Annotated in this window: 105 protein-coding genes and 4 pseudogenes (2 of these 109 only partly in view); 46 read left to right on the plus strand and 63 right to left on the minus strand. The window is 71.6% G+C overall.

The features are described 5' to 3' along the window. The 4 genes from ACZ4Z3_RS26470 to ACZ4Z3_RS26485 all read right to left on the minus strand — a co-directional run. On the minus strand, positions 1-1,039 hold the 5' portion of the coding sequence (locus ACZ4Z3_RS26470) for an acyl-CoA dehydrogenase family protein (RefSeq protein ID WP_468503337.1). It extends 80 nt beyond the left edge of the window; the window shows 1,039 of its 1,119 coding nt (coding positions 1-1,039); it begins with the start codon at positions 1,037-1,039; its stop codon lies off the left edge, out of view. After that, entirely contained in the window at positions 1,036-3,609 is a 2,574-nt protein-coding gene (locus ACZ4Z3_RS26475; protein WP_468503338.1) for a putative PEP-binding protein, read from the minus strand. The genes ACZ4Z3_RS26470 and ACZ4Z3_RS26475 overlap by 4 nt, the downstream gene beginning before the upstream one ends. After that, on the minus strand, positions 3,606-4,238 hold the full coding sequence (locus ACZ4Z3_RS26480; protein WP_468503339.1) for a hypothetical protein: 633 nt from the start codon (positions 4,236-4,238) through the stop codon (positions 3,606-3,608). The genes ACZ4Z3_RS26475 and ACZ4Z3_RS26480 overlap by 4 nt, the downstream gene beginning before the upstream one ends. Before the next feature lie 94 nt (positions 4,239-4,332). Beyond that, on the minus strand, positions 4,333-5,196 hold the full coding sequence (locus tag ACZ4Z3_RS26485; RefSeq protein WP_468503340.1) for an enoyl-CoA hydratase/isomerase family protein: 864 nt from the start codon (positions 5,194-5,196) through the stop codon (positions 4,333-4,335). A gap of 141 nt (positions 5,197-5,337) precedes the next feature. Between ACZ4Z3_RS26485 and ACZ4Z3_RS26490 the strand changes: the two genes are divergently transcribed. The 5 genes from ACZ4Z3_RS26490 (at position 5,338) to ACZ4Z3_RS26510 (ending at position 11,613) form a co-directional block, all read left to right on the plus strand. Next, positions 5,338-6,555 (plus strand): acyl-CoA dehydrogenase family protein, encoded by a 1,218-nt coding sequence (locus ACZ4Z3_RS26490; RefSeq protein WP_468503341.1) that lies wholly within the window; start codon positions 5,338-5,340, stop codon positions 6,553-6,555. A gap of 390 nt (positions 6,556-6,945) precedes the next feature. Continuing rightward, complete coding sequence (locus ACZ4Z3_RS26495; RefSeq protein ID WP_055537356.1) at positions 6,946-7,356, plus strand: hypothetical protein; 411 nt, start codon at positions 6,946-6,948, stop codon at positions 7,354-7,356. 126 nt (positions 7,357-7,482) lie between these two features. After that, entirely contained in the window at positions 7,483-9,807 is a 2,325-nt protein-coding gene (locus ACZ4Z3_RS26500; protein WP_468503342.1) for an FHA domain-containing protein, read from the plus strand. Between the two features lie 5 nt (positions 9,808-9,812). Continuing rightward, complete coding sequence (locus ACZ4Z3_RS26505) at positions 9,813-10,631, plus strand: SH3 domain-containing protein (RefSeq protein ID WP_468503343.1); 819 nt, start codon at positions 9,813-9,815, stop codon at positions 10,629-10,631. Then, a complete protein-coding gene (locus ACZ4Z3_RS26510) occupies positions 10,624-11,613 on the plus strand; it encodes a serine/threonine-protein kinase (protein ID WP_468503344.1) in 990 nt (329 codons plus the stop codon). Before ACZ4Z3_RS26505 ends, ACZ4Z3_RS26510 begins: the two co-directional genes overlap by 8 nt. Here ACZ4Z3_RS26510 and ACZ4Z3_RS26515 read toward each other — a convergent pair. Next, complete coding sequence (locus ACZ4Z3_RS26515) at positions 11,600-12,049, minus strand: RpiB/LacA/LacB family sugar-phosphate isomerase (protein WP_107463659.1); 450 nt, start codon at positions 12,047-12,049, stop codon at positions 11,600-11,602. The two genes, ACZ4Z3_RS26510 and ACZ4Z3_RS26515, sit on opposite strands and share 14 nt — an antisense overlap. Positions 12,050-12,290: 241 nt before the next feature. Between ACZ4Z3_RS26515 and ACZ4Z3_RS26520 the strand changes: the two genes are divergently transcribed. From ACZ4Z3_RS26520 to ACZ4Z3_RS26535, 4 genes are all read left to right on the plus strand, one after another. After that, entirely contained in the window at positions 12,291-12,776 is a 486-nt protein-coding gene (locus ACZ4Z3_RS26520; protein ID WP_468503345.1) for a hypothetical protein, read from the plus strand. A gap of 376 nt (positions 12,777-13,152) precedes the next feature. Continuing rightward, complete coding sequence (locus ACZ4Z3_RS26525; RefSeq protein WP_468503346.1) at positions 13,153-13,416, plus strand: hypothetical protein; 264 nt, start codon at positions 13,153-13,155, stop codon at positions 13,414-13,416. 148 nt (positions 13,417-13,564) lie between these two features. Then, on the plus strand, positions 13,565-14,755 hold the full coding sequence (locus ACZ4Z3_RS26530) for a PLP-dependent cysteine synthase family protein (RefSeq protein WP_468503347.1): 1,191 nt from the start codon (positions 13,565-13,567) through the stop codon (positions 14,753-14,755). Continuing rightward, positions 14,752-16,053 (plus strand): MFS transporter, encoded by a 1,302-nt coding sequence (locus tag ACZ4Z3_RS26535; protein ID WP_468503348.1) that lies wholly within the window; start codon positions 14,752-14,754, stop codon positions 16,051-16,053. The genes ACZ4Z3_RS26530 and ACZ4Z3_RS26535 overlap by 4 nt, the downstream gene beginning before the upstream one ends. A gap of 106 nt (positions 16,054-16,159) precedes the next feature. Here ACZ4Z3_RS26535 and ACZ4Z3_RS26540 read toward each other — a convergent pair whose 3' ends face one another. Then, entirely contained in the window at positions 16,160-17,434 is a 1,275-nt protein-coding gene (locus ACZ4Z3_RS26540) for a streptophobe family protein (protein ID WP_468503349.1), read from the minus strand. 163 nt (positions 17,435-17,597) lie between these two features. On the opposite strand from ACZ4Z3_RS26540, the gene ACZ4Z3_RS26545 reads away from it, so the two are divergent. After that, positions 17,598-18,938, plus strand: coding sequence for a DUF6777 domain-containing protein (locus tag ACZ4Z3_RS26545; RefSeq protein WP_468503350.1), 1,341 nt, complete (start codon positions 17,598-17,600; stop codon positions 18,936-18,938). Positions 18,939-18,997: 59 nt separating this feature from the next. Here the strand turns inward: ACZ4Z3_RS26545 and ACZ4Z3_RS26550 are convergent, their stop codons facing one another. Next, the gene (locus ACZ4Z3_RS26550; RefSeq protein WP_468503351.1) at positions 18,998-20,467 is read right to left on the minus strand and encodes an esterase; all 1,470 of its coding nucleotides are present in this window, start codon (positions 20,465-20,467) and stop codon (positions 18,998-19,000) included. Positions 20,468-20,716: 249 nt separating this feature from the next. Between ACZ4Z3_RS26550 and ACZ4Z3_RS26555 the strand changes: the two genes are divergently transcribed. Further along, positions 20,717-21,217 carry a helix-turn-helix domain-containing protein gene (locus ACZ4Z3_RS26555; RefSeq protein WP_468503352.1) on the plus strand — a complete coding sequence of 167 codons (501 nt, stop codon included), beginning with the start codon at positions 20,717-20,719 and terminating at the stop codon, positions 21,215-21,217. A 98-nt stretch (positions 21,218-21,315) separates the two neighbouring features. Here the strand turns inward: ACZ4Z3_RS26555 and ACZ4Z3_RS26560 are convergent, their stop codons facing one another. Both ACZ4Z3_RS26560 and ACZ4Z3_RS26565 read right to left on the minus strand, forming a co-directional pair. After that, the gene (locus tag ACZ4Z3_RS26560; protein WP_468503353.1) at positions 21,316-21,912 is read right to left on the minus strand and encodes a ClpP family protease; all 597 of its coding nucleotides are present in this window, start codon (positions 21,910-21,912) and stop codon (positions 21,316-21,318) included. Further along, the gene (locus tag ACZ4Z3_RS26565) at positions 21,912-22,568 is read right to left on the minus strand and encodes an ATP-dependent Clp protease proteolytic subunit (protein WP_468503354.1); all 657 of its coding nucleotides are present in this window, start codon (positions 22,566-22,568) and stop codon (positions 21,912-21,914) included. The genes ACZ4Z3_RS26560 and ACZ4Z3_RS26565 overlap by 1 nt, the downstream gene beginning before the upstream one ends. Before the next feature lie 221 nt (positions 22,569-22,789). Here ACZ4Z3_RS26565 and ACZ4Z3_RS26570 point away from each other — a divergent pair, with 221 nt between their 5' ends. After that, positions 22,790-23,272, plus strand: a complete 483-nt coding sequence (locus tag ACZ4Z3_RS26570) for a VOC family protein (protein WP_468503355.1) — start codon at positions 22,790-22,792, stop codon at positions 23,270-23,272. A gap of 87 nt (positions 23,273-23,359) precedes the next feature. Here the strand turns inward: ACZ4Z3_RS26570 and ACZ4Z3_RS26575 are convergent, their stop codons facing one another. From ACZ4Z3_RS26575 to ACZ4Z3_RS26585, 3 genes are all read right to left on the minus strand, one after another. Next, positions 23,360-24,280 carry an SGNH/GDSL hydrolase family protein gene (locus tag ACZ4Z3_RS26575; RefSeq protein WP_468503356.1) on the minus strand — a complete coding sequence of 307 codons (921 nt, stop codon included), beginning with the start codon at positions 24,278-24,280 and terminating at the stop codon, positions 23,360-23,362. 122 nt (positions 24,281-24,402) lie between these two features. Next, on the minus strand, positions 24,403-25,077 hold the full coding sequence (locus ACZ4Z3_RS26580) for a DUF3105 domain-containing protein (RefSeq protein ID WP_468503357.1): 675 nt from the start codon (positions 25,075-25,077) through the stop codon (positions 24,403-24,405). Positions 25,078-25,160: 83 nt separating this feature from the next. Then, positions 25,161-25,598, minus strand: coding sequence for a hypothetical protein (locus ACZ4Z3_RS26585; RefSeq protein WP_468503358.1), 438 nt, complete (start codon positions 25,596-25,598; stop codon positions 25,161-25,163). Between the two features lie 206 nt (positions 25,599-25,804). Between ACZ4Z3_RS26585 and ACZ4Z3_RS26590 the strand changes: the two genes are divergently transcribed. Then, entirely contained in the window at positions 25,805-26,611 is an 807-nt protein-coding gene (locus ACZ4Z3_RS26590; RefSeq protein ID WP_468503359.1) for a VOC family protein, read from the plus strand. A 64-nt stretch (positions 26,612-26,675) separates the two neighbouring features. Further along, positions 26,676-27,398 (plus strand): ribonuclease H family protein, encoded by a 723-nt coding sequence (locus ACZ4Z3_RS26595; protein WP_468503360.1) that lies wholly within the window; start codon positions 26,676-26,678, stop codon positions 27,396-27,398. 4 nt (positions 27,399-27,402) lie between these two features. On the opposite strand, the gene melC2 is transcribed toward ACZ4Z3_RS26595, so the two are convergent. Then, a complete protein-coding gene (melC2, locus tag ACZ4Z3_RS26600) occupies positions 27,403-28,230 on the minus strand; it encodes a tyrosinase MelC2 (RefSeq protein WP_468503361.1) in 828 nt (275 codons plus the stop codon). Positions 28,231-28,282: 52 nt separating this feature from the next. Further along, the gene (gene melC1 / locus ACZ4Z3_RS26605; protein WP_468503362.1) at positions 28,283-28,645 is read right to left on the minus strand and encodes an apotyrosinase chaperone MelC1; all 363 of its coding nucleotides are present in this window, start codon (positions 28,643-28,645) and stop codon (positions 28,283-28,285) included. Between the two features lie 337 nt (positions 28,646-28,982). Here melC1 and ACZ4Z3_RS26610 point away from each other — a divergent pair, with 337 nt between their 5' ends. After that, positions 28,983-30,221: an FAD-dependent monooxygenase gene (locus ACZ4Z3_RS26610; protein WP_468503363.1), complete on the plus strand. Its 1,239-nt coding sequence runs from the start codon at positions 28,983-28,985 to the stop codon at positions 30,219-30,221. Between the two features lie 41 nt (positions 30,222-30,262). Here ACZ4Z3_RS26610 and ACZ4Z3_RS26615 read toward each other — a convergent pair whose 3' ends face one another. Both ACZ4Z3_RS26615 and ACZ4Z3_RS26620 read right to left on the minus strand, forming a co-directional pair. Continuing rightward, positions 30,263-30,889: an alpha-ketoglutarate-dependent dioxygenase AlkB gene (locus tag ACZ4Z3_RS26615; RefSeq protein WP_468503364.1), complete on the minus strand. Its 627-nt coding sequence runs from the start codon at positions 30,887-30,889 to the stop codon at positions 30,263-30,265. 109 nt (positions 30,890-30,998) lie between these two features. Further along, positions 30,999-31,673, minus strand: coding sequence for an AIM24 family protein (locus ACZ4Z3_RS26620; protein ID WP_468503365.1), 675 nt, complete (start codon positions 31,671-31,673; stop codon positions 30,999-31,001). 101 nt (positions 31,674-31,774) lie between these two features. Here ACZ4Z3_RS26620 and ACZ4Z3_RS26625 point away from each other — a divergent pair, with 101 nt between their 5' ends. Then, a complete protein-coding gene (locus tag ACZ4Z3_RS26625) occupies positions 31,775-32,446 on the plus strand; it encodes an NUDIX domain-containing protein (RefSeq protein WP_468503366.1) in 672 nt (223 codons plus the stop codon). 21 nt (positions 32,447-32,467) lie between these two features. Here the strand turns inward: ACZ4Z3_RS26625 and ACZ4Z3_RS26630 are convergent, their stop codons facing one another. Next, entirely contained in the window at positions 32,468-33,379 is a 912-nt protein-coding gene (locus ACZ4Z3_RS26630; protein ID WP_468503367.1) for a LysR family transcriptional regulator ArgP, read from the minus strand. 78 nt (positions 33,380-33,457) lie between these two features. Between ACZ4Z3_RS26630 and ACZ4Z3_RS26635 the strand changes: the two genes are divergently transcribed. The 3 genes from ACZ4Z3_RS26635 to ACZ4Z3_RS26645 all read left to right on the plus strand — a co-directional run bounded on the left by ACZ4Z3_RS26635 (position 33,458) and on the right by ACZ4Z3_RS26645 (position 36,549). Then, positions 33,458-34,063 carry a LysE/ArgO family amino acid transporter gene (locus ACZ4Z3_RS26635; protein ID WP_468503368.1) on the plus strand — a complete coding sequence of 202 codons (606 nt, stop codon included), beginning with the start codon at positions 33,458-33,460 and terminating at the stop codon, positions 34,061-34,063. A gap of 148 nt (positions 34,064-34,211) precedes the next feature. Next, positions 34,212-35,528: an MFS transporter gene (locus ACZ4Z3_RS26640; protein WP_468503369.1), complete on the plus strand. Its 1,317-nt coding sequence runs from the start codon at positions 34,212-34,214 to the stop codon at positions 35,526-35,528. A 52-nt stretch (positions 35,529-35,580) separates the two neighbouring features. Then, on the plus strand, positions 35,581-36,549 hold the full coding sequence (locus tag ACZ4Z3_RS26645; protein WP_468503370.1) for an aldo/keto reductase: 969 nt from the start codon (positions 35,581-35,583) through the stop codon (positions 36,547-36,549). Positions 36,550-36,618: 69 nt separating this feature from the next. Here the strand turns inward: ACZ4Z3_RS26645 and ACZ4Z3_RS26650 are convergent, their stop codons facing one another. After that, positions 36,619-37,119 (minus strand): hypothetical protein, encoded by a 501-nt coding sequence (locus ACZ4Z3_RS26650; protein ID WP_468503371.1) that lies wholly within the window; start codon positions 37,117-37,119, stop codon positions 36,619-36,621. A 321-nt stretch (positions 37,120-37,440) separates the two neighbouring features. On the opposite strand from ACZ4Z3_RS26650, the gene mraY reads away from it, so the two are divergent. Beyond that, a complete protein-coding gene (gene mraY / locus ACZ4Z3_RS26655; RefSeq protein ID WP_468503372.1) occupies positions 37,441-38,508 on the plus strand; it encodes a phospho-N-acetylmuramoyl-pentapeptide-transferase in 1,068 nt (355 codons plus the stop codon). Positions 38,509-38,559: 51 nt separating this feature from the next. Here mraY and ACZ4Z3_RS26660 read toward each other — a convergent pair whose 3' ends face one another. The 5 genes and pseudogenes from ACZ4Z3_RS26660 to ACZ4Z3_RS26680 form a co-directional block, all read right to left on the minus strand. Then, positions 38,560-39,093, minus strand: coding sequence for a GNAT family N-acetyltransferase (locus ACZ4Z3_RS26660; RefSeq protein WP_468503373.1), 534 nt, complete (start codon positions 39,091-39,093; stop codon positions 38,560-38,562). A gap of 53 nt (positions 39,094-39,146) precedes the next feature. After that, a complete protein-coding gene (locus tag ACZ4Z3_RS26665; protein WP_468503374.1) occupies positions 39,147-39,581 on the minus strand; it encodes a VOC family protein in 435 nt (144 codons plus the stop codon). A 111-nt stretch (positions 39,582-39,692) separates the two neighbouring features. Further along, a pseudogene (locus tag ACZ4Z3_RS26670) lies at positions 39,693-39,911 on the minus strand (TetR/AcrR family transcriptional regulator C-terminal domain-containing protein); the annotation flags it as partial. 107 nt (positions 39,912-40,018) lie between these two features. Beyond that, positions 40,019-40,570, minus strand: coding sequence for a DUF6624 domain-containing protein (locus ACZ4Z3_RS26675; protein WP_468503375.1), 552 nt, complete (start codon positions 40,568-40,570; stop codon positions 40,019-40,021). Beyond that, complete coding sequence (locus ACZ4Z3_RS26680) at positions 40,567-40,986, minus strand: ATP-binding protein (protein ID WP_468503376.1); 420 nt, start codon at positions 40,984-40,986, stop codon at positions 40,567-40,569. The genes ACZ4Z3_RS26675 and ACZ4Z3_RS26680 overlap by 4 nt, the downstream gene beginning before the upstream one ends. A 276-nt stretch (positions 40,987-41,262) precedes the next feature. Here ACZ4Z3_RS26680 and ACZ4Z3_RS26685 point away from each other — a divergent pair, with 276 nt between their 5' ends. Then, positions 41,263-42,096 carry an SDR family NAD(P)-dependent oxidoreductase gene (locus tag ACZ4Z3_RS26685; RefSeq protein WP_468503377.1) on the plus strand — a complete coding sequence of 278 codons (834 nt, stop codon included), beginning with the start codon at positions 41,263-41,265 and terminating at the stop codon, positions 42,094-42,096. Between the two features lie 267 nt (positions 42,097-42,363). On the opposite strand, the gene ACZ4Z3_RS26690 is transcribed toward ACZ4Z3_RS26685, so the two are convergent. Beyond that, on the minus strand, positions 42,364-43,776 hold the full coding sequence (locus tag ACZ4Z3_RS26690; RefSeq protein WP_468503378.1) for a hypothetical protein: 1,413 nt from the start codon (positions 43,774-43,776) through the stop codon (positions 42,364-42,366). Positions 43,777-44,080: 304 nt separating this feature from the next. Here ACZ4Z3_RS26690 and ACZ4Z3_RS26695 point away from each other — a divergent pair, with 304 nt between their 5' ends. The 4 genes from ACZ4Z3_RS26695 to ACZ4Z3_RS26710 all read left to right on the plus strand — a co-directional run bounded on the left by ACZ4Z3_RS26695 (position 44,081) and on the right by ACZ4Z3_RS26710 (position 46,785). Beyond that, a complete protein-coding gene (locus tag ACZ4Z3_RS26695; protein WP_055711938.1) occupies positions 44,081-44,902 on the plus strand; it encodes a helix-turn-helix domain-containing protein in 822 nt (273 codons plus the stop codon). A gap of 3 nt (positions 44,903-44,905) precedes the next feature. Beyond that, positions 44,906-45,157, plus strand: coding sequence for a DUF397 domain-containing protein (locus ACZ4Z3_RS26700; RefSeq protein WP_099970094.1), 252 nt, complete (start codon positions 44,906-44,908; stop codon positions 45,155-45,157). A 242-nt stretch (positions 45,158-45,399) separates the two neighbouring features. Beyond that, positions 45,400-45,942 carry a hypothetical protein gene (locus tag ACZ4Z3_RS26705; protein WP_468503379.1) on the plus strand — a complete coding sequence of 181 codons (543 nt, stop codon included), beginning with the start codon at positions 45,400-45,402 and terminating at the stop codon, positions 45,940-45,942. A gap of 33 nt (positions 45,943-45,975) precedes the next feature. Continuing rightward, positions 45,976-46,785 (plus strand): SAM-dependent methyltransferase, encoded by an 810-nt coding sequence (locus ACZ4Z3_RS26710; RefSeq protein WP_468503380.1) that lies wholly within the window; start codon positions 45,976-45,978, stop codon positions 46,783-46,785. A 52-nt stretch (positions 46,786-46,837) separates the two neighbouring features. Here the strand turns inward: ACZ4Z3_RS26710 and ACZ4Z3_RS26715 are convergent, their stop codons facing one another. The 7 genes from ACZ4Z3_RS26715 to ACZ4Z3_RS26745 form a co-directional block, all read right to left on the minus strand. Further along, positions 46,838-48,583, minus strand: a complete 1,746-nt coding sequence (locus ACZ4Z3_RS26715) for a PP2C family protein-serine/threonine phosphatase (RefSeq protein WP_468503381.1) — start codon at positions 48,581-48,583, stop codon at positions 46,838-46,840. Further along, positions 48,580-49,641, minus strand: coding sequence for a SpoIIE family protein phosphatase (locus tag ACZ4Z3_RS26720; RefSeq protein WP_468503382.1), 1,062 nt, complete (start codon positions 49,639-49,641; stop codon positions 48,580-48,582). The genes ACZ4Z3_RS26715 and ACZ4Z3_RS26720 overlap by 4 nt, the downstream gene beginning before the upstream one ends. Then, positions 49,641-50,084, minus strand: coding sequence for an anti-sigma regulatory factor (locus ACZ4Z3_RS26725; RefSeq protein ID WP_468503489.1), 444 nt, complete (start codon positions 50,082-50,084; stop codon positions 49,641-49,643). The genes ACZ4Z3_RS26720 and ACZ4Z3_RS26725 overlap by 1 nt, the downstream gene beginning before the upstream one ends. Continuing rightward, complete coding sequence (locus tag ACZ4Z3_RS26730) at positions 50,084-50,524, minus strand: STAS domain-containing protein (protein WP_468503383.1); 441 nt, start codon at positions 50,522-50,524, stop codon at positions 50,084-50,086. Before ACZ4Z3_RS26730 ends, ACZ4Z3_RS26725 begins: the two co-directional genes overlap by 1 nt. Then, a complete protein-coding gene (locus tag ACZ4Z3_RS26735; protein WP_468503384.1) occupies positions 50,521-51,420 on the minus strand; it encodes an STAS domain-containing protein in 900 nt (299 codons plus the stop codon). Before ACZ4Z3_RS26735 ends, ACZ4Z3_RS26730 begins: the two co-directional genes overlap by 4 nt. 548 nt (positions 51,421-51,968) lie before the next feature. Further along, complete coding sequence (locus tag ACZ4Z3_RS26740) at positions 51,969-52,373, minus strand: STAS domain-containing protein (protein ID WP_468503385.1); 405 nt, start codon at positions 52,371-52,373, stop codon at positions 51,969-51,971. A gap of 119 nt (positions 52,374-52,492) precedes the next feature. Beyond that, entirely contained in the window at positions 52,493-53,371 is an 879-nt protein-coding gene (locus tag ACZ4Z3_RS26745) for an RNA polymerase sigma factor SigF (protein WP_468503386.1), read from the minus strand. A gap of 359 nt (positions 53,372-53,730) precedes the next feature. Here ACZ4Z3_RS26745 and ACZ4Z3_RS26750 point away from each other — a divergent pair, with 359 nt between their 5' ends. The 3 genes from ACZ4Z3_RS26750 (at position 53,731) to ACZ4Z3_RS26760 (ending at position 55,513) form a co-directional block, all read left to right on the plus strand. Beyond that, positions 53,731-54,597, plus strand: coding sequence for a SigB/SigF/SigG family RNA polymerase sigma factor (locus ACZ4Z3_RS26750; RefSeq protein ID WP_099970086.1), 867 nt, complete (start codon positions 53,731-53,733; stop codon positions 54,595-54,597). Between the two features lie 106 nt (positions 54,598-54,703). After that, entirely contained in the window at positions 54,704-55,006 is a 303-nt protein-coding gene (locus ACZ4Z3_RS26755) for a DUF5133 domain-containing protein (RefSeq protein ID WP_468503387.1), read from the plus strand. 48 nt (positions 55,007-55,054) lie between these two features. Then, complete coding sequence (locus ACZ4Z3_RS26760; protein ID WP_468503388.1) at positions 55,055-55,513, plus strand: ATP-binding protein; 459 nt, start codon at positions 55,055-55,057, stop codon at positions 55,511-55,513. Between the two features lie 99 nt (positions 55,514-55,612). Here ACZ4Z3_RS26760 and ACZ4Z3_RS26765 read toward each other — a convergent pair whose 3' ends face one another. The 3 genes from ACZ4Z3_RS26765 to ACZ4Z3_RS26775 form a co-directional block, all read right to left on the minus strand. Then, the gene (locus ACZ4Z3_RS26765; RefSeq protein WP_468503389.1) at positions 55,613-56,059 is read right to left on the minus strand and encodes an ATP-binding protein; all 447 of its coding nucleotides are present in this window, start codon (positions 56,057-56,059) and stop codon (positions 55,613-55,615) included. Positions 56,060-56,224: 165 nt separating this feature from the next. After that, positions 56,225-57,952, minus strand: a complete 1,728-nt coding sequence (locus ACZ4Z3_RS26770) for a SpoIIE family protein phosphatase (RefSeq protein ID WP_468503390.1) — start codon at positions 57,950-57,952, stop codon at positions 56,225-56,227. Between the two features lie 155 nt (positions 57,953-58,107). After that, entirely contained in the window at positions 58,108-59,196 is a 1,089-nt protein-coding gene (locus ACZ4Z3_RS26775; RefSeq protein ID WP_468503391.1) for a glutamate--cysteine ligase 2, read from the minus strand. 181 nt (positions 59,197-59,377) lie between these two features. Between ACZ4Z3_RS26775 and ACZ4Z3_RS26780 the strand changes: the two genes are divergently transcribed. Then, positions 59,378-59,611 carry a hypothetical protein gene (locus tag ACZ4Z3_RS26780; protein WP_055713547.1) on the plus strand — a complete coding sequence of 78 codons (234 nt, stop codon included), beginning with the start codon at positions 59,378-59,380 and terminating at the stop codon, positions 59,609-59,611. Positions 59,612-59,916: 305 nt separating this feature from the next. After that, positions 59,917-60,564 (plus strand): DinB family protein, encoded by a 648-nt coding sequence (locus tag ACZ4Z3_RS26785; protein WP_468503392.1) that lies wholly within the window; start codon positions 59,917-59,919, stop codon positions 60,562-60,564. Between the two features lie 38 nt (positions 60,565-60,602). Here the strand turns inward: ACZ4Z3_RS26785 and ACZ4Z3_RS26790 are convergent, their stop codons facing one another. The 4 genes and pseudogenes from ACZ4Z3_RS26790 to ACZ4Z3_RS26805 form a co-directional block, all read right to left on the minus strand. After that, positions 60,603-61,511 (minus strand): squalene/phytoene synthase family protein, encoded by a 909-nt coding sequence (locus ACZ4Z3_RS26790; protein WP_468503393.1) that lies wholly within the window; start codon positions 61,509-61,511, stop codon positions 60,603-60,605. Positions 61,512-61,620: 109 nt separating this feature from the next. Then, a pseudogene (locus ACZ4Z3_RS26795) lies at positions 61,621-61,834 on the minus strand (hypothetical protein); the annotation flags it as partial. Positions 61,835-61,846: 12 nt separating this feature from the next. Further along, complete coding sequence (locus ACZ4Z3_RS26800; protein ID WP_468503394.1) at positions 61,847-62,575, minus strand: hypothetical protein; 729 nt, start codon at positions 62,573-62,575, stop codon at positions 61,847-61,849. Between the two features lie 163 nt (positions 62,576-62,738). After that, on the minus strand, positions 62,739-63,665 hold the full coding sequence (locus tag ACZ4Z3_RS26805; protein ID WP_468503395.1) for a PhzF family phenazine biosynthesis isomerase: 927 nt from the start codon (positions 63,663-63,665) through the stop codon (positions 62,739-62,741). Between the two features lie 110 nt (positions 63,666-63,775). On the opposite strand from ACZ4Z3_RS26805, the gene ACZ4Z3_RS26810 reads away from it, so the two are divergent. After that, a complete protein-coding gene (locus tag ACZ4Z3_RS26810) occupies positions 63,776-64,747 on the plus strand; it encodes a LysR family transcriptional regulator (RefSeq protein WP_468503396.1) in 972 nt (323 codons plus the stop codon). On the opposite strand, the gene ACZ4Z3_RS26815 is transcribed toward ACZ4Z3_RS26810, so the two are convergent. From ACZ4Z3_RS26815 to ACZ4Z3_RS26835, 5 genes are all read right to left on the minus strand, one after another. Then, a complete protein-coding gene (locus tag ACZ4Z3_RS26815) occupies positions 64,704-65,267 on the minus strand; it encodes a dihydrofolate reductase family protein (RefSeq protein ID WP_468503397.1) in 564 nt (187 codons plus the stop codon). The genes ACZ4Z3_RS26810 and ACZ4Z3_RS26815 overlap by 44 nt on opposite strands. 131 nt (positions 65,268-65,398) lie before the next feature. Continuing rightward, complete coding sequence (locus tag ACZ4Z3_RS26820; RefSeq protein WP_468503398.1) at positions 65,399-66,388, minus strand: BtrH N-terminal domain-containing protein; 990 nt, start codon at positions 66,386-66,388, stop codon at positions 65,399-65,401. A 125-nt stretch (positions 66,389-66,513) separates the two neighbouring features. Further along, positions 66,514-67,794 carry a serine hydrolase domain-containing protein gene (locus ACZ4Z3_RS26825; RefSeq protein WP_468503399.1) on the minus strand — a complete coding sequence of 427 codons (1,281 nt, stop codon included), beginning with the start codon at positions 67,792-67,794 and terminating at the stop codon, positions 66,514-66,516. Between the two features lie 133 nt (positions 67,795-67,927). Further along, complete coding sequence (locus tag ACZ4Z3_RS26830) at positions 67,928-68,185, minus strand: hypothetical protein (protein WP_468503400.1); 258 nt, start codon at positions 68,183-68,185, stop codon at positions 67,928-67,930. 152 nt (positions 68,186-68,337) lie between these two features. Beyond that, positions 68,338-69,612, minus strand: coding sequence for an ArgE/DapE family deacylase (locus ACZ4Z3_RS26835; protein WP_468503401.1), 1,275 nt, complete (start codon positions 69,610-69,612; stop codon positions 68,338-68,340). A 169-nt stretch (positions 69,613-69,781) separates the two neighbouring features. Here ACZ4Z3_RS26835 and ACZ4Z3_RS26840 point away from each other — a divergent pair, with 169 nt between their 5' ends. Continuing rightward, entirely contained in the window at positions 69,782-70,219 is a 438-nt protein-coding gene (locus ACZ4Z3_RS26840; RefSeq protein WP_468503402.1) for an Lrp/AsnC family transcriptional regulator, read from the plus strand. Positions 70,220-70,281: 62 nt separating this feature from the next. Here the strand turns inward: ACZ4Z3_RS26840 and ACZ4Z3_RS26845 are convergent, their stop codons facing one another. The 7 genes from ACZ4Z3_RS26845 to ACZ4Z3_RS26875 all read right to left on the minus strand — a co-directional run bounded on the left by ACZ4Z3_RS26845 (position 70,282) and on the right by ACZ4Z3_RS26875 (position 77,161). Further along, positions 70,282-71,451, minus strand: coding sequence for a serine hydrolase domain-containing protein (locus tag ACZ4Z3_RS26845; RefSeq protein WP_468503403.1), 1,170 nt, complete (start codon positions 71,449-71,451; stop codon positions 70,282-70,284). A 128-nt stretch (positions 71,452-71,579) separates the two neighbouring features. Then, positions 71,580-72,569, minus strand: a complete 990-nt coding sequence (locus ACZ4Z3_RS26850; RefSeq protein ID WP_468503404.1) for an NAD(P)-dependent alcohol dehydrogenase — start codon at positions 72,567-72,569, stop codon at positions 71,580-71,582. A gap of 129 nt (positions 72,570-72,698) precedes the next feature. Further along, the gene (locus ACZ4Z3_RS26855; RefSeq protein ID WP_468503405.1) at positions 72,699-73,412 is read right to left on the minus strand and encodes a TetR/AcrR family transcriptional regulator C-terminal domain-containing protein; all 714 of its coding nucleotides are present in this window, start codon (positions 73,410-73,412) and stop codon (positions 72,699-72,701) included. Between the two features lie 70 nt (positions 73,413-73,482). Beyond that, positions 73,483-74,604: an NAD(P)/FAD-dependent oxidoreductase gene (locus ACZ4Z3_RS26860; RefSeq protein WP_468503406.1), complete on the minus strand. Its 1,122-nt coding sequence runs from the start codon at positions 74,602-74,604 to the stop codon at positions 73,483-73,485. Between the two features lie 12 nt (positions 74,605-74,616). Next, positions 74,617-75,135 (minus strand): isoprenylcysteine carboxyl methyltransferase family protein, encoded by a 519-nt coding sequence (locus ACZ4Z3_RS26865; protein WP_468503407.1) that lies wholly within the window; start codon positions 75,133-75,135, stop codon positions 74,617-74,619. Continuing rightward, positions 75,132-76,223: a type III polyketide synthase gene (locus ACZ4Z3_RS26870; RefSeq protein ID WP_468503408.1), complete on the minus strand. Its 1,092-nt coding sequence runs from the start codon at positions 76,221-76,223 to the stop codon at positions 75,132-75,134. Before ACZ4Z3_RS26870 ends, ACZ4Z3_RS26865 begins: the two co-directional genes overlap by 4 nt. Positions 76,224-76,321: 98 nt before the next feature. Next, positions 76,322-77,161, minus strand: coding sequence for a UbiA family prenyltransferase (locus ACZ4Z3_RS26875; protein ID WP_468503409.1), 840 nt, complete (start codon positions 77,159-77,161; stop codon positions 76,322-76,324). Positions 77,162-77,320: 159 nt separating this feature from the next. Between ACZ4Z3_RS26875 and ACZ4Z3_RS26880 the strand changes: the two genes are divergently transcribed. Further along, the gene (locus ACZ4Z3_RS26880) at positions 77,321-78,184 is read left to right on the plus strand and encodes an oxygenase MpaB family protein (protein WP_468503410.1); all 864 of its coding nucleotides are present in this window, start codon (positions 77,321-77,323) and stop codon (positions 78,182-78,184) included. A 124-nt stretch (positions 78,185-78,308) separates the two neighbouring features. Here the strand turns inward: ACZ4Z3_RS26880 and ACZ4Z3_RS26885 are convergent, their stop codons facing one another. Next, positions 78,309-79,217, minus strand: a complete 909-nt coding sequence (locus ACZ4Z3_RS26885) for an NAD-dependent protein deacetylase (RefSeq protein ID WP_468503411.1) — start codon at positions 79,215-79,217, stop codon at positions 78,309-78,311. Positions 79,218-79,389: 172 nt separating this feature from the next. Between ACZ4Z3_RS26885 and ACZ4Z3_RS26890 the strand changes: the two genes are divergently transcribed. Next, positions 79,390-80,517 carry a S8 family peptidase gene (locus tag ACZ4Z3_RS26890; protein WP_468503412.1) on the plus strand — a complete coding sequence of 376 codons (1,128 nt, stop codon included), beginning with the start codon at positions 79,390-79,392 and terminating at the stop codon, positions 80,515-80,517. A gap of 59 nt (positions 80,518-80,576) precedes the next feature. Here ACZ4Z3_RS26890 and ACZ4Z3_RS26895 read toward each other — a convergent pair whose 3' ends face one another. The 5 genes from ACZ4Z3_RS26895 to ACZ4Z3_RS26915 form a co-directional block, all read right to left on the minus strand. Continuing rightward, positions 80,577-82,454: a serine/threonine-protein kinase gene (locus ACZ4Z3_RS26895; RefSeq protein ID WP_468503490.1), complete on the minus strand. Its 1,878-nt coding sequence runs from the start codon at positions 82,452-82,454 to the stop codon at positions 80,577-80,579. 510 nt (positions 82,455-82,964) lie between these two features. Continuing rightward, the gene (locus tag ACZ4Z3_RS26900) at positions 82,965-84,401 is read right to left on the minus strand and encodes an FG-GAP repeat protein (RefSeq protein ID WP_468503413.1); all 1,437 of its coding nucleotides are present in this window, start codon (positions 84,399-84,401) and stop codon (positions 82,965-82,967) included. A 238-nt stretch (positions 84,402-84,639) separates the two neighbouring features. Then, entirely contained in the window at positions 84,640-85,356 is a 717-nt protein-coding gene (locus ACZ4Z3_RS26905; protein WP_468503414.1) for an MOSC domain-containing protein, read from the minus strand. Positions 85,357-85,403: 47 nt separating this feature from the next. Next, a complete protein-coding gene (locus ACZ4Z3_RS26910) occupies positions 85,404-86,009 on the minus strand; it encodes a LysE family translocator (RefSeq protein ID WP_468503491.1) in 606 nt (201 codons plus the stop codon). Between the two features lie 41 nt (positions 86,010-86,050). Continuing rightward, a complete protein-coding gene (locus tag ACZ4Z3_RS26915; protein ID WP_468503492.1) occupies positions 86,051-86,938 on the minus strand; it encodes a winged helix-turn-helix transcriptional regulator in 888 nt (295 codons plus the stop codon). A 1,229-nt stretch (positions 86,939-88,167) separates the two neighbouring features. Here ACZ4Z3_RS26915 and ACZ4Z3_RS26920 point away from each other — a divergent pair. Beyond that, complete coding sequence (locus tag ACZ4Z3_RS26920) at positions 88,168-88,335, plus strand: hypothetical protein (RefSeq protein ID WP_468503415.1); 168 nt, start codon at positions 88,168-88,170, stop codon at positions 88,333-88,335. Positions 88,336-88,338: 3 nt separating this feature from the next. Here ACZ4Z3_RS26920 and ACZ4Z3_RS26925 read toward each other — a convergent pair whose 3' ends face one another. Continuing rightward, positions 88,339-90,405 carry a bifunctional glycosyltransferase 87/phosphatase PAP2 family protein gene (locus tag ACZ4Z3_RS26925; protein ID WP_468503416.1) on the minus strand — a complete coding sequence of 689 codons (2,067 nt, stop codon included), beginning with the start codon at positions 90,403-90,405 and terminating at the stop codon, positions 88,339-88,341. A gap of 246 nt (positions 90,406-90,651) precedes the next feature. Further along, positions 90,652-91,419 (minus strand): ribosome-inactivating family protein, encoded by a 768-nt coding sequence (locus ACZ4Z3_RS26930; RefSeq protein ID WP_468503417.1) that lies wholly within the window; start codon positions 91,417-91,419, stop codon positions 90,652-90,654. Positions 91,420-91,707: 288 nt separating this feature from the next. Here ACZ4Z3_RS26930 and ACZ4Z3_RS26935 point away from each other — a divergent pair. Next, positions 91,708-92,032: pseudogene (locus tag ACZ4Z3_RS26935) on the plus strand (VOC family protein); the annotation flags it as partial. A 60-nt stretch (positions 92,033-92,092) separates the two neighbouring features. Beyond that, positions 92,093-92,299, plus strand: a pseudogene (locus ACZ4Z3_RS26940) (leucine zipper domain-containing protein); the annotation flags it as partial. A 424-nt stretch (positions 92,300-92,723) separates the two neighbouring features. On the opposite strand, the gene ACZ4Z3_RS26945 reads toward ACZ4Z3_RS26940, so the two are convergent. From ACZ4Z3_RS26945 to ACZ4Z3_RS26960, 4 genes are all read right to left on the minus strand, one after another. Continuing rightward, positions 92,724-94,370: a glycoside hydrolase family 27 protein gene (locus ACZ4Z3_RS26945; protein ID WP_468503418.1), complete on the minus strand. Its 1,647-nt coding sequence runs from the start codon at positions 94,368-94,370 to the stop codon at positions 92,724-92,726. An 87-nt stretch (positions 94,371-94,457) separates the two neighbouring features. Then, positions 94,458-95,873, minus strand: a complete 1,416-nt coding sequence (locus tag ACZ4Z3_RS26950; RefSeq protein ID WP_468503419.1) for a non-reducing end alpha-L-arabinofuranosidase family hydrolase — start codon at positions 95,871-95,873, stop codon at positions 94,458-94,460. Positions 95,874-96,027: 154 nt separating this feature from the next. Then, positions 96,028-98,334: a beta-L-arabinofuranosidase domain-containing protein gene (locus ACZ4Z3_RS26955; RefSeq protein WP_468503420.1), complete on the minus strand. Its 2,307-nt coding sequence runs from the start codon at positions 98,332-98,334 to the stop codon at positions 96,028-96,030. A gap of 32 nt (positions 98,335-98,366) precedes the next feature. After that, positions 98,367-98,843 (minus strand): AbfB domain-containing protein, encoded by a 477-nt coding sequence (locus ACZ4Z3_RS26960; RefSeq protein WP_468503421.1) that lies wholly within the window; start codon positions 98,841-98,843, stop codon positions 98,367-98,369. Positions 98,844-99,386: 543 nt separating this feature from the next. Here ACZ4Z3_RS26960 and ACZ4Z3_RS26965 point away from each other — a divergent pair. The 8 genes from ACZ4Z3_RS26965 to ACZ4Z3_RS27000 all read left to right on the plus strand — a co-directional run bounded on the left by ACZ4Z3_RS26965 (position 99,387) and on the right by ACZ4Z3_RS27000 (position 109,064). Continuing rightward, entirely contained in the window at positions 99,387-101,975 is a 2,589-nt protein-coding gene (locus ACZ4Z3_RS26965; RefSeq protein WP_468503422.1) for a GMC oxidoreductase, read from the plus strand. Continuing rightward, the gene (locus ACZ4Z3_RS26970) at positions 101,972-103,888 is read left to right on the plus strand and encodes a hypothetical protein (protein ID WP_468503423.1); all 1,917 of its coding nucleotides are present in this window, start codon (positions 101,972-101,974) and stop codon (positions 103,886-103,888) included. Before ACZ4Z3_RS26965 ends, ACZ4Z3_RS26970 begins: the two co-directional genes overlap by 4 nt. A 13-nt stretch (positions 103,889-103,901) precedes the next feature. Further along, on the plus strand, positions 103,902-104,906 hold the full coding sequence (locus tag ACZ4Z3_RS26975) for an esterase/lipase family protein (protein ID WP_468503424.1): 1,005 nt from the start codon (positions 103,902-103,904) through the stop codon (positions 104,904-104,906). Next, positions 104,903-105,832 (plus strand): acetoacetate decarboxylase family protein, encoded by a 930-nt coding sequence (locus tag ACZ4Z3_RS26980; RefSeq protein WP_468503425.1) that lies wholly within the window; start codon positions 104,903-104,905, stop codon positions 105,830-105,832. Before ACZ4Z3_RS26975 ends, ACZ4Z3_RS26980 begins: the two co-directional genes overlap by 4 nt. Beyond that, positions 105,829-106,311 carry a hypothetical protein gene (locus tag ACZ4Z3_RS26985; RefSeq protein ID WP_468503426.1) on the plus strand — a complete coding sequence of 161 codons (483 nt, stop codon included), beginning with the start codon at positions 105,829-105,831 and terminating at the stop codon, positions 106,309-106,311. Before ACZ4Z3_RS26980 ends, ACZ4Z3_RS26985 begins: the two co-directional genes overlap by 4 nt. Next, positions 106,308-106,769, plus strand: a complete 462-nt coding sequence (locus ACZ4Z3_RS26990) for a hypothetical protein (protein WP_468503427.1) — start codon at positions 106,308-106,310, stop codon at positions 106,767-106,769. The genes ACZ4Z3_RS26985 and ACZ4Z3_RS26990 overlap by 4 nt, the downstream gene beginning before the upstream one ends. Before the next feature lie 14 nt (positions 106,770-106,783). Next, a complete protein-coding gene (locus ACZ4Z3_RS26995) occupies positions 106,784-108,142 on the plus strand; it encodes a patatin-like phospholipase family protein (protein WP_468503428.1) in 1,359 nt (452 codons plus the stop codon). 247 nt (positions 108,143-108,389) lie between these two features. After that, entirely contained in the window at positions 108,390-109,064 is a 675-nt protein-coding gene (locus ACZ4Z3_RS27000) for a lytic polysaccharide monooxygenase auxiliary activity family 9 protein (RefSeq protein WP_468503429.1), read from the plus strand. Between the two features lie 95 nt (positions 109,065-109,159). Here the strand turns inward: ACZ4Z3_RS27000 and ACZ4Z3_RS27005 are convergent, their stop codons facing one another. Next, entirely contained in the window at positions 109,160-109,696 is a 537-nt protein-coding gene (locus ACZ4Z3_RS27005; protein WP_468503430.1) for a helix-turn-helix transcriptional regulator, read from the minus strand. 668 nt (positions 109,697-110,364) lie between these two features. Here ACZ4Z3_RS27005 and ACZ4Z3_RS27010 point away from each other — a divergent pair. Next, a protein-coding gene (locus tag ACZ4Z3_RS27010) for a S8 family peptidase (protein ID WP_468503493.1) crosses the window boundary here: on the plus strand, positions 110,365-111,006 show its beginning. 1,119 nt of this gene lie beyond the right edge of the window; only the first 642 of its 1,761 coding nucleotides appear in the window; it begins with the start codon at positions 110,365-110,367; its stop codon lies beyond the right edge, outside the window.

The raw sequence follows: 111,006 nt of genomic DNA on the forward strand, positions 1-111,006 counted from the left end.
GGAAGTACAGGTGCGCGTCGTGCTCCCAGGTGAAGCCCATGCCCCCGTGCAGATGGACGCACTCGGCGGCGACGGACACGAAGGCCTCGGAGCACCACGCCTGGGCCACCGCCGCCGCCTCGGCCGGCGCCCTGTGCGAGGCGGCCGCGTCGACGGCGCGCAGGACCGCCGACCGCGCGCCCTCGACCTGGAGCAGCATGTCGGCACAGGTGTGCTTGACCGCCTGGAAACCGCCGATCGCCCTGCCGAACTGGGTACGGTCCCGCACATGGGCCACGGTCATGTCCAGCGCGGCCTGGGCGCCGCCCAGTTGCTCGGCGGCCAGGGCGACCAGGGCCACGTCCAGGGCCCGGGAGACGATGTGCGCCCCCTCGCCCCCGGCGGTCAGCGCCCGGACCCGCGCACCGGAGAAGGTGACCACGGCCTGGCCCCGGCTGAGGTCCAGGGTGGGCACCCGGCGCACGGTGACGTCCGGACCCCCCGGATCGGCGAGGAAGAGGTCCACGCCGTCGTTCCCGGCGGCCGCCACGACCAGCGCGCGGGCATCGCCGCCGTCGAGAACGAACGGCGCCGTTCCCTCGACGACGGGGGCCCCGCCCTGCCAGGTGACCGCCACCGGCACGGCGTCGGGCCGCCATGTCCCGTCGGGTGCCGCGACCGCGAGGGCGTGCACCGCGCCCTCGGCCAGCTCGGCCAGCGCCTCGTCGGCCGTACCGCAGCCGGCCAGCACCTGCCCGGCCAGCACAGTGGAGGACAGCAGCGGTACCGGTGCCAGTGTCCTGCCCAGTTCCTCGCAGACCACAGCGATCTCGGCGAGGCCGCCGATGCCCCCGACAGCCTCGGGCAGCCCGAGGGCCGCGAGGCCCACCTGCCGGCCGAGGGTGTCCCACAGCTCGGCGTCGACACCGGGGGAGTGCTCGGACAGCCGGCGCACCGTCGCGGTGCCTCCGGCGTCCGCGCACACCGACCGTACGGTTGCGCGCAGGTCGTCCAGTTCGGTGTCCGACAGGGCCGGCCCACCGGTCACGGTGCTCGTCATCGTGTGCTCCCGCTCTCGTCGTGCCGCTCGCGCGGGGCACTGTGCGCCGCCGCCATCCGGGCCACCGGCACGCGGTGCGGGGAACAGGACACGTAGTCGAGGCCGAGGCCGTCGCAGAACGCGATCGACTCGGGGTCCCCGCCGTGCTCCCCGCACACGCCGAGCTTGATGCCGGGCCGTACGCCGCGCGCCCGCTCGGCGGCCAGCGCGATGAGCGCGCCCACCCCGTGCGGGTCGAGCCGGGCGAAGGGGCTGGCGGTCAGCAGGCCCCGCTCCTGGTACCCGGCCAGGACCTGGCGTTCCACGTCGTCCCGGGAGAATCCGTAGGTCAGCTGGGTGAGGTCGTTGGTGCCGAAGGAGAAGAACTCGGCGTGTTCGGCGAGTTCACCGGCGAGCAGCGCGGCCCGCGGAGTCTCGATCATCGTGCCGAGCCGGTACGGAACGACCACACCGGTGCGGGCGGCGACCGCGGCGGCGGCCTCCCGCACGTACCCGGCCGTGGCCGCCAGTTCCTCCGGCAGGCTGACCAGCGGGATCATCACCTCCAGCTCGGGCCGGACCCCGGTGGCGGCGACGTCCACCCAGGCGGCGAAGAGCGCCTCGGCCTGCGCCGGGTAGAGCCGCTCGTGCAGCAGCGCCAGCCGCACCCCCCGCAGCCCGAGCATCGGATTCGCCTCGCGCAGCGCGGCGGCCCGCTGTTCCTCACCCGCGTCCGAGGCGTCCCCTGGGGCGGGCAGGAACTCGTGCAGCGGAGCGTCCAGCAGGCGCACGGTCACCGGCCGGTCCCCGACCGCGGCCAGCAGCGCCCGGAAGTCCTCGTGCTGAGCGTGCTCCAGCGCCGTCAGGGCCGCGTCGCGGGCGGCCGGATCGGCGGCCAGGAGCACCCGGCGGATCAGCGGCAGCCGCTCACCGAGGAACTGGTGCTCCGTACGGCACAGCCCGACCCCCTCCGCCCCCAGGGCGACGGCGGTGCTCACCTCCGCCGCGCTGTCGGCGTTGGCCCGCACCCCCAGTCGGCGCATGCCGTCCGCCCAGTCCAGCAGGGTGGACAGTTCGAGCGGCGGTGCGGCGACGCTGACGCTCAGCCGTCCCGCGTAGACGGCGCCGGTACGGCCGTCCAGGGAGAGGGCGTCGCCCTCGCGCAGCACCCGGTCCCCGAACCACACGGTCCCCGCGGCCCGGTCCACGCGCAGCCCGTCGGCGCCGCACACCGCGGGCCGGCCGGCCCCCCGCGCCACCACCGCGGCGTGCGAGGCGATACCGCCGCTGCCGGTCAGCACGGCGGCGGACGCTAGCATGCCGGGGACGTCCGCCGGGGTCGTCTCATGGGCGACGAGCACCACGGGGGTGCCGTCCGCGCCCACTTCGAGGGCGCGCTCGCTCGACAGCACGATCACCCCGGCCGCCGCGCCCGGGGAAGCGGCCAGACCCTTCACCAGGAGCTCCTCCCCGCCGGTCAACCGGAGCCGGGGGTGCAGCAGTTCCTGCACCTGCGCGGGGCCGATCCGCAGGACGGCCTCCTCGGGGCCGAGCGCCCCGTCGCGTGCCAGGTCGGCGGCGAGGCACACCGAGGCCCGCAGCGGCGGCCGTTGCTGCGCGGAGGCGGCGAGCAGGGAGATCTCGTCGTCGCGCACCTCGAAGTCGACGGAGACGGGCGCGCGCAGATGCCGTTCGAGAGTGAGCAGGGCATGCTCCAGCAGAGCCCTGCCGCCCGTGAGCCGGTCCAGCGGTTCACTGGTGTGCGGCGGCGGGGCGCTGCGCCGCACCCCCCGGAAGAACGATCCCTGGGGGGACAGAAGGCCGGTCTCGGGGTCGCGGCTGACCGCCGTGCCGTAGCCGGAGCGGTCGGCCGGGCCGATCCGCAGGGCCTGTACGTGCAGGGCGACGCCGAGATCGGCGGGAAGCCGCTGCGCCTTGCGGGATCTCCTCGCGCGCGGTGAGTCCCACCGGCGGAGCACGGCTCGGGCGGCCAGCGCGAGCTGCTGGGCCGGGTCGTCGGGGAAGGGCCGCGCGCCGTGCCGCGCGGTCAGGTCCAGCAGCGCCTCGATCCGTGTCCGGGGCTCGGGCGCGTCGAGGACGGCGTCGTCGAGCATCGCGGCAGGCACGTCGAGGGCGTACTCGGCGATCATCCGTACGGTGGCGGCCCATACCTCGTGCAGCGCGTCCGCGCGGCCGATGACGGCGCACAGGGCGTCCATGCTCGCGGTGGTCACGCCGAGGCAGGCGAGGTCGGGCGGCAGTCCGGCGATCTCGGTCGGGGCACTCGCCGACAGGCGCAGCAGCAACGGGCGGGCCCCGTCGCCGATTCGCCGCCCCGAGAGCTGTTCGACCAGGTCGACGGCGGCTTTCGCCGTGCCGGGGTCGCATAGCGACGCGGAGGTCCCGGCCGGCACGGTGAGCCCCGGTACGACCGGCAGCCCCAGAGCCACCAGCCTGTCCATCGCCGCACCGTGCGCTCCCAGCTCGTCGGCGTCGAGCCCCCGGATCCGTCCCTGCCCGAACGGCACCAGGATCCGGCCGGGAGCCTCGACGGCCGTCAACGGACCCGCCTCGCGGTCGGTGACGCTCAACCCCGGTCCCCCGTCACCAGTTCCTCTTCCCGGGCCTCGTCCTCGGCCCGGCTGATCCCGAGCACCAGCAGCAATTCCTGGTGCAGCCTCATCCACACCGTGTGGTACGAGTCGCACAGCGGCGAGGCCAGCCATTTCGTCTCGCCTTCGTCGAACCGGTCGAGGGCCTCCTCCAGCTCGCCGAGATACCGTTCGCTGCCCTCGAGCACCTGCTCCAGGCGGCGCAGCACCGGCTGGATGGCCTCGTGCACGTCCTCCAGCGACTCGCGCACCCCGGCGTCGTAGACGCTGTCGGAGTGGTCGTTGGCCGTGCCGTCCGGGCGGCACTGCCAGGCCGTGCACACCTCGCGGATCTTCCTGTTGACCGGCAGGAAGGCCTCGTACGCGGCGGTGATCCGTTCCTCCCGGGGCGATCCCGGCGCGACCCGCAGAACCCGGCAGGCGGTGGCCTTGGCCCGCTCGGTGGGGAGCACGAGCGGCCCCTTCACCATCGCGAGCCCGGCGTCCGTCAGGGGCCGGTACTCCGCTTCGGCCCTGCCACGCCACATGCCACGCAGAACGAGGTCGACGACCGCTTCGGTGAGCGTCTCGTCGGGAGCGTCGGGAAGGTCCACGGCAGGAGAGTGCATCGCCACACCTTTTCCCCGGTTCTGTGGTGACCGGTTCCTCGGTTCTGTGTTGCCCGGAGGTTACGCTCCGGCGAGCCCGTTAGTGAAGAGGGATTCAAGAAACACTTTCGGGTTCCATGGCCCGGCCGAGGCCCTCGTCCGTCGCGGCGCCGTCCGCGGAGCGGTCCCGGGCGCCCTTCCTGGCGGCCCGTTCCCGGGCTGCGAGGAACGCCGCCATGCGGTCCTGGGCCTCCCGGCCGTCCGCCAGGGCGGCGATCTGCCGCGCCTCCTCGGCGAGCCGGCGCCCCAGGTCCTCCCCGGTCCCCTCGCGCAGCAGGCGCTTCGCGGCACGCAGCGCGTCACCGGCACCGGCGGCGAGGCCGGCCGCGGCCCGGTATGCGGCCGAGTCCAGTTCCTCGTCGTCGACGGACCGGGAGACCAGGCCCCACCGTTCGGCGTCGTCCCCGGTCAGGACCCGGTTGGTGAGGATCAGGTCCGTCGCCCGCCGCGGGCCCACCAGGCGCGGCAGGAACCACGAGGCCCCGCAGTCCGGTGTGAGTCCGACATCGGTGTACGCCAGCCGGAACCGTGCGGACCGCGCCGCCAGGACGATGTCGCCCACGAGAGCGAGGCCGACACCGCCGCCCGCGGCGGCACCGCGCACGGCCGTCACCACGGGCACGGCGAGCTCGTACAGGGTGTGGATCGCGGCGTGCGCGGCGGTCGCCACGGCATGCACGTAGGTGCCCGTCCCCTCGTCGAGCCCTGTGAAGGCCCGCAGGTCACCGCCCACGCAGAAGGTGCCGCCCGTGGAGCGCAGCAGGACCGCGCCGCCGGGGTCCCGTGCCACCCGGGCCGTCGCGTCCCGCAGTGCCTCGGCCATCTCCAGATCCAGGGCGTTGGCCCGCCCGGGCGCGTCCAGTGTCAGCTCGACGACTCCGTCGGGGTGGCGGACCACCCGGACCGGTTCGGTGCTCATTCGGTGCTCAACGGGTGGCTCATGACGCGTCTCCTGTCGTCTTCCCGTCACCGGGGTCTCCCGGCAAGATACTGAAGACGCTATACAGTTTCTAGGACGCGACGGGACCCGATGCCCGTACGCCCGTCGGCGGGAGGTCCCGTGCCCATCCAGTTCGATGTCGATCCCACCGTCGCCCGACTCGCCGCGACCACGTCCGACTTCGTACGCGACGTGGTGATCCCGGCGGAGCGGGCCTGTGGCGGGTCCGTGCACGACGGCCCGGAGGATCTGCGGCAGACCCTGCAGAAGGCCGCCCGTGAGGCCGGTGTCTTCGCTCCCCATGTGCCGACGCGATGGGGAGGGCACGGCCTCGACCTGCGCGGACAGGCGGCGGTCTTCGAAGCCGCGGGCTACTCGCTGCTCGGCCCCCTGGCGCTGAACTGCGCGGCCCCGGACGAGGGGAACACCCACCTGCTGGAGCGGGTGGCCACCGACGACCAGAAGCAGCGCTATCTGCGCCCGCTCGCCGCCGGCGAGACCCGGTCCTGCTTCGCCATGACCGAACCGGCACCGGGTGCCGGCGCCGATCCCCGCGCCCTGCGAACCGTCGCGACCAGGGTTCCCGGAGGATGGCGCATCGACGGGCACAAGTGGTTCATCAGCGGGGCCCGCGGCGCCGGCTTCGCCATCGTCATGGCCCGCACCTCCGGCGATCCCGGCGATCCGGGCGGAGCCACCATGTTCCTGGTCGACGCCGGGACTCCGGGCATGCGCATCGTCCGGGACATCGAGACGCTCGACGAGGGGCTCTTCGCGGGGCACAGCGAGATCGTCTTCGACGGGTGCGTGGTGGGGGACGAGCAGGTGCTCGGCGCGGTCGGGCAGGGCTTCGCCGGTGCCCAGGTGCGGCTCGGCCCCGCGCGGCTGACCCACTGCATGCGCTGGCTGGGAGCCGCGCGCCGCGCCCAGGACGTCGCACTGGAACGGGCGGGCAGCCGCCTCGCGTTCGGCGCCGTCCTCGGCGACCTCGGAATGGTGCAGCAGATGCTGGCCGACTCCGAGATCGACATCGAGGCGAGTCGTGCGCTGATCCTGCGTACGGCCTGGGAGCTGGACACCGGCTCCGCGTCGGCCGCGCAACTCACCTCGGTGTCCAAGACGTTCGTCGCGGAGGCCGTGTACCGGGTGGTCGACCGGGCGGTGCAGATCTGCGGCGCGCTCGGCATCTCGACCGCCGACGCCCCCCTGGCCCGTCTGCTCAGGGAGGTACGGCCGTTCCGTATCTACGACGGCCCCTCGGAGACCCACCGTTTCGCCATCGCGCGCCGCGCGGTGCGCCCCTACCGTCGGCCGGTCTCGACTCCCGCCGAGGCCTGACGGTCGTGCGCCTTCGTGGGCGTGATCGTTGAACGCTGCGTCGAGGGCGAACGTATGGGACGGGGACCGGATCCGGAGCCGTCTCGGCCCCTTGTGATCCGGGAGCCCCGGTCGGAGGGCACGTCGTACCGTTTCGGCCATTCGCGCGCTCGCATATGCCAGGAGACTGGCTGAATCGGCATGGTGACAGAGCGTCAGGAGTGGCGATACTCGAGTGACAGGCGATTGAGCCATGAACAAAGCGGGCCTCCGTGCGCGTCCATGGCGTCACCGTGCGTGACATTCGATGGTCTGACGGGCACGACCAGCAAGTCTGTGAGGCGAGAACGGGTCCGTACGGCGAGCGGGGCCGGGCGGCGGTCGACGGCGGTGCGATCGGGGGAGCTGAGGGTGCACGACGAATTCCTGTGCCATGTCACCGCGTACGGGATGTGCGGCGGACAGCGTGTCGGAGTGCCGCTGGGGACCTACCGTGCCCCCACCCTGGCACTGGCGCTCTGGTGGATGCGCGACCGCGCGTTATGGATCGCCGAACGCCTCGACCCGCGCCCCGAGAACCCGACCTTCCCGCCCAACTCCGTGGTCCCCGTGGCCGACACCGTCCCCGACGTGCCGAGCATGCTGCGCGCCTGGTCCGCCGACGACGTCCAACAGGAACTGGTCGCCGAGGAGTTGGCCGCCGGGAACCTGGTCCGCATCGCCACCAACGACGACACCACCGAGTACGAGCTGCTGGCCGAGTCCGTCGACGCCGTCCGTATGCAGCGGATCGCCCAGCGGATCGCCGCCCCCGCCGCCTGACCTCTCCCCGCGCGACCCGGACCCGGCCCTCGAACGCCCCTGCGGCGCGCGGCCCCCGCCCCCCGAACGGCTCCGCCGTCGATCTACCGGGCGCGCGTATGGGGGCGAATCGGTAGAATTTTCGGCATGGCAGAGCGGTCGATCGCACCGACTGCGCCCGCACTCGTGCTGGAGACCGAGTCGGGCTCCACGGTGATGACCCCGAGCCACGAGTACCACGTCGGACGCGACCCGCTCAGCGAGATCGTGCTCGACGACGACCGCGTCTCGTGGCACCACGCGGTGCTCAGGGCACACGCCGACCACTGGACCATCGAGGACGAGAACAGCACCAACGGCACCTACGCCGACGGACACCGCGTCCGCGAATGGGACGTGGGTCCCGGCACCGTCATCCGCTTCGGCAGCGTCGAGGACGGGCCACGGGCCGTGCTCACCGGACTGGCACCCGTCCGCCCGTCCGGCGTCTTCCAGCCCGCCTCCACCGGCACCTTCCGCCGGCCGACCAGCGTCCGCCCCCTGCCCGCGCGGACCGTCCGCATCGGCCGCGCCGACGACAACGACCTGGTCATCGACGACCTCGTGGTCTCCCGCCGGCACGCCGAACTGCGGGCCCGCCCGGACGGCACGTACGAGATCGCCGACCTCGGCAGCCACAACGGCACCTACCTCAACGGCCGTCCCGTCGACAGCGCGCCGGTCACTGCCGGTGACATCATCGGTATCGGCCACTCCGCGTTCTGCCTGGTCGGGGACGAACTGCAGGAGTACGTCGACACAGGCGAGGTCTCCCTCGACGTGCAGGAGCTGACCGTCGCCGTCGACCGCGGCCGCAAGACCCTGCTCGACAAGGTGGCCTTTCCGGTCGGCGAGAAATGCCTCCTCGCCGTCGTCGGCCCGAGCGGCGCGGGAAAGTCCACCCTCCTCAACGCCCTCACCGGACAGCGTCCCGCCGACAGCGGCACCGTCCTGTACGACGGCCGGGACCTCTACCGCGACTACGCCGAGCTGCGCCAGCGCATCGGCCTCGTCCCACAGGACGACATCCTGCACGCCCAGCTGACCGTCCGCAGGGCCCTCTCCTACGCCGCCGAACTGCGCTTCCCCCAGGACACCGCGAAGGCCGAGCGACAGGCGCGCGTCGACGAGGTGATCCATGAGCTGGGCCTCGAACAGCGTGCCGACCAGCCGATCCACAGCCTTTCCGGCGGCCAGCGCAAGCGCGTCAGCGTCGCCCTGGAACTGCTGACGAAGCCCTCCCTGCTCTTCCTCGACGAACCGACCTCCGGACTCGACCCCGGCATGGACCGCTCCGTGATGCACATGCTGCGCGGTCTCGCCGACGACGGCCGCACGGTCATCGTCGTCACCCACAGCGTCCTCAGCCTCGACGTCTGCGACCGCCTCCTCGTCCTCGCGCCCGGCGGCAAGGTCGCCTACTACGGGCCCCCGGACGACACCCTCGCCTTCTTCGGCTTCACACAGTGGCCCGAGGCCTTCGAGGCGTTCGAACGGGACCAGGACCGGGACTGGGCGGGGGAGTACCGCGACTCGCCCTTCCACCGCCAGTACGTCACCGCGTCCATGAGCCGCCCGTATCTGCCGGAGTCGGCGCCCGTCGACGTGGCACCGCCGCCCAAGCCGCAGAGCTGGGGCGCCCAGCTCGGCACCCTGGTCCGCCGGTACACCGCCGCGCTCAGCGCCGACCGCACCTTCCTCGCCATCATGATCGCGCTGCCGTTCGTGATGGGCGCCATGGCCAGGGCCCTCGCGGGCAGCGAACTGGACCGCGAGACCGCCATGAACGCGCTGCTCATCCTGTGCGTCGGCGGCGTCCTGACCGGCGCGGCCAACGCCGTACGCGAACTGGTCAAGGAACGCGTCATCTACCAGCGGGAACGTGCCGTCGGCCTGTCCAGATCCGCGTATCTGATGTCCAAGGTCGTCGTCCTCGGCACGATCACGGTGCTCCAGGCCGTCGTCCTCACCCTGGTGGCCCTCCTCGGCGTCGACCTCAACGCCCCCGGAGGCGAAGGCGTCCTGCTGCCGCCGCTCGTCGAGATCACCGTGGCCGTGGCCCTGCTCGCCTTCACCGCGATGATGCTCGGCCTGGTCGTCTCCGCGCTCGTCCGCAAGGAAGAGGTCACCATGCCGCTGCTGGTGCTCCTCGCGATCATCCAGGTGGTGTTCTGCGGAGCGCTGCTGGACGTGAAGGGCACGGTCGTCCTCGAACAGCTGGCCTGGCTGGTGCCCTCGCGGTGGGCGTTCGCCGCCATGGCCGGCACCATCGACCTCGAACGGATCGTCCCCGACAAGTCAGACCCGCTGTTCGAGCACTCCGCCGGTGTATGGCTGCTCGACCTGGGGATGCTCGTCGTGCTGTCCCTGGTCTGCGGTTACCTCGTCGCCCGTCTGCTGCGCCGCCGCGAACCCGCGGTGATGCGGAAGTAGCCGCGATGACGACCCCCGGTTTCCTCCCCACGCACGTCGTCCCGCCGGGCGGACTGCCCGCCTGGGAGGCCCCCGACCCCGCACGCCCCACCGTGCCCCTCGACGCGCTGCTCCCGGTCCAGCTCCTGGACCGGCTCGGCGACTGGGGGCAGGTCCTGTGCGCCAACGGCTGGTCCGCCTGGGTCGACGGCCGCCTCCTCGTCGCCGTGCCCCAGGCCCCGCCGGCCGCCGGTACCGGGCCCGCCCGTACGGCCGACCCCCGTCCCCTGCTGGCCCGCGCGGAGGAGGCCCTCGCCCGCTACCGCACCGAGGCGGAGGCCCTCGCGGCCGGACGGCTCGACGGTGGGGCCTTCCGGGACCGGATGAAGGGCCTGCGGATCGGTGTCGTCGTCGACGGCGACTCGCTGTGGCTGTTCGACGCCGCACACGAGCGGTGGGTGTACTGCGACGGCACACGGCTGAGCACGTTCGCCGTCGCCGGGGAACCCCAGGAGGACCCGGCCCCGCCGGCCGCCGCCGCTCCGGCCCCGGCCACGTCTCGGGCCGCCGCCCCGGCTCCGGCCCCGGAACCGAGCAGGAGCCCGGAACCGACCCGTGTGGTGGGGGAGCACGTCCCGGAACCGACCCGCGTCGTGGGGGAGCGCGGACCGGTGGACCCGGCGCCGGAAGAACACGGGCGGGCGGACACCGCCCCGGTGGAGCAGGAGCCGAGGGACACAGCGCCCGGCGCGCGGGAGCGTACGGAGGAACCCCGCCCCCGTCGGCAGGGGCCGAGCGACCACGAACCCACCCGTCTCGTGCGACCGATGACGCCCGATGAGTGAGACGCGACCGTACGCGGGTCGGCCGTCCGACCTGGTCGGGCAGCAGATCGCCGGCTACCGCATCGAGAGCGAGATCGGCCGCGGCGGCATGGCCGTCGTCTACCGGGCCAGGGACCTGCGGCTGGACCGGACCGTCGCGCTGAAACTCCTCGCCCCCGAGCTGGCCCGCAACGACACCTTCCGCCGCCGCTTCACCCATGAGTCACGGGTCGCCGCCGCGATCGACCACCCGCACATCGTGCCGGTCTTCGAGGCGGGCGAGACCGAGGGCGTCCTGTACATCGCGATGCGGTACGTGGCCGGCCGGGACCTGCGCCACCTCCTGGACCGGCAGGGCCCGTTGCCGCTGACGACCGCCACCCGCATCACCGGCCAGGTGGCCTCCGCGCTGGACGCCGCGCACGACCACGGTCTGGTGCACCGGGACGTCAAGCCCGGCAACATCCTGGTCGCGCAGGGCACGGACAGTGACCATCCCGAGCACGTCTACCTCACCGACTTCGGCCTGACGAAGAAGTCGCTGTCGCTGACCGGGTTCACCACCGTCGGCCAGTTCGTGGGGACACTCGACTACGTGGCCCCGGAACAGATCTCCGGCAAGCCCGTCGACGGCCGCTGCGACGTCTACAGCCTCGCCTGCGTCGTCCACGAGACCCTCGCCGGGCGCCCGCCCTTCCAGCGAGACGACGACATGGCGCTGCTCTGGGCCCACCAGTACGACCAGCCGCCGCCGCTGACCGAGCAGCGCCCCGATCTGCCGGCGTCCGTCGACGACGTGCTGGCGAGGGCGCTGGCCAAGAGCCCCGACGACCGCTACGACTCGTGCCTGTCCTTCGTGGCCGCGCTCAGGGTCGCCGGTACGCGGCACGGCACGCCGACCGGGCATCCGCCGACCAGCACCGCGCGGACGCCCACGAGTGGCGCACGCGAACCGCTGCCGGAGCCGCCCGCCTGGGCGAGGCCGGTGTTCATCCAGCCCTGAGGTCGAGCCGCTCCACCCTGGCGACGTTCTCCCGGTCCTCGGTGTCCTGGCTGGCCTCGGCGGCGAACCAGGCGTCGAGGATCTCCCTCAGCAGCGGGGCGGAGGTCAGCCGCAGACCGATCGCCAGGACATTGGCGTCGTTCCAGCGCCGCGCGCCGTCCGCCGTGTAGGCGTCGGTGCACAGGGCGGCCCGCACGCCGGGCACCTTGTTGGCGGCGATCGACGCGCCGGTGCCGGTCCAGCAGCACACGACGGCCTGGTCCGCCGCACCGGAGGCCACCTCCCGCGCGGCCGCCTCCGAGCACGCCGCCCACTGGGGGTCGTCCCCCGGGCGCAGCGCCCCGTGCGGCAGCACGTCGTGGCCGCGGCCGCGCAACTCCTCGACGAGGAGACGGGCCACGGGTTCGTCCATGTCCGAGGAGACGGAGATCCGCATGCCCCGGAGACTACCCGCGTGCGCGCGACAGCGCGCCCGTCGCGCCGGCCCCCGCAACGGGGCCGATGTGGCTCTCCTGGCGCGCCGCTCCCTCCACTCGACGAACGGGGCACCGACCCCCAGCGACGACGCCTGACCTACGAGGTGCCCGCCGAAGCAAACCGGTCATTCGCCTGGCGCGTTGACGCTCTCGGCCGGTGGAACCGGACGACCGGCCTCCGCGACGCGTTAGCATCACGGCATGATCACGGCCTGGTCGACCCGACACACGCGTCGGGCCCGCGTCCCAGCGGGCCCGCTGCCGCGTCTGCTCGGCCTCGCCGTGGTGCTGTTCGCCGTCGTCCTCCTGCACGGCGCCATCGCCGAAAGCGCCGGCGCGCACCTGGTGACCAGTTCGGTGGCCACGGTCACCCCACCGCCCGCGCACCCGCTCGCCGCCACCGACGCACACACGACCGACCCCGGCGCGCACCTGGTCGTCCCGGCGGCCGCCGCACCCGGCGGCGCCCACGAGGGGCGCGGCGACCACGGCACGGGCCACCCGGCCGAGCACTGCGCCTCCGCGCAGCCGAACCAGGGGCCCGCCCTCGCCCAGCCCCGCTGCGCGGCGTCGATCAGTGAGGCGACGGCCCCGGCATGCGCGCCGAGCGCCCGCCGCGTCGGGGCGGCGCGACCGTCCGACCCGTCGTGCCTCACCGTGAGATCGCTGGTGGTCCGGCAGATCTAGGCCCCGGGCTTCCTCCCGCCCGACCGGCTCACCCCCGCGCACCCGCACCCGCATTCACGTCCGCCGCTCGCTCCCTCCTGCCCTGAACAGAGGGCACGCACCGCCGAGCCGACGGACGCCCAAAGGACCCCCAGTGCCCCCACGCACCCGCATGCCCTCGTACGTCCGGCCCTCGCCCACCTCGTACGCGCGGCCCTCGTGCACCCCCATGCCCTCGTACGTCCGTCAGGCGCGGGCCGACTCGCCCTGGCCGAGGTTAGTCGCCGCCCTCGTCCGCGGCTGCCTGCTGATCACGATCGTCCTGTGCGCCTTCGCGCACGGACCGGTCGACGAGCCCCACCGGACGCCGACGCAGCCCTCCACCGTCCTGACGGCGGTGCAGCCGGCCTCCGGCCACGAGACACCGCACGGGCCCCACGACCACCACACGGCCGAGGAGTGCGTACCCGCCGGAGTCCTGCGCGCCCCCGCCCCGCACTCGTCCGACCAGCCGTCCGTGACCGGCACGGCGCCCCCGCTCACCGGAGCCGCCGCGGTCGCCGTGCGCCCGCCGTGGCGAGGGTGCCGTCGCCCCCACCGCCGCCGGCGCGCCCGTACCGGCCGTACGGCCCTCGTCCGTACCTCCAGGTGGCGCATCTAGACCTCTCGCTCGCAGTCGGACCCGCACCGGCTGCCGCGCCGAACCCCACCAACGGCGGACCGGCCGACCGGCCGCATCCGTCCGCCCGTCCGTGGGCCGGCGCGAGACGACCACCCATCCGTCTCATCGTCCAGCGAGAGCGAACGACATGAAGTCGATCACCAAGACGACCACCGGCACGACCACCACACCCGGCACCGGAGGCCCCACGCTCACCACCACCGCACCCGACACGCCCCGCGTCCCCGCCGAGTCCCGTACCCCGTCCGGTGGTTCGGCGCTGCCCGCGCTCGTCGGCAACACGCCCCTCCTGCGCGTGTCCGAACCGCTGACCCCGGCGGGGCACGGCTTCTGGGCCAAGCTGGAGGGCTTCAACCCCGGCGGCATCAAGGACCGGCCCGGCCTCTACATGGTCGAACGGGCGCGTGCCCGCGGCGAGTTGCGTCCCGGCGCACGGATCATCGAATCCACCAGCGGCACCCTCGGCCTCGGACTGGCGCTCGCCGGAATGGTCCACGGCCACCCCGTCACCCTGGTCACCGACCCGGGACTCGAACCGTCCATGACCCGCCTGCTCGGCGTCTACGGCGCCGAGGTCGACATCGTCACCGATCCCCACCCCACCGGCGGCTGGCAGCAGGCCCGCCGCGACCGGGTCACCGAACTGCTCCGGCGCCACCCCGGCTCGTGGTGCCCCGACCAGTACAACAACCCCGACAACACCACCGCGTACACCCCGCTCGCCCTCGAACTCGCCACCGAACTGGGGCACATCGACGTCCTCGTGTGCAGTGTCGGCACCGGCGGCCACTCCGCGGGCATCGGCCGGGTGCTGCGCCAGCTGTACCCGGACATCAGGATCGTCGGCGTCGACACCATCGGCTCGACCATCTTCGGCCAGCCCGCCCGCCCCCGGCTGATGCGCGGACTGGGCTCCAGCATCTACCCCCGCAACGTCGCCTACGCCACCTTCGACGAGGTCCACTGGGTCGCCCCGCACGAGGCCGTGCACACCTGTCGCCGGCTCGCCGCCTCGCACTACGCGACCGGCGGCTGGAGCGTCGGCGCCGTGGCGCTGGTCGCGGGCTGGGTGGCCCGCACCGAGGCCGCCGACACCCGGATCGCGGCGGTCTTCCCCGACGGGCCGCAGCGCTACCTCGACACCGTGTACGACGACGAGTACTGCGCCCGGCACGGCCTCCTCGACGGGCCGCCGCCGACGGCACCCGACGTCATCGGGCGCGCGGACGAGAAGGAGGTCGACCGCTGGACCCGCTGCACCGACGTCGTCGACCCCCTCACCCTCCCCGCCGTGACCCGTGAGGGGGCCGCCGAGTGAAGGGCACCCTCGCCCAGGTGCGGTCCTACGACCGTGCCGTGCAGCTGCTGATGGTCAATCAGTTCACCATCAACCTCGGCTTCTACATGCTGATGCCGTACCTGGCCGCCCACCTGTCCGGCACGCTCGGCCTCGCCGGCTGGGTCGTCGGACTCGTGCTGGGCGTACGGAACTTCAGCCAGCAGGGCATGTTCGTGGTCGGCGGCACCCTCGCCGACCGCCTCGGCTACAAGCCCCTGATCGTCGCCGGATGCGTCCTGCGCACCGTCGGCTTCGCCGCGCTCGGCTTCGTCGACTCGCTGCCCGCGCTGCTGGCCGCCTCGGCGGCGACGGGTCTCGCGGGTGCCCTCTTCAACCCCGCCGTCCGGGCCTACCTCGCGGCGGAGGCGGGGGAGCGCAGGGTCGAGGCGTTCGCCCTGTTCAACGTCTTCTACCAGGCCGGCATACTGCTGGGCCCGCTGGTCGGCATGGTCCTCACCGGCGTCGACTTCCGCGTCACCTGTCTGACGGCGGCGGCCATTTTCGCCGTGCTGTCCGTCGTGCAGATCCGAGCCCTGCCCGCCCGCGGCCGGGAGGACGGCGGGGAACAGGACCGCGACCGCCGGGAGGGCGTGCTCACCCAGTGGCGCGGCATTCTCGCCAACCGGGCCTTCCTGCTGTTCTCCGTGGCCATGGTCGGTTCGTACGTCCTCACGTTCCAGGTCTATCTGGCCCTGCCCCTGGAGGTACGGCGGATCGGCGGGGACGGCGAGTTCGGCACGGCCGCGGTGGCGGTGCTCTTCGCGGTCTCCGGGCTCAGCACGATCCTCGGCCAGACCCGGGTCACCGCATGGTGCAAGGCCCGCTACGAACCGGGCCAGGCCCTGACCCGGGGTCTGGCGGTCATGGGCGTCGCCTTCCTGCCCCTGCTGCTGACCGCCGCTCTGCCGGTACCGGCGCCCGGCGTCGGACGGTGGCTGGCGGCGGCCGTGCCGCCCGCGCTGGCCGCGCTGCTCCTGGCCGTGGGCACGATGATCGCGTACCCGTTCGAGATGGACACCATCGTCCGCCTCTCCGGGGACCGGCTCGTCGCCACGCACTACGGTCTGTACAACACGGTCTGCGGGATCGGCATCACGGTCGGCAACCTCCTCACCGGTGCCGCCCTGGACGCGGCCCGCGAGGCGGGTCTGCCCGCGCTGCCGTGGATCTCGCTGTGCGTGCTCGGCCTCGCCTGCGCGGCCGCCGTGCACGGCCTGCACCGCACGGGACGCCTGGCCGCACCGGCACCGGAACCGTCCCGGCCGGCGACGGTCTGACCGACACCCACGTCTGACAACGAGGGGCGGGCGCCCCACGGCGCCCGCCCCTTCCCTTTCCGCCTCATACGAGTTCCCCGTCCGCCCTACCAGTTCCCCCTCCGCGTCACGCGAGCTCGTCGACCGCTCCCCTCCGCCGGACGCCCTTCGCCAGCAGCCCGCCCGCGAAACCCGTCACCAGCCCCCACAGGGCGGCGAGTCCCAGCGCGGACCACACCTGCGGCCGTAGATACACCTCTCCGCCCAGGTCGCCGCCGAGGTCGCCGATGCCGATGACCGACAGCCCGTAGTGGGCGAAGACCCTGGCGACGAGACAGATCATCAGGACGGTGAGGACGAGGGCGACCGCCATGTGCACCGCGTGCTGCCACAGCCGGACCCGCGCGGGGGAGCGGGCCGCCATCACGAACGCGGCGACCAGCAGCAGCACGGCGTCGACCACCACCAGCCACCACACCCGTTCGTCGTACTCGGCGAGGGAGCCGAGGTTCAGCTCGGAGACGTCGGGACCGCGCAGCACCTGGTCCAGCACCTGCGGCATCGGCAGCCCGAAGGGTCCCTCGACCTGCCCGTCCCAGGTGGCGCCCAGCCCGATCGTGAAGGTCAGCCACACGATGTTCGGCAGACCCAGCAGGATGACCGCGGCCGTCTCGGCGGCATGCCCCCGTGTCGCGGCCACCACGATCCCGATGACGACGCCGAGTGCCACGTACGCCAGCAGCAGCACCACCATGGCGTACGCCGCCGGGCGCACCGACTCCTGGAACCGCAGCAGCCGCGGTGGGAGCGGGGCCGCACGGGAGACCAGCAGCGCCAGCACGAGGATCCCGGCGAGCCACAGCAGCCCGAAGAAGACGGTGGACGCGATGTCCGTCTCGAAGCCCACGTCGGCCGACGTGCCGAAGAAGTCCCCCACGTCGCCGAGGGGGATGTCGAACGTCTGCCGCGCGCCGAGCGAGACACCGATGAGCGCCGCGAGCCACAGCACGGCGATCCGTACGGCCCAGCCGGCGAGTTCGGTCGCCCCCGCGACCGCGCGGTGCCGCAGCGGCCGCAGGAACCCCGCGGCGATCACCAGCGCCCCCGCGAGGGTCACCGACAGCGGGAGCACGGTCAGTCCGGCCTGCGTCTCGGCGATGGCCCCGGCGCCGCCGGAGAGCTCGATGGTGCCGCCGACCGCCGTCACCACGGTGGCCGCGACCACTCGCGGGAACGCGCCGTCCGGCAGGTCCGTCGCGCCCGCCGCCCACAGACCGAGCGCGGCCACCACCACCATCACGACCAGCCCGGCGAGGACCGTGCCGAGGGCCTGGAGCCAGCCGTGCCGGGCGGTCGCCCGCTCGGGCACCGTCCGCGGAGAACGCAAGGTCTGAGGACTCACCCTTGCCACGCTAAGCACGGCGAGGTCACTCCGCGCGCCGGACGGACGGTGACCGCTCGGCTTGCGGGCAGAGCCGGACCAGAGCACACAATGGGCCTGTCGTGCAACAAAGCGGCATCAAAAGACAGAAAAGCCGCGGAATCCCTACGGCGGGAGAAGACCCGTGAGCGCCGAACAACCCTCCTCCGGCCGCCCGACCGGCCCCCCCTCCGGCCCCCTGTCCGGGCCGCCGCAGCCCGGCCCGCCCTCCACCGGGCCGACGTGGCCCGGCGGTCAGGTGCCACCGGAACGTCCCGGCGATGCCTCGGGCGCCGGCGGAACCGGTGGCGGTCCGGGCGGGACCGGTGGCGGCGGCCCAGGGGGACCGGGTGGTCCCGGCGGCCCGGGCGGGGGCTCGGGCGACTCCGTACCGGGACCCGGCCAACGGGGGCACCCCTGGTGGCGGTCCGCTCCCCGCATCGCCCTCATCGCCACCGCGGCCGTCGTCGCCGTGGTCCTGGCCGTCGTCCTCACCCGCACCGGCGGCTCCGGCGGCGACGGCGACGGAGAGGTCTTCCTCCAGGCCGCGGGCAAGTCGGGACCCGACCCGTTCACCAAGTCGACGGCGACCGACAGCTCCGTCCCGCAGAGCCCCTCGGCCTCACCGACCCCGTCGGAGCCCGCCAACGTCACCCGCGCCGTGGACGGGTCGGCCCCCGGCCTCTACGGCGGCACCCGCAACACCGCCAGCTGCGACGTCGAGAAGCAGATCGAGTACCTCCAGGCGGTACCCGCCAAGAACGAGGCGTTCGCCGCCGTCGCCGGCGTCCAGGCGTCCGGCGTGCCCGGCTACCTGCGCTCGCTCACCCCCGTGCAGCTGCGCATGGACACCCGCGTCACCAACCACGGCTACCGCGACGGCGCCGCCACCGCCTACCAGGCCGTCCTCCAGGCGGGCACCGCCGTCCTCGTCGACAACCGGGGCGTGCCCCGCGTGCGCTGCGCCTGCGGCAACCCGCTGCGCCCGCCGGTCGCGCTGAAGACCACCCCCGAGCCCAAGGGCGACACCTGGCCGTCGTACCGGCCGCAGAACGTCGTGGTCGTCGAGAGCTCGACCGTGGTCATCAACGTGTTCATCCTGTACGACCCCGAGCGCGACGACTGGTTCAGCCGCCAGTCCGGCGACACCGGCGACAAGGACAAGAAGTCCAACCCGCCGGTCGACCAGCCGTCCCCCTCGGCGTCGACCTCGTTCTCCGAGACACCGCCGACCAAGTCGCCCGAACCGTGCCCGTCCACGTCGACCGGCGGCAAGCGCGACGGGACCGCCAGCCCCTGCCCGTCGTCGTCCTCGGCGAGCCCGTCCTCGTCGGCTCCGTCGTCCCCGTCGGAACCGGAGAGCTCGACCTCCGCACCTCCGCAGCCCCAGCCGCAGACCCCCGAGACGGACAACACCCCACCGGACGGCGGCACGACGAGCGAGTCCGCGCCCCTCTTCAGCGCGCCCCAGTCGAACGGCACCTGACCGGTCCCGGTCTCCCGTGACCGCGCGGGAGGCCCACCCGGGGACGCGACCCCTGACGCTCACTCGTCGATCGCGGCCCCGAACTGCGCGTCCACGTGCGGCGCCCCGAGGGAACCGGCGTCGTACGTCCACGACCCGGAGGCCGTGACGCCGCCCGTACCCGCGGAGAACACCCAGATGTGACCGTCGCCGGTGTTCTCACCGGGGGCGGCGGTCAGCAGCCCGAAGCGGCCGTCGCGGTTCGGGTCGGTCAGCCGCACCTGGGCGCCCCACTTGTCGCCCTTCTCGGCGGCCCCCGGCACATCAGCCGAGTTCTGGTCCCACGACTTCGCCCCGGACGAGGTCAGCCCGGACGCCGAGCCGCGCAGCACCCACACGGCGCCCGCGTCCTTCACGGTGCCGATGTCCTCGCCCGCCGCACCGATCGCCACGTCCGCGTAGCCGTCGCCGTCGGTGTCCGCCACCGACAGGTCCGAGCCCCAGCCGTCACCGGGCTCCGCCACACCGGGCACACCGGGGGAGTCCTGCACCCACCAGTCCGGCTCCTCCGCGGGCCCGTCGGGACCGCCGAGCCGCACCCCCACCAGACCGCCGGCCATCGTCTCGCCGTACGCGTCGTCCGGGGAGTGCGGTTCGCCGGTGACCAGGTCGTCGTAACCGTCCTTGTTGAGGTCGCCGGAGGCCGCCACCGGGCCGCCGCGCAGGTCACGCTCGTACGTCAGACCGTCGGCGTTCCCCGACAGATAGGCGGACCAGCCGTACCCCGGTTCGTCACCCACGCTCAGGCCCGACACGACGAGGTCGGCGAAGCCGTTCTTGTCGTAGTCTCCGGTGGTCAGGGACTTGGGCTGGATACGGCGGGGCTCGGCCTGCGCGGCGATCCGCTGCGTGGACTCCCGGCGCAGGGAGCTCGCCTCCGAGGCGTCGTACGCGAAGAGTTCCACGTCGTACCCGTCCAGGACGGCGAGGAGGTCGCCGTCGGTCTCAGCCGTGAACCGGGCCGCGGCCAGGCCCAGACCGAACCGCTCACCGGCGGTGGGCTCCTCGGTCTCCAGCCAACTGCTCGCGGCGCCGCTGAGCCCCGCCTTCGCCCCCCACAGGACGGCCACACCGCCCGCGTCCTTCACTGTGCCGAGGTCCTCGCCGGGAATGCCGACGATCGCGTCGTCGAACCCGTCGCCGTCGAGGTCACCGGTCGTGACCGCCTTGCCGAAGCCGTCGCCCGCCTCGGCGGCGCCCGCGACCCCCGCCGTCGACTGGCTGAACACGGCCGCACCGCTCGTGCCGATGCCCTTGGCCGAGCCGTACTGCACGGTCACCAGCCCGGCCCCGCTCTTGCCGCGGACGGTGGCGCCCGGCGCGCCGACCAGCACGTCCTCGTACCCGTCACCGTTGAAGTCGCTGTTGCGGTCGCCGGCCTGCGTACTGCCCGGCACCCCGGCGTACGCCGACGGGGCGGCGACGATCGCGGCCCCCGAGACGAGCAGGAATGTCGCCGCCGCGAGAGCGGCCGAACGGTTCTTGCGCATGTGCGGCTCCCTGGAAGAAGAAACGGCCGGGCAGCGCGGGGGTGTCCGGAAAGGGCCCGTTCCTTGTCCGGCGCCCTGTTTGACACGTCGTGGGGCGCGAGGGTTGTACGGCGCCGACGGGCCCGTCCGGGACGGGGCGTCGAGGGCCGAGGCCGGCGCGTCGGGATCTCGCCGGGCACACGACCCGATTTCCCTGAGGGCGGAACTCCGCGCCCTTCCGGTCCCGTTCAGGACTCCTAGGCTGGACGGGTGAGCCAACACGCGTCGAACGAAGCCCGCGTCATCCCGCTGCGCCCGGCGACGGCACCCACGGCCCGCCCGCCCCAGCAGCAACGGACCGTCCCGGCCCCCGGCCCCGCCCCGACACCGAGCGCCGCCCCCGGCACCCCGCCCGTGCGGGAACCCCTGTGGCGGGACCTCGTCGGCGACGTGCTCCGGCGCGAGCGGCGCGCCCAGGAACGCACCCTGAAGGACGTGGCCGACGCCGCACGGATCTCCATGCCGTACCTCTCTGAGGTGGAGCGCGGCCGCAAGGAGGCGTCCTCCGAGGTCCTCGCGGCCGCCGCCCAGGCCCTCGGCCTGAGCCTCGGCGACCTGCTGTCCCTGGCCGGGGACGAACTGACGCGCCGTACGACCACCTCCCTGAGGCGCCGTACACCCACGTCGGTGACACGCCGCACCTCCACGTCCTCGACGCGCCGCGCGACGACGACCGGCTCCCCGCACAACGGCCTCTGCCTGGTGGCCTGAAGGCGCCCCCCCCGCCCCCGCCCCCGCCCCGCGCCCCCGCTCCCGCGCTCCTCGGGCGCGCGGGCAGTCACGCCGACGATGACCCTTCCGGTCGCCCCTCACACCCCCCGTCGACGCAGCACCTCGTCCGCCAGCCCGTACGCCACCGCCTCCGCCGCCGTGAACACCTTGTCGCGGTCCATGTCGGCCCGCAGGTCCGCCACGTCATGGTGGGTGTGCCGGGCCAGCACCTCCTCGACCTGGGCGCGGATCCGCGTCATCTCCTTGGCCTGGAGGGCGAGGTCCGACACCGTTCCGCGGCTGCCCCCGCTGGCCGGCTGCCCCAGCAGCACGCGCGCGTGCTCCAGCACATACCGCCGCCCCGGATCCCCGCCCGCGAGCAGCACCGCGGCTGTGGACGCCGCCTGCCCCACGCAGACCGTCGAGATCGGCGCCCGCACGAACGACATCGTGTCGTAGATCGCCATCAGCGAAGTGAACGAGCCGCCCGGCGAGTTGATGTAGATCGCGACCTCGCTCTCCGGCGCCGACGACTCCAGATGCAGCAGCTGCGCGATGACGACGTTCGCCACCCCGTCGTCGATCTCCGTGCCCAGGAAGATGATCCGCTCCGACAGCAGTCGGCTGTACACGTCGTACGACCGCTCGCCCTGCGGGGTCCGCTCCACCACGTTCGGAATCGTGTAGGTCACCATCACTGCAGTCCCATCCGTCGCCGGGACGAGGCCGGGCGGACGTCGTCGAGCGACTCGACGACCCGGTCGACCATCCCGTACTCCCTCGCCTGCTCGGCCGTGAACCAGCGGTCCCGGTCGCCGTCCCTGGCGATCGTCTCCGGGGTCTGGCCGGTGTGCTCCGCGGTGATCCGCTCGATGGCCCGCTTGGTGAACTCCAGGTTCTCCGCCTGGATCTCGATGTCGGCGGCGGTGCCCCCGATGCCCGCCGACGGCTGGTGCATCATGATCCGCGCGTTGGGCAGCGCGAACCGCTTGCCGGGCGTGCCCACCGTCAGCAGGAACTGGCCCATGCTCGCCGCGAAGCCCATGACGAGGGTCGACACGTCGTTCGGGATCAGCCGCATCGTGTCGTAGATGGCGAGCCCCGCCGTCACCGAACCGCCGGGACTGTTGATGTGCAGGCTTATGTCGGTGCGCGGGTCCTCCGCCGACAGCAGCAGCAACTGCGCGCAGACCCGGTTGGCGGAGACCTCGTCGACCTGGGTGCCGAGGAACACGATCCGCTGCGCGAGCAATTGCGCGGCGAGATGGTCGTCGAAGCGGGAGGGCGGGGTGTCGCCCTCCTCCGCGCGCGGGGCGAGCGACAGGGCCCGACCGGTGATCAGGGGAGCCATGCATCCTCCAGGTGAGTGGCGCGGCCACTGTGGCCGCCTGCCTCCACTCTTCCCGGAGACCGCCTCCCACCTGGACTTTCTCTGCCCGCGGCAGATTCGCCGACAGCAGAGCCGCACCGGTTTCGAGACGCGCCGCGCGATGCGTGCCCGCGCCGCCGATGAGTTTCCGCATCAGGATCGGTCGACAGGGGTGACGACACATCCCGCCCGAGGAGGCACACATGTCCAGCGACGGTTTCACCACCTGTCTGTGGTTCGACGGCCAGGCCGAGGAAGCGGCCGCCCACTACGTCTCGATCTTCAAGAACTCCCGGCTGGGCCGGGTCACCCACGCCCCCGAGGGCGCGCCGCTCCCGGCCGGCAGTGTCCTCGCCGTCGAGTTCGTGGCCAACGGTCAGCGGTTCCTCGCCCTGAACGGCGGCCCCATGTACAAGTTCACCGAGGCCATCTCCTTCCAGATCTTCTGCGCGGACCAGGACGAGGTCGACCACTACTGGAGCAAGCTGACCGAGGGCGGCGGCGAGCCGGGTCCCTGCGGATGGCTCAAGGACAGGTTCGGGGTGTCCTGGCAGGTGATCCCCAGCCGGCTCATGGAGATGATCAGCGACCCCGATCCGCAGCGGGCGTCCCGGGCGAACGCGGCGATGCTGTCGATGGGCAAGCTGGACATCGCCGCCCTGGAGAAGGCGTACGCGGGCGAGTAGCGACCGGCGCCTGAGCGGCCGACCCGCCCGAGCGGCGGACCCGCCTGGGTCCGGACCAACCCGGGTCCGGACCAGCCGGCGGCCGGGCTAGGACCGCGCCTCGGCGATGGCCCGGGTGATCTCCCGGGCCATGCGCGTGACCCCGGGTGAGCGCACCGGACACGGCCGCGGCTTCGACGTCGTCGGGGCCAGGCAGAAGTGCAGCAGGTCCTTGTCGTGGTGGACGGCCGTGCGGCCCCGGTCCGGCTGGGTGCAGTAGCCGTCGTGCGCGCGCTCGTAGGCGGTGCACGGCAGGTACTGCGCCCATGTGTACCGCCCGGACGGCGGGCTCACGGCCTTGCCCGCGTCGGCGACGAGGTCACCGGAGGCCCGGGCCTGCTTCTCGTAGAGCGCGTTCACCCGGCGGACCCGGTCCGGGGTCATCGGGTCCGGCCCCTGGAGCACCCACACGATGGTCGGCCGACGCGTGCCGCCCGCCCCCGCGATCTGGTCGGTGAGGCGCTCGGCCGCGGCCGCGTACCGGGAGAAGTACTCGGCGCGGTCCCCGCCGTAGGTGACGCCGTCCATGCACGGCGTGTAGTCCCACGCGTTGCCCCAGAACTGCAGCACCACGTAGTCCGGGCGCAGCCGTCGCACCAGCGCCGCCGCCTTGTCCGCGGCCGGCACGAGCGACCGGTCGGCGGTGCCCTCCAGGTAGTCGCACAGCGTCGTACCGGAGTAGGGGACGGCCGTGTACCGGGCGTCCAGTTCGTCCTTCAGCATCTCGCCGAGGATCTTCTGGTTCTCCGTGGCGATCGAGTCCCCGAGGTACAGCACCTCGGGCGCGGGCCCCGCGGCGGGCGTGCCCGGGGAGGCGGTGGCCGCCCGCTGCCGTGTGGTCGTCGACGCGTCCGGGGCCGAGGGCGCCGGGGGCGCCTCGTCCGGGGGCGACTGCGGATCCCCGCACCCGCCGAGCAGCAGCGCGGACAGCACCGCCCCCGCCACTCCCACCTTCCACGGCTTGCGCATGCGCGACTCCCGCCCCGGCCACCGAAACGGCTCACCAGGCAAGCACAGCCCGGCACAAGGCGGAAGCCCTTCACCGGCCACGAGGGCGTCCGGACCGACCGGACGCCCCCCGGACGCTCACCTCACGGCGTCATACCGCCCGAGCACGCGGCACCCGGTTCCGGCGTCTGCTCGCCCTGCACGTACTTGTCGAGGAACTTCTGCACCCGCGGATCGGACGCCTTGTCCACCTTCAGCTGGTGCTCCCAGGCGCTCAGCACGATCGGCGACGACTGGTCCGCGTACGGGCTCATGAAGGTGTACGACGTCTTCTTCACGAGGTCGGACAGCGACTCGACGTCCGCCTTCGCCGCCTTGTCGTTGTACGTCACCCACACCGCGCCGTGCTCCAGCCCGTGCACCGCGTTCTCGTTCGGCACGGGCTTGGTGTACACCTGCTTGTCGCAGTTCACCCACACCTGGTTGTGGTCACCGCCCACCGGCGGGCTCATCTTGTAGTCGACCGTCCCGTTGACGTGGTTCTGGGTGAGCTTCGACCAGCTCTTGACGCCGTCGACCGGCGCGGCCTTCGCCTCTTCCTTGTCCTGCGCGGCGTCGATCAGGAACCAGCCGCCGCCGACGAGCCCGGCGAGGATCACCGTGGTGACGCCGAGCGTGAGCAGACGCATCCGCCGCTCCCGGGCCTGCTCGGCCTTGCGTATCTCCTCGACGCGGGCGCGGCGCGCCGCCTCCCTGCTCTTGCCGCTCTCCTTGTTGCCCTTGGGGTTCTTGCCGGCCTTCGCCTTCGATGTAGCCACGGGATGTCCCTCTCCCCGCCGTGCCCTCCCCGGGCAGGCGGTGCTGCGAGTCGTCTTCGGTGTCTCGGGTGCGGTGCGGCGGCCTAGACCCGGAGCAACTGCAGGACGTGGAGGTCGGGCGGGCGGGCCCGGCCGGGCGCCCGGACCGGGTCGAGCGCCGACACGGCGGGCCCGGCGGCGGCCTGCCAGGGCACGGTGCTGTGGTCGGCGCCCGGCAGGGGCGCGTGGCCGAGAACGGCCCACGGGTCGGACGAGTGGCAGTCGTGTCCGGGACCCTCTTCGCACGGGTCGTGCTCCGCGTGGTCGGCCCGCGCCGCCACGACGGACGCTGCGGCCGTCGCCGCGCCGGAGAACACCGGCCCGGTGAACGGGGGACCGGCCCTCCGCCACTCCTCACCGGGAGGCGAGCCCACACAGGACAGCACGAACGCGGCCAGCGCCAGCGAGACGACGACCACGGCGTACGCCCACCGGTCGCGGGCGCACGGCATCGCCGTACGTCGGAACGGTCGGCCGGACATGGGGCGCACCTGAGGAGTCGAGTGAACAGGAGTGCGAGCGTCGCCGAAATTATCAGAAGACCCACAGCCGTGGTTCCGCCCCGGTGCTCCCGCTCCCCGGCGGAGCGATTTCATGCGGTCCGACCCGTTCGGCGCGCGAGCCGAGCGGCCCCTGGCTAGCGTGAGACCCGCGGAAACCACCTGTCGAACCGAGGAGAGTGGCAGCCATGGCCGCACGTCCCGAGGGAGTCCCCTGCTGGGTCGACGCGATGTTCGGCGACATCGAGGGGGCCAAGAGTTTCTACGGCGACGTACTGGGCTGGACGTTCGGCGAGGCGTCCTCCGAGTACGGCAACTACACCCAGGCGTACGCGGACGGCAAGGCGGTGGCCGCGGTGGTCCCGCCGATGCCCGGCCAGGAGGGCCAGTCCGCCTGGTGCCTGTACTTCGCCTCCTCCGACGTGCACGCCACCGGTGCCCGGATCCGCGAACACGGCGGCGAACTGCTGATGGAGCCGATGCAGGTCGGCGACTTCGGCTCCATGCTCCTCGCCCGCTCTCCGGAGGGCGTCGTGTTCGGCGTCTGGCAGGCGGGCCTCCACGAGGGCTTCGAGGCGATGGGCGTGCCCGGCGCCTACGCCTGGGCCGAGATCTTCACCCGCGACGTGGAGAAGTCCGACGCCTTCTTCCCGGCGGTCTTCGGCTACCGGGCCCGGCAGATGGAGGCCCCCGACGAACCCGACATGGACTTCAGGGTCTTCGACCTGGGGGAGGAGCCGCTGATCGGCCGGATGAAGATGACCGACGACTTCCCGCCCGAGGTCCCGTCGTACATCAACGTCTACTTCACCGTCGCCGACTGCGACGACGCGGTCGCCAAGGCCACCAAGCTGGGCGGCGTCCTCCGCTTCGGCCCGATGGACACCCCCTTCGGCCGCTTCGCGGCGCTCAGCGACCCGCAGGGCGCCTCGTTCTCGGTGATCGACGTCACCAACACCCAGGGCGAGATGCCGAAGCTGAGCGCCGTGGACTGAGACGACCGCACGGCAGGGGCGGGGGAGCGGGGCCCGTGGACCGGACCGCACCCCCGCGCATGGCATGATCGACGCCATGCCGGAACGTGTTGTGGCCGCCTGTGACGGAGCGTCCAAGGGAAACCCCGGACCAGCGGGCTGGGCCTGGGTGGTGGCCGAGGACGACGAGGTCCCCTCCCGCTGGGAGGCCGGACCGCTGGGCAGGGCCACCAACAACATCGCCGAACTGACGGCGCTGGAGCGGCTGTTGGCCGCCACCGACCCGGATGTCGCGATGGAGATCCGGATGGACTCCCAGTACGCGATGAAGGCGGTCACCACCTGGCTGCCCGGCTGGAAGCGCAACGGCTGGCGGACCGCCGCCGGCAAGCCGGTCGCCAACCAGGAGCTGGTCGTCCGCATCGACGAGCTGCTCGCCGGCCGCACGGTCGAGTTCCGCTACGTCCCCGCCCACCAGGTCGACGGCGACCGCCTCAACGACTTCGCCGACCGGGCGGCGAGCCAGGCGGCCACCGTCCAGGAGCCCGCCGGCAGCGCACTGGGCTCCCCGGAGCCCCCGGCCGCACCGGACACGGCCCCCGCCCGCCGGGCCCCGGCGAAGAAGAGGCCCGGCAAGACCGGCGGCAGGGCCGGGGCATCCTCGTCCTCGTCGCGCACGATCAAGGCGAAGTTCCCCGGCCGCTGCGTGTGCGGCCGCTCCTATGCCGCAGGCGAGTCCATCGCCAAGAACGACCAGGGCTGGGGCCATCCGGAGTGCCGTACGGCGGAGCGGCCCGAAGCCGGCTAGCCGGTCAGCCGACCTTGTCGAACGTGTAGTGCGGGGTGTGGTCGAGCAGCGCGGCCGGGGTCGTGTCGTTCCACGGCTTCATGGTCTCGTCGAGATCCACCACGTTCGGGGTGCCGGCCGTCGGCAGGTACGCCGAGCCCGGGTGGCGGCGCTGCCACTCCGCCCACAGCTTGTCGATGTAGGCGTGGTGCATCCAGAAGACCGGGTCGTTGGGGGAGACCCCGGTCCCCATCTGGCCGCCCACCCAGACGTGCACGCGGTTGTGGAGGTTGACGCCCCGCCAGCCCTCCAGATGGTTGCGGAACCCGTCCGACGCGCTGTTCCAGGGCGCCATGTCGTACGTCGGCATCGCGAGGACGGACTCCACCTCGGCCCGCGTCGGCAGCTGCCGCACCGCGCTCCCGAGGGCGCGGCGCAGAAAGGTGCGCCCGTCGATGCGCACATTGATCGGCCAGTTCCCGGTGGACGCGGCGAACGGCCCGTCCATCACCTGTCCGTCACGGCTGCGGCCGGTGCCGCCGAGGAAGTCCGGCGCCCAGAGCGACGCACGCGGTGTGCGGTCCGTCGTCCAGTCCCAGTAGGGCAGGGCGACCGTCGGGTCCACGGACTGCAGGGCCCGCTCGAACTCCAGCAGGAATCTGCGGTGCCAGGGCAGGAAGGACGGCGAGCGGTGGCCCGTCCGCTCGCCGTTGTCGGTGTCGCCGAGGATGAACGCGTTGTGCGTCGTGACGAAGGCGTCGTAGCGGCCGGAGCGCTTCAGCTCGATCAGCGCGGCGACGAGGCGTCGCTTCTCGTCGGCGGTCAGGGCGGCCTGGTTCTTGCGTATGGTCATGGGTGCGCGGCTCCTCGTGGTGCTGATGGTGCTCGTGGTGGTGCGGATGCGGTCAGTTGAAGGGGACGAGACGGGCGCCCTGGAGTTCGTCGACCGCGGCGCGCGCGGCGGCGCGCGGGGTCGGCACGGGGGAGTAGTGGCTGACGACGCTGATCCAGCTGCCGTCGGCGTTCCGCATCACGTGCAGCTCGACCCCGTCGACGTACACGGCGTAGCCGGCGCCGTGGTGGTGACCGCCGCCCGCGGTCGCCCTGCCCTGTATCCGGCGCCCCCGGTAGACCTCGTCGAAGGCGTCGGGCCCGCCGTGGTGGTCGTGGTCGTAGGCGACCGCGGCCGGGGCGGAGACGCCGGCCGTCACGGCCACCGCGACGGCGGCTCCGGCTCCGAGGACATCACGACGGGTGATTGCAGGCATGGCGGATACCTCCTGGGGGGATTGCGTTGACCCGTCATGCCTATCGACCGAGTGGATCACCGGAGAAATCACGCAAAGTCGGTTGGCTCCGATCCGGACAATTAAGTACATGTCGTACAAGCTTGAACTAAGATGATCTTGTTGCGAGGGGGCCTTGAGTGCGCGCGGAGGGGGATATTCCGCCCGGTGGGGCGCCCGTCGCCGATGATCTTGCGGCGGCGGGGTGATCGTCGTGGCCGGGGTCACGCCCACAAAGTGACGCGAACCCGGATGGTCACCCCACGCTGCTACTCTTCGTGGTCAATTGATCGCTTTGCGCAGCGAAATGGGAGTGTGCGTGAAGATCGCGTGCGTCGGCGGCGGACCCGCAGGCCTGTACTTCTCGATCCTGATGAAGCGTCAGGACCCGTCCCACGACATCACCGTCCATGAACGGAACCCCGCCGGATCCACCTACGGCTGGGGCGTGACCTACTGGTCCGAGCTACTGGACAAGCTCCGCGAAGGAGACCCCGAGACGGCCCGAGCCATCAGCGAGAACTCCGTCAGCTGGACCAGCGGGGTGGCCCACGTCCGCGACCGCACGACGGTCCAGCCCGGCGACCAGGGCTTCGGCATCGGCCGGCACCGACTGCTCGAACTGCTCGCCGAACGCGCCCGGTGCCTAGGGGTGCGCGTGGAGTACGAGCACGAGGTCACCGCCGACGACCTGCCCGACGCCGACCTCGTGGTGGCGGGCGACGGCGTCAACAGCGCGGTGCGCGAGCGGTACGCCGATCGGTTCGGCAGCGACATCGCCCTCGGCCGCAACGCCTACATCTGGCTGGGCACCACCAAGGTCTTCGACTCGTTCACGTTCTCGTTCCAGGAGACCCACCACGGATGGATCTGGGCTTACGGCTACCCGTTCAGCGGTGAGCAGAGCACCTGCGTGATCGAGTGCTCCCCCCAGACGCTCGCCGGCCTCGGTCTGGACGGCATGGGCGAGGCGGACGGCCTGGCCCAGTTGGAGAAGATCTTCGCCGACATCCTCGACGGGCACCCGCTGATCGGCCGGGAGAAGGGCGACGGCGCCGCCCAGTGGCTCACCTTCCGCACCCTGACCAATCGCACCTGGCGCCACGGCGACATCGTCCTGCTCGGCGACGCCGCCCACACCACCCACTACTCCATCGGCGCGGGCACCACCCTCGCCCTGGAGGACGCCATCTGCCTGGCTCGGGAGCTCGGGGCGCGGCCGGACAAGGAGGCCGCGCTCGCCGCGTACGAGCGCCGGCGCAAGGCCGACCTCCTCCGGCTCCAGAGCGCGGCCCGCTACAGCGCCCAGTGGTACGAGAACCTGCCGCGCTACATCCACCTCCCCCCGGAGCAGATGTTCGCCCTGCTCGGCCAGCGGCACTCCCCGCTGCTGCCGTACGTACCGCCGCAGCTCTACTACCGCCTCGACCGCGCCGCCGGCCGACTGGAGGCGTTGCGCCGCCTCAAGCGCTGGCTGGGCCCCAAACTGGCCCGCACCTCCCAGTCCCGCGCGCTCGCGACCCGGGAGGAGACCGCCCGCCAGGGGTCCCACCGGTGACGGGAGCGCGCATGCGGCCATGCCTGGGTCGTGCACGCCTCCTAGTGCACACCCTGCGGCCGGAACTGGACGCTGATGCGTGGCCCCACCGCTCGGGTCGACTTCGGGATCGCGTGGTCCCAGGTGCGCTGGCAGGAGCCGCCCATCACGATCAGGTCGCCGTGGCCCAGCGGGAAGCGCAGGGCCTCCCCGCCGCCGTGCGGCCGCAGGGCCAGATCGCGGGGGTCGCCCACGGACAGGATGGCCACCATCGTGTCCTCGCGGGCGCCCCGCCCGATCCGGTCGCCGTGCCAGGCCACGCTGTCCCGGCCGTCGCGGTAGTAGCACAGCCCCGCCGTGGCGAACGGCTCGCCCAGCTCCTCGGCGTAGTGCGCGGAGAGGATGTCCCGGGCCTCCTCCAGGACGGGGTGCGGCAGCGGGTCGTCGACGCCGTAGAAGGCGAGCAGCCGGGGTACGTCGACGACCTGCTCGTACATCTGCCGCCGCTCGGCCCGCCAGGGCACCTCCTCGGCGAGCCGAGTGAACAGCGCGTCGGCGCCGGTGAGCCATCCCGGCAGCAGATCGACCCACGCCCCCGCGCCCAGCTCGCGCCGGCTCAGCCCGTCGAGGGGGCCGAGGCGGAGGTCGTCGGACTGGTCGAAGAGGGAGCCCTGGAGGTGCATGGCCATACCAGCAGCCTACCTCGGCAATAGAAAACGTGTTCGATCACGGGCGGGCGCCGCCCGAGTGGCCCGGCCCCCTCCCCGCCCGGATGGCCCGGCCCCCTCCCCGCTTCGGTCAGTGCTGCTGGGTCTGCGCCGTCACCTCGCTCGGCCGTACGACCACGAATCCCTCGCCCTCCAGCTTCAGCTGCACGGCCTCCCCGGAGCCACCGCGGATCATCGAGCCGAACGACTGCGACCGGTGCAGCGACGTGTGCAGGTGGGCCGTCCAGCCGACCACCGCGTCCGTGTCGACGAACACCGGGAGCTGCGGCGAGACCGGGATGACGAGCGGGTTGCCGTCGCAGACGAGCCCCAGCTTGCCCTGGCCGGTGAACACACTGTTGAACAGCCCGCCCCCGGTCATGCCGGCGCCCTTCACCGTCTTGATCTCGTACGACAGCGTGGCGTCGAAACACAGCACGTTGCGCCCGTTGACGGTGAAGACATCGCCCGGCTCGATGTCGACGATGAAGCAGTTCTGCGCCTCGTGCGCGAACCAGGCCTCACCCTGACCCCGCACCGCCATCAGCGGCAGGCCCTCCCCGGTGACGGCGCGCTTGAGCATGCCGCCCACGCCCTGACCCTTGCGTTCGAACTGCAGGTTCCCCCGGAAGGCGATCATCGCGCCCTGCCGCGCGAGCATCTCACCGTTGACGGTGTACTTGATGGACTTGGCGTTCTGCACACTCATCCCCGGCGCGTACGCCGGCTGGACCATGTGCTCGTTGGAGAAAAGATCGCTCTTCATACCGGCATGCTGGCCCGGAGCCCCGAATTCCGCCAAGCGACTCGCGGAGCAGGGGGACTGAGGCGCCTGACACCGTTCGGAGCGGAATGGTAAAAGCGGGCATGACCAACAAGAACGTCGGCGTCGACATCCCCGACCGGCGGGGCCGCACCGGACTCGACCGCACGGGCCTCGGCCTCACCGGCAACCCGCGGGTCAAGGTGCGGGACGTGAAGCTGCTGTCCTGCCACTGGTACGTGGAGCGCACCACCACCTTCGACTTCCAGCACGCCGACGGCACCTGGACCACCCAGGAACGCGAGACGCACGACCGGGGCAACGGCGCCACCGTCCTGCTCTACGACACCGCACGTGAAACCGTCCTCCTCACCCGCCAGTTCCGTTACCCCGTGTACGTCAACGGCCACACCGACGGCATGCTCGTGGAGACGCCGGGCGGTCTGCTCGACGAGGAGGACGAGCAGCCCGAGATCGCCGTGCGCCGTGAGGTCGTCGAGGAGACCGGGCACACGATCGGCGACATCCAGCACGTCTTCGACGTGTACATGAGCCCCGGCTCCGTCACCGAGCGGATCAGCTTCTTCGCAGCCCCGTACAGCCCCTCGTCCCGCACCCACGAGGGCGGCGGCCTGCACGAGGAGGGCGAGGACATCGAGCTCGTCGAACTGCCCTTCCGGCGCGCCCTGGAGATGATCCGCAGCGGGGAGATCGCCGACGCCAAGACCATCATGCTGCTGCAATGGGCGGCGCTGGAGGGCCCGTTCAAGAGGTGATCCCCCACGACGCCGTGGCCGTCAGGCGCCCTCCAGCGCCTCGGCCGCCTCGGCGGCGACCGCCTCCGCCACCGCGGTCAGCGCCGGGGAGTCCAGCTTCCACTGCTGCCAGAACAGCGGGGCGTCCATGGCCCGCTCCGGGGCCAGGCCGACCAGCCGTCCCGCCGCGAGCAGCGGCTCCGCCTGGGTGGCGGGCACCATCCCCCAGCCCATCCCGCCGACCACCGCGTCGACGAAACCCTCCGACGTCGGCACGTAGTGTCGTCGCGCCGAGGCCGGGCGACCCCCGGTCAGCCGCCGTACGAAGGCGTCCTGGAACTCGTCCCGCCGGTCGAAGAACACCACCGGCGCGTCGACGATCGCCTCCTCCAGCGGCACCTCCGATCCGACGCCGAACCACCGTCCGGCGAAGGCCGGAGCCGCGACGGGCAGGTACCGCATCCGCCCGAGGGCCCGCACGGAGCAGCCGGCCACGGCGTCCGGCGCCGAGGTGACCGCGGCCATCACCAGCCCCTCGCGCAGCAGCCGGGCCGTGTGCTGCTCGTCCTCGCGCAGCAGCTCGTAGCAGGGCCGCAGCTCCTCCGGCACCCGGGTCAGAGCGGGCAGGAACCAGGTGGCCAGCGAGTCCGCGTTCACCGCGATCGACACCCGGGTCGCCTCCCCGGCGCCCGTCATGCCGAGCGCGGCCTGCGCGTCGTGCTCCAGCCGGGACAGCTGGCGGGCGAACCGCACGATCACCTCGCCCGACTCGGTGGGCCGTACCGGCTTCTCCCGGATCAGCAGGACCCGGCCCACACGCTGCTCCAGGGCCTTGACCCGCTGGCTGACCGCCGACGGCGTCACATGCAGCGCGCCGGCCGCGGCGTCGAACGTGCCCTCGTCCACCACGGCCAGCAGGGTCCGGACGAGATCGAGCGGAAGCTGAGACATCACGAGAGCTAATGATACGTAAGAATCCTTAGCTGTACGAATGGCGCCCGGTTTCCTAGCGTCGACCCTGTGATCAGCGAAATGACCGCCCTCAGCGCCGGATTCGGCACCGGCCTCTCCCTCATCGTCGCCATCGGCGCCCAGAACGCCTTCGTCCTGCGCCAAGGACTGCACCGGGACGCGGTGCTCCCGGTCGTGACGATCTGCGCCCTGTCCGACGCGGTGCTGATCGCGCTCGGCGTCGCCGGGGTCGGCGCCGTGGTCGTCGCCTGGCCGGCCGTTCTGACCGCGGTCGCCCTCGTCGGCGGCGGCTTCCTCATCGTGTACGGCATCCTCGCCGCGCGACGCGCGCTCAAGCCCGCCGGGGAAGCCCTGCGGGCCGGCAGCGGAACGGCCGGCTCGGTGCGCCGGGCCGTCCTCACCTGTCTGGCGCTGACCTGGCTGAACCCCCACGTCTACCTCGACACCGTCTTCCTGGTCGGCTCCATCGCCGCCGACCGCGGCCCCCTGCGCTGGACCTTCGGCATCGGCGCGGCCCTGGCGAGCCTGTGCTGGTTCGCCGCCCTCGGGTTCGGTGCCCGACTCCTCAGCCGCTACCTGTCCCGCCCCGAGGCATGGCGCGCCCTGGACGGCCTGGTCGCCGTCACCATGCTCGTCCTCGGCGGCATGCTGATCGTGGGGGCGTGAGCGGGGGAGCGGCGCTCAGCGGCGGCGGCACCGGTGGGCGGAGCCGCGACGACAGCATGTGAGACGGCCGCGAAACCGGCTGTCCCGGCGGTGGTGATCTCCGCGATAGTGGTCCCGATCAAAAGATGTATCGAGCAACGGGATACGCGTGGACACCACCAAGAGCACCGACGACGACACCACCCCGGAGGGCGACTCCGGGGCCGCGCCCCGCGGCGGCTGGCGCCGCTTCGCGATGGACACCCGCCCGCTGCGCCGCCCCGCCTACCGGCGTCTGTGGTCGTCCACCGTCGTCACGGCGGTCGGCAGCCAGCTGACCGCCGTCGCCGTGCCCAAGCAGATCTACGACATCACCGGCTCCTCGGCCTGGGTCGGCTACGCGAGCCTCGCCGGACTCCTCCCCATGGTGATCTTCGCACTGTGGGGAGGTGCCGTCGCCGACAGCGTGGACCGCCGCACCCTGCTCCTGCTCACCAACACCGGGATCGCCGTCACGTCGGTGCTGTTCTGGGTCCAAGCCGTCGCCGGGCTCGGCTCGGTGTGGGTGCTGATGGTGCTCCTCGCCGTCCAGCAGGCGTTCTTCGGCCTCAACTCACCCGCCCGCAACGCCTCCATCGCCCGTCTCGTCCCCGCCGGTGAACTGGCCGCCGCGGCCGCCCTCGGCTCGACCGTGATGCAACTCGGCCTGGTGGCGGGCCCGTTGCTCGCCGGCGCTCTCATCCCGGTGATGGGCCTGGCCGAGTTGTATCTGATCGACGCCCTCGCCCTGTGCGTCACCCTGTGGGCGGTCTACAGGCTGCCCGCCCTGCCGCCCCTGGACTCCGCCACCACGCGGCGCGCCGGCTGGCGGGAGGTCGCCGCCGGTTTCCGCTACGTCGCCCTGCACAAGGTGCTGCTGCTGTCGTTCCTCGCCGACATCATCGCGATGGTCCTCGGTATGCCCCGCGCCCTGTTCCCGCAACTCGCCGACACCACGTACGCCCCCTACGGCGAAGGGCTGGCCCTCGGCCTGCTGTTCGCCGCCATCCCGATCGGGGCCGTCCTCGGCGGGCTGACGTCCGGCACCTTCTCCCGTTCGTCCCGGCACGGACTGATGGTGATCCTCGCCGTCCTGGCCTGGGGCGCGGCCATCACCGGCTTCGGGCTGAGCACCAGCCTGTGGGTCGCCGTGGCCTTCCTCGTCGCCGCCGGTGTCGCGGACATGGTGTCCATGGTGTTCCGCGGCGCCATCCTGCTGTCCGCCGCCACCGACGAGATGCGCGGCCGCATGCAGGGCGTCTTCACCGTGGTCGTGGCCGGCGGCCCCCGCCTCGCCGACGTCCTGCACGGCACCGCCGGTTCGGCCTTCGGCGCCCGTACGGCCGTGGCGGGCGGCGGCCTGCTGGTCGTCGCCGCCGTACTGCTCCTCGCGACGGTCACCCCGGCCCTGCGGCGCCACCGGATATCGGGGGAGGAACGCCTTTGATCCTGCGTACGCTGCCCATCAGGCGCACACCCCACAGGCAGGAGTACTGACGATGGAGTACGTGAAGCTCGGTTCGACGGGTCTGGACGTGTCCCGGATCTGCGTGGGATGCATGAGTTTCGGGCTCCCCGAGCGAGGCACGCACGAGTGGACGCTGGACGAGGAGGCGTCCCGCCCGCTGATCCGTCGGGCGCTGGACGCCGGGCTCAACTTCTTCGACACGGCGAACGTCTACTCCGACGGCACCAGCGAGGAGATCGTCGGCAGCGCCCTCGCCGAGTTCGCGCGGCGCGACGAGATCGTGATCGCCACCAAGGTCAACGGCGCCATGCACCAGGGCCCCAACGCCTGGGGCCTGTCCCGCAAGGCGATCATGACGGAGATCGACAACAGCCTGCGCCGCCTCGGCACCGACTACGTGGACCTGTACCAGATCCACCGCTTCGACCCGAACACCCCGGTCGAGGAGACGATGGAGGCCCTGCACGACGTGGTGAAGGCGGGCAAGGCCCGCTACATCGGGGCGAGTTCGATGTACGCGTGGCAGTTCTCGAAGATGCAGTACACGGCCCGGACGAACGGCTGGACACGGTTCGTGTCCATGCAGAACCACTACAACCTCCTCTACCGCGAGGAGGAGCGGGAGATGCTGCCACTGTGCGAGGACCAGGACGTGGCCACGCTGCCCTGGAGCCCGCTCGCCCGCGGCCGTCTCACCCGCGACTGGGGCACCGTCACCGAACGTACCGAGGCCGACGACTTCGGCCGCACCCTCTACCAGGAGGGCGACCGTGAGATCGTCGACGCGGTCACCCGGATCGCCGGCGAGCGCGGCGTCCCCCGCGCCCGGATCGCCCTCGCCTGGCTGCTGGGCCGGCCCACCGTCACCGCCCCCATCGTCGGCGCCACCAAGCCCCACCATCTCGACGACGCGGTGGCCGCCCTCGACATCACCCTCACCGAGAAGGAGATCGAGGAGTTGGAGGGGCCCTACACGCCCCGCGCGATCAGCGGGCACTGAGCCCCACCCGCGGGCGTCCGCACGCGAACCGATCGACGGTCGGTGCGCGGACGCCCCCCGCAGGGTGGGTCAGGGCCGGGTGTACTCCTGGCGCACGGTCGTGGCGAGCCGGGTCAGCGCCTCCTCGGCCCCCTCCCGGTCGGTCTTGTCCAGCAGGGCGAGGGCGTCCGCCGCGGCCAGCCGCACCCGCTGCGGCACCTCGTCCAGGGCGGCCATCCGGTAGGCGATGGTGCGCCGGGCCTCACGCTCCTCGGCGGTGACCCCGAACGGCCCGGTACGGGGGAAGACCGCGGCCTCGTACGCGGTCACATGGATGAGTACCCCGTGCGCGATCCCCTCGGCGTACCCCCGCTGCCCCGCCTGACGCTGCGCCATGGCGAAGTGCGCCATCGCCCGCCGCCGCACGATGAGCGCCCCCACCATGCCCACGAGACCCGCGCACACCGCCGCGCCCAGGGCGACGAGGCCACCGCCGAGCAGCGCGCCGATGAGGGCGCCGCCCGCCATGAGCAGACAGGTCAGCCCGGTGGTCAGCATCAGCAGGGCGCGAGCGGGAGTGAGCGAGGCCATGGAGCGCAGTCTCTCAGCTCCACGACCGGCGCCCCAAGCCGATGCCGCCGAGCACTGACGGCGGTTCACACCGGAGCACACCCGCCGGGGCGGGTCGCGTCGGCTGACGGAGGTTCACCCCGTTCGGTCGGCCGACCCCGTCCCCGGTCGCCGGCCCTCGGCGCAGCCCGTGGCGACGGCCTGCGAGGGCCCGCCCCGGTGGTCAACTACCCGCCGTCAGGCGAAGATCGAGTGTCGGCATAGGGTGTCGTCCGTGACAGCCCGCGAGTCCGACGAGGCGGTCGCCGACCAGAGTGAGGCCGAGGGGGAGACCGCCGACCCATGAACCAGATCCTGTACGCCGGGGCCATAGGCCTGTTCCTGACGCTCATCGGCACACCCCTGCTGATCAAGCTGCTGGCCCGCAAGGGATACGGCCAGTACATCCGCGACGACGGCCCCCGCGAGCACGCCAGCAAGCGCGGCACCCCGACCATGGGCGGCATCGCCTTCATCCTGGCCACCCTGGTCGCGTACGCCCTGACCAAGATCCTCACCGGTGAGAGCCCCACCTACCCCGGTGTCCTGGTGCTGTTCCTGATGGCGGGCATGGGCGTCGTCGGCTTCCTCGACGACTACATCAAGATCGTCAAGCGGCGTTCGCTGGGGCTGCGGGCCGGGGCGAAGATGGCCGGCCAGCTGATCGTCGGCATCGTCTTCGCCGTGCTGGCCATCCGGTTCGCGGACGAGCGGGGCCAGACGCCCGCCTCGCTCAAGCTGTCCTTCGTCACGGACTTCGGCTGGACCATCGGGCCGGTCCTGTTCGTCGTCTGGGCACTGTTCATGATCCTCGCCATGTCGAACGGCGTGAACCTCACCGACGGACTGGACGGACTGGCCACCGGCGCGTCCGTCATGGTCTTCGGCGGCTACACCTTCATCGGTCTGTGGCAGTTCCAGAACTCCTGCGCCAACGCCATGGAACTCACCGACCCCGCCTCCTGCATAGAAGTCCGCGATCCGCTCGACCTGGCCGTCGTGGCCGCCGCGCTGATGGGCGCCTGCTTCGGGTTCCTGTGGTGGAACACCTCACCCGCCAAGATCTTCATGGGCGACACCGGGTCGCTCGCCCTCGGCGGCGCGCTCGCGGGCCTCGCCATCTGCTCCCGCACCGAGCTGCTGCTCGTGGTGCTCGGCGGACTCTTCGTCCTGATCACCCTGTCCGTGATCATCCAGGTCGGTTCGTTCAAGCTGACCGGCCGGCGGGTCTTCCGGATGGCCCCGCTGCAACACCACTTCGAACTCAAGGGCTGGTCCGAGGTCCTGGTCGTCGTCCGCTTCTGGACCATCCAGGGCATCTGCGTGATCGTCGGCCTCGGCCTCTTCTACACGGGCTGGGCGGCCGGCTGATCGCCCGCTGATCGGCCGGGGTGCGGCGAAGTCCCGTCGGCCGCCCGGCCGTTACGCTGCCCGCCCGATCCGGTGGACCACGCTGCGGCGCAGCGGACCTTCCGGCATGCTCGGGTCGTCGAAGTCGTCGGCCGGGTCATGGGTCATGCCGATGCGGCGCATCACCGCCCGCGAACGGAGGTTGGTGGCCACCGTCACCGCGAGGATCTCGTCGAGGTCGAGACGCCGGAAGCCGAAGTCCACGGCGGCACGGGCCGCCTCCGTGGCATAGCCGTGCCCCCAGGCCGTGCGCGCCAGGCGCCAGCCCGCCTCCACACCGGTGAACGGCATGTCGTCCTCCACCGGATCCAGCCCGGTGAACCCGATGAACTCCCCGGTGGCCCGCACCTCCACGGCCCACCATCCCCAGCCCCGCCGATCGAGATCGGCCTGGAACCGGGCGACGGACGCGTCGCTCTGCTCGGTCGTGAGCAGCGCCGGAAAGTACGCGCGCACCTCGGGATCGGCGTTCATGGCCGCCCAGGGGGCGCGGTCGGACTCCCGCCACGCGCGCAACAGGAGTCGCTCGGTTCGCAGTTCGGACATGGGGGCAAGCTAATGTGATCTCGGGTCGTGCCGCGAGCGATTATCGGCGGGGCTCAGTCGAGGCAGAACTCGTTGCCCTCGATGTCCCGCATGACGATGCACGACTCGTAGACCCCGTCGGCCCGCAACAGGCGCTCACGGACCGCGCCGAGCGCGACCAGCCGCGTGCACTCGGCCTCGAGGGCGGCCAGGCGTTCGTCGCCCACGAGCCCGGTGCCGACCCGCACGTCCAGATGCACCCGGTTCTTGACGACCTTGCCCTCGGGTACGCGCTGGAAGTACAGGCGGGGGCCCACACCTGTGGGGTCGCCACACGCGAACCCCTGGCCCTGTCGCTCGGGCGGCAGCGAGCGGTCGTACGCGTCCCATGTCGCGAATCCCTCCGGCGGCGGCGGTACGACGTACCCCAGCACCTCGCACCAGAAGCGGGCGAGGCGTTCGGGATCGGCGCAGTCGAAGGTGACTTGGAACTTCTTGATCGAGGACATCGGCGCACCATAACGCCTGCCGGGCGGAGGCGCGAAGGGAATTCGGCGGGGATGCGACCGGAGGGGGCGCCCGTCGGCGCCGCACCCCCCGCTGCCCGTGTCGGCCTCCGCCTACCTGGGGCGGTAGGCCCGCGGGAACGTCCGCACCCCCTCCACCACCAGCGGCCGGACGCGGTCGTCCTGAGCCGCGTTCGCGGAACCGAGTCGGTCCAGCGCGACACCGAAGGTCAGCGCGATGAACTGGTCGGCCGCGAGGCGCGGATCGGGGACGTCGAGCAGCCCGGCCGCACCGAAGGCGGCGAACCGCTCGGCGAGCGCCTCGTCGGGAGAACCGCCGTTCGACCTGTTCCGGGACCCGCGGGCCCGGTACGGGCACGGGCGTGAGGTGAACGCCGGGCAGGCGCGCGGACAGACACCGGCCGATCCGCAGGACCCCGCTACACCGCCCCGCTCGCCCCCAACCGCACCGCCCGCAGATGGTCCGACAGTGGGCCGAGCCCCACGTCGTGGCGGCGTTCGTCGACCGTCTCGGGGTGGCGGATCGGGTACGGGAACAGCGTGCCGGGATCGATACGGGTGCCGTAGAACTGCGGCTGGCTCAGCTCGACCGCGCAGTGGTCGGCGATATAGGCGTGGTGCACGGCGGGGCAGCGGCCGTCCGCGACGGCCTCTGCGATCAGATCACGGCAGGTGAGCTGGAAGCCCAGGTCGGGGGAGTGCAGCAGGATCATCAGGGCGGCCGTCGACGCCGGCTCGCCGACGAGGGCGGCGGTGGGCCAGCCATGGCGGGCGACGATCGCGTGGAGGGCGTCCGCGTTACCGGCCCGGCACTCGGTGATGCGGGCGCGGGCCCGGACGGTCGGGGCGGACCGGGCCTCGTGCGCCAGTCGCCGCTCGTCCTCGGCCCTGCGGACCAACTCGGCGGCCAGGACCTGCTGCGGGGGGACGGCGATGAGAGGGGTGCCTTTCCTTGCCGGTGCGTCTCTCACGTCGGCTCCCGTACGGCGAGCGAGAACCACACCCGCTTGCCCACGTCGGCCGCGTCCGGCGGATCGGTGCCCCAGTCGTCGGCCAGCGCGGCGACGATGGCCAGCCCGCGCCCCGACTCGGCGGTGCCGTCCACCGCTCTGGGCCGGGGCTGTGCGGGCGAGGGGTCGGCGAGCGTCACCCGTAACGCGCGATCGGAGCATTCGAGGGTGACGGCGATGGTGTCGGCGGGCCCGGCGCTCGCGTGCCGGACCGCGTTCGCGAACAGTTCGTCCGTGGCGAGCACGGCGTCGTCGGCGATGGAGGACAGGTCCCAGCGTGCGAGATGCGCGGCCACCGTACGGCGTACCCCGGCGGCGCACGACGGGCGCGCGGGCACCGCGAGACGGACGAGCCGGGACCTCTTGAGCGAGATCAAGGCAGCATCACCGCGTCCGCCCCTGCGGGCGCCCTGCCGGACGGCACGTCATGGACGCTCCAGCCGGGGTCGCGTGCCGGTGCGGCAGGGGTCCGTCGGCGCGGTGCGCGGACACGGACGGCCGTCATCGGGTCCTCCTCGATGCTCGGGGCGGTCGCTGGCGGACCGCCGGTGCTGTTGTCGAAGACAACAGCACCGGACACACGAAACACCAGGTGGTGGAGGGGTTGTGCAGTTGCGGGCGGGTAGTGACGCGGGCTGTATATCTTCGCCACCATGGGGAACGTCGACGAGGGGCCGCGCCACGCGGAGCGGTCCGTCCGTGCCGGGTGGCCCGGCATGCGGGGCAGGCGGATCGTGGTCACCGGCGGCAGCCGCGGCCTGGGGGAGGGCATCGTACGGCTGTTGCTCGCCGAGGGCGCCCGGGTGGCGACCTGCGCGCGGGGGAAGGCGGGCCTGGCGGCGCTGGACGCGTCCCTGCCGGGTCAGGAGCGGGCCCGTCTGCTCACGGAGGACCTGGACGTGACCGAGCCGGGCAGGCTGGAGGACTTCGTCACCACCTCGGCGAAACGTTTCGGCGCCCTGGATGGCCTCGTGGCCTGCGCCGGCGGCTCGCGCGGCGGTGGTTTCGAGCAGGCGGACGCCGCCGACTGGGCGGCGACCTGGGACCTGAACGTCGGGCACACGGTACGCCTCGTACGCGCCGCGCTGCCGTATCTGCGGGCCGCGGGCGGTGGCTCGGTCGTGCTGATCAGCTCGATCTCCGGCTGGAAGCCGGGACGGTCCGCGCAGTACGGGGCGGCCAAGAGCGCCCAGATCCATCTGGCCGCCTCCCTCGCCCGCGAACTGGGCCCCGACGGCATCCGTGTCAACGCGGTGTCACCGGGTTCCATGCAGATCCCCGGCCGCCGCTGGGACCGTCTGCGCAGGGAGGACCCGGGGGCGTACGACCGGTTCGTGGACGCGGAGTTGCCGGGCGGCAGGCTCGTCACCCCGCACGAGGTGGCACGTACGGTGGTCTTCCTGCTGTCGGACTGGGCGAGCGGTGTCTCGGGCGCCCACCTGCCCGTGGACCGGGCCCAGAACGCGCCCTCACCGGACGGCTACTGAGGACCGGTTCGCCTCCGCTCAACCCATGAGGTGACGTCACTTCCCCGTTCCGTCAGGACTGCCCCCAGAGCCGTCGGGTTCACCCCGACGGCACGCGCCCTGGTCGCCCGTGTCCCTGCGCGCGGATCGCCGCCCTCGTCCTGGAGAACGTCGACGACCCAGGCCGCTGGCCGCGTGCCGGCAGCCTCCGACACCGACCGGGCGTCCGCGGCCACTCAGGCCCCCGGCCGCGTGCCAGCAGTCCCTGACACCGGGCCTCGGCCACCCTCAGGCCGCCGCCCCCAGCACCACCCGCGACCGGCGTTCGAACTCCTGTACCACCGGCTCGTGTCGGCGGGACGCGAGTCGTCCGCGGAAGTCGCGCAGGGCCTGGATCGAGCGCTCGCTGTGCACCCCGCTGAGCGCCTCCAGCGCGTCGGTGGCGGTGGCGACGGCCTCGTCGAGGCGGTTCTGCTGGAGGTGGGCCGTGGCCAGGACGGACCGGCTGATGGCCTGGCGCCGCCGCCGGTCCGCGTGTGCGCGCACCGACTCGCTCGCCGTGTGCTCGGCCTGCGCGGCCAGCCCCAGGTCGCGGAAGCAGAGGGCCGACTCGGCCTGCAGGTAGTGGTGGTCGAGGAACCGCACCCACGGCGACTCCTGGGCGGCGCCCCGGCTCGCGTCCAGCTGCTTCTCCGCCGCGCGGAGCGCCTCGGCGGTCTCGCGCGGCCGCCCGAGCGCCGCATGCCCCCGCGCGGACATGGCGTGCAGCCGCATCAGCCCGAGCGGGCTGCCCGCGTCCTTCGCCGTGGCGACACCGGCCCGCGCCAGCGCGACCCCCTCGTCCGGGCGGCCCAGACTCGTCGCCAGGTGCGCCAGCCCGGCGAGGATCTGCCCGCCGAGCACATGGTCGCGGCCCTCCGCGCACAACCGGAGCCCCTGCGTCATGTACCGCTGCGCCAGGCCGTACTCCCCGGCGTCGTACGAGCTCCAGCCCGCCATGGCGGCCAGCCGCGCCGCGGCGGCGAACAGTTCACGGCGCTGGTTCGCCGGTGTGCCGCGCTGCTGCAGCACCGGGATGACCTCGGTGGTGAGGTACTGCACGATGCTCGTACGGACCCCGCCGCCCCCGTACTGGTTGTCCATCTCGTCGAACATGCGGATCATCGCGTGGACCTGCTCCACCGGACCCGCACCGGACACGGACGCGAGCCGGGGCGTGTCACGGCTCTCCACCAGCCACAGCAGCCAGGCCCGCTGAGGGTTCGTCAGCGCGCCCGGCACGAACGGCACCGACCCCAGCAGGCTCCGCCGTGAGATGTCGGTCGACCCCAGTTCGACCAGGGTGTGCAGGGTCTCCGCCACGTTCTCCCCGTACATCAGCGCCCGTCCCGTCACCGGCCGCCCCCGGTCGAGCGGGAAGCCGAGATCCGCCGGAGTCAGGGCACGACCCAGTCGTTCGCCGAGGACGGCGGCGATCAACTCCGGTGTGTTGCCGCGTGGTTGCTGGCCCTGTAACCAGCGGGTCACCGAGGCCTTGTCGTAGTTGGTCTCCGACCCCTGGCAGCGGCCCAGCTCATTGACCCGGAGGGCGAGGGAGGCGTACGAACAGCCGGCCTCCTTCAGGGCGGCCGCGAGCGGCTTGTTGGGTCCGCCGGGGGTCTTCGCCGGGGTCCTTGCTAATCCGTTGGTCACGGCGGCCATCCAGGAATCGCATCGTGTCGGCGCGCGGCTGTGAACCCGTACCCACCCTTGCGCCAACTCCGGGGCGGGCCGGAGGAGTTCGAGGGACACTGCCCGCTCCGTGCGGCAGGTCGCTCGATCACTATGGTGGCCGAACAACTCAGCCCGCAACCGGCGTTCTGATAATTTCAGAATGAACTCCGAGGACCTGTCCTTGTCAATGGATCGCGTGGCACACTGCACGCTGTGAATCCCGCCCCGGAGGTTGCACGTGAGTGAGACCCGCGCCGGAGGGAGCGCCCCGGCGGCGCCCACGGTCCTGCGCATGGTTCTCGGAAAGAGGCTCCGTCAGTTACGGGAGCAGGCCGGTGTCTCCTTCGACGAGGCGGCCCGCGCCATCGAGGTCACCGCGCTGACGGTCCGCCGCATGGAGAAGGCCGAGGTCGGCCTCCGCATCCCCTACGTGAAGGAGTTGCTGCGCACCTACGGGGTCTCCGACACCGAGATCGAGGACTTCCTCTCCCTCGCCCGGGAAGCCAACCAACCCGGCTGGTGGCACAAGTTCCGCGACGTGCTGCCCGACTGGTTCAGCGCGTACGTGAGCCTGGAGAGCGAGGCCCAGGTCATCCGCCTCTACGAACCCCAGTACGTACCCGGCCTGTTGCAGACGCACGACTACGCCGCCGCGCTCCTGCGCGTCGGCTTCCCCAACGCGAGCCCCGAGGACGTCGACCGCCGGGTCGCGTTACGGCTCAGACGCCAGGACCTGCTGGTCAAACCCGAGGCCCCCGCGATCTGGGCCATCCTCGACGAGACCGTGCTGCGTCGCCCGGTCGGTGGGTCCGAGGTGATGCGGGCCCAGATCGACCGGCTCGTCGAGGCCACGGAGCGACCCAAGATCAGAATCCAGATCATGCGCTTCGCCGCCGGACCGCACCCCGGCGCGTACGGCCCCTTCCACTACTTCCGCTTCGGCTTCTCCGAACTCCCCGACATCGTCTACACCGAGGGCCTCGCCGGCGCCCAGTACGTCGACCAGCCCGCGGAGGTCGTGACCTACCTGGAGGTCCTGGACCGGATGTCCGTGCAGGCGGAACCGGTGGCTCGGACCAGGGACATCCTGGCGGCACTACGCAAGGAGTTGTGACACATGGCAAGCACACCCGACCGCCCCGTCCACAGCGGCATGCCCGCCCCCGAACTCGGCGCCGAGGGCTGGCACAAGCCCTGGAGCGGCACCAACGGCGGATCCTGCGTCGAGGCCAAGCGGCTGCCCGACGGCAGCGTCGCCTTCCGCCAGTCCAAGGACCCCGACGGCCCCGCCCTCGTGTACTCGCGCGACGAGATCGTCGCGTTCCTCGAAGGCGCCAAGGCCGGACAGGCCGACTTCCTGATCGCCTGACCGCCGGAACCCCGCGCTCCCGGACCACTACGCCCGCACAACCGGACAACGCCCGCACGCACTCCCCCGGCGCCCGGTCCCCGCGCACACTGGGGAACCCCGCTCACGCGGGGCGGGCACACCACCGCAGGCGCACCACCCGAAGGGAGCGGCATGCGCACGCCGCCTCGTGTCCCCGGTCGAGCCATGCCGACCGTCCGACACGCCGGCCGCCCCGGCCGGGCCGCTCCCGAGGGGCGGGGATGACCCCTCCCCCCACCCTCACCCGCTACCGGACCCTGATCGTCGAGGGCCACGAAGGACCCGGCCGGGGCCTCCTCGTCGCCGCGCTGGCCCGGCTGGGCTTCCAGATCCGGCACATGCCGCCCGGTCTCCACCACCTCGACCCCGCGCTGCCCTACCGCGAACTCCTCGCCGGACCCGGCCGCCTGGCCGTGGACAGCCGACTGATCGCCGAGCTGGTCCACGGACCGCTGCGGCGCGGCCGGTCCCGGGTCACCTGGATCCAGGCCCTCGACTTCGCCGAGGCCGTGGCCGAACGCGACGGCGCCATGCTCCACCTGACCACGACCGGCCGCACCCCGTGCGAGCGCGGCCGCCGGCCCGGCGACGAGCAGGCCACCGAGGCGGCGGAGGCCGCCGCCTACGTGCGCGCGTTCGACACCCTCGCCCAGCACGTGCCGGTCGTGACCGTCCACGTCGGCGAGGCGAGCCGCCCCACGCGGGCCCCGGAGCCCCATAGACCCCAACTCTGGGGCGACGCAGAGCAGTTGACGATAGGTTAGCGACGACCACGCGATGTGAGGCAGGAGAGTCCCATGCCAGACGGCCACCCCACTCCCGACCAGGAAGCACTGTCGAAGATCGACACCACGGTGCCGCACTCGGCCCGTATCTGGAACTACTGGATGGGCGGCAAGGACAACTACGACGTCGACCGGATCGCCGGTGACGCCTACCGGGAGATCGCCCCCAACATCGAGACGATGGCCCGGGCCTCCCGCGTCTACCTCATCCGCACGGTCACCTTCGTGGCCCGCGAACGCGGCATCCGCCAGTTCCTGGACATCGGCACCGGCCTGCCCACCTACGACAACACCCACCAGGTCGCCCAGAAGGTCGCCCCCGAGTCCCGCATCGTCTACGTCGACAACGACCCCCTGGTCCTGCGCCACGCACAGGCCCTGCTCACCAGCACCCCCGAAGGCGTCACCGACTACGTCGACGCCGACCTGCACGACCCCGACGCCATCCTCGAACACGCCGGGAAGATCCTCGACTTCGACAAGCCCGTCGCCCTCATGCTCATGGGCATCCTCGGCCACATCCAGGACTACGAGGAGGCCAAGGACATCGTCCGCCGCCTCCAGGCGGCACTGCCCTCCGGCAGCTACTTCGTGCACTACGACAGCACCGACACCGACGCCGAACTCAAGCGCGCCCAGGAGGGCTACGACGACACCGGCGCCGTCCCCTACGTGCTGCGCAGCCCCCGCCAGCTGACCGCCTACTACGAGGGCCTCGAACTGCTGGAACCCGGCATCGTCTCCTGCCCGCTGTGGCGCCCGGAGCCGGGCACCACCCCGGAGCCGACCGACGTGTACGGGGGAGTGGCGTACAAGCCGTGACCCGCCCGGCCTGAAACCGCGCCGCCCCAGGGGCCCGCCTCACTCCGCGGGTTCACCGGCGCGGGGCCGTGACCTTCCCCGTGTCGCCGTCCACATGGCACAGCAGCAGGCAGACGTCGTCCTCGTGCTCGGAGTCGTCCAGCAGCGGGTGCAGCAGCAGGTCGGCGGAGCCCTCCAGGTCCTCGTCGAGCGTCGCCGGCCGCAGCGCGCCGAGCGTCCTGGCCAGACGGTCGATCCCCGGGTCTATGCCCTGGGCGCGGCGCTCCACCAGACCGTCCGTGTACAACGCGAGCGTCGATCCGGGCGGCAGCGGGACGGTGTGGTCGGCGATCACCTGGCGCAGCGGGATACCGAGCATCGCGCCCGGCTTGGCGTCCAGTACCCGCACCGCGCCGTCGGGCGAACGCAGCACCGGTGGCGGATGCCCAGCGGCCGCCCACGTCAGGGTCGGCTCGTCCGGATGGAAACGGGCGATCACCGCCGTGGCGTACAGGTCGGGCTGCAGATGGTGCAGGAGCAGATGCAGCTGGGTGAGGAGCTGGCCGGGGCTCTTGCCCTCCACCGCGTAGGCCCGCAGCGCGGTCCGCAGCTGGCTCATCATCACGGCCGCGTGCAGACCGTGGCCCGTGACGTCGCCGATCACGGTGATCAGGCCGCCGTCGGGCTGGCGGAAGGCGTCGTACCAGTCGCCGCCGATGTTCAGGCCCCGGGTGGCCGGCAGATAGCGTGCGGCGAGCCGCAGCCCCGGTGTCAGGGGCAGCTCGGTGAGCAGGGCACGCTGCAACGTCTCGGCGATGTCCCGGTTGTGCTCGAAACGCCGGGCGTTCTCCAGGGCGACACCGGCCCGGCGGGCCAGCTCGATCAGCATGAACGCGTCGTCGGCGTCCCAGCGTTCGCCCGGCGGCGACAGGGTGAGCACACCCAGCGGAGCACCGCGGTTCATCAGGGGCACACACAGCAGCGGCCGCTCGGGGTCCAGCGCCGAGGGCGGCTGGTCGTCGACCCCGGGGAGACCGCCTGGGTGGTTCGCCGCGTACTGGGGGCGGCCCCGGCGGGCGGCCAGGACAGCGGCCCCCGGGCGCGGACCGCTCAGGCGCGCGTCGTCGTCGCCGTCGAACAACCAGACGTCGGCGGTGCGCGCGTACCGGGGCACCAGCAGCGTCGGCAGCAGCCGCACGATCTCGTCGTGGTTCAACGACGCCGTCAGGGCGGCGCTGGCATCGGCGAGGAACGTGAGCCGGCCCCGTGCGTTCTCCGCCTCCTCACGGGCCTTCTGCTCGGCGGCGAACAGCTCCCGCTGCGCGCGCCCCGCCGCGTCCAGCTCCGCGTGCAGCGCGAGCACACCCTGATTGGTCTGGTGCAGTTCCTCACGGTGGAAGGCGACCAGCGCCTCCTGCTCGTCGAGCTTCTCCAGCAGCAGCGCGGCGTCCTCGTCCGCGCCGAACAGGGCCTCCGCGAGCGTCACCGGATCGTCGCCCACATGCCCGGAGTCCGGGAGCCCCGCCTCCTGGGCGCAAGCGACGGTCAGCCGCCACGGCTGCCGGAACTCGCCCGGGCGCTGCGTCGCCGACGTCACCTCCACGAGGAACCGGCTGCCGGCCGGCGGCGTCGCCGCGGCCCGCGCGCTCAGCAGCCAGGTGCCGCCCTTGGTGAGGCACTGCCGCAACTGCGCGGTGAGCGCGGTCACCAGCCGGGCGCGCTCGGTCGGGGACACCCCGTGCGCCGTGGCCAGCCGCGCGGTGGCGATCCGGGCCCGCGCCGCGTCGGTGACGGAACTGATGTGCCAGGTTCTGGTCATGGGTGGTGATCCGGCGGGGAGGGGCTCAGCACCGCGACGCTGGTGTCGTCGCGGACCGGCCGGGCGGAGCTGCTCGCGTCACGCACGATCACGGCGGCCACGACAGCGGGGTCGAGAGCGGTGCTGTGGGCTGCCGGACCGGGGCTCCAACGGCTCGGCAGCCCGTCGCTGTGCAGCACGAGAAGACAGTCGTCCCCCCAGGGCAGCTCGTGCTGCGGCATGGTCGCCGACCGGTGCGCGCCCACGATCCCGGGCCGCGACAACAGGGGCTGCCACGTCGCGCCGGTCCGCAGCCGCGCCCCTATGTTGCCGACGCCGGTGAACAGCAACCGCCCGGCCGGGGCGTCGAGTTGGGCGACGGCGACGGCCGCCCCCCGGGTGCCGCGCAGCGCGCCCTCCAGCCGGCGCATCACCTGCGCGGGCGGCAGATCGGGCACCCGGCGCAGCTCCTCCACCGCCGCCGCGGAGGCACGTGCCGCGTCGGGGCCGTGCCCCAGCCCGTCGGCGAGGATCAGCGTCGTGAGGTGGTCCGCCCGCACCCACGCCCAGGCGTCGCCGGAGAACTCCGCGCCCGCCAGCGGGATGTTGACGCCCCCCGCCCGTACGCCGTGCCCGGCGGAACGCGCCGCGGCACCGCGCCGTCGACGGGAACCGAGCCGCGCCAGGGCGACGGTGCCCCGGCCGACCGTGCTGTGCAGATCGAAGTCGTCGGCGACCCGACGGCAGGTGCCGAGCCCCGCGCCCAGGGAGGACGTGGTCGAGTAACCGTCCCGCAGCGCGCCCCGCACGTCCCGCATCCCGGGCCCGTGGTCGATCGCCACGATCTGCACCATCGGGACCCGGTCGTCTCCCACGGGCAGCCCGTCCACGACGTCCAGCAGTATCAACCCGCCGTCGGCGTGCTTGAGCAGGTTGGTCGCCAACTCGGTCGCCACCAGCGCCGCGTCGGCGGCCCGGGCCTCGTCCAGCCCGGCCCGCACCGCCGCGGCCTCGGCCGCCACCCGGGCGTCGCGCACCCGGGTCGAGTCGCGCACCGGCACCTCCCACACGCGGGACATCACCGCTCCTCGCGTGGCCGCGGTGGACTCGACAGCCAGGTCGTCACCGTCACGGTGGTGCCCCTGCCGGGGCGGCTGTCGATCTTGAAGTCATGGACCAGCCGCCGTGCCCCGCCGAGCCCCATGCCGAGGCCCTCACCGGAGGTGAAACCGTCCACGAGGGCCTGGTCGAGGTCCGGGATGCCCGGCCCCTCGTCGCTGAACGCCAGCCGCAGCCCCTGTACGCCGCCGATGCCGGACACCGGCGCGCACTCCATCTGGCCCCCGCCGCCGTGGATCAGGGTGTTGCGGGCCAGTTCGCTGGCCGCCGTCACCAGTTTCGTCTGTTCGACCAGGCCGAAGCCGAGCTGGGCGGCCGCCTGCCGCACATGCTGCCGTACCCACACCAGATCCAGGTCCGAGTGAATCGGCAGGCAGGCGGAGACGCCGCCGGCGGTCTGCATCACACACTCTCCTGGCGGGTGTGCCCCGGGCGGGGGAGGGGCGGGCGCCGGTCGCCGAGGAGCCGCATCGCGTCCTCGGTGGTGAGGGCGGTACGCAGCCCGGGCAGCGTCAGCCCCAGCTCCACCAGGGTGATCGCCACCGCCGGACGCATACCGGCGATGACGGTCCGGGCGGCGAGCAGACTCGTCTGGGCGGCGATGTCAGCGAGGACCCGCCCCAGGAACGAGTCGACGATCTCGACCCCCGACAGGTCGATGACCACCCCGGTGGCGCCGCTGCGCGCGACCGTGTCGCTGATGTCCTGCTGGAGCTGTTCCGCCGTGCCGTCGTGCAGATCGCCCTGCAGCGTCACCAGCAGCACGTCGCCCAGTCTGAGCACGGGGACGGGAGCCGAATACGGGGACGGCCCGCCGTACGGAGAGGGGAAGCCGCCGCTCACCTGTACTCCGAACCGGCGCCCTCGCGCGCGACGATGTCCGCGCCCTGCTGCCGCAGCGCGTAGGCGAGGGCGTCCGCGAGGCTCGCCCGGGTCAGCACCGAGCTGAGGTCGATGCCCAGGTGCACGATGGTCTGCGCGATGGGCGGCCGGATCCCGGAGACGATGCACTCGGCCCCCATCAGCCGTGCCGCCGCGACCGTCTTCATCAGATGCTGGGCCACCAGGGAGTCCACGGTCGGGACGCCGGTGATGTCCAGGATGGCGAACCTGGCGTGCTGCTCGACGATGGAGTCCAGCAGCGTCTCCATCACGACCTGGCTGCGCGCGCTGTCCAGGGTGCCGATCAGGGGGACGGCGACGATGCCCTCCCACAGCTTGATCACCGGAGTGGCCACTTCGAGGAGTTGCAGTCGCTGCCGGTGGATGACCTCCTCGCCCTCGCTCAGCGCCGTCTCCAGCACGACCAGACGCAGGGTGCCCATGAGGACCGTCAGGGTCGTGGTGCACTCACGGACGTGTTCCGCCGGCGCGTCGGGGAACTCGGCGAGGAACAGCTCGGTGACGGGGGGCCGCAGCGCGTCGACCTCACGGGAGATGTCGGTGATGCTGGAACCGGCCCGCGCCCGGGAGGCCGCCGTCCGGGCGAGCTGGTCGCGGACGACGTGGAAGCCGCCGGACTCCGCGTCCTCCACCGTGCCCGCGGTGGCCACCGCGGCGAGCGCGTCCACGACGGCCCGGCCCGCCTCCACCGCCTCGTCCCGGGAGTGGGTGAAGACGGTACGGAACAGCGCGGCGTCGGCCCAGCGTTGCGCGATCTGTTCCTGCCGGTCGCGCAGGAAGCCCGCCACCTCCTGGGCCGGTGTCCTGCGATGGGCTGCCGTGTCCTGCTCCGGCACGGGTCTCTCCTCACGTGCTGTGGTGACTCCCCGCTGGGGGGAACGAGTGGGGGGCGAAGTCCTGGGGCGGCGCACCCGGCCATGGCGTCGTACGGTCCGACACTCCTGAGGAGGAGCCGATCGCCCGACGAGACTCCCGGGGCCCGCACCGCCCCGCGCGCCCGCGGCCCGGCACCCCTTTCGGCCGACCGACTTCGCGGCGGGCTCCAGGAGTTGGGGCACGACGCGGGCGAGTCCGGCGTCGTCGGCCGGTGCGCACCGTGCCCGCGAGAGGGTCGGCGCGGACGGTCCTGCCGCGCGTCGCGCGACGCCGTCGGGGCACGGATGCACGAGGGGGACGCCGTCGACGCCAGGAGCGTCCGACCGTCGACCCGGCCTCGGTCCGAAAGGCATCCGAACCCTTCCCACGTGCTTGCCTCGCGCTCACTCTGTTGCTTCCGGCGACAGTTGTCAAACGGCAACCATTGGCCCTCGGTGGTGCGACCCCGCCCACCCGCGGACACCGCCCGAGCGGCGCCGCCCGCCGCCCCTTCGACAGCCTTCGACGGCTACGCCTCGGCCGACGGTTCGTCCGGCCGGCTCGGCAGCCGACCGGAGTCCACGGCCGCCAGCGCCTCGTCGACGCTGTCCACCGTCGCCACGGTGAGGCTGACCCCCGTGAGGTCGAGGATCCGCCGCACCGCCGGCGTCGGGGCGATGACGTACACACCCCCCGGGATCTCCCGCACCTCCTGATAGGTCCGCAGGATGATGTTCATGCCGGACGAGTCCATGAAGGGGACAGCCGAGACGTCGAGGAGGAAATGCCGTCGACCGTGGCTCAGTTGATTCGCCAGATGATGTTGCAGCTCGGTCGCCGTATCGATGTCCAGTTCCCCTTCGACGGTGAGCAGAACGGCGTCCTCGCGCGGCAGATCCACCTTGATCGACAGGGGGTTCTGGGCAACGGACACAAGGGCCTCCCACAGGCGCTACCGATCGGGGCCGGGTGCCCCGATCAACGGAATCGATGCATCGCTCGGCGACGCGCCCGTGCGCATACCCGCGAATCATCCGTCCACACGGGGCGTGATCAGGCGACACCCGGTTCCAGGAGTCCCTTGCGCAGCCGCTTGATGATGCGGCTGATCAACCGGGAGACGTGCATCTGGGACACACCGAGCTGCGCGGCGATCTGGGACTGGGTCTGCTCCTCGACGAACCGCAGATGGATGATCCGCCGCTCCCGCTCGTCGAGTTGGGCGATGAGCGGGGCCAGCGAATGGAAGTCCTCGACGAGTTCCAGCGACGGGTCCAGTTCGCCGATGAGGTCGCCCAGTACCGTGTCGCCGTCCTCGCCGCCGTCGAAGGTGAGCGCCGCGTCCAGCGAGGAGGTGTTGTAGCCGTTGGAGGCCTTGCGGGCCTCGATGACCTCCTCCTCGGACAGGGACATCAGCTCCGACAGCTCACGAGTGGTCGGCATGCGGCCCAGCCGGGACTGCAGCTCGTCCGTGGCCTTGGCCAGCTCCACGCGCGCCTCCTGGAGCCGCCGCGGCACATGAACCGCCCAGCTCGTGTCACGGAAGAAGCGCTTGATCTCACCGACGATGTACGGCACGGCGAACGTCGTGAACTCCACCTCACGGGACAGCTCGAACCGGTCGATGGCCTTGATCAGCCCGATCGTCCCGACCTGGACGATGTCCTCCAGGGAGTCCTCACGGCCGCGGAAGCGCGAGGCGGCGTACCGCACCAGCGACAGGTTCATCTCGATCAGCGTGTTGCGCACGTACTGGTAGTCGTGGGTCCCCTCCTCCAGCGCGGCCAGCCGGTCGAAGAACTGCCGCGACATCGCCCGCGCGTCCTTGGGCTTGACCTGCGACGGGTCCTCGATCCACGGCAGGGCCGCCCCCCTGGTCAGGACCTTCTCCCGCGCCGTGGCCGTTGTCCGCGCTGCCGTCACGGCTGCCATGCCGTCCACCCCTCTCGCCCGAATGCCTGCTGCCACCCCCCGCTTGCCCCCGTCCTCCCAAGTCAGTCCCACTCCGCCCCGAAAGGGACGCTCCGGCTCCGCACTCTGGCCGGAAGTCGTCGCCGCGGCTCCGCCCGGTCGGCCCTGCCGCCCCACCGGCACCGCCACCCGGTACGTGTACCCGACACGAAGAACGCGGCGCACGGTTGTTTGCCTCCCGAATCGAGGGGCAATCGGTTCTCCACGCCTCCGTGACGGAGGCGCGCCGGAGGAAACGGTGTTCCGCGTCCGGGTCTTTGCCACCCGCCCGCTGTTCCCCTCCGCGAGTCCCTGACAGCGTCGTTCAGGAGCGATTCCGCATGCTGGTCAACGTGTCCGCCAACGGATCCGGTACGTCCGCCCGCCCCGGCACCATCGACAGAAGGTCACACGACGACGCCCCCGACACCGCCGCCGCCTTCGCCCGGCTGGCCGCGATGGACGAAGGACCCGAGCGGGACGCCGTACGAGACGCACTCGTACAGGCCTGGCTGCCCATGGCCCACCGCATCGCGGGCCGGTTCCGCAACCGGGGCGAGTCACTGGAGGACCTGCGCCAGGTCGCCGCCATGGGCCTGGTGAAAGCGGTGGACCGCTACGAGCCCGAACGGGGGGCGTTCGAGAGCTACGCCGTCCCCACCATCACCGGGGAGATCAAACGCCACTTCCGCGACCGGATGTGGACCCTCAGGGTCCCCCGCCGCGTGCAGGACCTGCGCAACAAGGTGCGCGTCGCCCGCCGCGAACTCAGCCAGACCTCCGGCGCCACCGAGCCCTCCATCGCCGACATCGCCGCCCACACCGGGCTCACCGAGGAAGAGGTCAACGCCGGGATGGAGGCGCTGGAGAGCTTCAGCGCCCTGTCGCTGGACGCCGAGATGTCCTCCGGGGACGACGGCTACAGCCTCGCCGACACCCTCGGGTCGTGCGACGAGGCGTACGACGTCGTCGTCGACCGGGAGGCAGCGAAGGAAGGGCTGCGCCGACTGCCCGAGCGGGAGCGCGCCATCCTCTACATGCGTTTCTTCGAGGACATGACCCAGAACCGCATCGCCGACCGCCTCGGCATCTCCCAGATGCACGTCTCCCGCCTCATCAGCCGCAGCTGCGCACGGGTCCGCGAGGAGGCCCTCGGCCAGGCCGCCCGAACCGGCGACCGCGACGGCCGGCGCACCCGCGACAGCTGAGCGACCACCCGGCCCCCGGCCGCTCGCCGCACCCGGGGACCGATCCGTCCACGAGAACCGTCCACACCGTGAATCCTGTCGTCGAGATCACCCAGGAGCGAATCAGATGCTGATGCCCCATCCCGCGACGCTGCGCCGACTCGTCGAGGAGTACGAGTCGCTCAAGTCGTACGAGGGCGAGCGGAGCGACCCGCAGGCCACGCGCCGAGCGCAGGACCTCGCGTACACCTTGTGCGTGTCCACGGGCACCCGCGACGTCCGGCAGGCCCTGGAGGCCGCGCGCCGGCAGCTCGCCGCCGCGCAGGCCACCGCGACGGCCGAGCTGTGCGGGCACGGGATGGGAACGAGTGGCGATCTCGGCGGTCATGGACCGGGCGGGAGCGGGTATGCGGCGCTTCATGAACAGTGACGCACACCCCTGTCCTCCCTCGCCGGGCCCGCGCGCAGCATGACGGCGATGGAACGCCGACCGGTCGGGGAGCACGGCACCGCTTCCACCGAGGGCCCGCCCGCCGAGGTGGCGCGCCCGCCGGTCACCATCACCAGTGCCGCAGCCGCCCGCCGCTATGTGCGCTCGGTCGTGGGGGAGGGATGGCGCTCGCCGTCGGGGCCGCCGACCGAGGCAGCCATGATCGATCTGCTGCTGGTCGTCTCCGAGCTGGTCACCAACGCGGTCCGGCACGGCGGCGGGTTGGCCGGCTTCGACGTGGGCGTCACCGAGGACGGCGTACGACTGGACGTGCGGGACTACAGTCCCGCCGTCCCCGCCGCCGCCCACGGCCCCGGTATGCCGCCCCGCTCCCACGAGGGCAGCGGATACGGCTGGCCGCTGATCAACCGGCTGTCCAGTCAGGTCGACGTCCGCAGCCGGGCGGAGGGCGGCAAGACGATCAGCGTCCTGGTGCCGCTGACCTGATCCCGAACACAGGCAGTCGCCCCGACCCACCGGGCCGGGGCGCTTCCGTGTCGTCTCCCACCAGGGCCGGGGCATCCCCCACGGCTCACCGCTCAGGTCTCACCACGGCAGGAAGACGTGGATGTCCTTGCCGCGCTGCCTGCCCTCGTCGTGCACCACCACGCTGACCTCGTCGCACAGCGTGTGGATCAGGTACCAGCCGATACCGCCGCCGCCCTTGCTCGGATGGAAGGGGCGCGGCTCGGGCGACGTGACGCTGGTGTCGTGCATCATCACGTGCACCCCGTCGAAGGTGCGCCGCAACGTGAGCTCGAACGGCCCGGGCGCGTACTGCACGGCGTTCGCGGCCAGCTCGGTCACCACCAGCAGAATGTCGTCCCAGTGCTCCTGCGCGGTGGGCTCAGACGTGCGCGCCAGCGCGCCGAGGAAACCCTCGGCCGCCGCACGGGCACCCGTCACGTCGCCGAGTTCTCCGTCGAAGGCGGCGTGACACTTCTGGATCTCCTCGGAAGGCAGTTTGTCGTCCCAACACGGCTCTGTTGCCATCTCGTCTTTCCCCGCTCGGCTCATCGAGGCTGACGCGAACTCGCGTTCCCTCTCAGAGGCACGTGCTTCCCCCGATGAGAGCGGCTACGCGTTCGAAATGGTAGGGATGTATGGGGCTTTGGGGAAGACTGTGGCCTCCTGCCGCTCTCCCCGTACGAGTGCCCGCTACCGCCCGGCCGACTCACCTTCTCCGGCAGGTGTCCGCAGAACCAGCAGCGCCACGTCGTCGTCGTTCTCCGCGGGACGCGCGCGCTCCAGCAGCAGATCGCAGAACACGTGCAGGGGACGGTGGGCCAGCGCCGCGGCGTGCTGCCGCAGACGGGCCATACCGCGGTCCAGGATGTGCCCGGGCGACTCGATCAGGCCGTCCGTGTACAGCACCAGCGTGGACAGCGGCGGCAGCGTGGTCCGAGTGTCGGTACGGCCGCGGACGAGGCCGGTGCCGAGCAGATGGTCGTGCTCCTCGTCGAGGAAGGCCGACCGCCCGTCGTGCGTGATCAGCAACGGCGGCGGATGACCGGCGTTGGTCCACCGCAGCGCCCACCCGTCGGCGTCCCTCTCCACCCTGCCGAAGATCATGGTCGCCATGGACGCCTCGGCCACGTTCACCACGGCCTGGTCCAGCCGCTCCACGATCGCGCTCGGCGGCTCCTCCAGCGCCCAGGCGTAGGCACGGAGCATGTTGCGGATCTGCGCCATTCCCGCCGCCGCGTCGATGTTGTGTCCCACGACGTCCCCGATGGCCACCGCCGTCGCCCCGTCGGCCAGCGTGAACGCGTCGTACCAGTCGCCGCCGACCTGTGCCGACTGCGAAGCCGGCACGTACCGCGCGGCCATGCTCAGCCCGGGCACCTCCGGCAGCTGCGGCAGCAGATGCCGCTGCATGGTCTCCGCGATGTGTCGCTGCCGCTGGTACAGCCGGGCGTTCTCCAGCGCCAGCCCCGCCCGCCGCGCGATGTCCTCCAGCAGGGACAGCTCGGCGTCCGTCATGACCCCCGATTCGGCGTTGCGGCCCAGGGTGAGGGCGCCCAGCACCGCGCGCGGCCCCCGGATGGGTGCGATCGCCGCCGAGTGCATGCCCGTCACCTTGAACAGCCGCTGCTGGGCCACCGCGATGCCCGAGTCCGGTGGCCCCTGGTACGTCTGCGGCCCGGCCAGGGTGGACGCCGCACCGCGCAGCGCCCGCGACAACGGCATGAGCGACTCCTCGTGCACCGGTGGCAGCGGCCCCTCCAGTTCCTCGCACCGCACCACGGCACCGCCGTGATGAGTCGCCACGGTGGTCCGCCAGACGTCGTCGCTCTCGGTGATCAGGTCGATCACCGCCCAGTCCGCGAGCCGCGGCACCACCAGCCGCACCAGCCGCGCCACGGCCTCCTCGGCATCCAGCGTGGAGGTCAGCCGGGTCGTCGTCTCGGCGAGCAGCGCCAGCCGGTCCAGCTGCGACATCGTCGGGGAGGCCGCCGTCGAGGGCACCCCTTCCTCGGGGTCCATCTCGTAGAACAGGACCGCGGCGCCCAGCGCGCCCCCGTCGAGCCTGCACGGGGTGACCAGCCACGACACCGGCAGCAGGGTGCCGTCGCCCCGGGCGAACCACTCGTGCGCCCCGCCCCGCGTACTGCCGCCGAGGAACGCGTGCATCATGGGGCAGGCGGCCCGCGGCGTGCTCTGGCCGAGGCCGTCGCGGTGCAGCAGATCGTGCGCGTCCCGGCCGACGAGCGCGTCGGCCGTACGGCCGAGCAGGAACTCGGCCCGAGCGTTCACCGCGACGATGGAGCCGTGGTCGTCGACCACATACATGCCCGCGTGCACCAGGTCGGGCAGATCGCCCGGCGACCGCACCGCGGGGCCGGGATGCCGCCCGGTGGTGTGATCGGGACTCCACGCGTTCATGCTCGGATTCCTCGCCTTCGAGACTCTGCGAACGGGGCCGCCGCCCCCCGACCGGGGGAGGAGCGCCGACGCACGTTCGGAACGCACTACCCCGTCCGCGCCGACCTACGCGCACGACATTTTCGCCCACGGGAGGCCGTCCGGCCAGGGAGGCCTCACGCCTGTGTGTGCCGGACGCAGGCGGCGACGACCTCACGCAGACTCCCCGTCCGCTCCATCACCTCCCGCTGCACCCGGGCCCCGTTGCCCCGCCGCGAGAGCGTGGCGATCGTGTCGCGGACCAGATCGAGGTCGCCGTTGTCGGCGAGGGCCTCCTCGACGTGGCGCACCAGGGAGTGGATCACCTCGTCGGCGGGCCGGGGACGCATCGTCACCGGGTCCAGCAGGTTCTCCGTCGTACCGGAACGGGCGGCCCGCCACCGGGCCAGCCGCAGCAGCTCGGCCGTATGAGCGAGCGGTTCCCGGCCGGCCCGCCACTCCCGGGCCGCGGTCTCGACGAGCCCCCGGGTCAGCGCCGCGACCAGGACCGCGGTGTCGGGGTGCAGACACACGTCCGCGACCCGGATCTCCACGGTCGGATACCGCTGGGCGAGCCTCGCCTCGAAGTACACCATCCCCTCGTCGCGCACGACCTCCGTGGCCGTCAGCTCCGCCACGTACCGGTGGTACCGCTCGGCCGTGCCGAAGATCTCCGTCGGACCGGCCATCGGCCACATGTCCCACACCTGACTGCGGTAGCTGGCGTACCCGCTGTCGTGGCCCTGCCAGAACGGCGAGTTCGCGCTGAGCGCCGTCAGCACGGACAGCCACGGCCGGATACGGTCCAGAACGGCCACGCCCTCGTCGTCGGACTCCACCGACACATGGACATGGCAGCCGCACACCAGCTGCACCTGCGTGTCGAGCCCGAACTCCCGGGCCATCCACTGGTACCTGCTGTTCATCGTGATCGTCGGGTGCACGGGCAGCGGCGACGTGGCCAGCGCCACGACGGCCCCGCCCACCTCCTCGGCGTGCCGTGCCGCGTCCTTGCGGCAGCGGACGATCTCCGACCCGAGATCCGTCATCTTCGACTGGGGACGCGTCGCGAACTCGACCTGCTCGTCGTGGAGCTCCTTCTCGAACACGTCCTCCCCCGTGCCGTCCCGCGAGGCGCGCGCGAGCACCGCGGCGGCCCTTGCCTGCGGTTCACCGGTCTTCGGATCGACCAAGAGGAGTTCTTCTTCCACTCCGACGGTACGCACGTGATGTGGCCCTTCTCCCATGAGGTGGTGACAGCCGTGTGCCCTCGCACGAGGTCGGGACACCTTGCCGTCGGACTGCACATGGGCCGTGTACGCCTCCACGGTCCGGGTACCCGTGCTGCGCTCCGGAAGCCGCGCCGAACCGGTGCGGCCCCAGCACCCGACCGAGGAGGAGGAGAACGTGACCAGCACCGCTGAGACCGGCCATGTGACCGGCACGGCCGACAAGGACTACAACCTGATCTGGTACGTCGAGGCCTGCCTGGAGAACGCGCTGCGGCTCGAGACCTACATCCAGGACGCGGAGCGGGCCGGCGACACCGAGGTGACCGAGCTGTTCCGCAAGGCACAGGCCGACAGCCGCAAGGGAGCCGAACTCGGCAAGCAGCTGCTGAGCCGACGCCTGGCGGACTGACCGCCGGCGGGCAGGCCCCCATACGCCCGGGTGAGCCCCCTCACCCGGGCAGCACCATGTCCAGGCCCCCCGAAGCGGGCCGACCACGCCCGGCATGGAGGGGGACGCGCGGGATGCCGCGGTGACTCGACCCGCGGCGCCCACCGCCGTACGCCCGTGCCGCCCCGAGGACGCCGAGGCGCTCCACGAGATCCGCGTCCGCACCGCCCACGTCGGCAAGGACAGCCGCCCCCACCGATGCCCCGAAAGGCCGAGAAGCCGACGGGCCGCTGTACAGAGATCACAGGAGCGGCAGACTGACCCCCATGACCTCACCAGAGCCCACCGATACGGCTGGTCCCACAGTGCGTGCCGTCCCCACGGGCCCCACTGACCCCAAGACCGACCTCCGCTTCTATCTGCAGGAAGCCCGCGACTCCCTGCTCTGGAAACTGGAGGGGCTGTCGGAGTACGACATCCGCCGCCCGATGACCCCCACCGGCACCAACCTCCTGGGCCTGGTGAAGCACTGCGCCGGCATCGAACTCGGCTATCTGGGCGACACCTTCGCCCGCCCCTCGGGTGAACCCCTGCCGTGGCTCGACGAAGGGGCGGACCTCAACGCGGACATGTGGGCCACCGCGGAGGAGTCCCGCGCGTACCTCGTCGACCTCTACCGCCGAGCCTGGGCGCACGCGGACGCGACGATCGACGCGCTGCCTCTCGACACGATCGGCAGGGTGCCGTGGTGGCCGAGCGACCGCGACGAGGTGACCCTCCACCACGCCGTGCTCCGCGTGACCGCTGACACCCACCGCCACGCCGGCCACGCCGACATCGTCAGGGAACTCCTGGACGGCTCGGCGGGCATGAGCATGAGCAACACGAGCCTGCCGTCGGGGGATCCGGCCTGGTGGGAGAGGTACAGAAACCGACTGGAAGAGGCGGCGAAGGAAGCCGACGCCACCACCTGACCGGGTGGGAGCAGGGAGCAGCTGCCCGAACGGACGACTCAACGCTCCGCGCGAGCCCTCCGGTGGGCGCGTGCCAACACCCGCAGGGTGCCCAGCGGAGGCGGGGACGCCGAGCCACGCAGCAGCTCGGCACCCCGCCGCAGCGCAGAGTCGGCGGTCAGCAACTCGATCTCCACCAGCGCCTCCACCAACGCCCGGCTGGGCCCAGGAACAAGGGCCGACAGCTCTCGGGAGGCCACCAACCCGGCACGGGCCGCCCGCACCTGCTCCTCCACCAATTCCCGTACACCAGCGGACTCACGTCCGGCCGCGAGATCCTCCACGCTGACGGAGAACCTCATGAGCGTCTCCGTCGGCACGCCGAGCCGCCCCTCCCGCAGGTCCTCCGCGAGGTCGTTGACGAAGTCGAGCCGCTGGCCCGCCTCGATGAACGTCCGGCACCCCGCCCGGAACGACCCGTCGTCGGCGTCCGGCCCGATCAAGGAGGCCACGAGCATGAAGCCCGGCAGCGAGTAGGCGTCCACGTACGCCTGGAAATCCGACTCGGTGGCGAAGCCGTCGAACTCCAACTCGGCGGTGGCCGTGGACAGATACGCCTCCACCACACCGCGAAGCCGCGGATACGCCTCCATGGTGTGCACCAGGGTCCGCATCAACGGATCGTCGCCGACCCCGGTCTCCAACGCCCGCCGAACCTGCCCCTCCCAGCTCGCCCACGCCGCCGCACGCCGCGCCCGGGTCCCGGTGTCCAGCAGATTGTCCCCGTGGTGCATCACGGCCGTGGCAGCCACCACGTGAGGCACCAAGTACGGCGGCAGCAACAGCCGGGCCGCCACATAGGAAGCCCGCCGGAACCGAGCCACGACGCTCCGCTGCGCCCCGAAATCCCCACGCAGCCGGGTTCCCCGAACCCCCGCGGCATCCAGACTCCGCTCCCACACACCCATGCCCAGATCGTATGCGCCGCGCCCCCAACGGGCTTCCGCCCCCGCGTCGAGATCATCGGCGCCGCGTGGCCACGTCGAGTTCGCCTGGATGCCCCTCAGGCCCGCCGAACTGTTGCCCAGGTCCGGATCCATCAGGGCAGGCCAGTGGCTGCAGAGCGGGATCGGCGTCCTCCAGCAGGAGCCACCCACCGGGCCCACCTCCCAGCAGCGCCACCCACCGGGCCCACCTCCCAGCAGCGCCCGCCCGCCGCGAGGCCGAGACGGTCGACGTGCCGGAAGGCGGAGCCGTCGAGGAGGCCGGCCTGCGCCTCGAAACGCTCGCTCGTGCCGGCCGCCTACGGGGTGAAGACCTCCTCGAGACGGTCGATGGCCCCGTTGTCGCCCAGGTGGTACGTGAAGACGAGCCCCGAGTTCGGGTTCGCGTCGAGCCAGTCGAGGAACTCCTGGACGCCGATCTTCTGGTTCGTGGTGCTTTCGACGATGGGGTTGGTCACGGTGACGTACGCGGCCTGGTCCATCGGGATGTACGTCTCCTTGCCGACCGTCTCGAACGGCGCCCCGTCCGAGTCGGGGGTGCCGCATCCCCAGTTGCCGTGCTTCACGATCAGACTCAAGGATCCCCCTTCCGGTGTGTAGCGGTAGACCGCGATCTCGTCGGGGGAGATGGGCATCTTGTGGTCGCAGCCGTCACCCTCGGCGGAGCCGCCCCCACCGCCCCCGGACCCCGTCGTCGCGGGCTCGGACGGCTTCGACGTGACCGAAGTGCCCCCGCCCGACTTGCCGCCGCTGTCCCCATCAGAGCCCGCGTCCGCGCCCGAGCCCGCGGACGCCTTCGTGTCTGCGTTCCCGCCCGCCGTCGTACCGGCGTTCGCCCCCTTCTTGTCCCCCTTGTCACCGGCGCCGCTCGTCGCCGTCACGCTCGGCTGCGCGTCGCTGCCGGTATCGTCCGTGCCGCCGCCCCCGGAACAGCCGGTCAGGCCCAGCGCCGCAGCGGCGCACACGCTCAACACGGCCGTCCGGACGGCGCCGGGTCTGCGTCGGCTCTTCCTCGGCTTCAGGTTCATGTTCCGCCCCCCACTTCGTGGTTCGAGTGCTCTGCGAGCCTCGTCGGCTCGGGTACAAGGGACGAGTTCCAGCCATAGGCAGTTGCGCGTCCTGGCTAGATTCTGCACGCCGCCCGAGGACCGGCCACAGCCGGTGCCACCTCACCCGCCACAGGTGGCGGGCTCACCCGATGGGCACCGCCCCACCCGTGACGCGGACGCGGCCGTCCTCGGCGGACACGTCGATCCGCAGGTCGCTGGGGCGACCCATGTCCTCGCCCTGGCGGATGCCGATCGTGGACGGGGCGGTGGTCAGGCCGAGGGCACGCAGATAGCCGCCGAAGGCCGCCGCGGCCGCGCCGGTCGCCGGGTCCTCGACGACTCCGCCCACGGGGAACGGGTCGCGCGCGTGGAAGAGGCACGGCGACTCGCGCCACACCAGGTGGACCGTCGTCCAGCCGTGGCGGCGCATCACATCGGCGAGGCCGTCGAAGTCGTAGTGCAGGTCGGCGAGGCGGGCCCGGGAGGCGGCGGCGAGGACGAGGTGCTCGTTGCCGCCGAACGCCACATGGGGAGGCAGGCCGGCGTCCAGGTCCTCCACGGACCAGCCCAGGGCTTCGAGAGTTGCGTGCAGTTCACTCGGTGTGGCCGGGCGGGAGTGGGCCGGCACGCTGGTGAGGGTCGCGCGGGCCGTGCCGTCGGCGGGGCCGATGGCGGTGGAGACGGGAATCTCGCCGACGGGCGTGTCGAAGAGGAGATCGCCCGCGCCCAGTCGTTCCGCGAGGGCCACGGCAAGGGCCACCGTCGCATGACCGCAGAACGCCACCTCGGCGAGCGGACTGAAGTAACGGACCCGGAAGCGGCGCGCGGACGCGTCGCCCTCGGTGACGAAGGCCGTCTCCGAGTACCCCACCTCGGCGGCGATCGCCAGCATCGCCGCGTCGTCGAGCGCGGAGGCGTCGAGGACCACCCCGGCCGGATTGCCACCTGACGGATCGTCGGTGAAGGCGGAGTACCGCAGGACCTCGGCCGCCCCCTCGGCCCGTTCCGCCCAGCCGGTCCCCGCACTCGTGCCGATCACATCGTTCTTGTCGTACGCGTCGCTGCTCATGCCCCCAAGCTGCCAGTACCCCACCGATCGCGTCCAACGATCATCACCGATCGAATCCATCGGCACGCCACATAGATGCAGGCAGCGCGGCGGGTACCTACTCTGGTCTCGTGGACACCCGACTCCTGCAGACCTTCCTCACGCTCGCCCGCACCGGCAACTTCACCGCGGCCGCGGCCGAGTTGCATCTCGCCCAGTCCACGGTCACCGTTCACATCCGCACGCTGGAGCGGGAGTGGGGCACCCGGTTGTTCGACCGGTTGCCGACCGGAACGCTGCTCACCGAGTCCGGGCGACGACGGCTGGAAGGAGCACAGGAGGTGCTCGACGCCGTGGCACGGCTCCGTACCGGTGATGCGGGGGCCGGCGAGGACGGCGACGGGGTCGTACGGGGGCGGGTGCGCTTCGGTGCCCCCGAGTCGCTGTGCGCGACCAGGCTGCCCCCGGTGATCGCCGCACTGCGGACCCGCCACCCCGAGGTGGACGTCGACCTGTACGCGGCCGGAACGGGCGAATGCGTGGAGGGGCTGCGCTCCGGGCGGCTGGATCTGGCGCTGGTGCTGGAGGACGAGAGGGAGGCGCCGTTCCCGGATGTCGCGACCGAGACGCTGGCGCGTGAGGAACTCGCCCTCGTCTGCGCCTCCGGGCACCCCCTCGCGGGACGCGAACACACGCCGACCTGGGCGCGGTTGGCGAGGGAGACCTTCTTCCTGCTGGAGGAGGGCTGCTCGTACAGCGACGCGTTGGAGCGGCGGCTGCTCGCCGTGCCGGACGCCCGGCCCCGGCTGACCCGGTTCGGCGGCGTCGACGCGGCCCGCTCGTGCGTCGCCGCCGGACTGGGTCTGACCCTGTTGCCGCTGACGAGCGTGGAGGAGCAGGTGCGGCAGGGGAGACTGGCGCGCGTACCGGCGCCGGACTTCCGCGATGTGCCGGTACGGCTGGCCCGCCACCGCAGGCGGTGGACGTCGCCGGCCGCGGAGGCTCTCGCGGAGGAGATGACGCGGCGGTGGGCGGACGGAGAGACGCCGGGGGCGGCTCTCACCGCACCACGCGGTAGCGGAGGTAGACGACCTTCGAAGTGAAGATGCGGGTGTCGAGGAGTTCGAGATCCACGTGCCGCTCGTGCTGGGGGAAGAAGGAGATCCCACCCCCGACCAGCACCGGGTAGACCCTGGCCCGATACTCGTCGATCAGCCCCTGCTCGGCGGCCTCGGCGGCGAGCGTCGCGCCGCCGATGGCGATGTGGCCGTTCCCCGGCTCGGCCCGCAGTCGCTCGATCTCCTCCGCCAGGCCGCCCGAGGCCAGGCGGGCATGGCCCTGCACCGTCGACAGCGTGGTGGAGAACACCACTTTGGGAAGCGGGTTCCAGAGCGCGATCCACTCGCGCTGCGACTCGTCGAGCGAGGGATCCTCGTCGGCGGTCTCCCAGTACAGCATCGTCTCGTACAGCCGCCGCCCCAGCAGATGGGTGCCGACCCCTCGGATCTCGTCGATCCAGGAACGGAAGACCTCCTCGTCGGGCGGCGCCCAGTCCATTCCGCCGTCCGGCCCGACGATGTACCCGTCGAGCGAGACATTCATCGAATAGGTCACTCCGCGCATCAGAAGTCCTCCTCGGTGACGCGTCCGACGGTACGACCGCACGCCACCGTACGGCCGTACGACGCACCGTCGGATGCCGTACTCCGCACCCCCGGGTGCTCGTGAAGAACGCCGGTGAGCCGGGAGCGCGTTCAGGGCTCCAGACGGCTGAGCGCCTGCATGGCTTCGCGTTCCGTCCGCGCGAGTTCACGCAGCTGCGTGCCGGCCTGGACGAGGTACTGGGCGTCGCCGGTCTGCCCGGCTCGGGTGATGAGTGCCGCGGTGTGCGTCCACATCCCCGCGGCTTCCGAGTACAGCGCGTGCCCCGTGCGCAGGTGCGGGCTGTCGATCTGCTCGGCGCATTCGGCCAGGAAGTCGCGGTAGAGGTTGCGGAAAAGGGCACCGCCGGTCCCGGCCTTCTCCATCAGCAGGGCCGCCTGCGGCAGATCCCGCTCGGGATCGTCGCTCCGCCCGAGCCAGCCGGGGACCAGCTTGCCGGCTTTCTCGATGCCCCGGTGGCCCAGGTTGGCGATGGGCGGTTCGAGGAAGGCGTCGGCGCATGCGGTGATGGCCGGGACGATCCGCTCCCGGGGCGGGGCGGCGTCCGCCGGGACGGTCAGGGTGAAGGAGCGGTGCCTCGCGGTCATCGGCCCGCGTTCGGCCCGGGCCCGGGCGAGACCGTCCAGACTGGTGGTCACCGCGCCGCCCTGCTGCGCCGTGTCGACGAGATGGGCGTGCTGGTCGTCGTAGCCGTACAGGGCGACGATGTGCCCGCCGAAGTGCACCCGCGAGGTGAAGTAGTCGAGGTGATAGCTGTCGAGTTGCAGTCCCACGGGCCGGCCGGCCTCGACGGCGGCCGTCACGTTCTCCCAGGCCTTGCGGGGCGAGGTGGTCTCCTTCACCTGGAGTTCCAGCCCCAGCCTGTCGGCGAGGCCGGTGGTGAGGGTGAAGGGTTTGACGCGGCCCCCGAGGAAGGGGAAGTCCATGCTCTTGCTGTCCCAGTAGATGAAGGACAGCCCGGCACCGAGCCCGAAGAGCATGGCTTCGGACAGATCGAGCCCTTGATGGCGCAGCAGCACCGCGAGCGTGGTGGTCTCGCAGTGCTGCATGCCCCGGGCGTCGATGCCGTCGACCATGGTCATGAGGAGTACTCCCGGGGAGGCTTGGGGGCGGACCGGATCACCGGCTGTCTGGTCCGGCGGTCCGACACGTTACCCGTATCCGTCCCGGCTTCGGGCGCTCCCGAACTCCCCCACTCTCCCCCGGATCACGGGTAGTTGGGGATGGGGTGGTCGGGAGTGAGGGCGGCGGCGATGCGCTGGACGATGGTGTGAGCGGTGTGGCCGTCGGGACTTGTGGGCCCTTGTGTGGTGGCGACGGCGATGGCGAGATCCTGGACGGGGAGGTAGGCCTGCGACGCGGAGTACCCGAAGAAGAGGGGGTGCTGGGCGACCCAGTCCCCGAGGACGAGGACGCCCATCCCGTAGTGGGTCCTCTTCGTGTTGGCGAGGCAGACGGTTGCCGGGCAGGTACGGGTCGGCTTGCCCAGACCCACGGTGCCAGGGTGCAGAAGCTCCCGGTAGGCGCCGGCCGAGAGGAGCGCGCCGGAGCCGATGCCGGTCGCGGAACGGGCGAGGTCGCAGATGTCGGTCGTCTGCACGGCGCCGGGGGCCGTGGTCCAGGAGGGGTTCCAGAAGGTGGACTCCTCGTAGGTGCCCCGGTCGGACGTGAAGGCGTGCAGGACGGGTTCGGGAATCTCGGGCGTGAAGCTGTTACGGGTCTCACGCAGGCCGAGCGGCCTCATGACCTCCCGTTGGAGGAGGACGTCCAGACGGGTCCCCGTGATCTTCTCCAGGGCGGCGCCGAGCAGCACGAAGTTGGCGTGCGAGTAGTTCCAGTCGGTGCCCGGCCGGTACCAGCGCGGTCGGCTGGTGGAGACGTCCACCAGTTCCCTGGCCGTCCACTGACGGAACGGGTTGGCGGAGATGGTCTGGGCGAATCCCGGCGCGGTGACGTAGTCGGCGAGCCCGGTCGTCGACGACGCCAGCATGCGGAGCGTGATCCGCTCGCCGTCCTTGAGGCCGGGCAGCCACTGTGCGACGGGCTCGTCCAGGCGTACCCGGCCCTGGTCCACCAGCCGCAGCAGGGCTGTGCCCATGTAGCTGATGGCGATGTTGCCGTTGCGGAAATGCATGGCGGGCCGGGCCGGAACCCCCGTCATCGATTCGCCGAGCGCGGTGGTGATGATCTCCCGGCCGCCGAGCGTGACCCGCAGGATCACGGATGTGAGCCCTGATTCGGCCCGGGCCTTCTCGGCGATCCGACGGATGTCGCGTGCCTTGCCGCGCCGGGGCGCCGCGGAACTGACGCAGGCCCGGCGATGACCGTCGGGTTCCGCCGCGCCCACTGCCGTGGGGGCGGCCGCGCTGCCGGACGCGGCGGTGCGGGCTGTGGTGTCCACTGCGGCGGCCGGGGCGCCAAGGGCGAGGAGCGCGGCCAGAGCGGTGACCGCGGCGAGCCGCGGCCGGGGTGAACGCGCTGATCTCATGGCCGGAGTATCGAGGGCGACCACGACAGCGACGGCCGGCCCGACACGGAACGGCAGGAAGACCACCCGTCAGGCGCGTGATCGTGACACACGTCCAGACGGGCTCACCGTCTTGCCAACAACATGCCGAGCCCTACAGACCTCCGAGGCCGACCCCGTCGTTCCCGCTGGTCTCGCCTCCGGACTCCTCGAAGTGATCCCCCATGATCAGCATGGCGACACCGAAGAGCAGAACGCCGAGCAGCAGTTCGAACAGGCCGTACGCCCAGAGCGTGTGATCGGCGAAAGCCAGAACGCCCATGGGGATCGCGGCCACGATCGTGGACACGGTCATGAGCAGACCGATGACACGGTTCTTGTTCAGAATCCGCATCCGATTCCTGCCGGTCATGGCACCCCCCTTTTCCCGTGGCAGGTGAACCCGCCACCGCCCCGAAGTGATACCCGCCAACTGCCCAGGGAACACGCGACTCCCGCCGAACACGGCCATGCCAAAGGTCTGGTCTGGTGCAAGCAGCCGGTAGGGAGTGGGGCCGTCGGCCGCTACTTGGTGCCGACCGTGCGCAGGGTGGCGAGCACCAGTGCCCGGGTGACGGTGACGACTTCGCTCACGCGGACCTGTTCCTGTGGACCGTGTGCGTGGCGTACGTCGCCAGGGCCGTACTGCAGCGTGGGGATGCCCGCCCCGGAGTACAGGCGCAGGTCACTGCCGTAAGGGGCGCCTCGCTCGGAGGGTCGCGGACCGCCGGTGACGTCGGCGTGCGCGTCGCCGACCTGGGCTGCGAGCGGATGCCCGGCTGGCAGCCGTCCGCTGGCGAACTGTCCGCCGGGCCACATCACCGTGGCGGGGTGGGAGCGCAGCCAGGGGTCTGCTGAGCAGGCTTCGGCCACGCACGCCTCCAGTTCGGTGCGTGCCCGGGCCGGATCCTCGCCCAGCCGGACGCCCAGTCTTCCTTCGGCCACCAGCAGGTCGGGCACACTGCTGGCCCAGTCGCCGGAATGGACGGTGCCGACGGACAACGGGTAGGGGATGGGATATTCGGACATGAGCGGGTCGGCGTCGGCGTTGCGGCGGGCTTCCAGACGGGCGAGCGCGCGGTGGATGGGCAGGTAGGCGTCGATGGCGCTCACTCCCACGTATCTGGTGCTGCCGTGGGTGGCCCGGCCGGGTACCTGGATGCGAAAGGTCAGGGCGCCGGCGTTCGCCGTCATGAGCGCGCCGCTGGTCGGTTCGGTGATGATGCAGGCGTCCCCGGTGTGGCCGCGTCGGAGGGTGCCGAACGCCCCGAGCCCTCCGTCCTCTTCGCTGACGACGAGGTGGGCGGACACCTGGCCGCGCAGCCTTGCGCCCGCCTCCCGTATCGCGGCCACGGTGGCGAGTATCGCCACCACCCCCGCCTTCATGTCGCACGCTCCTCGTGCGTGCACCACGTCCCCGGTGAGCCGGGGGAGGAAGGGGTCACCCTCCCACTGCGCCAGATCCCCGGAAGGGACGACGTCGACGTGCCCCTGGAGGACCAGCGTCGGCCCGTCGCCCTGGGGCGGCGTGCCGGCCACCAGGCCCCACGCCTCCGTGCGCGGGGCCTCGCTGCCGGGAAATTCGGGATGGGCACGAAGCTCGGGCAGGTTCATGGACCACAGGTCGACATCGAGGTCCATTCGTTGCAGATGCCGGGCCAGGACGTGCTGGAGCTCGGACTCCGCGGCGCTTCCCGTCACGCTCGGAACAGCGAGGAGTTCCAGCAGCAACCGGGCGATGGCCGCCTCGTCCACCGCGGCCAGTGCCGAGGCTTCCACATCGCTCAGGCTTGCTGTCATCTCAACACTGCTCCCAGCACGTGACATCAGGACAAGCCGGAGACTATGTTCGGCGGAAGAGCGCAAGCAATCGCCATTTGCTGCTGTCGACCGTCGCTTTCTTGCAATGTCAGCGGGTTTACGGCTACTTCTTGCGCCGACCGCAGGCTCTGACGTCGGGAGTGAGGTCATGGACGCCATCGATGAAGCGATCATCCGCTGCGTGCTGCACGACGGGCGTGCCACGTACGCCGAGATCGGCAAGGCGGCCGGGCTGTCCGCGCCCGCCGCCAAGCGGCGTCTCGACCGCCTGGTGGCCACCGGCGCCATCCGCGGGTTCACCGCTCTCATCGATCCTCAGGCGTTGGCCTGGCACACCGAGGCTTTCGTCGAGGTCTACTGCACCGGCAATCCCACCCCCGCCGAACTGTGCCAAGCCCTGGAGGGCATCCCCGAGGTCGTCGAAGCCTGTACCGTCTCCGGTGCCGCCGACGCGGTCGTCCACATGCTCGCCAGAGACATCACCCACCTGGAACAGGCCATCCAACGCGTGCGTGCCACCGCTCCTGTCGAGCGGACCGAGAGCGCCATCGTGCTCTCCCGGCTGTTGAACCGGCCTCGTGTGTGATCGACACCGAGGGATCACCGCGAGTGCCGAGGCTCGCGTCGTCCGCCGGCCAACAGTGACGCTCAGCCTCGGAGCTGCTTGATCAGTTCGCAGGTGAGGGAGCGGGCGATCTCCTGGAGGTCCCATTTCCCGCCCCGTACCGCCTGGTTGCTGATCCAGAACACCATCAGGTCGCCGCGCACGGCGTGTACGTTCACGCCGTAGGACCAGTCGTTGCCGCCGGAGTGGGTCGCGAGGCTCGTGTCGGGCATGACGACCCACCCGTACCCGATGGCGTAACCGTCGTAGCCGGGCAGGCCGGTGGGGGAGTGGGCGGTGAACATCGCGGTCCGCGCGTCGCGGTCCAGGAGGGTGCCGTCGGCCAGGGCGCGGTGGAAGCGGTACATGTCGCGGGCGGTGGACAGCAGACCGCCGTTGCCGCGCAGGTTCCAGTACGGGCCGTCGGCGGCCCATCGATGGTCCAGCGGCCGCCCCTGGGAGACGCCCCGTTCGTCGTACTCCACCGCGATCCGCTCCCTGTCCCAGCGCGGCAGGACGTATCCGGTGTCCTTCATGCCGGCGGGAGCGAAGATCTGCTCCGCCAGGAAGTGCTCGTAGTCCATGCCGGAGGCGCGCTCGATGATGGCGGCCAGCAGGCTGTACCCCAGGTTGGAGTAGGAGAACGTCGTGCCGGGCGGGGCGACCAGCTCGGACGTGACCGCTCCGTCGATCATCTCCTGGCGGGAGACCGGATCGTAGTCGTCCCCCAGGGACTCGGGCAGCCCGGAGGTGTGGGTGAGCAAGTGGTGAAGCGTCATCGCGCGCTTGTCCGCGGGGACATGCCCGACGTACTCGCTGATCCGGTCGCTGACCCGCAGCTTTCCCGCCATCTGCAGCTTCATGATCGCCACGGCCGTGAACGACTTGGTCATCGACATGAGGTCGTACACCGTGTCGCAGGTCGCCGGGGTCCCGTGGGCCCGATCGGCCATCCCGTAGCCCGCGCAGTGCGTGATCTCACCGTCGCGGGCGGCGATCACCGTTCCGCTCCCGTCGCGGGGCAGGGACGTGTCGAGGATCGCCTGGACGGCATCGTCCGTGGGATCCGGTGTCGGGTTGGAGGGAGAACCGGTGCCCGGCGGGCGCCGGCCGGCTTCCCCGGCTCCGCTGCTGATACCGCAGCCGGCCGGTACCAGCACCAGCGCGGAAACCAATGCGAACACGACAGGGGCACGGAATGTGGGCAGCCTCATGCAGGGTCCTCGCGTAGCTGCCGACAACGGGCCCGTGAGTTCGCCACGGGACGTCCATGAGGCCGACGCGACGATCGTACAACCCACTTGGCTGCCCGACCCCGGCCCGCCTCACGTTCCCCGCCCCCTCACGCCACACTGACCACGGCCTTGCCACGCGCGTGACCCTCCTCCACGTGGCGCACGCCCTCGGCAGTGTCCTCCAGCCGGTACGTTCGGTCGACGACCGGGCGGAGCTTGCCCGCCTCGATGAGCGCCGTGACGGCGAGCAGGTCCTCGTGGGTGGGCCCGGCCGGGGCGGACGGGAGGATCGGCCGGAGCCGCTGCCGTACGACGGCGTCGACCGCGCTCAGCCGCAGCATGGAGCCCATCGCCCCGAACACGTGGCCGGGCGAACCACCGCCGTTGGCGACGAGGACGCCTGTCGGGGTGAGCGCCCCGCGCAGCCGGCTCAGCGGGCGGTTGCCCACGTTGTCCAGGATCACGTCGTAGTGCCCGCGCCGGTCGGTGAAGTCCTCCCGGCCGTAGTCGACGACATGCGCGGCGCCCAGCGAGCGCACCAGGTCGGCGTTACGGGCGCTGCACACCCCCGTCACCTCCGCGTCCGACGCAGCGGCGATCTGCACGGCGAACGTGCCCACCCCACCGGCGGCCCCATTGATCAGCACACGCTGTCCGGCTCGCACCCGGCCCACGGTACGGATGCCGCGCAGGGCGGTCACCGCCCCCATCGGCACGGCCGCGGCCTCCTCGAAGGTCAGGGCAGAGGGCTTCGGCACCAGCAGGGACGCGGTGGTGCGCGCGTACTCGGCGAAGGCGCCCGGGCAGAACCCCAACACCTCGTCACCGGGCCGCAGTTCGCGTACCTCTGCCCCTACCGCCACCACCTGTCCGGCCGCGTCGATCCCGGCCACCCGGCACTTCGGCCGGGTCAGCCCCACACCTCCCACCAGCCGCGCCACGTACGGGTCGCCCCGCAGCATGTGCCAGTCATAGGGGTTGAGCGCGGCGGCACGCACCCGCACCAGCACCTCGGTGGCCCGGATCTCGGGCCGGTCCACATCGGCCGGCCGCAGCGTCTCCGGCGGGCCGAACCGCTCCTGAACGATCGCCTTCACAGCGCCTCCCCGATGTCTGGTGTGCGCCGTACACCCCATGCCCTGATGACGGCAAGGTAGGTGTACGGCGTACACCAGTCAAGGGGAAAGGTGGCCTGCGGTGAGGAGGGGAGCCTTCGCCTCGGCCGGTCAGGCCGTACGGAGCAGCCGCTCGAGGCCGTCCAGCGTCAGGTCCAGGGCGAACTCGAACTCGAACTGGTCGTCACAGCCCGATCCGACGACGGAATCCGCGTCGTGCGTGACCGCCATGGCCAGTGCGGCGACGTGGGGGTAGCGCGCGGCCATCACCTCCGGCGGCATCGCGTCCGGATCCGGTGCACGGTCGGCCCCCGGGCGGGAGGGGGTGTCCTCGAACAACTCCTGGGAGAACCCCAGGAGGCGGCTGCCCATGACGTGCAGGGCGTGATGGACGAGGTCGAGCGAGAACCCTCCGTCCCGGAACACCCCGATCATCGAGTCCAGGTACTCCATGACCGCGGGGGTCGGCGTGGTCCGCGCCTTGATGCGCGACTCGATGACCTGGGCCGCCCACGGGTGGCGCAGCAGCATGCGACGGGCCGACAGTACGCGCCCGCGAACGGCGGTCTTCCAGTCGGTGTCGCGGGCCGGCGGGTCGATCTCCCGGACAACGGCGTCGATCATGCCGTCCAGCAACTCGTTCTTGTTGGCCACGTGTTTGTAGAGGGCCATGGGCACGACACCGAGGGACTGCGCGATCCCGCGCATGCTCAGCGCGTCGACTCCGCCCTCGTCGGCCAGGGCGACGGCGGCGCCCAGAACCCGCTCCGTGCTCAGAGGCGCCCGAGAGCGCCCGGCGGAGCCGGCCTGCACGGTTCTCTCCACGACTCCCTCTCGTCCGGACAAGGCCCGGAGCCGACGACGGCTTCCGATGACGAAGGTACAGGTTGACGCGTCACATCCGGGCCGGGCCCAGGACTCCGGCCCTATCTCCCCGCGCCGGGCCGGCCAGTACGTCCACGGCGGCCGTGAACAGCCACGGCAGCCGTTGAGCGAGAGGCACCAGCGCCCTGCGAACCGGGGGCACCCGCGTCGCGCCGAGCAGCGCGTGGGTCAGCCACCGGTAGCGCCGCGTGAGCTGGCGCCACTCCCGCTCGTAGCCGGGCACGTCACCTTCGACGACGGCCCGGACGGCCGCCTGTGCCTGCGCGAGCGCCAACGCGATGCCCTCACCGGTCAGGGCGTCGACGTAACCGGCGGCGTCGCCGACGAGCAGCACGCGCCCGGCGGTGCGCGCGCTCGCCTCCTGGCGCAGCGGGCCCGCCCCCCGTACCGGCCCGGCCGGGGCGGATCGGGCCAGCCGCTCCCGCAGTTCGGGGAAGGCGGCGAGGTGGTCGTCGAAGGACCCACGGGCGGCGGTGAGCACCGCGACGCCCACGAGATCGTCGGCCACCGGCGTCACATAGGCCTCCGCGAGCGGAGCCCAGTGCACCTCGACGTGATCGCTCCACGCGGCGAGTTGGTAGTGGCGCCGCAACCCGTGCCGTGATCCGTGCCCCGCCTCGCTTCCCGATCCGTCCCCCACCCCGCTTCCCGCTCCGTGCCGCGAGCGGACCCGGCGTGGCCGGTCGAGCCCCAGGGCCCGGCGGATCGGCGAGTGCAGGCCGTCCGCGGCGACGAGATGGGCGGCGCGGGTGCCGTCGACCCGCACACCGTCCTCGACCTGTTCGACGCGACGCGCGGTGCGCTGCTCGATCCGTACGCCCGCGGCGAGCACCGCCTCACGCAGCGCCGCGTGCAGCGTCGTACGACGTACGCCCCGGCCGGGGCCAGCCGTGAAGTCCGCGTCGACCCGGTGCCGTCCGGCCACATAGCGGATGCCGCGCAGGGCATGGCCGGGCGGGTGAAGGCCGAGTGCCGCCAGGGCGGTGACGGCACCGGGCATCAGCCCCTCGCCGCACGCCTTGTCGACGGTGCCCGCGCGTTGCTCCCACACGGCGACGTCGAGCCCGGCGCGGGCCGCGTGCAGGGCGGTGGCCAGGCCTGCCGGTCCTCCGCCGACGACGAGCAGGTCCATGGGTGCTCTCCCTCAGGTCAGTTGGGCCAGGGCGGCGTCCTCGGTGCGGATGCGGGTGGCGAGCAGAAACCCGTTCAGCGTGGTGAAGGCGACCGCCGTGACCCACGCCGAGTGCACCAGGGGGAGAGCCAGCCCCTCCGCGACGACGGCGACGTAGTTGGGATGCGGGATCCAGCGGTAGGGGCCCACCGCCACGCGCGAGGCGCCCGGCACGACGATCACCCGGGTGTTCCACTGCCGCCCCAGGGTGGCGATGCACCACCGGCGCAACGCCTGCGAGGCCACGACGACGGCGAGCGTCGTCCACGCGAGGACCGCCACGGTGTCCGGCCGGCGCAGCCACACCTCCACGAGCGCGCCGACGAGCAGACCCGTGTGCAGGACCACCATGAACGGGTAGTGCCCCCGCCCGGCCTCGACCCCGCCCCGCGCGAAGCTCAGGGCGGCGTTGCGCCGGGACACGACCAGCTCGGCCACCCGCTCCAGGCCGACCGCCAGCACCAGGACCGTGAACAGGACCTCGCTGCTCACGGCGCACCACCCGGTGCGCGCAGGAGCACGAACTCGGAGCAGAAGCCCGGCCCCATGGCGAGCATGAGCCCGTGGGAGCCCGGCGGGGGCGGACGCTCGGCCAGCGTGTCCGCCAGGACGTGCAGTACCGAGGACGAGGACAGGTTGCCGATCCGGCGCAGCGAGTCCCACGTCATGCGCAGGGCCTCCCGCTCGACCCCGAGAGCCTCCTGCAGCGCTTCCAGCACCTTGGGCCCGCCGGGGTGCGCCACGTACCAGCCGAGGTCCTCGCGGGTCAGCCCGTGGTCGGCGAGGAAGCCTCGGACGTCTTCGCCCACGTGGTGACGGACCAGGTCGGGGACGGAGGGATCGAGCACGATCTTCAGCCCCCCGGAACCCACGTCCCAGCCCATCATGCGCTCCGAGTCGGGATAGAGACGGCTGCGCGACGCGAGGACCTCCGGACGGGCCGGGTCGTCGGACTGCGCGAGCGGGTGCTCGGCGCCCACGGCGACCACCGCCGCCGCGCCGTCTCCGAACAGCCCGCCTGCCACGATGTTGGCGGCCGAGGTGTCGGTGCGCTGCAGCGTGAGCGAGCACAGCTCGACCGACATCAGCACCGCGACCCCGTCCGGGCGACCGCGCAGCAGGTCGTGCAGACGGGCGACACCGGCCGCTCCCGCCACGCAGCCCAGGCCGACCAGGGGCAGGCGCACCACATCGGGACGCAGCCCGATCTCCGCCGCGACCCGGGCCTCCAGCGAGGGGACGGCCAGGCCGGTCACCGTGCACGACACGATGTAGTCGACGTCGGCCGGCGTGAGGCCCACACCCTTGAGCGCGTCCACGGCCGCGCGGGCGCCGAGTTCGACGCCGGCCCGGATGAAGACGTCGTTCGACTGGCCGAAGTCCCCGAGCCGGGCGTACTCCTCCAGCGGGAGCACGGTGTGCCGGGTCTCGACGCACACATTGCGGTGCATCCGTTCGACGACGCCGTGTCGGGCCTTCTCCTCGGCCATCATCGTGGTGGTGATTGACTCGGTGATGTCCTCCTGCCGATGACGATGCTCCGGCAGGACGCCGCGAACGCTGACGATGCGCGTGCTCATGCTGTCTCCCGTTGCTCCCGTTGCTCCCGTTGCTCCCGTTGCTCCTGTGGCTCCTGTAGGTCGTCTGACTTCCAAGACGTCGCGGACGGCTGCCCGGGTCATCCACCGACCGCCAAGAGCAGGAAGACGTCGAGGAGCGCGATGGCCACCGCGACGCGGAACGGAGTGCGGTCGACCAGCGTGAGCAGTGCCAGGACCGTCACCAGGGCGAGCACCGCCCACGCCCACGCGGGCGGCGTACCCGCGGGGCCGAGCACGGCGAGCAGCGAGGCCGCGGACAGCAGCGCGGCGGCAAGGACGCGTGAGCGGCGCTCCCCGATCCGGTGGGGGAGGCCGCGGACACCGGTCCGCTCGTCGTCGGCGAGGTCGGGCAGCGTGTTGAGCAGGTGCGCCCCGACCCCGAGTGTGGCGCTCGCGCCGGTCATCCACAGCGGGGCCCAGCCCCTGGCCGGGGCGGCGAGAGTGACGACCGACGGCAGCGCCCCGAACGCGCAGGCGTACGGCGCCCAGGACCACACGGTCGCCTTGAGCCCCAGGTTGTAGGCGTGGCCCGCACCGGTGGCGAGGGTGGCGTTGAGCAGCGCGCTACGCCAGTCGGCCAGCACGGACAGCACCAGGCAGCCGCATGCCGCCACGACCAGGGCCGTCACCACCCGCCCGACCGGGAGGGCCCCGGTGGCCAGCGGTTTGTCGGCGCGACCGACGGCGCGATCACGACGCAGGTCCAGCAGATCGTTGCCCCAGCCGATCGTGAGCTGACCGGTGAACACCGCCGAGGTGACGGCGACGACGTCGAACGGGCGCAGCTCGGCACGCAGGGCGAGCAGGGCCGCGACAGCGGTGACCGCGAGCACGGGCCCGCCGTGGGCGGCGACGAGCAGCGCGGGCACGGACGGCGATCCGGGGCGCGCCGGAACCGTACGGGCGGTCACGGGCATCGCAGCACCTCGACCGGTCCGGCACGCGTGATCACCAGGGACATACAGGAACGCTGCCACGCCACCCGCCCGCTCACACGAGGCGGTCCGGCATTCGGCGGACGCCCCGACGAACACCGCCACCTGTCTTCCCGCCCGACGACGACGCAGAATAGGACCATGGACAGGGACGTCCTCACGGTCTCGGGCGTGCGGGACAGGCTCGGCAGAGCACTCTTCCGGCGCGTCGCGGGGCCGGACGGTCCCGCGAACCGTGCCCGCATCCACAACACACCGGGCCCGCGCTGGTTCGGCCCGGAGCGGCCCATCCGCGTCGTGCACGGCGACGCCTCCATGTTCATCGGCGGACTGCGGGCCCTGCTGCTGCAGTCCCTGCACCCGCTGGCCATGGCCGCCGTGGCCGCCCACTCCGGGTATCGCGGCGACCCCTGGGGACGACTGCAACGCACCAGTACGTTCCTGGCCGTGACGACCTTCGGAACCGCCGACGACGCACGCAGCGCCGTCGAACGGGTCCGCGCGATCCACGAGCGGGTCAGGGGGACGACGACGGAGGGCGAGCACTACCTGGCCGCCGACCCTCATCTGCTCGAATGGGTGCACATCACCGAGACGGACAGCTTCCTCCGCGCTCACGAACGCTTCGGGGCGCGGACCCTCTCCGCCGCCGACTACGACGCCTACGTGGCCGACACGGCGAAGGTGGCGACGGCCCTCGGGGTACCGGACCCGCCCCGCACCCGGGCGGAACTCGACGCGCGCCTCGCCGCGTACCGTCCGGAACTCCGTGCCACACCGGAGAGCAGGGCGGCCGCACGCTTCCTGCTGATCCACCCACCGCTGCCGCTCGCCGCCCGGCCCGCCTACGCCCTGCTCGCCGCCAACGCGGTGACCTCCCTCCCGGAGTGGGCCCGCACCCTGCTGGGCCTCCCTCACCTCCCCGGCCTGGAGGGCGTCGCGATACCGCTCACGGGCCACGCCCTGACGAGAGCGATCAGGTGGAGCATGCGGCCCCCGGCCTAGCGGGTGGGGTCCGAACCGTACAGCCGTGCAGCACCGCGGCTCGGTGTCCGCACCGGCACCGCCCCGCTTGCGCGCTCCGCGCGGCGACGGCAGTGCCGCTTTCGCCCACAACGCGTCCTGAGCGCTACCCCGCCCCGGAGGCCACTCCGTCGTCGACGGGCACGCCCAGACGGCCCGCCACCGTGGTGAGCGCCGCTCCCAGCGGGAGGGCGACCCGGGTGACGGCGTGCCGGTCACCCCGGGTGGCGTCCCGGTTGACGATCAGTACGGGCGTCCCGGCCTCGGCCGCCTGGCGGACGAACCGGAGCCCCGACATCACCGTCAACGAGGAGCCCAGGACCAGCAGGCACGCCGCCCGGCGGACCAGGGAGCGGCAGTGCTCGACACGCTGTGGCGGAACGGCCTCCCCGAAGAACACCACGTCCGGCTTGAGGATGCCGCCGCAGGCGACGCACGGCACGACACGGAAGTCCCCGACCTGCTCGTGGGTGAGATCGGCGTCGCCGTCCGGGTTGATCCCGGCGGCCACCGGGGCGAAGCCCTCGTTGGCCTCCTCCAGCCGCCGGGCGAGTTCCCGGCGCGGACTGAGCGCACCGCAGGAGAGGCAGACGACCCGGTCCAGGCTCCCGTGCAGTTCCACGACCGCCTCACTGCCGGCGGCCTGGTGCAGACCGTCGACGTTCTGGGTGATCACACCGGAGAGCAGGCCGTGCCGCCCGAACGCGGCCACGGCACGGTGCCCGGCGTTGGGGCGTGCGCGGCCGAAGGTGCGCCAGCCGAGGTGGCTGCGAGCCCAGTACCTGCGCCGCGCCTGGGCGCTCGCCGTGAAGTCCTGGTAGGTCATCGGGGTGTGCCGGCTCAGGCTGCCGCCCTCGCCGCGGTAGTCGGGGATGCCCGACTCCGTGGAGATGCCCGCCCCGCTGAGCACCAGCACACCACCGGAGGCCAGGGCGTCGGCGACGGGTCCGAGATCCGTGGTGCCCGGCGGAAGGTCCTCGGCGGGAGACCAGCTCAAGGTGGGGCGCATGCGCATGCCGCCCAGGGTACGAAACATGCCGTCGCCGACGTCTCCCCGTCGAAGTGCCGTCGATCCCCGTCGAATCCCCGGCGAACGCCTCGTCGCGTACCCGGTCTGCCCGCACACCGGCCGGAACCACCCACCGCTCCCTCGTCGTCTAGTGCGCTGACTGTGCGCGAAGAGGACCATGGGGGACGTTGTGGCGCGGAACGTGACAAAGGCCGGACTTGTGGTGATGGCCATGCTGACGGTGCTCGGGGCCTCGGCCTGCGGCGGTGAAGCCGGTGCGGCGGCCGAGGGGGGCCGCGGGACGTCCCGCACGGGGGAGTCCTCGGCGCACACCGGGGACGGGGCGCCGTCCGGCGCGGCCTCGACCTCGCCGGACATCGAGGGAAAGTCGTCCGGGCTGGCGCAGACCGCGGCGTCGCCCCTCACCCGGAAGGTGCCGTGGAACCTGGACATCCTGGACCAGCGCGCGCGGCCCTTGAACGGCAGGTTCACCACCAAAGTCACGGGTAGGGGCGTTCACGTCTATGTGATCGACACGGGGATGGACATCTCCCACAAGGAGTTCGGCGGACGCGCTCACCGCGGAGCCGACTTCGTCGGTCCGAAGGACTCCGGTGACTGCTTCGGCGATGAGGGCGTCGGCCACGGCACCTTCGTCGCGGGCGTGATCGGTGGGGCGAAGTACGGCGTGGCGCCGAAGGCGGAACTCGTACGCGTCCAGGGCATCCTCTGCGAGAGCGACGGCGGCGGCTCCCGGGCGGCGGCGGAGGCCGCCCTGGTGAAGTCGGTCAAGTGGGTCACCGCCCACGCGCAGAAGCCCGCGGTGGTCAACATGTCACTCAACCTCGACCGCCGGTCGGCGGCCCTGGACGCCGCGGTGAAGAAGATGGTCGACGCGGGGATCCCGACGGTGGTGTCGGCCGGCAACTTCCGCGACGACGCCTGCAAGCACTCCCCGGCCGGCGTCCGCGGCACGATCGTGGTCGCGGCCTCCACCTCGAAGGACCGGGTCTGGAACGACACGGCCTCCCATGGATCGGGTTACGGGCGGTGCGTGGACCTGTACGCCCCCGGCCAGAAGGTCACCGCAGCCCTCGCCGGCGGCGGTACGGTCACGGAGGAGTTCGGCGCGACGTCGTGGGCCGCGCCGCACGCGACCGGCGTGATCGCGCTGTACCTGTCGACCCATCCCCGGGCCACGGCCGACGAGGTGCACGTCTGGCTCGACCGTACGGCCACCCGTGGCGTCGTACGGGGCGTCCGCGCCGACACCCCCAACCGACTTCTCAACACCGGGGGCATCTGACCCACCGATCACAGGTCTGGGCGTGGGTGCGCGGGCCGGCTGCCGCTCCAGGGGCCGGGTCAGGTCAGGGGCGCGGCACTGTAGTCGTGGAAACAGGAGTAGGTGAAGCTGCTGTTCGCCGCGACGGGTGGGAAGTCCATGACGCCGTAGTGGAAGTGATCGAGCGTCGTCTCGCTGCGGTCCAGCCGGACGTCCACCGGGTACTGTTCCGCGCCGCCGCGGTTCAGGCACGAGGTGCGGGGGTCCCGAAGGTCTCTCCTTCCGGTGGAGGCGAACACCAGCTGGAGGCCGCTGGATGTGCGGGCCGTCGAAAGGATCACGGCGAAGTACTCGTCGCTGTAGCGGGAGATGCTGACGTGCGGCACGCGCGCCGTGCCCAGGTCGACCGCCGAGTAGTCGCTTCGGCAGGAGTACCGCAGGGCGTACCTTCCCGATACGAGCAGGGGAAAGGTCAGGGTCCCGTCGAAGGCGCCGGGCCGGGCCGTTTCCGCGTGTTGCGCGAACGGATGCACGGTGAACGTCCCGTCCGAACCCTGCACTTCGAGGCACGTGGTGTTCGCCTCCCGCAGGTCCGTCTTTCCCCTGGCGTGCAAGGCCACGGTGAGTTGGTGTCCTTGCGGGGCCACGGAGGTGACCGTGGCCGCGTATCCCGGCTCCCGGTAGCGGGAGACGCCCAGTGCGCCTCGGGTGAACGCGGGCCGCCGCGGCGGCGAGGCCGAGGGTTCCCGCACGGACTCCGCCGGAGTGCGGGCGGGGGAGGGGGTGGTCCGGGGCGGGGTGGCGGTGGATTTCGGCTTGTCCTCGAAGGGCCGAGCGGAAGCCGTGACGGTGACAGTCGCCCCGGGCGTCGTGTCTCCCACCCCGAGCCCGGCACCGGAGTCACCGTCCTGCCGCGTCAGCAGCACACCCGCCACGACCAACAGGCCCGTCACCAGCGCAAGCCCCACGGTGAGGGCCGGCCTTCTCCCTGCAGGCAACGCGGGCGCGGGCGCGGGGATTCGTGAACCGGGCATCGCGGTGGTGTCGACGCGAGGGAAGTCCGCGGTGGCCGTGGGCTGCTGGTCCATCCGGCCGGGGTCGAACGCGGTCGCCGGGTGCGTGACGGCCCGCAGAGACTCCGAACTCCGGCGTACGGAAGAGAAGACGGGGGCCGGGAGCCATGGACGTCCGCTCTGACGATCGGGGAGCGGACGGCCCGCCAGCATGCCGGGGACCTCGGCCGGGAAGGGCCGGTCGGCGGGATCGCGGGCGAGGCACTTGCTTACGACGGTGCGCAGATCCTGCGGCAGGGACGCCAGTGCGGGGGTACGGCCCTCGATGACATCGGCAGCGGGCGACTGGCGTTCCGAGGAGCCCACGCCCGGGCCCGCCGTCTCGGTGAGGAGGACACCGAGGGAGAACATGTCGCTGAGCGGGCCCACGGTCCGGCCCAGCAGTTGCTCGGGGGAGGCGTAGGCGGAGGTTCCGACGAACTGTCCCGTCGAGGTCAGTCCGGCCTGCCGCACCGGCCGAGCGACCCCGAAGTCGACCAGGCGGGGTCCACTTTCGGAGAGGAGGACATTGGACGGCTTGACGTCGCGATGCACGATGCCCGCGGCATGGATCGCGCCGAGTGCCTCCGCGATGCCCGCTGCCAGAACCCGCACACTGTCGGCCGGCAGCGGACCGTGGGAGGCCAGGACCTCCGCGAGGGTGGGGCCGAGTACGAGTTCCGTCGCCAGCCAGGGCACTTCCGCGTCGGGACCGAAGTCGACGAGCTGCGCGATGTATGAGCTGCGGACGCTGCGGGCTACCTCGATCTCACGGGCGAAGCGTTCCCGGTAACCGGGCACCTTCGACAGCTCGGGCCGGATCGTCTTGAGTGCCACGAGCCGCGTACCACCCATCACGCGAGCGAGGTACACGCGGCCCATGCCGCCGGAGCCCAGACGACCCATCACTTCGTACGGCCCCACGCGCTCGGGATCGACCCCGTACCGAAGCGGCTCCACCACGCTGCACCCCACCCGTCCGTCGACGTCCCCGGAGACGACCACGCCGTCCACCGGGAAGCCGTGACCGATGGTCCAGGTGGGCCACGCACGCAGCAGGCGGGCAGGCCGTGCTGCCGAACCGGCTCACCATGGGAGCCGGAGATACATTCTGACGATCCACACCCCCCCGCCACAGGGCGCGCGGCGGCGCGACCGGGCGCACGGAGACGGGTGAGCGCTCCCGTGATCGTGCTCGGGGGCCGTGCGGTCCCCACTGATGAATGCAGCCGGGCCACACGACCCCAAGTACGTGTGGAGGGAAACCCGCGAACTGCGCGGGCGGTCAGACCGAATGGACCCCACTGTCCGGGCCCACGCGCGCACGCACGCCGTCCGCCGCCGACGTCCCGCGGGAGTGGAAATCCCCGCGGCGGCCGCCACCGACGAGGCCGCCCGCGCCGGAAAGCCGGATCCCTAGGAGCCCAGCACTTCGCCGTACTCGATGGCGCCGTTGGGCAGCGCGAAGCCGAAGGGGGTGAGCGACTTGCCCTGCGGGTACGTCTCCTCGGTGCTGGTCGGCACGAACCAGACGCCACCCGACCTGGGATCCCCGGCGTTCTCCCCGGGCGCGCTCACCGCGGTGTCCCACAGACCGTCGCGGTTGTAGTCACCGACGGCCACCTGGGCGCCGAACCGGTCGCCGGCCTCGGCCGTGCCCGGCATGTTCGGGGTGCTCTGGCTGCGGGCCAGACCGCCGTAGAGGCCCTTCTCCGTACCGTTCATGACGACGTACCCGCCCGCGTCCTTCACGGTGCCCACGTCCTCACCGGGCACACCGACCACCAGCTCGGGACGGCTGTCGCCGTTCAGGTCACCGGCGGACAGCGCGGCGCCGAAGTCGTCGCCCTGCTCGGCGGCACCGCCGACGTCCGGGCTCGACTGCGTGACGCAGTCGTGCTCGGCGCCGAACTTCGCCGTCTTCGACCCCTTGAGAAGGAGCACCGCACCGCCGAGCCGGTCCTCGCAATGCGTCGTCTCCGTCTCGGGGTTGGGCTGTACGAGCCCGACGGCGAGGTCGTCGGTGCCGTCCTGGTCGAAGTCGGCGGCGGTGAGCGCGCTGCCGCGGTCGGCGTCGCTCCACCACTGGGCGGGCTCGGCCTGGTCGTCCCACCGCGTGATGAAGGTTCCGGAGTCCTCCAGAGCCCGCCACGTGGTGGCGAGGTCGTCCCGGCCGTCACCGTCGAAGTCGCCGGTGGCAAGGGCACTGGTGCGGCCGCCCATGCTGTACCTGCGCAAGGTCGTGGGTGTCACCGGGTCGGCGGTGAGCGGGCCCGCCCGGAACCGGAGCGCGCCGTGCTCCTCGCCGTTCTCGCCGTACACGAGGTCGGTGTCGCCGTCGCCGTCGTAGTCACCGGTGGCCATGGTGCTGCCGATGCTGCTGTACTCGGACGTGCCCCTGGCCACGGTGGTGCCCTTGACGTTCCATCCCGAGCCGTCCAGAACGGTGAGGGTGCCCTCGTCCTTGAGCTGGTCCGAGGTGAGCGACTCGCCGCTCGCGCCGACGACGAGCTCGAAGACGCCGTCGCCGTTCACGTCGACAGGGGCCAGGGAGGAGCCGAAGCGGTCGCCCGCCTCGGGCGTTCCGGGTACGCCGGTCTCCGCCTGGCTGATGACGCCGGTGGACTGGCTCGGGCTCTGCGGCCCGCCGAAGATCACGCTGACGTAGCCGGCCTTGGCCTTGCCGTCCACGGTGGCGTCGGGCATACCGACCGCGATGTCCGCGTATCCGTCGCCGTTGAAGTCGAACCGCGGAGTCGTCGCGGCCGCGGCGCTCCCGGCGAGCGGCAGGGTCAGGCCGGTCGCGGTGAGTGCCGCTACGGCGGCGGTGGCGGCCAAGGTGCGTGCGCGCACGGTGAACTCCCCTAGTCAGAGCAGAGAATGAGCTCGAAGGCTTACGGGGATGTGACTCACGAGGTGTACGAACGGTTGTGTGAAGGTTGCCGCCCGGTTCTAGGACACTGATCTCCCCTGGGACGGAAACTGGTGCATCTCCACACTCCGAGCCCGACCGAGCCACGTGAGGGTGGCCCCCACTTGTGGGGGTGCTTGGCGCTGCCGACCTCGTCTCGCCGATGCGGCCGAGGTCGGATCAGGGCCGGATCACGACGACGGGGTCCCCGACGCCGATGGTGCCCGGCGCGGTCACGGTGCCCAGTGCGTCCAGACGCAGGTCATGCGCCTTCGCGATCGTCTTCAACACGAGCGGCGAGTGCGGCAGCCCTTGCTGGGACTCATTGACCATGACGCAGCGCTCGCTGGAGCGTACGAACGTGACGCACACCGTGCCGCCGATGCGGACCGTGGAACCAAGCCACCGGTCCTCCACGAAGGCGGGTGTGCCCGGTGGTGTGCGGATGAGGAGGTTGGGCCGGAAGCGGCGCTCGTCGACCGCGGTTCCCGCGAGGGCGGTGCGCATCCAGTCGAGGGTGGCGGTGCTCAGCACGCTCAGCGGAAGCTGGTCGAAGTGCGAGACGGACCCTTCACGGGCCACCTCGAGGTCCTGGCGCCGGAGGTAGCGGCGCAGGTAGGCGGTGGCATCGGCCACCGGCACCCCGTCCGGGTCCAGCAGCTCGGGCTCCCCCAGGCGTTCCGCTTGCGGGTAACGGGAGCGCAGCCGGAGCAGGCCGGGCATCCTTCGGAACCGGCGGGTGTTCTTGCCCGAGCCGAACCTGCCCTCGGCGTCCCGTACCGCATACAGCCGGTCACCCAGCAGACCCCGCTCGTCCAGGTGGGCCGACTCCAGCCGTTCTCCTCCCGTGGACTTGATCGGGTACCGCCAGATCCGCTCGACGGTGCCCAGTCTCATCCCCGCCCCTTTCCCGACCGACGGCCGGCTCGACATCTCGTGAACACTCAGTTGGCTTCCGCGGCCACACGCAGACCGAAGCCGACCAGTACGACGCCCGTCAGGCGCTCCAGCGCGATGCGCACGCGCGGCCGTTCGAAGAAGGAGCGGGCCGCGGACACCGCATGGGCCACACATGCCAGCCAGGCGAGGCTCAACACCGCGTGCGCCAGCACCAGCAGACCCATGCCCGCCGCCGCGGGCAGACCGCCCGGGGCCAGGGCGGGGAGCAGCCCGATGTAGAAGACAGCGATCTTGGGGTTGAGCACGTTGGTCACCAGGCCGGTCCAGTACCCGTTCCCCACCCGCGTCGTCCGGTGGGATGCCTTCAACGGCACGCCGTGGCGGGCTCTGAACAGAGCGCGCGCCCCCAGGAAGAGCAGATACGCCGCTCCCAGGAGCTTGACCACGACGTACGCCTCAGCAGAGGCTGCCAGAACCGCCGCAAGCCCGACCACGCAGAACACGCCCCACACCAGCAACCCGGTGGCGACGCCCGCCGCGACACGGGCGGCCTCACCGCGGCCGGAGGCGATCGCGTGCTGGGTGACGACCGCCATGTCAGGACCCGGTACCACCGTCACCAGGGCGAGCACGCCGATCACCCCGACCATCTGCACCCCCACGGGCCCAACTCCCCACGCTTCGATCACGGTCAGGACTCCTCGGTGTCGTCAGGCCCAGCACCGGCACTGGCCGTGGCCCATCGCAGGGCCTCCGTCACGGCGGCGGGGATGTCCTGCACGGGGAACAGCACATGCCGGACCGTCCCGTCCGGCCCGACGACGAGAATCAGCCGCTTCAGGCGCAGCCGGCCCGCCCCACGGAACGTCGGCAGCCGCAGGGCCGCGGCCAGCCGTTGCCCGGCATCGGAGAGCAAGGGGAAAGGCACTGCTTCGGCGCGCGCGAAATCGGCCTGCTCGTGCGGAAGTTGGGTGCTCACCCCGCGCACCTCCACCCCCGCCCGCTGAAAGTCGGGCCAGGCATCGTTGAACAACCGGTTCTCCAGCGTGCACCCGACGGCTCCGGGGATGGGTTCGTCCCACTCGACCCCCGTGCCGGGATACGTGAACAGGACGGTCCCGGCACAGTCCGGCGCGACGACGGGCAGATCGACGCCGTGCGTGCTGGGCAGTACGAGCCCCTCCGGCATGCGCGTGCCGATCTGGGCGTGCACGCGAGCGTGTTCCGCGCCGTCCGGTGCCGCCGCCCCGGTGACCGTTCCGTCCCCGAGCACCCACCGGTCACCCCAGTCCTGCATCGCGACCAGCAGCGGCAACAGCGCTGCCCCGGCGTCGGTGAGCACGTACTCGTAACGGTCCGGACGGCGCTGGTAGAGACTGCGGCGCAGCACGCCCCGCTCGACGAGCCGGGCCAGGCGCTCGGCGAGAACCTTGCGGGAGAGACCGAGTTCGCCGGCGAGTGCGTCGAAACGCAGATGCCCGCGAGCGATCTCGCGCAGCACGAGCACGTTCCACCAGTCGCCCATGACCACGGCGGCCTGGGCGATGCCACAGGTCTCATCCGCCCGATGCATCTTCATGCCGACATTGTAAGTTCCTTTTCGGAACTCACTATGCTGCAGAACACCGCGCATCGCCAGGCACACACCCGCACATGACCTCGGAGGGGCATCGCGAGGGGAGAGCGAAGGTGGTCGGTCGGCGGCCGGTGCTGAGCGTGGGGCTTGGGGGCGGGCGCCGCAGGGCGCGGCCGGACGAAGGCCGCCTTCGACCTCGACGCCGTGAGCATCGCCACTGGGGGAGACGTGGAGCGTGCCCGGCACCCCGGCCGTGGCAACTCGTCCAATTCCTGGGCCGACGACCGCTCCCGGGTCACCAAGTGCTGTGCGGCAGAGTTCGGTTTCGCGAGAGTGTGGGTCAACGCCGTCAGCCCCGGCCCTATCCGCCCCGAGGTCCACTCTGCCGTCCTGCCGTCCTGCCGTCCTGCCGTCGACGGTCGGCGGCTCGCTGCCCGTCGACAGCGAGCCGCCGCGCGAGCCTGCCCTTGTCAGCCGCCCTCCGACCACACCACACCGGCCTCGGGCAGGGGGAAACGAAGGACGCCCGCAGGATCAGGGCCTGCCACGGTCTGGCATGGTGCGGGCGGGCAGGTCGGATACAGGGGGCCAGGGCATCACCCGTGCGAGTTCGCGGCGTATGCGTTCGGCCTCACCGCGCACCTGAGCGGGGATGTCGCCACGCTCGTCGACGAGGCGGCTGAAGATGGGGGTCTCTTGAAACACGGCGGGACGTTGCTCTCTTTCAACTTCCGGCCGACGGTGCGGGGCCGGTGGGGTGGCTTACTACTGCGGGTGCGGCCGGTGACAGGCCATACCCGATGCACCCTACGGCCCGGCGCTGACATTGATGTTGCCAGGCAGGTCCTGATGGCCGTGGCCTGGGCACGGACTGACGTCCTGCCGGGCGGCCGAGCGACTGTTCTGCCCGGCTGCCGCGACCTGCTCTCATGGCTCAGGCCGGGCGGAGTCGACTCTCACGTGAAGTTCACCGCCACGGCCCGCCCGGTATGCCGCGACAGTGGCCTTTCCCTGACGCCCAAGGCCAGTTGACGGGCAGACAGTTTGCCGAAGCGGGTGGACGGGGGCCGTCGCCCGAGCCTGGGCCGCGGATGAGGCGGTGAAGGCGTGGCCGCTGCCGAACGGTTTCACCGGCAGCCCGTCCTCGGCCGCCTGGCGCGCGACGGCGCAGAGCCCTGACGAGACGGTCGCCGCGATGATCCGCCCGAAGCCCGACCGTCACCTGCTCACCTGTGAGCCGGCCGAAGGGCTGCACCACCGCCGAGGACTACTGGTGGGTGGCCGGCCGCTCGGTGGAGTTCCACCACCGCAAGCCCAGCACGGGCTGGCGGTGGGAGCCCCGGCTCATCTCCGCCAACGACACCAGGGACGGTGCCACGTACGACCTGTGGATCGGCTGACGGTCAACCACGGACGGGGTCGCGTGGGCCGCTCGTTGCGGTCCGCGGGGCCCCGTCGTCGGTCTTGCCGTCGTCCTCGTCCGTGACCGGGGCCGCCCGTGGTCCCGTCAGGAGGTGGGTGAGGGCGAAGCCCGCACCGACGACCGCGGCCCCTCCGGCGGCGTCGAGGATCCAGTGGTTGCCGGTGGCGACGATCGCGGCGACGGTGAACGTCGGGTGCAGCAGGCCGAGGGCCTTCATCCACCAGCGGGGCGCGACGATGGCGATGGTGAGCCCGCACCACAGGGACCAGCCGAAGTGCAGCGAGGGCATCGCCGCGTACTGGTTGGCGACCTCGGTGAGGGTGCCGTAGTCGGGCTTGGAGAAGTCCTGGACGCCGTGGATGGTGTCGATGATGCCCAGGCCCGGCATCAGCCGGGGCGGCGCCAGCGGGTACACGAAGAAGCCCACCAGCGCCAGGACCGTGGTGAAGCCGATCGCGGTGCGGGCCCAGCGGTAGTCGGCGGGGCGGCGCCAGTACAGGATGCCGAGGACGGTCAGCGGCACCACGAAGTGGAACGACGTGTAGTAGAAGTCGAAGAAGTCCCGCAGCCAGCCCACCCGCACCACCGCGTGGTTGACCCCGTGCTCGATGTCGAGGAACAGCGCCTTCTCGAGCCCGAGGATCTGCCGGGCGTGCTCCTCGGCCACGGCCCGGCTGCCGGCCGCCTGAAGCCGGGTGCGCTGGTAGGCGGCGTACGTGACACGGATCAGCAGCAGTTCCAGCAGCAGGTTGGGGCGGGTGGCGACCCGGCGCAGCAGCGGCGCCCAGCTGAAGCGGGTCTGCGCCTTCGGCACGTATTCGGTGGGGATCGGGTGTTGGTAGTACTGCGAGGTGCGGGACAAGAACGGCACCACCAGCGCCGAGGCGAGCGCCGCCAGCAGGACCACGTTGTCGCGCACCGGGTACAGGACACCGACGTTCGGCACCATCATCTTCGCCGGCAGCGTCATCACCAGCACCACCGCCACCGGCCACACATACCGCGACGAGGCCCGCTTGCCGACCCGGCCGACCGCCGCCACCAGCACCCACAGCAACTGGTGCTTCCACGACGTCGGCGACACCACGACCACGACACAGCCGGTGATCGCGACAGCGAGCAGCAACTGCCCGTCACGGGCGTAACCGATGGCCCGGCGCATCCCCAACACAGCGAAGGCCGTGGCGAGCGTGAAGAAGACCGCGATCTCCGCCGTGCCTTCAAGGCCGAGCCGCAGCAGCGCCCCGTGCAGCGACTGGTTGGCGAGATCGTCCGCCCGGCCACCCAAACCCACACCCGCCAGATGGTGCACCCAGTAGGCGTACGAGTCGTACGGCAGCGCCACCCAGGCCAGCGCGGTGACGCCGGCGAAGGTGACACCGGTACTCACGGCGACCCGACGACGACCGGTCAACCACAGCAACGCCACGAACAACAGCAGAGCCGGCTGGAAAGCCGCCGCCACCCCTATGAACACACCGCTGGCACGCTCACCGCGCACCGCGAAACAGCCCGCCAGGACCAGCAGCACGGGAATGATGCTGGTCTGGCCCAGGTAGAGCGTGTTACGGACCGGCAGCGACAGCATCAGCAAAGCCACCGCGACGGGCGCCGCGAGCAGGGCCGTTCGACGGGTGACCGGCTGCGGCAGCGCACGGGCGGCGACCAGACCGAGCGCGACAACCAGCAGCAGAGTCCCGAACGTCCACCCCCAGCCGAGCGCCTGTTCGGCCGCACGCGTCAGCGGCTTGAGGACGAACCCGCCGAACGGAGTACCCGTGAACCGCGTCGAGTCATACAACGACCCCGACACATGCAGAACGCCGTCCGGCCCGACCCACGTCTCCAGATCCGTCAGCCGCTCACTCCTCGGCGCACGCAACACCACCGCGACCTGCCGCACCGCCAAGACCGCCACGACCAACCACAGCACGGCACGAACCGTCCCCCAACGAGCCGCCACCCCCGTCCCGACAGCACCACCCGGCCCGCCCTGGTCCGCGTTCGCCACGCCCTGTCGTCCCTCCCGCCCCGTTCGCCGACCCATGAAGAGGCTTGCAGCGCTCCCGTGAGGAGACGCGGACAACCCTCGCTCGCCGTGCCGGTTACGCCGCTGCACGCTTCTTCTTACCTTGCGCAAGATCCCGTCGATCATCTGTCGGCGATCCCTCCACCTGCTGAGCAGCAGGTACGGCCGCAACTGTTCTCAATCGGCATCCGCCAGACCGCCCCGCCTCATATCCACACCAACCACCCGAACGTGCTATAGCCACATGAATCGATCTGATAGGCCCTAAGTGCGCATCACGCCGGCCTGTTGTGCGGTGAGGAAGACGTCGGACCCGTTGTCCATCCCGCTCGCGATGCGGGTGGCGATGGGGTGGAACCGGGAGGCTTCGGTGATGGCGATGAGGTAGCGCAGCATGCCGCGCGCCTGGGCGGTGCGGTCGGTGCCGCGGGTGCCGAGATCCGCGAGGCTGTTCTCAAGGCTGGACTCGCTCAGATTGACGGCGGTCAGCGACTGGTTCGCGACGCGGACGAGGGCGTCGTAGCCCTCCTCGCCGACGAACCAGTCGTCCTCGCCGGCGTCGTGCTTGCGAGGGATATCAGGGGAAAGGTTCAGGACGAAGTTGTGCGGAGTGTCGCTGGAGGAGAACCGCACGACGTGGAAGTCGCTGAGCCGTACAGTCGCACGCACCGTGGGGGTGTGGTTGTCGCTGCTGATCACAATGTCGGCGAAACCCCGGCTTTCGGTGCCGTCCGTGACGGCGGCGAGGTTCATCCCGGTGCCGGCGTTGGATGTGTCGCGGCCCTCAGCGGAGAGTTCAGCGAGGTTCCGCAGTTGGTCGAGCATTGTGAGGTACGCGCCTGAGCCGCGGCTGATGTTCCAGTGGAGCCGTGGGAAGCCGGTGTGCTTCGTGCCGACGGTGGTCTCGGTGCTGGTCGTCGTACGATCCGCGGCCGTCGAGTCCGGCCTGTGGCTGTCCATCCAGTGCAAGAGGATCACCAGGAATCCGAGAAGGATGGACAAGGCGACCACGGCCAGGACGCTGGTGGGCAAGGTGTGCTCCGGACTGTTCGACGTGCAGCAATCTCACTCACGCTCACAGCCGGAAGATTGTTTGGCAGGCCCCTTTTGCCGCCGCATACAACTCCAGAGGGGCGGTCGCGGAACTGGCCGCGCAGTCCGGCTCAGTATCGACACCTTGAGGAACATCGGCGGGCGCCACGTCAGTGCAGGACGGCACCGGCGCACGGCGGTAAGGGGTGGCGGTGACGGCCAGGCCACGACAGTGTGAAACGGGCCGCAGGAGTCGTACGTGCAGCAGTTGGTATCAGCGACCGGCAGAAAGCCTTCATCCAGGTGGAGGACTACCGCGCCCCGCAGTGGCCCGACAGCGAGCACCCCAAGCAGTTCCACCTCGGCTTCGAAGTCGACGACATCGAGGCCGAACAACGCCGCGTTCTGGCCCTTGGCGCGACCTTGCAGCGGGACTGCACCGGCCCCGACGGCTACGGCTTCCGCGTCTACGCCGACCCCGTCGGCCACCCCTTCCTGCCTCTGCCGCAACAAGGGTGTCATCTGGAGGCACGGATCCGCTGGCTGCGGGTCGTCGACCGGACACGGCCTAGGTGCATTGATCACGAGCGTTGTTAACGGTTGCTGGGCTTGATCATGGCGAAGACCTCCGGTGTGGTGGAGCTGTCTAGGACTGCACCGCACGGAGGTCTTCGTGTCCCACCTTAATGCCCGGCTGACCGTTCACGGCAGGCGGTTGCTCGTCGAGCGTGTCCGCACCGGGCGCCCTGTCGCCCATGTTGCCGCCGAGATGGGCATCTCCCGGGTCACCGCTCACAAGTGGATGCGTCGCTGGCGGACCGAGGGCGAGCAAGGGCCGCACGACCGGTCCAGCCGTCCCCGCACGACACCGCACCGCACCTCGGGGGTGTAGGCGAGGTTGATCTCGGACGCCAGCCCCTGGTAGCGGACTCCAGGCCGGAGGCCTTGCTCACCGCGTCGCCGGAGGCCGTGTTGTTGGTGAGCGTAACGCTGGTGCCGTTGCGGTTCTTGCGGCAGCGGGTCGTCCCCGACGTCGTCTGCGTCGCCAAGACCACGGGCAACGGGCAGGCCCCTCGGCGCCGTCATCACGTCCAAGGCGGTCGCCGACCGGTACCGCGGCCAGGGCTGCTTTGTTTACTCCTCCACTGGCGGCAGCCCCGTCTCCAGCGTCGTGGCCCTCACCCAACTCGGCCACCCCCGCTGACGCCACGTTCCGGTGGAGGAGGGCAGCCCCCGCAGCGCGGCACGCTGCGGTGGGACTGCCCCCTTCCCGCCGGAGGTCTCCCCGCGCACCAGCAGGCTGGTTACGCCAGAGACGTCCACTTCTGGTTGTTCTGGCCGTTGCAGGTCCACAGGATCAGCCGGGTCCCGTTCGCGGTGGCGGCCCCGTTGACGTCGAGGCACAGCCCGGCGTTGACGTTGCGGATCGAGCCGTCGGCCTGCGTGGTCCACTTCTGGTTGTTCTGGCCGTTGCAGGGCCAGATGATGACCGGTGTGCCGTTGGTGGTGCCCTGGTTGTTGGCGTCCAGGCACTTGTCGCCGAAGACGCGGATCTCACCCCCGGCCCAGGTGGTCCACAGCTGGTTGGCGGCGGTGTGGCAGTCCCAGATCAGCGTCGCCGTCCCGGCCGCGGTGCTGCCGCCCTCCACATCCAGACAGCGGCCGGATCCGGTACCGCGCAGACGTGCCGTGGTGGAGGCCAGCGGGCTGCCGCCGCTCATCTTGTACACGGCGACACCGTGCGCCGGAACGCTCGCGGAAATCTGACCCGACGTGCTGGACGTGCCGCCGGTCCACAGGTCGGTGAGGGTGAACGACCCACCACTGAGGCCGACTTGTGCGGCGTTGGTGGTGATCGTGGCGGTGCTGTCGCCCCGGTTGAACAGGCCCACGGCGACCGAGCCGTCGGACAGGCGCTTGGCGAAGACCTCGGTGGCGCCGTCGTCGCGCACCCGGCGCCCGCCCGCGCCCAGCGAGTCCTGGTTCACCGCGAGGAGGCGGGGGTTGCGGAGGATCGCGCTCACGTCGGCGGACATCGTGCGGATGTCGTTGCCGGCCATGAGGGGAGCCGAGAGCAGCGACCACAGGGCGAAGTGGGACCGGGCCTCGGTCAGCGACAGACCGGGACGCCCGACAACCAGCATGTCGGGGTCGTTCCAGTGTCCCGGGCCCGACTGCGCGGCCAGCGGCGCGGTGATGTCCAGGACGTTCCCGACGCCCATCGGGTAGCTGTTGGTGTTGTTGTTCTGCCAGATGTCGAGCAGGTCCTCGGTCGTCCGCCACAGGTCGGCGACCTGGCCCCAGTCGTAGGAGGCGCCGGTGGGGGCGTGGAAGCTGTTGGAGTTGATGCTGTAGACGATCGGGCGGCCGGTTGCGCGCAGGGCGTCGCGCATGGTCGTGAACTGTGCGACCTGCTCGGCGAGTGTGCCGCTGCCGGAGCACCAGTCGTACTTGAGGTAGTCCACGCCCCAGGATGCGAACGAGGCGGCGTCCTGTGCCTCGTGCCCCTTGCTGCCGGTGGAGCCCGGGTAGGTGCCCACGCCCTGGGCGCACGTCTTCTCGTTGGGTGCCTGGTAGATGCCGAACTTCAGGCCCTTGCTGTGGATGTAGTCGCCCAGCGCCTTCATGCCGCTGGGGAACTTGGTCGGGTTGGCCCGGAGGTTGCCCGCGCTGTCACGCTGCGGGTCGAACCAGCAGTCGTCGACGACGACGTACTGGTAGCCGGCGTCCTTCATACCGGAGGACACCATCGCGTCGGCGGCCTGGCGGACCTGTGCCTCGGTGATCCCGCATCCGAAGCTGTTCCAGCTGTTCCAGCCGAGGGGTGGGGTGAGCGCGGGGCTGCCCGGCGCGGCCTCGGCGACCGAGCCGGCGGAGGCGGTGACGCAGGCGGTGAGCGTCAGCGCGGTAGCTGTGAGGAGACGTAGCAGTCGCGTCTGCAAGGGGGCCATGAGGGGGGATCCTTCCTGGCCCGCACAGCGGAAGCCGCTGTGCGGGCGTTGGGGCATGGTCGCGAGCTCGGGATGACGCGCGCCCGGTCAGCGCTGCAGGGTGAGCAGGCCCGGCCGGTACGGCAGTTGCAGGTAGTCGGGGACGTTCGCGTTGGGGTCCCTGCCCTGGTAGAGGAACTGCAGGTTGCAGGGGTCGATGGTCATGGTCTGGTCAGGGTTGTTGCGGATCAGGTCACCGTGGCTGATGTCGGTGGTCCAGGTGGCACCGCTGTTGGCCTTGCCCGCGAAGGGGCTGCTCTCGCTGCCGGCCTGCACGGTCCACGGACCGTTCAGGCTGGAGGCGGTGAACGAGCGGAAGTAGCGCGCCCCGTTCGTACCCTTCGCCTCGACGATCATGAGGTACTGGTTCTGGCCCTGGACCTTGTAGACCTCCACCGCCTCGAACAGCTTGTCCTCCGTGTCGCTCATGACCGTCGTGTACGACGTGCCGAAACTGCTCGGGAAGTTCCCGATCGGCATGGTCGACTTGAAGATGCTGCCCGCGTCATTGGCGAAGAACAGGTACATGTTCTGGTCGTCGCCGATGATGGTCGGGTCGATCGGGCCGCCTACGGGGAGGTTGCCGTTGAACAGCTCCTGCGGCGCGGACCAGCCGTTGGGGTTGGTGGGGTCGCTGGACGTGCGGTAAGTGAATTTCCAGTTGGTGCCCCACCCGTTCGAGATCAGCACCCAGATGTTCTTCGGCGCGAAGTAGAACAGTCTGGGCGCCACCGCGAGCTGGTTCATCTGGGTCTGGCCGGCCGAGGCCATGTCGGACCAGTTCGTGAAGGGATTGAACATCATCGAGCGCCATCCGTCTGCCGTGGCGTTCGTCGCGTAGACCAGGTGCTTGCCCTGGTACGTCACGGTGGTGAAGTCCTTCAGCGAGTACCACCCGTTCGCCGGCTGCGCCAGCGGACCTGTCGAGGTCCAGCGGTACGTCGACGGAAGCGAGCACGAGTTGGGCGTGCCGGACAGGCCGGTCCACTTCTGGTTGTTGCCGCCGTTGCAGTTCCACAGCTGCACCGCCGTGCCGTTGGCCGTGGCGCCGCCGCTGACGTCCAGGCACAGCCCGGACTCCACGGCGACGACCGTGCCGTCGGGGTTCACCCGCCACTGCTGGTTCGTACCGCCGTTGCAGGACCAGATCACCGGCCGGGTCCCGGCCGTGGTGGCGTGGCCAGGGACGTCCAGGCACTTGTTGCCGTAGACGGTGAGCTGGTTGTTGTCCGTCAGCGTCCACTGCTGGTTGGTCCCGCCGTGGCAGTCCCAGATCTGCACATTCGTGCCTTCGGCCTGGTTGGCGCCCGGCACATCGAGACAACGGTTGGAGCCGACGCCGCGCAGGGCGCCGGTGCTGGCCGCCTGGGCCGGGCTCGGGTTCGCGACGATCGTCGCCGCCGAGGCGACCAGGGCCGCGAGCCCCACGGACAGGTGCTTGCGAGTGAACGTACGTCTGAGCACGGGGACCTCATTCTTCGGGGGAGCGGATCCGGGCAGCCCGCTGACGGGCTGCCCGGACGGGGGCGCTGCGACCAGGGGATGTTCGGTATGCCGAACGATGGTCGGGCGATCAGTGGAGGGTGGGGAGCGAGGGAGACCTGGTTCCGCGGAGGACTCAGTTCCGCACGATCCGCCACCGGTTGTCGGCGGTGCCGTCGTCCGCGTCCTGGATTGCGAACGCGCCGACAGCGGTGGAGTTGTTCGCGATGGCGAGCAGCTTGCCGCTGTTGACGTTGCGGATCTTGTAGGTCCCGTCTCCCTGGTCGAGCAGCGTCCACTGGTGGTCGGCGGTGCCGTTGTCCGACCACTGCAGCACCGTCGCGCCGTCCGCCGTGGACATGTTCAGGACGCCGAGCACCTTGCCGCTGTGGGCGTTGCGGAAGCGGACCGCGTTCCCGTCGGTGATCATGTACCAGTCGTGGTCGGCGGTGCCGTTGTCCGACCACTGCAGAGCGCGACCGCCGTCGGCCGTGGACATGTTCTGGATGCCCAGCAGCAGACCACTGGCCACGTTGACCAGACGGACGGTACCGGTGGTGTTCCAGTACACCGTGTAGTTGTGACCATGCGCGTCATGGAACGGGCCGAGGTTGACGGTGGAGCCGTTGGCCGTGGCGGTGAAGGCGAGCGAGGTGCTGCTGGTCCGTGTGATCGACGACGTGTTCAGGGTCGGCAGCGCACTGAGTGCGGTGTCGCCGTAGTTGCCGGACAGGACGACAGGTCCGTAGGTGATGGCGGAGACGTTCGGGTTGTCGTTGGACGCTCGCATGACGATCCGCATGGGCAGGCGGACGGTCACCGTGTCGCCGGAGGTCCAGGAGCGGGTCAGGGTGGCGTAGCTGCCGGGCGTGGTCGCGATGTTCTGCGCCGTGCCGTTGACGCTGATGGTGGCCCCCGTGGTCCAGCTCGGGATGCGGATGCGCATCCCCCAGGTCCCGCCGACACTGCCGGTGACCTGCAAGGTCGTGGTGTCACTTGTCGGGTACGACGTGGTCTGGGTGACCGTGATCCCGCGCTCCGTCCAGTTCAGCACCGAGGGCACGAACAAGTTGACGATGAGCGTGTTGTCGCTGCGGAAGTAGATGGAGTCCATCAGCCGGGTGTGCATTTCCAGGCCCGTGCCCTGGCAGCACCAGAAGGTGCCGTAGTCGGTGCTCCATGTGCCGCCGCCCCACGCCGGCCCCACACCACGTCGGCCTCCCGGCTTGAGCGGGGTGAAGTAGGTGACGTGACCGTGGTTGTCGGCCGGGTTCTGCTGGCCGATCATCTGGTTCAGCCACGCCCGCTCGTAGTAGTCGAACAGCGCCGCCCGGTTCGGGTCCAGCGCGAACAACTCACGAGTGAGGGTGAGCATGTTGAAGGTGTTGCAGCTTTCGCACGTGTCGTTGTTCAGGAAGCCGGCGATGGCGTTCGGGGCGCGGAAGTGCTCCGCCTGGCTGTTGCCGCCGATGGCATAGGTGTGCGCGTTGACGGTGATGTTCCAGGCGTTGGTGGCGATGTCCCGGTAGCGGGTGGTGCCGGTGGCCTTGTACTCCCTCGCCGCCCCGATCCACTTCGGCACCTGGGTGTTGGCGTGCAGTCCGCTCAGCTTGTCCTGGTTGGCCGCCAGGGGATCGAACACCGCGGCGTGGTCGAACCGCCGGGCAACCGTGAGCCACCGCGTGTCATTGGTCTGTTGGTAGAGGTCGGTCAGCACGGTGTTCATACCGCCGAACTCGGTCTGGAGCATGGCCTGCATCTGCTGGGCGGTCAGCCGGCCGGTGCGCAGGTCGACCCACCCCGCCAGGGCGAGCAGCACGTCACGGGCCTGCGTGCTGCCGATGTGACGCCATACGTCCAGCAGGCCGGCGAGGGTCTTGTGGATGGTGTAGTACGGCACGTTGCCGTTGGTCAGGGTCCGCTGCTCGAGAGCGGTGAAGTCGGACTCGGGATAGCCGGACAGGTACCCGGCGTTGAAACCGGCGGCACTGTTGTTGGCCTGGCACTTGGCCAATTCCGCGACCATGTACGTGGCCTTGTCCCGGCAGACGGTGTCACCGGTCACGGCGTACAACTGCGCCCACGCCGTGAGGAAGTGACCCTGCACGTGGGTGCGGAAGGGGAAGTTCGGCGCGTCCCAACCGCCGGTGGCGGCCGCACCGTTGGTGGACAGCTTGTGGTTGGCGCGGAAGTTGTACAGCAGCCGGTCCACATCGACGAACCGCAGGTAGTTCCGCGTACGGTCCTGGTTGTCCAGCCACCGGCTCGCGGTGAGCCGGACCTGGTCGAGCGCGAAGGGGTGCGCCGAGACCCCGATGTCGGCCCTCGCGGGAGGGACCGCCGCGTGGGCGGGGGACGCGCCGAGGAGGGAACCGGTGGCGGAGGCGGCCACGGTGGCCCCGGCCGCTTGCAGGAGGCGCCGTCTGCTGAGGGAGGAAGACATCTCGAACCTTTCGGAGAGCAGAAGCGGTCAGCTCAGGGGGTGACCACTGCGAAGGAACTGTCGGCGCGGAACGTGTCGGTGCCCCGGTAGAGGTCCACACGCGGCGCGTAGTCGTAGTGGCGGAGGTGGCGGCCGGGGTAGTTGACCGAACGCGGCGACTGGCGCGCGAAGCCGGTGAGGCCGGGCAGTTCGGTCGGGGGTGTCCAGGCGGCGAAGTTGTCGCAGCTGTCGCTGTACCAGTACTTCCCGGCGCTGTAGCCGTCGTAGTGAACGCGCCGGCCGCCGTTGTGGAGCGGGACCAGGGCCGGGCCCTCGACCCAGTTGCCGGTCTTGCGGAAGGTGTAGGGGCCGGTGAAGCCGGTGGCGTCCGGCGAGTCGTACGCGTACATGCTCGACTCGCTGGAGTTGGTGAACGCGGTCATCGTGTACCGCGTGGACTGCCCGGTTGGCGGGGCGGCCGCGGCGGCGGTGCCCGGCAGGGCGAGCAGTGTTCTTACGGGTGACTTCAACTCTTCCTCCGGGCCGGCCGGTCCACATCGTTCGAAATTGCGAACAATGTGCGGTAGTTCGAGCAGAAGATAGATTTGGGGCGTCGTGACGTCAATGTTTCTGACGGGTACGCCTTTGGTTTCGTCAGACATGGCAAGTCTGTTTGGGGATCAAGGGTGATATAGCCGCCGCAGTGGCCCCGTCGGACCGCGCCGAGTTGGGCCCGGTGCAAGGCTTGGATGACGCTCGTCCGAGGTGGGAGGCGACACTTCTTGTGTCGAGGCGTCAGGTCACGATCGTGAGCTGAAGACATGAGGTCGACTGCGAGCGTATCGACGGTGACCGGCTGCGCTCGCTGTCGGTCGGTGTCGTCGGCCAGGCCGACGATCCACCGCCGTCACCGCCGACCGGATTCTGACCGGCGTCGGAAATGGTAAGTAATACGCGAATACGCGAAGTTGAAAGAGATACGGAAGAATTTCCCGCTTGCTGGCTTCTGCTCCCGGTGTGAGCATGTTTAAGAGGCTTGAGCAAGCTGTGGGGGGCCAGGGCAGGGAGTACCCATGGCCGACGCACCGTACGACAGCCAGGACACAGCCCACGTGGAGACCGTGGTCGTCGGCTCGGGCTTCGGCGGGGCGGTCACCGCGTACCGTCTCGCCGAGGCCGGTCAGTCGGTCATGGTGCTGGAAAGGGGCAAGCCATACCCACCGGGCGGCTTCCCCCGCAGCCCCGCCGACATGGCCCGCAACTTCTGGGACCCGAGCAACGGCCTGCACGGCATGTTCGACCTCTGGTCCTTCCGCGGCCTGGAAGGCGTCGTCTCCAGTGGCCTGGGCGGCGGATCCCTCATCTACGCCAACGTCCTGCTGCGCAAGGACGAACGGTGGTTCGTGCACGAGTCGCCGCTGCCCGGCGGCGGTTACGAGAACTGGCCGATCGGCCGCGCCGACCTCGACCCGCACTACGACCGGGTGGAGCGCATGCTCGGCGCCACGCCGTACCCGTACCAGGACACCCCGAAGACAGTCGCCCTGCACCAGGCGGCCCGTCGGCTCGACCTGCCCGTGTTCCGGCCGCCCCTCGCCGTCTCCTTCGCGCCCCGGCCCGGTGCGCCGCCCGTGCCGGGCGCGCAGATCACCGATCCCGACTACGGCAATCTGCACGGCTTGCCCCGCAGCACCTGCCGGCTGTGCGGTGAGTGCGACATCGGCTGCAACTACGGCGCGAAGAACACCCTGGACCACACGTACCTGTCGGCGGCCCGGCACCACGGCGCCGACGTGCGCACCCGATGCGAGGTGCGGGGCTTCGCACCCCGTCCCGGCGGTGGCTACGACGTCTCGTACGTCGTCCACGATCCTGCCCGCGAAGGCCGTCGCACCGCCACCGACCGGCTGCCCCTGCACCGCGTCCGTTGCCGCCGACTGGTGCTGGCGGCCGGCAGCTTCGGCTCGACCTATCTGCTGCTGCGCAACCGAGCCGCGCTGCCCGGCCTCAGCAGTGCCCTGGGCACCCGGTTCAGCGGCAACGGCGACCTGCTCGCCATGATGCTGCGCGCCACGGCCGACGGGGGCCGGCCCCTGCGGCTGGACGGCAGCAGAGGACCGGTCATCACGAGTGCCGTGCGCGGCGGCGACGCACTGGACGAGGACGGTTCGGCGGGGCGCGGCTTCTACGTCGAGGACGCCGGATACCCCGACTTCGTCGCGTGGCTCGCCGAGTCCGCCCAGCTGCCGGGCGGCACCCGCCGCCTCCTCCGATTCGGGCTGCACCGGCTGCTGACCCGCCTCGGTGTGGATCCGGCCGGGCGCGTCGGCGGGCAGCTGGCGTTGCTGCTCGGGCCCGCCATGCTCTCCGCGACCTCCCTGCCCCTGCTGGGCATGGGGCGCGATGTGCCGGACGGCCGGATGCGGCTGCGCCGCGGCCAGCTCGACGTCGACTGGACGACGCGCACCTCACGCGCGTACTTCGAGCGGGTCCGTTCGACCATGCGGGACATCGCGGGCGCGCTGGGCGGCGACTTCCTCGACAACCCGCTGTGGTGGTGGGGCAACCGCGTGATCACCGTGCACCCGCTCGGCGGTTCCCCCATGGGCCGCCATCCGGGGGAGGGCGTGTGCGACGACATCGGCGAGGTCTTCGGTTTCCCGGGCCTGCACGTGCTGGACGGCGCGCTGCTGCCGGGCGCGGTGGGCGCGAACCCCTCCCTGACGATCGCCGCCGTCGCGGACCGGGCCTGCGACCAGATCCTGGACGGGGAATCGGCGCCGCACGCGGCCGCCAGGGCGTCGGCGGCACGGACGGCACCCGAGGGACCGGCGGCCGAGGGGTCCGCGCCACGCACTCCGACCGAAGCCGCGACGGCGGGCCGTGCGACGCCGCGCACTCCGACCGAAGCCGCGACGCCGGGCCGTGCGACGCCGGGCCCCGCAACGCCGGGCGCCCACGCCTCGCCCGCGAAAGCAGCCTCGCCCACCGGAGCCGCCTCGCCCGCGAACGCCGCCTCGCCCACCGAGCCACCCACCAGCCTCAGCTTCACCGAGGAGATGAAGGGGCACATCGCCCTCGATGTCGACGCCCCCGAGCAGGGGCACGCGCTCGGACGCTCGCTCGGGCAGCGGCTGAGCTTCCGGCTCACCATCACCGCCGCGGACGTCGACCGCTTCGTCGCCGAGCCGACCCACGACGCGGACGCCGTCGGCCACGTCGACTGCGACCTCCTCGGAGGGCGACTGGAAGTGGAGCGCGGCTGGTTCAACCTCTTCGTCCAGGACGGCGAGGCGAGCCGACGGCGCATGCGGTACCTGCTCCACCTGCGCACCCAGGAGGGGACCCCGCTCACCCTCACCGGACACAAGGACGTCCACGACGACCCCGGCGCCGACGTCTGGCCCGACACCTCAACCCTCTACGTCCGCCTGCTCGCCGGGCACACCCACCCCGAACACGACACCACCGGGCCCGCTCTCGGTGCCGGGATCGTCATCATCCGGCTCAGTGACTTCGTCCAGCAGCTGACCACCTTCCGTACCACCGGCCCGCATCCGGCACGGGCGATGGAGCTCTTCGGCAAGCTGTTCCTGGGCGAACTGTGGGCCGTCTACGGCCGGCGCCTGGCGCGCGCCGTACCTGCGAAAGACAGGCCATGAACCTCAAGCAGCTGCGCGCGCACGCCAAGGAGCTCGACTTCACCCCGTGCGAGCCGGTGCGCTGGCTGGACCCGGCCTGCCTTGTGCGGACCGGCGTCAAGGTCGTACTGGCAGACGTGTTCGCCGCATACGCTGACAAGCGGGAGATCCAGGGCACCCTCAGGGCCGCGCCCCTGCGGGCCCCGCTCGGGGACCTCGATGCGCGCGAGCTGTGGATCGACTACGTCGCCGACCTCGGTGACGGCTTCGAGGCCACCGCGTCGGTGGCCTGGGCTCTGGCCGCCGGCGATCTCACCGTCCACCGCGAGCGGCTGCCGCGCGGCTCACTGCTCGTGCTCGGCGGGGACGAGGTCTACCCGGTGGCCTCGGCGGCGGGCTACCGCGACGGCATGACCGGCCCCTACGCCTCCGCCCTGCCGTCCACCGACGGCGTCCCGCCGCTGATGCTGGCCCTGCCGGGCAACCACGACTGGTACGACGGCCTCACCGCGTTCCTGCGGACCTTCGCCCTCCAACAGCCCGTCGGTGGCTGGCAGACCCGGCAGACCCGCAGCTACTTCGCCGTACGGCTGCCGTGCAAGTGGTGGCTGGTCGGCCTCGACAGCCAGCTAGGCGCGTATCTGGACGACCCGCAGATGCGCTACTTCCAGAACCATCTGTCGGCCCGACTGCAACCGGGCGACGGGGTGATCGTCTGCTGCGCCGAACCCACCTGGGTCAAGTCTGCCGACGACGCCGACGCCTTCGACACCCTGCACTGGTTCGACCGCACCGTGGTCCGTACCCGCACCGACCGGCGCACGGGCGAGCAGGTGCCCACCGGCGCCTCGATCCGGCTGTGGCTGACGGGCGACAAGCACCACTACGCCCGCTACGCCGAGCGCCTGCCCACGGATCGGCCCGAGTGCGCCCACCCGCCGCCCGACCCCCGGCGTCGGCAGATGGTGACGTGTGGTCTAGGCGGCGCCTTCCTGGCGTCGACCCACACCCTGCCCCGCGACCTGTCGCTGCCGCCCTCGGGGACCCGGCTGCGGGAGAAGGACGACCCCCCGGTGACCTTCACGCGCGCCGACGAGAGCACCTACCCGCGGGTGGCGGACTCCCGCCGGCTCGCCCGCCGGATCGCGACGCCGTGGTCCCCGTACTGGCTGCCCCGGCGCAACCCCGGCTTCTGCCGGCTCACCGCGGCCCTGCACACCGCCGCCTTCGTGGTTCTCGGCTTCCTGTTCGCGGTGGCGCAGGAAAGGTTGCAGCCCGTCGACGCGGTACGGCAAGGGAGCGCCGCGGACCTGGGCCTGTTCACCGCGGTGACCGGCGGGGTCCTCGTGGTGCTGTGGGGTCTCCTGCGCCGGACCTGGCGCCCACGCCCGGCCAGACCCCGGGCCGCCGACGCGGTACTCCTTCAGGCCGTGGTGGCGCTGGGGGCCCTCGCCGTCACCGTCGCGCTGCCGTTTCCCGCCGACTGGCCCGGCTGGGGGGTGCTGCTGGTCTGCCTCGCGGTCGCCGCGGTGCTCGGCGCGGTGGCCGGCTCGCAGGCCTTCGCCCTGTGGGTGCTGTCGGCACGCGGCGGACCCGTCGCCGAGTGGCAGATGTCCGGACAGGCCGTCGAGGACCACAAGGGCTTCCTGCGTCTGCACATCGAGCCGAACGGCGACCTCACCCTGCACGCCCTGGTGCTCGACGGGATCTGCCATCGGTGGAACCTGACCGACGCGCCGGGCGGCCGCAAACGTGTGGTGCCCGCCGAGCCCCTCACCGTACGGCTGGTCGAGGACCCCGTCGTGATCGCCCGGGAGGCGAAACGCCATGACCGCACGCCCCGAACCGAATCCGCGAGGCCACGGGAGTCCTGGCCCCCGGTCCCGGACCGGCTCCGTCCGGCGCACGCGCACGCGCCCCACGACCCGCCGTGACCACATCACCGAGGTGCGGCCCCTCACCGCCCGCGACGGCCGGCCGCTGACCGTCGTCCATGTGCAGGGCCGGCATCCGCCGACCCGTGGTCCGGTGCTGGTCGTGCACGGCGCGGGCGTACGGGCCGAACTCTTCCGGCCGCCGCTGCCCAGGACCTTCGTCGACGCCCTCATCGACGCCGGCTGGGACGTGTGGCTGCTCAACTGGCGGGCCTCCATCGACCTGGACCCGATGCCCTGGACCCTCGACCAGGCCGCCGCCTACGACCATCCGGCCGCCGTCGAGCATGTCCTCGCCGCCACCGGCGCGGACCGGCTCAAGGCCGTCGTCCACTGCCAGGGCTCGACGTCGTTCGTGATGGCCGCCGCGGCCGGGCTGCTGCCCCAGGTGGACACCGTGGTCAGCAACGCCGTCTCGCTGCATCCCGTCGTGCCCGCCGTGTCCCGGTTCAAGATCAGCAAGGTGGCACCGGTCGTCGGCCGCGTCCTGCCGCACATCTCCCCGGCCTGGGGCGACCGGCCCGAGGGCTTCGCGGCCCACTGCGTCGCCGGCTTCGTCCGCGCCACTCACCGGGAGTGCCGCAACGGCGTCTGCCGCATGGTCAGCTTCACTTATGGCTCCGGTCGGCCGGCCCTGTGGTCCCACACGAACCTCGACGAGCCCACCCACGACTGGATTCGCGGCGAGTTCGCCGAGGTCCCCATGACCTTCTTCGCGCAGATGGACGCCTGTGTGCGGGCCGGCCATCTCGTGGCCACCGGCGAGGTCGAGGGCCTGCCGCTGTCCTTCACCGACCGGGCACCGCAGACCGACGCCCGCTTCGCGCTGTTCGCCGGCGAGGACAACCGCTGCTTCCTCGCCGAGAGTCAGCGCCGCACCTTCGACTTCCTGCACCGCCACCGCCCAGGCCGCGACAACATGCACATCCTGCCCGGATACGGCCACCTGGACGTCTTCCTGGGCCGCCGCGCGGCGGCCGACACCTATCCGCTGATCCTGGAGGAGCTGGCGCGATGAATCCCGCACTGGGCCTGGCCCGGATGGTCATGTCTGCGACACGGTCACCGGTCCCGCGTCGGCAGCGACGACTTGCCGGACGGCACGCTCTCGTCGACGGCATCCCGTTCGTGCTGCCGGTGAATTCCACCGACACGCCCGCGCTGATGGCCGCGTTCCCCGTCGACCGCGCGGCGGCCGCCCGGCTGCTGCCCGGCGGTGAACTGCACCCGCTCGCGATCCCCGGCGGCCGCGGTCTGCTCGTCGTCACCGTCGTCGACTACGCCCGCACCGACATCGGTCGCTACATCGAGTTCTCCGTGGCCATCGCCTGCACCCACGGCCCCCGGCCCGCGCCGCCGCTACTGCCCGGGCTGCTGCGCGGCAGGTTCGGCACCGGCCAGTACGTCGTGGACCTTCCGGTGAGCAGCGAGATCTCGGTCAAGGGCGGCAAGGGCATCTGGGGCATGCCGAAACACAGGGCCAGCCTCGACTTCAAGGTGGGCGACCGGGCCGTCTCGAGCCAGTACGAGGACGACGGCCGGCTGGGCATGCTGATCGAGATCGAACGCCCGCCCGAGACGCGGCTACCGCTGCGGGTGGCCGCGGTCAACTACTGCGCTTTCCGAGGCATGCTGATGAAATCGTCCATCTACTTCGAGGGCGCCGCCGACATCGCCCTGGGGAGGCGGGCCCGTGCCCGTCTCGTCCTCGGCGACGCCCCCGCGGTCGCCGCACTGCTCGGCCTCCAGATCGCCGAGCAGCCACTGTTCACCGCCTTCCTGCCGTCGACCCGGGGCGTCCTCGACGACCACTTCGAATGCTGGTTCCTCACGAGTGAGGAGGCCGGGCGGACGTTCGGCGAACCACTCCATAGCATCGTCGATCTGGGCCTGTCGGAGGAGTGGCCCGCACCACCGCGGATCGACGTGGAGGCCCGGCCATGAACACCTTGCTGCTGGTGAACGCGCTGTACTTCCTCTTCGGCGCGACGATGTACATGGGCACCATGTGGGTGCTGCGTCTCTTCCTGTATCCCACCTGGCGTGCGCTGACCCCGGAGAACGTCGACGTGCACTTCGGCGTGCCCACGACGCTGGCCACCCGGTTCTTCACGGTCGTCGTACCGCTGATGTTCATCTCCGGCATCGTGCTGGTGTGGAGCGAGTGGGGCAGCTGGTACGTCGTGCTGGCGGCCGTCTGCCTGGTCGGTATCACGCTGCTCACCTGGGTCGGACAGGGGATCATCATCCCGGTCAACAAGCGGATCCGGGGCGGCCAGTTCGACGGCCAGGCCGGGCTCACCCCGCTGCTGGTGCGGTGGATGCGGCTCAACGACATCCGGTTCGTCGGTGCCACGGTGACCTGGGCGGCGATCGTCTGGTACATCGCGGCCAGGGGTGATCTGTGGGGTGCCCTTTCATGACCCTGCTTCCGGCCCGGGTGACGGGTGACCCGCTCCGGCTGGTCCTGCTGGCCATCGCCGCGGTCACGGTGGTGACCGGGGCGTGCCAGATGGTGGCCCCCGGTCTCGTGCTGGAGCTGCTCTCCACCGGCTCGGCCCGCTCGTCGTCCCTGAACCGGCATCTCTTCGCGACCGTCGGAATGTTCATGATCGTCATCGGTGGGCTGCTCGCCCAGCAGTTGCTGTCCCCCGGGGCGCCGTCCTTCCCGCTGCTGTGGGTGGGGCTGCAGAAGTTCGGCGCGTTCGCCCTGGTGACGGCAGGGGTGGCGCGGGACCTGTTCACCGGCCTGGCACTGCTCGTCGCGCTGTTCGACCTGGCCACGGCGGGGCTGTGCTGGCTGCTGTGGCGCCGGCCGCCCCGCCCGGCCGAGCCCCCCGTCGCCGTGGACGCCGGTAGGGCAGGGCCCGAGATCCGGTGAGGCGGTGATCGACGATGAGACGGTCGCTGGTCCTGGCGGGCGGCGGAATTCGGGTGGCCTGGCAGACCGGCGTGGTCCGGGCACTCGACGAGTACGGCACGGAGTTCGACCACGTCGACGGCACCTCCGGCGGCATCCTCACCACGGGCATGCTGCTGTCCGGCCAGGACCCGGCGGAGATGGGCTGGCGCTGGTCCGACCTGCGGGTCCGTGACGTCAACTCGCCGCTGCCGCTGTCGGACTACCTGCGCGGGCCCTGGGCCCTGCCCGCCCTCGGCGACGCGGACGGGGTGATCCACCGCGTCTTCCCCGCTCTCGGCATCGATCCGGAGGCCATCCGCTCCTCGCCGCTGCCCGGCACCTTCAACCTGGTCGACTTCGCCACCAAGACCTGTGTCGCCGTGCCGCACACCGAGGTCGACGCGGAGCTGCTGGCCGCGGGCATGTCGCTGCCGCTGTTCATGCCACCTCTGCACCGCGACGGGCACATCTGGACCGACGCCGTATGGGTCCAGGACGCCAATGTGGGGGAGGCCCTGCGCCGCGGCGCCGACGAGGTCTGGCTGGCCTGGTGCATCGGAAACACGCCGTACTGGGGCGACGGACCGCTGGAACAGTACGTCCACATGATCGAGATGTCCGCGAACGGGGCGCTGTTCGCCGAACTGGCCACCGCGTCCCGGCCGTTCACCCTGCACGTGGTCAAACCGGAGTATCCGCTGCCCCTGGACCCCGAGTTCCTCGCAGGGCACATCACCGCCGACACCCTGATGGAGATGGGCTACCGCGACGCCTGGCACTACCTCGACGGTGCCGACCCGCGGGGCGTGCCGAAGGACTCCGGCTGTACGGCGATGCGGGTTCCCCCGCGCGGAGTGCGGTACCGGGAGCGCCTGCACGGCGAACGCGACGGCGCCGACCTCGTGCTGGAGGTCGCCGTCGACCTGCCGCTGCCCGACGACGACGCCCCGTCACCCGGAGCCCGGCTGGTCGGACACATCGACCACGATCCGTGGGGCGGCCGGGTGCTGCTCGCCGACGGTCGCGTGGAGGCGGACGGCAGCGCGCTCACCTACACGGCCCGGGTGCACCTGGCGGGTCGGTGGCACGTGGTCCGGGCCCGCCGCGCACCGGCCGACGCGCTGGTGCCGGCCCTGTGGTCCCAGACCCGACCCGTGCCCTTCGAGATCGCCGACGGCGAGGACGTCGCACTCGAACTGGGCCTGCGCGACGCGGCACAGGCACTGGCCTCCGTGGCCTCCTTCGGCACACACGGCATCCGCGACCGCGTCGGCATCATCACCGAACTGGTCGGCACCCCACTCCGCAGCACGGTGACGTCCGCGCCGGGCAGGCCCGCTCAACGCCCCTGACAGCTGTCCTGCGCCCGCTTGCTCATCCGCTCGGCAGAACACCCTCAGCCCGGCCAGGTTCGTACACCTCTGCCATTCGGCTTCGGGCCGCAGCCGGACCGGGAAGGGGAATCCACCGTCGGTCGGGAGCTGCTCGCCCCCCCCACCCCTGTAATGAACTCCGTCCGCTTCATTGACATCTCACTCAGAAGAGCTAACTGTGGGAGCGCTCCCATCACAGCGTCGCAACTGGAAGGAGTCCCCCCACATGCGCAAAAAGAGCCCGTTGACCGGGCGTTCGCAGGCGTACCTCCGCCGGCCTCTCCAGGCGCTCGTCATGCTGTTCGCCGTGGTCGTCGGCGCACTCGCCTGGTCGACCCCCGCCCAGGCTCACGGCACCGTCGTCGGCCCTGCCACCCGCGCGTACCAGTGCTGGAAGACGTGGGGCAACAACCACACGAACCCGGCCATGCAGACCCAGGACCCCATGTGCTGGCAGGCCTTCCAGGCCAACGCCGACACCATGTGGAACTGGATGAGCGCGCTTCGCGACGGCCTCGGAGGCCAGTTCCAGGCACGGACCCCCGACGGGACACTCTGCAGCAACAACCTCTCGAGGAACGCCAGCCTGAACAAGCCCGGTGCGTGGAAGACCACCACCGTCGGCAACAATTTCTCGGTCCACCTGTACGACCAGGCGTCCCACGGTGCCGACTACTTCAAGGTCTACGTGAGCAAGCAGGGCTTCAACCCCAAGACCCAGACTCTGGGCTGGAGCAACCTCGACTTCATCACGCAGACCGGCCGCTTCGCCCCGGCACAGAACATCACGTTCCCCGTCCAGACCTCCGGCTACACCGGACACCACATCCTGTTCGTGATCTGGCAGGCCTCGCACCTCGACCAGGCCTACATGTGGTGCAGCGATGTGAACTTCGGCTGAGCCGTAAGGCACCGCGCACGGCACGGGCTTCTGCCGGGTGCCGGTACCCCGCCGCCCGGCCGACCGAGCCCCGTCGGGGCAGGGGCCCCATTTGGTCACCCTGCCCCGACGGGGCATCCCGCGTACCTGACTTGACTCTGTCGGAGATCTTGGATGGTCGGGCTCAACTGCCGAGGCTCCGCCAGGACTTCGACCGGGGCGCAGCGCGCGCCTGGTCCGCCGGTCACCGGTGTCCCCGGAGAACCAACCCCGGCTGCTCGCCGGGCTTCGGCCGCACGGGGATGCCCCGGAAGCTCGCCACCGAACTCGCTGAGCTCAACACCGGTAGCCCTGGTGACACGTCGGCCCCTCGGGTGGTCTCCGCGAATGCCAGTACATCGTGGCCGGTGTCCCAGGGCAGGGTCAGCGGGGCGCGCACCGACGCCTGGTCGACGTTCTCGACGACAGAAGAGGCCATCTGCACAGGGAACACGCCGCACGGACGGCAGCGCACCACCCGCCCCGGACGAGCACCCGGTGTGGGGTCGGATCAAGCCGAGCACACGTGCGGCTGTGACGGCGTCGTGCCGGGAGGCGACACCGAGCTTGCGGTACAGGCTCTTGTCGTGCGTCTTGACCGTGTTGATGGACACGAACAGCGCCGCCCCGATCTCCTGCTGGGTCGCCGGTCCCTGCAGCGCCCGCAGGATCGACAGCTTGGGGGTCGGTCACTTCCTCCGCGGGGACACCGGAGCGTACGGCGGTGCGGGCACCTGCTCGGCCCAGCCGCGCCTCGCTCTCCTCGAGCCGCCGCACCGCGTAGCAGCTCACCGGCTCCTCCTCCACCAAGGGCTTGAACGAAAGTCCGTTTCAGCAGTTCAGAGGGTACGGCGCGATGGCGCCCGAAACGCTGCACCCCAGGTCCGGGAACGCCGGTCATGTGCTCGGCGCTTCGACCTGCACGAGGGGGTGGTAGGTCGCCGACGGCCACCAGGGCGTGGGCGGTGTCGGTCGCCGCGCGGGTCCGGCGCTCTGGTGCGGGCAGCACGGCCGGCACCAGGCCGGCGGCGTCCGCCAGGGCGCGGTCGACGTCGCCGCGCTCTCGGTGGATCCCGACCCTCGATGCCCGTAGTGCGTCTGTTTTCAGCCATGCCTCTCTGGCGTCCCTGCACGGAAAGGTACTTCCGTACAGGGGCATGTACCTGACATCTTGCATCCACCACTCGTTTCGTACGGCCCGGCCGGTGCCCTCAGCACGGCCGGGCCGTTTCCGGAGGACGCATTGATACCCCACATATCCAGCCGCCCCAGACGCATGCTGGTGCTGACGGCCACGATCGGTGCCGCCCTCGCGTTCGGCGCCCCGGGAGCCCTCGCGGGCGCGCTCCCCGTCGTCCCCTCCGCGGCGCCGGCCGCCAAGGCCCAAGCTCCTGCCGCCACGCCGGCATCCCGCAGTGCGACCTGGGTGGCCGGGACGCGTGCCTACCTCGTGATCACCGCCCCCGGTGACAGTTCGGCGGTCCGCTCGGCGATCACGGCCAACGGCGGCACCGTCTTCTCGAACTTCGACGCAATCGGCGTGATCGTCGCCCACTCGGCGTCCAGCGGATTCGCCGCCACCATGCGCGGCGTCGCCGGCGTGCAGCAGGTCGGCGCCACGCGTACCTCGGACGTCCCGGCCGACGCCTACAACCCGGCACTCCCTGCCGATCCGTCCCAGTCCTCGACCCCGGCCGGAGAACCGGTCCGGGCCGACATGAGCCAGATCAAGGCCGACCAGGCCTGGGCCGTGAACCCGGGCTCCGCCTCCGTCACGGTCGGCATCCTGGACACCGGTGTGGACGACCAGCACCAGGACCTGGCGCCCAACTTCGACGCGGCCGGCTCGGTCTCCTGCGCCTACGGCAAGCCCGACACCCGTGCCGGCGCGTGGCGGGACGTCGACACGCACGGCACTCACGTA

It is taken from the genome of Streptomyces sp. NPDC030296, from assembly GCF_055572815.1.

Bases quoted from the DNA above. Each gene is read 5' to 3' on its own strand.
- ACZ4Z3_RS26480 (WP_468503339.1), bottom strand. From the start codon at position 4,238: ATGCACTCTCCTGCCGTGGACCTTCCCGACGCTCCCGACGAGACGCTC.
- ACZ4Z3_RS26485 (WP_468503340.1), bottom strand. From the start codon at position 5,196: ATGAGCACCGAACCGGTCCGGGTGGTCCGCCACCCCGACGGAGTCGTC.
- ACZ4Z3_RS26500 (WP_468503342.1), top strand. From the start codon at position 7,483: ATGGCAGAGCGGTCGATCGCACCGACTGCGCCCGCACTCGTGCTGGAG.
- ACZ4Z3_RS26505 (WP_468503343.1), top strand. From the start codon at position 9,813: ATGACGACCCCCGGTTTCCTCCCCACGCACGTCGTCCCGCCGGGCGGA.
- ACZ4Z3_RS26510 (WP_468503344.1), top strand. From the start codon at position 10,624: ATGAGTGAGACGCGACCGTACGCGGGTCGGCCGTCCGACCTGGTCGGG.
- ACZ4Z3_RS26515 (WP_107463659.1), bottom strand. From the start codon at position 12,049: ATGCGGATCTCCGTCTCCTCGGACATGGACGAACCCGTGGCCCGTCTC.
- ACZ4Z3_RS26520 (WP_468503345.1), top strand. From the start codon at position 12,291: ATGATCACGGCCTGGTCGACCCGACACACGCGTCGGGCCCGCGTCCCA.
- ACZ4Z3_RS26530 (WP_468503347.1), top strand. From the start codon at position 13,565: ATGAAGTCGATCACCAAGACGACCACCGGCACGACCACCACACCCGGC.
- ACZ4Z3_RS26550 (WP_468503351.1), bottom strand. From the start codon at position 20,467: ATGCGCAAGAACCGTTCGGCCGCTCTCGCGGCGGCGACATTCCTGCTC.
- ACZ4Z3_RS26560 (WP_468503353.1), bottom strand. From the start codon at position 21,912: ATGGTGACCTACACGATTCCGAACGTGGTGGAGCGGACCCCGCAGGGC.
- ACZ4Z3_RS26565 (WP_468503354.1), bottom strand. From the start codon at position 22,568: ATGGCTCCCCTGATCACCGGTCGGGCCCTGTCGCTCGCCCCGCGCGCG.
- ACZ4Z3_RS26570 (WP_468503355.1), top strand. From the start codon at position 22,790: ATGTCCAGCGACGGTTTCACCACCTGTCTGTGGTTCGACGGCCAGGCC.
- ACZ4Z3_RS26575 (WP_468503356.1), bottom strand. From the start codon at position 24,280: ATGCGCAAGCCGTGGAAGGTGGGAGTGGCGGGGGCGGTGCTGTCCGCG.
- ACZ4Z3_RS26585 (WP_468503358.1), bottom strand. From the start codon at position 25,598: ATGTCCGGCCGACCGTTCCGACGTACGGCGATGCCGTGCGCCCGCGAC.
- ACZ4Z3_RS26590 (WP_468503359.1), top strand. From the start codon at position 25,805: ATGGCCGCACGTCCCGAGGGAGTCCCCTGCTGGGTCGACGCGATGTTC.
- ACZ4Z3_RS26595 (WP_468503360.1), top strand. From the start codon at position 26,676: ATGATCGACGCCATGCCGGAACGTGTTGTGGCCGCCTGTGACGGAGCG.
- melC2 (WP_468503361.1), bottom strand. From the start codon at position 28,230: ATGACCATACGCAAGAACCAGGCCGCCCTGACCGCCGACGAGAAGCGA.
- melC1 (WP_468503362.1), bottom strand. From the start codon at position 28,645: ATGCCTGCAATCACCCGTCGTGATGTCCTCGGAGCCGGAGCCGCCGTC.
- ACZ4Z3_RS26615 (WP_468503364.1), bottom strand. From the start codon at position 30,889: ATGGCCATGCACCTCCAGGGCTCCCTCTTCGACCAGTCCGACGACCTC.
- ACZ4Z3_RS26620 (WP_468503365.1), bottom strand. From the start codon at position 31,673: ATGAAGAGCGATCTTTTCTCCAACGAGCACATGGTCCAGCCGGCGTAC.
- ACZ4Z3_RS26625 (WP_468503366.1), top strand. From the start codon at position 31,775: ATGACCAACAAGAACGTCGGCGTCGACATCCCCGACCGGCGGGGCCGC.
- ACZ4Z3_RS26635 (WP_468503368.1), top strand. From the start codon at position 33,458: ATGACCGCCCTCAGCGCCGGATTCGGCACCGGCCTCTCCCTCATCGTC.
- ACZ4Z3_RS26645 (WP_468503370.1), top strand. From the start codon at position 35,581: ATGGAGTACGTGAAGCTCGGTTCGACGGGTCTGGACGTGTCCCGGATC.
- ACZ4Z3_RS26650 (WP_468503371.1), bottom strand. From the start codon at position 37,119: ATGGCCTCGCTCACTCCCGCTCGCGCCCTGCTGATGCTGACCACCGGG.
- mraY (WP_468503372.1), top strand. From the start codon at position 37,441: ATGAACCAGATCCTGTACGCCGGGGCCATAGGCCTGTTCCTGACGCTC.
- ACZ4Z3_RS26660 (WP_468503373.1), bottom strand. From the start codon at position 39,093: ATGTCCGAACTGCGAACCGAGCGACTCCTGTTGCGCGCGTGGCGGGAG.
- ACZ4Z3_RS26665 (WP_468503374.1), bottom strand. From the start codon at position 39,581: ATGTCCTCGATCAAGAAGTTCCAAGTCACCTTCGACTGCGCCGATCCC.
- ACZ4Z3_RS26685 (WP_468503377.1), top strand. From the start codon at position 41,263: ATGGGGAACGTCGACGAGGGGCCGCGCCACGCGGAGCGGTCCGTCCGT.
- ACZ4Z3_RS26690 (WP_468503378.1), bottom strand. From the start codon at position 43,776: ATGGCCGCCGTGACCAACGGATTAGCAAGGACCCCGGCGAAGACCCCC.
- ACZ4Z3_RS26695 (WP_055711938.1), top strand. From the start codon at position 44,081: ATGGTTCTCGGAAAGAGGCTCCGTCAGTTACGGGAGCAGGCCGGTGTC.
- ACZ4Z3_RS26700 (WP_099970094.1), top strand. From the start codon at position 44,906: ATGGCAAGCACACCCGACCGCCCCGTCCACAGCGGCATGCCCGCCCCC.
- ACZ4Z3_RS26705 (WP_468503379.1), top strand. From the start codon at position 45,400: ATGACCCCTCCCCCCACCCTCACCCGCTACCGGACCCTGATCGTCGAG.
- ACZ4Z3_RS26710 (WP_468503380.1), top strand. From the start codon at position 45,976: ATGCCAGACGGCCACCCCACTCCCGACCAGGAAGCACTGTCGAAGATC.
- ACZ4Z3_RS26715 (WP_468503381.1), bottom strand. From the start codon at position 48,583: ATGACCAGAACCTGGCACATCAGTTCCGTCACCGACGCGGCGCGGGCC.
- ACZ4Z3_RS26720 (WP_468503382.1), bottom strand. From the start codon at position 49,641: ATGTCCCGCGTGTGGGAGGTGCCGGTGCGCGACTCGACCCGGGTGCGC.
- ACZ4Z3_RS26725 (WP_468503489.1), bottom strand. From the start codon at position 50,084: ATGCAGACCGCCGGCGGCGTCTCCGCCTGCCTGCCGATTCACTCGGAC.
- ACZ4Z3_RS26745 (WP_468503386.1), bottom strand. From the start codon at position 53,371: ATGGCAGCCGTGACGGCAGCGCGGACAACGGCCACGGCGCGGGAGAAG.
- ACZ4Z3_RS26750 (WP_099970086.1), top strand. From the start codon at position 53,731: ATGCTGGTCAACGTGTCCGCCAACGGATCCGGTACGTCCGCCCGCCCC.
- ACZ4Z3_RS26755 (WP_468503387.1), top strand. From the start codon at position 54,704: ATGCTGATGCCCCATCCCGCGACGCTGCGCCGACTCGTCGAGGAGTAC.
- ACZ4Z3_RS26760 (WP_468503388.1), top strand. From the start codon at position 55,055: ATGGAACGCCGACCGGTCGGGGAGCACGGCACCGCTTCCACCGAGGGC.
- ACZ4Z3_RS26765 (WP_468503389.1), bottom strand. From the start codon at position 56,059: ATGGCAACAGAGCCGTGTTGGGACGACAAACTGCCTTCCGAGGAGATC.
- ACZ4Z3_RS26770 (WP_468503390.1), bottom strand. From the start codon at position 57,952: ATGAACGCGTGGAGTCCCGATCACACCACCGGGCGGCATCCCGGCCCC.
- ACZ4Z3_RS26785 (WP_468503392.1), top strand. From the start codon at position 59,917: ATGACCTCACCAGAGCCCACCGATACGGCTGGTCCCACAGTGCGTGCC.
- ACZ4Z3_RS26790 (WP_468503393.1), bottom strand. From the start codon at position 61,511: ATGGGTGTGTGGGAGCGGAGTCTGGATGCCGCGGGGGTTCGGGGAACC.
- ACZ4Z3_RS26800 (WP_468503394.1), bottom strand. From the start codon at position 62,575: ATGAACCTGAAGCCGAGGAAGAGCCGACGCAGACCCGGCGCCGTCCGG.
- ACZ4Z3_RS26805 (WP_468503395.1), bottom strand. From the start codon at position 63,665: ATGAGCAGCGACGCGTACGACAAGAACGATGTGATCGGCACGAGTGCG.
- ACZ4Z3_RS26815 (WP_468503397.1), bottom strand. From the start codon at position 65,267: ATGCGCGGAGTGACCTATTCGATGAATGTCTCGCTCGACGGGTACATC.
- ACZ4Z3_RS26820 (WP_468503398.1), bottom strand. From the start codon at position 66,388: ATGACCATGGTCGACGGCATCGACGCCCGGGGCATGCAGCACTGCGAG.
- ACZ4Z3_RS26825 (WP_468503399.1), bottom strand. From the start codon at position 67,794: ATGAGATCAGCGCGTTCACCCCGGCCGCGGCTCGCCGCGGTCACCGCT.
- ACZ4Z3_RS26830 (WP_468503400.1), bottom strand. From the start codon at position 68,185: ATGACCGGCAGGAATCGGATGCGGATTCTGAACAAGAACCGTGTCATC.
- ACZ4Z3_RS26835 (WP_468503401.1), bottom strand. From the start codon at position 69,612: ATGACAGCAAGCCTGAGCGATGTGGAAGCCTCGGCACTGGCCGCGGTG.
- ACZ4Z3_RS26840 (WP_468503402.1), top strand. From the start codon at position 69,782: ATGGACGCCATCGATGAAGCGATCATCCGCTGCGTGCTGCACGACGGG.
- ACZ4Z3_RS26845 (WP_468503403.1), bottom strand. From the start codon at position 71,451: ATGAGGCTGCCCACATTCCGTGCCCCTGTCGTGTTCGCATTGGTTTCC.
- ACZ4Z3_RS26860 (WP_468503406.1), bottom strand. From the start codon at position 74,604: ATGGACCTGCTCGTCGTCGGCGGAGGACCGGCAGGCCTGGCCACCGCC.
- ACZ4Z3_RS26870 (WP_468503408.1), bottom strand. From the start codon at position 76,223: ATGAGCACGCGCATCGTCAGCGTTCGCGGCGTCCTGCCGGAGCATCGT.
- ACZ4Z3_RS26875 (WP_468503409.1), bottom strand. From the start codon at position 77,161: ATGCCCGTGACCGCCCGTACGGTTCCGGCGCGCCCCGGATCGCCGTCC.
- ACZ4Z3_RS26880 (WP_468503410.1), top strand. From the start codon at position 77,321: ATGGACAGGGACGTCCTCACGGTCTCGGGCGTGCGGGACAGGCTCGGC.
- ACZ4Z3_RS26885 (WP_468503411.1), bottom strand. From the start codon at position 79,217: ATGCGCATGCGCCCCACCTTGAGCTGGTCTCCCGCCGAGGACCTTCCG.
- ACZ4Z3_RS26890 (WP_468503412.1), top strand. From the start codon at position 79,390: ATGGGGGACGTTGTGGCGCGGAACGTGACAAAGGCCGGACTTGTGGTG.
- ACZ4Z3_RS26895 (WP_468503490.1), bottom strand. From the start codon at position 82,454: ATGGGTCGTCTGGGCTCCGGCGGCATGGGCCGCGTGTACCTCGCTCGC.
- ACZ4Z3_RS26905 (WP_468503414.1), bottom strand. From the start codon at position 85,356: ATGAGACTGGGCACCGTCGAGCGGATCTGGCGGTACCCGATCAAGTCC.
- ACZ4Z3_RS26910 (WP_468503491.1), bottom strand. From the start codon at position 86,009: ATGGTCGGGGTGATCGGCGTGCTCGCCCTGGTGACGGTGGTACCGGGT.
- ACZ4Z3_RS26915 (WP_468503492.1), bottom strand. From the start codon at position 86,938: ATGAAGATGCATCGGGCGGATGAGACCTGTGGCATCGCCCAGGCCGCC.
- ACZ4Z3_RS26925 (WP_468503416.1), bottom strand. From the start codon at position 90,405: ATGGGTCGGCGAACGGGGCGGGAGGGACGACAGGGCGTGGCGAACGCG.
- ACZ4Z3_RS26945 (WP_468503418.1), bottom strand. From the start codon at position 94,370: ATGGCCCCCTTGCAGACGCGACTGCTACGTCTCCTCACAGCTACCGCG.
- ACZ4Z3_RS26955 (WP_468503420.1), bottom strand. From the start codon at position 98,334: ATGTCTTCCTCCCTCAGCAGACGGCGCCTCCTGCAAGCGGCCGGGGCC.
- ACZ4Z3_RS26965 (WP_468503422.1), top strand. From the start codon at position 99,387: ATGGCCGACGCACCGTACGACAGCCAGGACACAGCCCACGTGGAGACC.
- ACZ4Z3_RS26970 (WP_468503423.1), top strand. From the start codon at position 101,972: ATGAACCTCAAGCAGCTGCGCGCGCACGCCAAGGAGCTCGACTTCACC.
- ACZ4Z3_RS26980 (WP_468503425.1), top strand. From the start codon at position 104,903: ATGAATCCCGCACTGGGCCTGGCCCGGATGGTCATGTCTGCGACACGG.
- ACZ4Z3_RS26985 (WP_468503426.1), top strand. From the start codon at position 105,829: ATGAACACCTTGCTGCTGGTGAACGCGCTGTACTTCCTCTTCGGCGCG.
- ACZ4Z3_RS26990 (WP_468503427.1), top strand. From the start codon at position 106,308: ATGACCCTGCTTCCGGCCCGGGTGACGGGTGACCCGCTCCGGCTGGTC.
- ACZ4Z3_RS26995 (WP_468503428.1), top strand. From the start codon at position 106,784: ATGAGACGGTCGCTGGTCCTGGCGGGCGGCGGAATTCGGGTGGCCTGG.
- ACZ4Z3_RS27000 (WP_468503429.1), top strand. From the start codon at position 108,390: ATGCGCAAAAAGAGCCCGTTGACCGGGCGTTCGCAGGCGTACCTCCGC.